The organism is Micromonospora sp. NBRC 110038 (assembly GCF_020884815.1).
GTDB classification, from domain to species: Bacteria; Actinomycetota; Actinomycetes; order Mycobacteriales; family Micromonosporaceae; genus Micromonospora; species Micromonospora haikouensis.
The window spans coordinates 510,916-622,851 of sequence record NZ_BBOL01000002.1 but is presented as its reverse complement, the minus strand read 5'-3'; the positions used below and the strand labels follow the sequence as shown (position 1 = coordinate 622,851).

Annotated in this window: 114 protein-coding genes and 1 pseudogene (1 of these 115 only partly in view); 62 read left to right on the top strand and 53 right to left on the bottom strand. The window is 74.3% G+C overall.

What is annotated here, in order from left to right:
* A protein-coding gene (locus tag LPU61_RS10540; protein ID WP_229404799.1) for a PrsW family intramembrane metalloprotease crosses the window boundary here: on the top strand, positions 1-240 show its 3' end. 1,224 nt of this gene lie to the left of the window's left edge; 240 of the gene's 1,464 nt are visible here — the last part of the coding sequence; its start codon lies beyond the left edge, outside the window; it ends in the stop codon at positions 238-240.
* Between the two features lie 63 nt (positions 241-303).
* Here LPU61_RS10540 and LPU61_RS10535 read toward each other — a convergent pair whose 3' ends face one another.
* Entirely contained in the window at positions 304-465 is a 162-nt protein-coding gene (locus tag LPU61_RS10535; protein WP_176734729.1) for a hypothetical protein, read from the bottom strand.
* 159 nt (positions 466-624) lie between these two features.
* Positions 625-972: a co-chaperone GroES gene (locus tag LPU61_RS10530; RefSeq protein WP_043965186.1), complete on the bottom strand. Its 348-nt coding sequence runs from the start codon at positions 970-972 to the stop codon at positions 625-627.
* Positions 973-1,059: 87 nt separating this feature from the next.
* On the opposite strand from LPU61_RS10530, the gene LPU61_RS10525 reads away from it, so the two are divergent.
* On the top strand, positions 1,060-2,472 hold the full coding sequence (locus tag LPU61_RS10525; protein ID WP_374199648.1) for an AI-2E family transporter: 1,413 nt from the start codon (positions 1,060-1,062) through the stop codon (positions 2,470-2,472).
* A 33-nt stretch (positions 2,473-2,505) separates the two neighbouring features.
* Here the strand turns inward: LPU61_RS10525 and LPU61_RS10520 are convergent, their stop codons facing one another.
* Positions 2,506-4,668 (bottom strand): ATP-dependent DNA helicase, encoded by a 2,163-nt coding sequence (locus tag LPU61_RS10520; protein ID WP_229404798.1) that lies wholly within the window; start codon positions 4,666-4,668, stop codon positions 2,506-2,508.
* A 138-nt stretch (positions 4,669-4,806) separates the two neighbouring features.
* Between LPU61_RS10520 and LPU61_RS10515 the strand changes: the two genes are divergently transcribed.
* Positions 4,807-5,313, top strand: coding sequence for a DUF402 domain-containing protein (locus tag LPU61_RS10515; RefSeq protein WP_043965189.1), 507 nt, complete (start codon positions 4,807-4,809; stop codon positions 5,311-5,313).
* A 56-nt stretch (positions 5,314-5,369) separates the two neighbouring features.
* Here the strand turns inward: LPU61_RS10515 and sigJ are convergent, their stop codons facing one another.
* Positions 5,370-6,323 (bottom strand): RNA polymerase sigma factor SigJ, encoded by a 954-nt coding sequence (sigJ, locus tag LPU61_RS10510; RefSeq protein ID WP_255700018.1) that lies wholly within the window; start codon positions 6,321-6,323, stop codon positions 5,370-5,372.
* Positions 6,324-6,511: 188 nt separating this feature from the next.
* Between sigJ and LPU61_RS10505 the strand changes: the two genes are divergently transcribed.
* The 3 genes from LPU61_RS10505 to LPU61_RS10495 all read left to right on the top strand — a co-directional run bounded on the left by LPU61_RS10505 (position 6,512) and on the right by LPU61_RS10495 (position 9,239).
* Complete coding sequence (locus tag LPU61_RS10505; protein WP_043966456.1) at positions 6,512-7,423, top strand: PPK2 family polyphosphate kinase; 912 nt, start codon at positions 6,512-6,514, stop codon at positions 7,421-7,423.
* A 177-nt stretch (positions 7,424-7,600) separates the two neighbouring features.
* Positions 7,601-8,227 (top strand): DUF47 domain-containing protein, encoded by a 627-nt coding sequence (locus tag LPU61_RS10500; RefSeq protein ID WP_043965192.1) that lies wholly within the window; start codon positions 7,601-7,603, stop codon positions 8,225-8,227.
* Positions 8,228-8,231: 4 nt separating this feature from the next.
* A complete protein-coding gene (locus tag LPU61_RS10495; protein WP_043965194.1) occupies positions 8,232-9,239 on the top strand; it encodes an inorganic phosphate transporter in 1,008 nt (335 codons plus the stop codon).
* 108 nt (positions 9,240-9,347) lie between these two features.
* Here the strand turns inward: LPU61_RS10495 and LPU61_RS10490 are convergent, their stop codons facing one another.
* Positions 9,348-10,316 carry a Gfo/Idh/MocA family protein gene (locus LPU61_RS10490; protein ID WP_229404797.1) on the bottom strand — a complete coding sequence of 323 codons (969 nt, stop codon included), beginning with the start codon at positions 10,314-10,316 and terminating at the stop codon, positions 9,348-9,350.
* 82 nt (positions 10,317-10,398) lie between these two features.
* Between LPU61_RS10490 and LPU61_RS10485 the strand changes: the two genes are divergently transcribed.
* Positions 10,399-11,232, top strand: a complete 834-nt coding sequence (locus tag LPU61_RS10485) for an NUDIX domain-containing protein (protein ID WP_043965198.1) — start codon at positions 10,399-10,401, stop codon at positions 11,230-11,232.
* An 81-nt stretch (positions 11,233-11,313) separates the two neighbouring features.
* Here LPU61_RS10485 and pstB read toward each other — a convergent pair whose 3' ends face one another.
* The 7 genes from pstB to LPU61_RS10450 form a co-directional block, all read right to left on the bottom strand.
* Positions 11,314-12,090, bottom strand: coding sequence for a phosphate ABC transporter ATP-binding protein PstB (pstB, locus tag LPU61_RS10480; protein ID WP_043965200.1), 777 nt, complete (start codon positions 12,088-12,090; stop codon positions 11,314-11,316).
* 20 nt (positions 12,091-12,110) lie between these two features.
* On the bottom strand, positions 12,111-13,199 hold the full coding sequence (gene pstA / locus LPU61_RS10475) for a phosphate ABC transporter permease PstA (protein WP_229404796.1): 1,089 nt from the start codon (positions 13,197-13,199) through the stop codon (positions 12,111-12,113).
* A complete protein-coding gene (gene pstC, locus LPU61_RS10470) occupies positions 13,196-14,287 on the bottom strand; it encodes a phosphate ABC transporter permease subunit PstC (RefSeq protein ID WP_043965203.1) in 1,092 nt (363 codons plus the stop codon). Before pstC ends, pstA begins: the two co-directional genes overlap by 4 nt.
* 48 nt (positions 14,288-14,335) lie before the next feature.
* Positions 14,336-15,442, bottom strand: coding sequence for a phosphate ABC transporter substrate-binding protein PstS (gene pstS, locus LPU61_RS10465; protein WP_229404795.1), 1,107 nt, complete (start codon positions 15,440-15,442; stop codon positions 14,336-14,338).
* Between the two features lie 298 nt (positions 15,443-15,740).
* Positions 15,741-16,664 carry a mycothiol synthase gene (mshD, locus tag LPU61_RS10460; protein WP_229404794.1) on the bottom strand — a complete coding sequence of 308 codons (924 nt, stop codon included), beginning with the start codon at positions 16,662-16,664 and terminating at the stop codon, positions 15,741-15,743.
* 110 nt (positions 16,665-16,774) lie between these two features.
* Positions 16,775-17,659 carry a polysaccharide deacetylase family protein gene (locus tag LPU61_RS10455; RefSeq protein ID WP_229404793.1) on the bottom strand — a complete coding sequence of 295 codons (885 nt, stop codon included), beginning with the start codon at positions 17,657-17,659 and terminating at the stop codon, positions 16,775-16,777.
* Between the two features lie 208 nt (positions 17,660-17,867).
* Positions 17,868-18,581 (bottom strand): response regulator transcription factor, encoded by a 714-nt coding sequence (locus LPU61_RS10450; RefSeq protein WP_043965210.1) that lies wholly within the window; start codon positions 18,579-18,581, stop codon positions 17,868-17,870.
* 252 nt (positions 18,582-18,833) lie between these two features.
* Here LPU61_RS10450 and LPU61_RS10445 point away from each other — a divergent pair, with 252 nt between their 5' ends.
* From LPU61_RS10445 to LPU61_RS10430, 5 genes are all read left to right on the top strand, one after another.
* On the top strand, positions 18,834-19,886 hold the full coding sequence (locus LPU61_RS10445) for a hypothetical protein (RefSeq protein ID WP_077938148.1): 1,053 nt from the start codon (positions 18,834-18,836) through the stop codon (positions 19,884-19,886).
* Positions 19,887-20,058: 172 nt separating this feature from the next.
* A complete protein-coding gene (locus LPU61_RS10440) occupies positions 20,059-20,847 on the top strand; it encodes a DUF2993 domain-containing protein (RefSeq protein WP_229404792.1) in 789 nt (262 codons plus the stop codon).
* Positions 20,848-20,964: 117 nt separating this feature from the next.
* Positions 20,965-21,042, top strand: a complete 78-nt coding sequence (locus tag LPU61_RS31850) for an Ms5788A family Cys-rich leader peptide (protein WP_311202345.1) — start codon at positions 20,965-20,967, stop codon at positions 21,040-21,042.
* Positions 21,043-21,247: 205 nt separating this feature from the next.
* Positions 21,248-22,096: a sulfurtransferase gene (locus LPU61_RS10435; RefSeq protein WP_043965215.1), complete on the top strand. Its 849-nt coding sequence runs from the start codon at positions 21,248-21,250 to the stop codon at positions 22,094-22,096.
* Positions 22,097-22,099: 3 nt separating this feature from the next.
* A complete protein-coding gene (locus LPU61_RS10430) occupies positions 22,100-22,432 on the top strand; it encodes a DUF1416 domain-containing protein (protein WP_043965217.1) in 333 nt (110 codons plus the stop codon).
* 106 nt (positions 22,433-22,538) lie between these two features.
* On the opposite strand, the pseudogene LPU61_RS10425 reads toward LPU61_RS10430, so the two are convergent.
* Positions 22,539-22,787, bottom strand: a pseudogene (locus tag LPU61_RS10425) (hypothetical protein); the annotation flags it as partial.
* On the bottom strand, positions 22,784-23,080 hold the full coding sequence (locus LPU61_RS10420) for a DivIVA domain-containing protein (RefSeq protein WP_229404791.1): 297 nt from the start codon (positions 23,078-23,080) through the stop codon (positions 22,784-22,786). The gene LPU61_RS10420 and the pseudogene LPU61_RS10425, both read right to left, overlap by 4 nt.
* A gap of 497 nt (positions 23,081-23,577) precedes the next feature.
* Between LPU61_RS10420 and LPU61_RS10415 the strand changes: the two genes are divergently transcribed.
* Positions 23,578-23,817, top strand: a complete 240-nt coding sequence (locus tag LPU61_RS10415) for a winged helix-turn-helix domain-containing protein (protein WP_043965223.1) — start codon at positions 23,578-23,580, stop codon at positions 23,815-23,817.
* 251 nt (positions 23,818-24,068) lie between these two features.
* Here LPU61_RS10415 and LPU61_RS10410 read toward each other — a convergent pair whose 3' ends face one another.
* From LPU61_RS10410 to LPU61_RS10400, 3 genes are all read right to left on the bottom strand, one after another.
* Positions 24,069-24,659, bottom strand: a complete 591-nt coding sequence (locus LPU61_RS10410; RefSeq protein WP_229404790.1) for a DinB family protein — start codon at positions 24,657-24,659, stop codon at positions 24,069-24,071.
* Positions 24,660-24,739: 80 nt separating this feature from the next.
* Complete coding sequence (locus LPU61_RS10405; RefSeq protein ID WP_176734426.1) at positions 24,740-24,880, bottom strand: hypothetical protein; 141 nt, start codon at positions 24,878-24,880, stop codon at positions 24,740-24,742.
* Between the two features lie 11 nt (positions 24,881-24,891).
* Positions 24,892-26,097 (bottom strand): glycosyltransferase family 2 protein, encoded by a 1,206-nt coding sequence (locus tag LPU61_RS10400; RefSeq protein ID WP_043966457.1) that lies wholly within the window; start codon positions 26,095-26,097, stop codon positions 24,892-24,894.
* A 214-nt stretch (positions 26,098-26,311) separates the two neighbouring features.
* Here LPU61_RS10400 and LPU61_RS10395 point away from each other — a divergent pair, with 214 nt between their 5' ends.
* Entirely contained in the window at positions 26,312-27,166 is an 855-nt protein-coding gene (locus tag LPU61_RS10395) for a hypothetical protein (protein ID WP_043965230.1), read from the top strand.
* A 66-nt stretch (positions 27,167-27,232) separates the two neighbouring features.
* On the opposite strand, the gene LPU61_RS10390 is transcribed toward LPU61_RS10395, so the two are convergent.
* Genes LPU61_RS10390 through LPU61_RS10380 form a run of 3 tightly spaced genes read right to left on the bottom strand, consistent with a single transcriptional unit; the run spans position 27,233 to position 30,120 of the window.
* Entirely contained in the window at positions 27,233-29,293 is a 2,061-nt protein-coding gene (locus tag LPU61_RS10390) for a glycogen debranching N-terminal domain-containing protein (RefSeq protein WP_229404789.1), read from the bottom strand.
* Positions 29,294-29,303: 10 nt separating this feature from the next.
* Positions 29,304-29,696: a hypothetical protein gene (locus LPU61_RS10385; protein ID WP_052503866.1), complete on the bottom strand. Its 393-nt coding sequence runs from the start codon at positions 29,694-29,696 to the stop codon at positions 29,304-29,306.
* Positions 29,697-29,745: 49 nt separating this feature from the next.
* On the bottom strand, positions 29,746-30,120 hold the full coding sequence (locus LPU61_RS10380; protein ID WP_043965234.1) for a DsrE family protein: 375 nt from the start codon (positions 30,118-30,120) through the stop codon (positions 29,746-29,748).
* A gap of 12 nt (positions 30,121-30,132) precedes the next feature.
* Here LPU61_RS10380 and mtfM point away from each other — a divergent pair, with 12 nt between their 5' ends.
* Together mtfM and LPU61_RS10375 are read left to right on the top strand one after the other, a co-directional pair.
* Positions 30,133-30,237 carry a small membrane protein MtfM gene (gene mtfM / locus LPU61_RS31590; protein ID WP_043966460.1) on the top strand — a complete coding sequence of 35 codons (105 nt, stop codon included), beginning with the start codon at positions 30,133-30,135 and terminating at the stop codon, positions 30,235-30,237.
* A 4-nt stretch (positions 30,238-30,241) separates the two neighbouring features.
* Entirely contained in the window at positions 30,242-30,835 is a 594-nt protein-coding gene (locus tag LPU61_RS10375) for an FABP family protein (RefSeq protein WP_229404788.1), read from the top strand.
* 55 nt (positions 30,836-30,890) lie between these two features.
* Here the strand turns inward: LPU61_RS10375 and LPU61_RS10370 are convergent, their stop codons facing one another.
* Entirely contained in the window at positions 30,891-31,754 is an 864-nt protein-coding gene (locus tag LPU61_RS10370; RefSeq protein ID WP_229404787.1) for an aminotransferase class IV, read from the bottom strand.
* A gap of 68 nt (positions 31,755-31,822) precedes the next feature.
* Between LPU61_RS10370 and LPU61_RS10365 the strand changes: the two genes are divergently transcribed.
* The 4 genes from LPU61_RS10365 (at position 31,823) to LPU61_RS10350 (ending at position 35,456) form a co-directional block, all read left to right on the top strand.
* On the top strand, positions 31,823-32,290 hold the full coding sequence (locus tag LPU61_RS10365) for a Fur family transcriptional regulator (RefSeq protein WP_043965237.1): 468 nt from the start codon (positions 31,823-31,825) through the stop codon (positions 32,288-32,290).
* Entirely contained in the window at positions 32,287-33,393 is a 1,107-nt protein-coding gene (locus LPU61_RS10360; protein ID WP_229404786.1) for a folate-binding protein YgfZ, read from the top strand. The genes LPU61_RS10365 and LPU61_RS10360 overlap by 4 nt, the downstream gene beginning before the upstream one ends.
* 145 nt (positions 33,394-33,538) lie before the next feature.
* A complete protein-coding gene (locus LPU61_RS10355) occupies positions 33,539-34,375 on the top strand; it encodes a 3-keto-5-aminohexanoate cleavage protein (protein ID WP_043965239.1) in 837 nt (278 codons plus the stop codon).
* A gap of 121 nt (positions 34,376-34,496) precedes the next feature.
* On the top strand, positions 34,497-35,456 hold the full coding sequence (locus LPU61_RS10350; protein WP_043965241.1) for an asparaginase: 960 nt from the start codon (positions 34,497-34,499) through the stop codon (positions 35,454-35,456).
* Between the two features lie 39 nt (positions 35,457-35,495).
* On the opposite strand, the gene LPU61_RS10345 is transcribed toward LPU61_RS10350, so the two are convergent.
* Positions 35,496-36,293, bottom strand: coding sequence for an alpha/beta fold hydrolase (locus tag LPU61_RS10345; RefSeq protein WP_229404785.1), 798 nt, complete (start codon positions 36,291-36,293; stop codon positions 35,496-35,498).
* A gap of 246 nt (positions 36,294-36,539) precedes the next feature.
* Here LPU61_RS10345 and LPU61_RS10340 point away from each other — a divergent pair, with 246 nt between their 5' ends.
* From LPU61_RS10340 to LPU61_RS10325, 4 genes are all read left to right on the top strand, one after another.
* On the top strand, positions 36,540-37,223 hold the full coding sequence (locus LPU61_RS10340) for a helix-turn-helix domain-containing protein (protein ID WP_229404784.1): 684 nt from the start codon (positions 36,540-36,542) through the stop codon (positions 37,221-37,223).
* Positions 37,220-38,041 (top strand): hypothetical protein, encoded by an 822-nt coding sequence (locus LPU61_RS10335; RefSeq protein WP_229404783.1) that lies wholly within the window; start codon positions 37,220-37,222, stop codon positions 38,039-38,041. Before LPU61_RS10340 ends, LPU61_RS10335 begins: the two co-directional genes overlap by 4 nt.
* 133 nt (positions 38,042-38,174) lie before the next feature.
* Positions 38,175-38,492 (top strand): DUF2516 family protein, encoded by a 318-nt coding sequence (locus tag LPU61_RS10330; protein ID WP_043965247.1) that lies wholly within the window; start codon positions 38,175-38,177, stop codon positions 38,490-38,492.
* Positions 38,489-39,376 carry an alpha/beta fold hydrolase gene (locus LPU61_RS10325; protein ID WP_043965249.1) on the top strand — a complete coding sequence of 296 codons (888 nt, stop codon included), beginning with the start codon at positions 38,489-38,491 and terminating at the stop codon, positions 39,374-39,376. Before LPU61_RS10330 ends, LPU61_RS10325 begins: the two co-directional genes overlap by 4 nt.
* A gap of 18 nt (positions 39,377-39,394) precedes the next feature.
* Here the strand turns inward: LPU61_RS10325 and LPU61_RS10320 are convergent, their stop codons facing one another.
* The gene (locus LPU61_RS10320) at positions 39,395-40,093 is read right to left on the bottom strand and encodes a DNA polymerase beta superfamily protein (protein ID WP_043965251.1); all 699 of its coding nucleotides are present in this window, start codon (positions 40,091-40,093) and stop codon (positions 39,395-39,397) included.
* 75 nt (positions 40,094-40,168) lie between these two features.
* Between LPU61_RS10320 and LPU61_RS10315 the strand changes: the two genes are divergently transcribed.
* Positions 40,169-41,089 (top strand): SDR family oxidoreductase, encoded by a 921-nt coding sequence (locus LPU61_RS10315; protein ID WP_229404782.1) that lies wholly within the window; start codon positions 40,169-40,171, stop codon positions 41,087-41,089.
* A gap of 7 nt (positions 41,090-41,096) precedes the next feature.
* On the opposite strand, the gene LPU61_RS10310 is transcribed toward LPU61_RS10315, so the two are convergent.
* Positions 41,097-42,089, bottom strand: coding sequence for a YafY family protein (locus LPU61_RS10310; RefSeq protein WP_229404781.1), 993 nt, complete (start codon positions 42,087-42,089; stop codon positions 41,097-41,099).
* Between the two features lie 66 nt (positions 42,090-42,155).
* On the opposite strand from LPU61_RS10310, the gene LPU61_RS10305 reads away from it, so the two are divergent.
* Together LPU61_RS10305 and LPU61_RS10300 are read left to right on the top strand one after the other, a co-directional pair.
* The gene (locus tag LPU61_RS10305) at positions 42,156-42,971 is read left to right on the top strand and encodes an EI24 domain-containing protein (RefSeq protein WP_229404780.1); all 816 of its coding nucleotides are present in this window, start codon (positions 42,156-42,158) and stop codon (positions 42,969-42,971) included.
* A gap of 76 nt (positions 42,972-43,047) precedes the next feature.
* A complete protein-coding gene (locus LPU61_RS10300) occupies positions 43,048-43,587 on the top strand; it encodes a hypothetical protein (protein ID WP_229404779.1) in 540 nt (179 codons plus the stop codon).
* A 39-nt stretch (positions 43,588-43,626) separates the two neighbouring features.
* Here the strand turns inward: LPU61_RS10300 and LPU61_RS10295 are convergent, their stop codons facing one another.
* From LPU61_RS10295 to LPU61_RS10265, 7 genes are all read right to left on the bottom strand, one after another.
* Positions 43,627-44,043, bottom strand: coding sequence for a RidA family protein (locus tag LPU61_RS10295; protein ID WP_043965262.1), 417 nt, complete (start codon positions 44,041-44,043; stop codon positions 43,627-43,629).
* Positions 44,044-44,084: 41 nt separating this feature from the next.
* The gene (locus LPU61_RS10290) at positions 44,085-45,092 is read right to left on the bottom strand and encodes a LacI family DNA-binding transcriptional regulator (protein WP_229404778.1); all 1,008 of its coding nucleotides are present in this window, start codon (positions 45,090-45,092) and stop codon (positions 44,085-44,087) included.
* A 19-nt stretch (positions 45,093-45,111) separates the two neighbouring features.
* Complete coding sequence (locus LPU61_RS10285) at positions 45,112-46,491, bottom strand: GH1 family beta-glucosidase (protein WP_043965266.1); 1,380 nt, start codon at positions 46,489-46,491, stop codon at positions 45,112-45,114.
* Complete coding sequence (locus tag LPU61_RS10280) at positions 46,488-47,321, bottom strand: carbohydrate ABC transporter permease (protein WP_043965268.1); 834 nt, start codon at positions 47,319-47,321, stop codon at positions 46,488-46,490. The genes LPU61_RS10285 and LPU61_RS10280 overlap by 4 nt, the downstream gene beginning before the upstream one ends.
* A complete protein-coding gene (locus LPU61_RS10275) occupies positions 47,318-48,334 on the bottom strand; it encodes a carbohydrate ABC transporter permease (RefSeq protein ID WP_043965271.1) in 1,017 nt (338 codons plus the stop codon). Before LPU61_RS10275 ends, LPU61_RS10280 begins: the two co-directional genes overlap by 4 nt.
* 85 nt (positions 48,335-48,419) lie before the next feature.
* Entirely contained in the window at positions 48,420-49,724 is a 1,305-nt protein-coding gene (locus LPU61_RS10270; protein ID WP_043965273.1) for an extracellular solute-binding protein, read from the bottom strand.
* Between the two features lie 243 nt (positions 49,725-49,967).
* The gene (locus LPU61_RS10265; RefSeq protein WP_043965277.1) at positions 49,968-50,729 is read right to left on the bottom strand and encodes a maleylpyruvate isomerase family mycothiol-dependent enzyme; all 762 of its coding nucleotides are present in this window, start codon (positions 50,727-50,729) and stop codon (positions 49,968-49,970) included.
* A 69-nt stretch (positions 50,730-50,798) separates the two neighbouring features.
* Here LPU61_RS10265 and LPU61_RS10260 point away from each other — a divergent pair, with 69 nt between their 5' ends.
* Positions 50,799-51,890 carry a UDP-N-acetylmuramate dehydrogenase gene (locus LPU61_RS10260; protein ID WP_043965280.1) on the top strand — a complete coding sequence of 364 codons (1,092 nt, stop codon included), beginning with the start codon at positions 50,799-50,801 and terminating at the stop codon, positions 51,888-51,890.
* 34 nt (positions 51,891-51,924) lie between these two features.
* Here LPU61_RS10260 and LPU61_RS10255 read toward each other — a convergent pair whose 3' ends face one another.
* The gene (locus tag LPU61_RS10255; protein ID WP_229404777.1) at positions 51,925-52,737 is read right to left on the bottom strand and encodes a class I SAM-dependent methyltransferase; all 813 of its coding nucleotides are present in this window, start codon (positions 52,735-52,737) and stop codon (positions 51,925-51,927) included.
* A complete protein-coding gene (locus tag LPU61_RS10250; protein ID WP_043966465.1) occupies positions 52,737-53,501 on the bottom strand; it encodes an SDR family NAD(P)-dependent oxidoreductase in 765 nt (254 codons plus the stop codon). Before LPU61_RS10250 ends, LPU61_RS10255 begins: the two co-directional genes overlap by 1 nt.
* A 192-nt stretch (positions 53,502-53,693) precedes the next feature.
* Between LPU61_RS10250 and mshA the strand changes: the two genes are divergently transcribed.
* From mshA to LPU61_RS10235, 3 genes are all read left to right on the top strand, one after another.
* The gene (gene mshA / locus LPU61_RS10245) at positions 53,694-55,058 is read left to right on the top strand and encodes a D-inositol-3-phosphate glycosyltransferase (RefSeq protein WP_229404776.1); all 1,365 of its coding nucleotides are present in this window, start codon (positions 53,694-53,696) and stop codon (positions 55,056-55,058) included.
* Positions 55,059-55,124: 66 nt separating this feature from the next.
* A complete protein-coding gene (locus LPU61_RS10240; protein WP_043965284.1) occupies positions 55,125-55,658 on the top strand; it encodes a YbjN domain-containing protein in 534 nt (177 codons plus the stop codon).
* Between the two features lie 78 nt (positions 55,659-55,736).
* Positions 55,737-56,570: a hypothetical protein gene (locus LPU61_RS10235; protein ID WP_229404775.1), complete on the top strand. Its 834-nt coding sequence runs from the start codon at positions 55,737-55,739 to the stop codon at positions 56,568-56,570.
* 398 nt (positions 56,571-56,968) lie between these two features.
* Here LPU61_RS10235 and LPU61_RS10230 read toward each other — a convergent pair whose 3' ends face one another.
* A complete protein-coding gene (locus tag LPU61_RS10230; RefSeq protein ID WP_229404774.1) occupies positions 56,969-58,255 on the bottom strand; it encodes an MFS transporter in 1,287 nt (428 codons plus the stop codon).
* 151 nt (positions 58,256-58,406) lie between these two features.
* On the opposite strand from LPU61_RS10230, the gene LPU61_RS10225 reads away from it, so the two are divergent.
* Positions 58,407-59,174 (top strand): phosphoglyceromutase, encoded by a 768-nt coding sequence (locus tag LPU61_RS10225; protein ID WP_043965291.1) that lies wholly within the window; start codon positions 58,407-58,409, stop codon positions 59,172-59,174.
* Positions 59,175-59,250: 76 nt separating this feature from the next.
* On the opposite strand, the gene phoU is transcribed toward LPU61_RS10225, so the two are convergent.
* Positions 59,251-59,904, bottom strand: coding sequence for a phosphate signaling complex protein PhoU (gene phoU / locus LPU61_RS10220; RefSeq protein ID WP_043965293.1), 654 nt, complete (start codon positions 59,902-59,904; stop codon positions 59,251-59,253).
* 211 nt (positions 59,905-60,115) lie between these two features.
* Here phoU and LPU61_RS10215 point away from each other — a divergent pair, with 211 nt between their 5' ends.
* On the top strand, positions 60,116-61,426 hold the full coding sequence (locus LPU61_RS10215; protein ID WP_043965294.1) for a cell wall metabolism sensor histidine kinase WalK: 1,311 nt from the start codon (positions 60,116-60,118) through the stop codon (positions 61,424-61,426).
* Between the two features lie 13 nt (positions 61,427-61,439).
* A complete protein-coding gene (locus LPU61_RS10210; protein WP_043965295.1) occupies positions 61,440-62,123 on the top strand; it encodes a response regulator transcription factor in 684 nt (227 codons plus the stop codon).
* A gap of 107 nt (positions 62,124-62,230) precedes the next feature.
* Here LPU61_RS10210 and LPU61_RS10205 read toward each other — a convergent pair whose 3' ends face one another.
* Complete coding sequence (locus tag LPU61_RS10205; RefSeq protein WP_043966467.1) at positions 62,231-63,037, bottom strand: hypothetical protein; 807 nt, start codon at positions 63,035-63,037, stop codon at positions 62,231-62,233.
* 74 nt (positions 63,038-63,111) lie between these two features.
* Between LPU61_RS10205 and LPU61_RS10200 the strand changes: the two genes are divergently transcribed.
* The gene (locus tag LPU61_RS10200; RefSeq protein WP_229404773.1) at positions 63,112-64,056 is read left to right on the top strand and encodes a Ppx/GppA phosphatase family protein; all 945 of its coding nucleotides are present in this window, start codon (positions 63,112-63,114) and stop codon (positions 64,054-64,056) included.
* Positions 64,057-64,163: 107 nt separating this feature from the next.
* A complete protein-coding gene (locus LPU61_RS10195; protein ID WP_229404772.1) occupies positions 64,164-64,970 on the top strand; it encodes a sugar phosphate isomerase/epimerase in 807 nt (268 codons plus the stop codon).
* Positions 64,971-65,025: 55 nt separating this feature from the next.
* On the opposite strand, the gene LPU61_RS10190 is transcribed toward LPU61_RS10195, so the two are convergent.
* The 3 genes from LPU61_RS10190 to LPU61_RS10180 are packed head-to-tail and all read right to left on the bottom strand — an operon-like array spanning position 65,026 to position 67,075.
* A complete protein-coding gene (locus LPU61_RS10190) occupies positions 65,026-65,595 on the bottom strand; it encodes a CGNR zinc finger domain-containing protein (RefSeq protein WP_043965297.1) in 570 nt (189 codons plus the stop codon).
* Positions 65,596-65,613: 18 nt separating this feature from the next.
* Complete coding sequence (locus LPU61_RS10185) at positions 65,614-66,780, bottom strand: glutathionylspermidine synthase family protein (protein ID WP_043965298.1); 1,167 nt, start codon at positions 66,778-66,780, stop codon at positions 65,614-65,616.
* 1 nt (position 66,781) lies between these two features.
* Positions 66,782-67,075: a hypothetical protein gene (locus LPU61_RS10180; protein WP_229404771.1), complete on the bottom strand. Its 294-nt coding sequence runs from the start codon at positions 67,073-67,075 to the stop codon at positions 66,782-66,784.
* Between the two features lie 101 nt (positions 67,076-67,176).
* Here LPU61_RS10180 and LPU61_RS10175 point away from each other — a divergent pair, with 101 nt between their 5' ends.
* The 10 genes from LPU61_RS10175 (at position 67,177) to LPU61_RS10125 (ending at position 75,492) form a co-directional block, all read left to right on the top strand.
* Positions 67,177-68,097, top strand: coding sequence for a proline dehydrogenase family protein (locus LPU61_RS10175; RefSeq protein WP_043965299.1), 921 nt, complete (start codon positions 67,177-67,179; stop codon positions 68,095-68,097).
* A gap of 87 nt (positions 68,098-68,184) precedes the next feature.
* A complete protein-coding gene (locus LPU61_RS10170) occupies positions 68,185-68,985 on the top strand; it encodes an alpha/beta fold hydrolase (RefSeq protein ID WP_229404770.1) in 801 nt (266 codons plus the stop codon).
* The gene (locus LPU61_RS10165) at positions 68,978-69,550 is read left to right on the top strand and encodes a TetR/AcrR family transcriptional regulator (protein WP_229404769.1); all 573 of its coding nucleotides are present in this window, start codon (positions 68,978-68,980) and stop codon (positions 69,548-69,550) included. The genes LPU61_RS10170 and LPU61_RS10165 overlap by 8 nt, the downstream gene beginning before the upstream one ends.
* A gap of 3 nt (positions 69,551-69,553) precedes the next feature.
* Positions 69,554-69,889, top strand: a complete 336-nt coding sequence (locus tag LPU61_RS10160; RefSeq protein ID WP_229404768.1) for a YrdB family protein — start codon at positions 69,554-69,556, stop codon at positions 69,887-69,889.
* 92 nt (positions 69,890-69,981) lie between these two features.
* Positions 69,982-71,295 (top strand): hypothetical protein, encoded by a 1,314-nt coding sequence (locus tag LPU61_RS10155; RefSeq protein ID WP_043965303.1) that lies wholly within the window; start codon positions 69,982-69,984, stop codon positions 71,293-71,295.
* A 296-nt stretch (positions 71,296-71,591) separates the two neighbouring features.
* The gene (locus LPU61_RS10150; protein WP_229404767.1) at positions 71,592-71,993 is read left to right on the top strand and encodes a hypothetical protein; all 402 of its coding nucleotides are present in this window, start codon (positions 71,592-71,594) and stop codon (positions 71,991-71,993) included.
* Positions 71,994-72,538: 545 nt separating this feature from the next.
* Positions 72,539-72,748, top strand: coding sequence for a helix-turn-helix domain-containing protein (locus LPU61_RS10140; protein ID WP_007073166.1), 210 nt, complete (start codon positions 72,539-72,541; stop codon positions 72,746-72,748).
* 332 nt (positions 72,749-73,080) lie between these two features.
* On the top strand, positions 73,081-73,182 hold the full coding sequence (locus LPU61_RS10135; protein ID WP_007465623.1) for a 30S ribosomal protein bS22: 102 nt from the start codon (positions 73,081-73,083) through the stop codon (positions 73,180-73,182).
* 124 nt (positions 73,183-73,306) lie between these two features.
* Complete coding sequence (locus LPU61_RS10130; RefSeq protein WP_077938204.1) at positions 73,307-74,380, top strand: NAD-dependent epimerase/dehydratase family protein; 1,074 nt, start codon at positions 73,307-73,309, stop codon at positions 74,378-74,380.
* 215 nt (positions 74,381-74,595) lie between these two features.
* Positions 74,596-75,492 (top strand): lysophospholipid acyltransferase family protein, encoded by an 897-nt coding sequence (locus LPU61_RS10125; protein WP_077938205.1) that lies wholly within the window; start codon positions 74,596-74,598, stop codon positions 75,490-75,492.
* A 71-nt stretch (positions 75,493-75,563) separates the two neighbouring features.
* Here LPU61_RS10125 and LPU61_RS10120 read toward each other — a convergent pair whose 3' ends face one another.
* The 3 genes from LPU61_RS10120 to LPU61_RS10110 all read right to left on the bottom strand — a co-directional run bounded on the left by LPU61_RS10120 (position 75,564) and on the right by LPU61_RS10110 (position 78,959).
* Positions 75,564-76,421, bottom strand: a complete 858-nt coding sequence (locus LPU61_RS10120) for an HAD family phosphatase (protein ID WP_228986929.1) — start codon at positions 76,419-76,421, stop codon at positions 75,564-75,566.
* 236 nt (positions 76,422-76,657) lie between these two features.
* The gene (locus LPU61_RS10115; protein WP_229404766.1) at positions 76,658-77,566 is read right to left on the bottom strand and encodes a DUF5667 domain-containing protein; all 909 of its coding nucleotides are present in this window, start codon (positions 77,564-77,566) and stop codon (positions 76,658-76,660) included.
* Positions 77,567-77,990: 424 nt separating this feature from the next.
* On the bottom strand, positions 77,991-78,959 hold the full coding sequence (locus LPU61_RS10110; RefSeq protein ID WP_043965309.1) for an ECF subfamily RNA polymerase sigma factor, BldN family: 969 nt from the start codon (positions 78,957-78,959) through the stop codon (positions 77,991-77,993).
* A gap of 574 nt (positions 78,960-79,533) precedes the next feature.
* Between LPU61_RS10110 and LPU61_RS10105 the strand changes: the two genes are divergently transcribed.
* Both LPU61_RS10105 and LPU61_RS10100 read left to right on the top strand, forming a co-directional pair.
* Positions 79,534-79,788 (top strand): glutaredoxin family protein, encoded by a 255-nt coding sequence (locus LPU61_RS10105; RefSeq protein ID WP_043965311.1) that lies wholly within the window; start codon positions 79,534-79,536, stop codon positions 79,786-79,788.
* Between the two features lie 50 nt (positions 79,789-79,838).
* Complete coding sequence (locus LPU61_RS10100) at positions 79,839-80,489, top strand: HAD family hydrolase (protein ID WP_229404765.1); 651 nt, start codon at positions 79,839-79,841, stop codon at positions 80,487-80,489.
* A gap of 36 nt (positions 80,490-80,525) precedes the next feature.
* Here the strand turns inward: LPU61_RS10100 and LPU61_RS10095 are convergent, their stop codons facing one another.
* Positions 80,526-81,179, bottom strand: coding sequence for a response regulator transcription factor (locus LPU61_RS10095; RefSeq protein ID WP_229404922.1), 654 nt, complete (start codon positions 81,177-81,179; stop codon positions 80,526-80,528).
* A gap of 122 nt (positions 81,180-81,301) precedes the next feature.
* Positions 81,302-82,597, bottom strand: coding sequence for a sensor histidine kinase (locus LPU61_RS10090; protein WP_043965315.1), 1,296 nt, complete (start codon positions 82,595-82,597; stop codon positions 81,302-81,304).
* 387 nt (positions 82,598-82,984) lie between these two features.
* Here LPU61_RS10090 and LPU61_RS10085 point away from each other — a divergent pair, with 387 nt between their 5' ends.
* The 6 genes from LPU61_RS10085 (at position 82,985) to LPU61_RS10060 (ending at position 89,663) form a co-directional block, all read left to right on the top strand.
* A complete protein-coding gene (locus LPU61_RS10085; protein ID WP_043965317.1) occupies positions 82,985-83,758 on the top strand; it encodes a redox-sensing transcriptional repressor Rex in 774 nt (257 codons plus the stop codon).
* Positions 83,755-85,098: a glutamyl-tRNA reductase gene (locus LPU61_RS10080; RefSeq protein ID WP_229404764.1), complete on the top strand. Its 1,344-nt coding sequence runs from the start codon at positions 83,755-83,757 to the stop codon at positions 85,096-85,098. Before LPU61_RS10085 ends, LPU61_RS10080 begins: the two co-directional genes overlap by 4 nt.
* The gene (hemC, locus tag LPU61_RS10075; RefSeq protein ID WP_043965323.1) at positions 85,095-86,063 is read left to right on the top strand and encodes a hydroxymethylbilane synthase; all 969 of its coding nucleotides are present in this window, start codon (positions 85,095-85,097) and stop codon (positions 86,061-86,063) included. Before LPU61_RS10080 ends, hemC begins: the two co-directional genes overlap by 4 nt.
* Entirely contained in the window at positions 86,060-87,640 is a 1,581-nt protein-coding gene (locus tag LPU61_RS10070; RefSeq protein WP_077938213.1) for a uroporphyrinogen-III synthase, read from the top strand. The genes hemC and LPU61_RS10070 overlap by 4 nt, the downstream gene beginning before the upstream one ends.
* A gap of 41 nt (positions 87,641-87,681) precedes the next feature.
* Positions 87,682-88,665, top strand: coding sequence for a porphobilinogen synthase (gene hemB, locus LPU61_RS10065; protein WP_229404763.1), 984 nt, complete (start codon positions 87,682-87,684; stop codon positions 88,663-88,665).
* A gap of 344 nt (positions 88,666-89,009) precedes the next feature.
* Positions 89,010-89,663, top strand: coding sequence for a helix-turn-helix transcriptional regulator (locus LPU61_RS10060; protein ID WP_229404762.1), 654 nt, complete (start codon positions 89,010-89,012; stop codon positions 89,661-89,663).
* Between the two features lie 56 nt (positions 89,664-89,719).
* Here LPU61_RS10060 and LPU61_RS10055 read toward each other — a convergent pair whose 3' ends face one another.
* From LPU61_RS10055 to LPU61_RS10045, 3 genes are all read right to left on the bottom strand, one after another.
* On the bottom strand, positions 89,720-92,995 hold the full coding sequence (locus tag LPU61_RS10055) for a lamin tail domain-containing protein (protein WP_229404761.1): 3,276 nt from the start codon (positions 92,993-92,995) through the stop codon (positions 89,720-89,722).
* Between the two features lie 96 nt (positions 92,996-93,091).
* On the bottom strand, positions 93,092-94,102 hold the full coding sequence (locus tag LPU61_RS10050; RefSeq protein WP_229404921.1) for an N-acetyltransferase: 1,011 nt from the start codon (positions 94,100-94,102) through the stop codon (positions 93,092-93,094).
* Between the two features lie 89 nt (positions 94,103-94,191).
* Positions 94,192-95,559: a lytic transglycosylase domain-containing protein gene (locus LPU61_RS10045; protein WP_229404760.1), complete on the bottom strand. Its 1,368-nt coding sequence runs from the start codon at positions 95,557-95,559 to the stop codon at positions 94,192-94,194.
* A 56-nt stretch (positions 95,560-95,615) separates the two neighbouring features.
* Here LPU61_RS10045 and LPU61_RS10040 point away from each other — a divergent pair, with 56 nt between their 5' ends.
* Together LPU61_RS10040 and LPU61_RS10035 are read left to right on the top strand one after the other, a co-directional pair.
* Positions 95,616-95,840: a zinc ribbon domain-containing protein gene (locus LPU61_RS10040; RefSeq protein ID WP_229404759.1), complete on the top strand. Its 225-nt coding sequence runs from the start codon at positions 95,616-95,618 to the stop codon at positions 95,838-95,840.
* Between the two features lie 230 nt (positions 95,841-96,070).
* Positions 96,071-98,908: an adenylate/guanylate cyclase domain-containing protein gene (locus LPU61_RS10035; protein ID WP_229404758.1), complete on the top strand. Its 2,838-nt coding sequence runs from the start codon at positions 96,071-96,073 to the stop codon at positions 98,906-98,908.
* 52 nt (positions 98,909-98,960) lie between these two features.
* Here LPU61_RS10035 and LPU61_RS10030 read toward each other — a convergent pair whose 3' ends face one another.
* Entirely contained in the window at positions 98,961-99,485 is a 525-nt protein-coding gene (locus LPU61_RS10030; RefSeq protein ID WP_043965340.1) for a phospholipase, read from the bottom strand.
* Positions 99,486-99,667: 182 nt separating this feature from the next.
* Entirely contained in the window at positions 99,668-101,344 is a 1,677-nt protein-coding gene (locus LPU61_RS10025) for a glycoside hydrolase family 10 protein (RefSeq protein ID WP_229404757.1), read from the bottom strand.
* A 294-nt stretch (positions 101,345-101,638) separates the two neighbouring features.
* On the opposite strand from LPU61_RS10025, the gene LPU61_RS10020 reads away from it, so the two are divergent.
* On the top strand, positions 101,639-103,117 hold the full coding sequence (locus LPU61_RS10020; RefSeq protein ID WP_308102563.1) for an amino acid permease: 1,479 nt from the start codon (positions 101,639-101,641) through the stop codon (positions 103,115-103,117).
* 40 nt (positions 103,118-103,157) lie between these two features.
* On the opposite strand, the gene LPU61_RS10015 is transcribed toward LPU61_RS10020, so the two are convergent.
* Positions 103,158-104,669 carry an alpha-N-arabinofuranosidase gene (locus tag LPU61_RS10015; RefSeq protein WP_229404755.1) on the bottom strand — a complete coding sequence of 504 codons (1,512 nt, stop codon included), beginning with the start codon at positions 104,667-104,669 and terminating at the stop codon, positions 103,158-103,160.
* A gap of 93 nt (positions 104,670-104,762) precedes the next feature.
* Between LPU61_RS10015 and LPU61_RS10010 the strand changes: the two genes are divergently transcribed.
* From LPU61_RS10010 to LPU61_RS10000, 3 genes are all read left to right on the top strand, one after another.
* The gene (locus tag LPU61_RS10010) at positions 104,763-105,773 is read left to right on the top strand and encodes a LacI family DNA-binding transcriptional regulator (protein ID WP_229404754.1); all 1,011 of its coding nucleotides are present in this window, start codon (positions 104,763-104,765) and stop codon (positions 105,771-105,773) included.
* Positions 105,774-105,907: 134 nt separating this feature from the next.
* Positions 105,908-106,399: a hypothetical protein gene (locus LPU61_RS10005; protein WP_229404753.1), complete on the top strand. Its 492-nt coding sequence runs from the start codon at positions 105,908-105,910 to the stop codon at positions 106,397-106,399.
* Positions 106,396-107,805, top strand: a complete 1,410-nt coding sequence (locus LPU61_RS10000; protein WP_229404752.1) for a hypothetical protein — start codon at positions 106,396-106,398, stop codon at positions 107,803-107,805. Before LPU61_RS10005 ends, LPU61_RS10000 begins: the two co-directional genes overlap by 4 nt.
* Before the next feature lie 48 nt (positions 107,806-107,853).
* Here the strand turns inward: LPU61_RS10000 and LPU61_RS09995 are convergent, their stop codons facing one another.
* The 3 genes from LPU61_RS09995 to LPU61_RS09985 form a co-directional block, all read right to left on the bottom strand.
* Entirely contained in the window at positions 107,854-108,579 is a 726-nt protein-coding gene (locus tag LPU61_RS09995) for a methyltransferase domain-containing protein (RefSeq protein ID WP_043965350.1), read from the bottom strand.
* A gap of 82 nt (positions 108,580-108,661) precedes the next feature.
* The gene (locus LPU61_RS09990; RefSeq protein ID WP_043965353.1) at positions 108,662-108,979 is read right to left on the bottom strand and encodes a hypothetical protein; all 318 of its coding nucleotides are present in this window, start codon (positions 108,977-108,979) and stop codon (positions 108,662-108,664) included.
* Between the two features lie 88 nt (positions 108,980-109,067).
* Positions 109,068-110,705: an ABC-F family ATP-binding cassette domain-containing protein gene (locus LPU61_RS09985; protein ID WP_229404751.1), complete on the bottom strand. Its 1,638-nt coding sequence runs from the start codon at positions 110,703-110,705 to the stop codon at positions 109,068-109,070.
* A gap of 133 nt (positions 110,706-110,838) precedes the next feature.
* On the opposite strand from LPU61_RS09985, the gene LPU61_RS09980 reads away from it, so the two are divergent.
* Complete coding sequence (locus LPU61_RS09980; protein WP_043965357.1) at positions 110,839-111,207, top strand: M48 family metallopeptidase; 369 nt, start codon at positions 110,839-110,841, stop codon at positions 111,205-111,207.
* Positions 111,208-111,561: 354 nt separating this feature from the next.
* Positions 111,562-111,816, top strand: coding sequence for a Smr/MutS family protein (locus LPU61_RS09975; protein ID WP_030329768.1), 255 nt, complete (start codon positions 111,562-111,564; stop codon positions 111,814-111,816).
* Positions 111,817-111,936: the final 120 nt, after the last annotated feature.

The window sequence follows — 111,936 nt, the reverse complement described above, 5'->3', positions numbered from 1 at the left end:
TTCTTCGTCGGCCGGGACCCGCAAACCCCCGTCGGCAGCTGGGACGGCCACCGCTACCACCTGCGGTTCCCCGACGGCTCGCAGCGCGCCGTCGACGCGCCGGACGAGCCGGTCGTGCCGATCCCCGTGGTGCTCGTCCCGCCGCCCCCGCCCCCGGTCCCGGCCCACCCGGCCGGCTACGGCCCGCCCGGCTGGCACGGCCCCCACCAGCCCACGCCCTGGCCGCCGCGCGCGGGCTGACGGCCCGCCGGCGTGGCTGGCCGGCCCGGCGGCGGGCGCGGGCGGCGTGGCCCGGCGGCTCGGTCAGGTCGTCAGGCCCGTGAGGAAGTCGCCCATGCCCTGGGCCATCGCCATCAGGCCCCCGCCGACCGACCGGCACACCTGCGCCGCACCGTCCGGCCGGAACGCCACGAAGTAGATCAGGAACGCGACGCCGCCCCAGAGGAACACCTTTTTCCAGAACACCGGCAGGCTCCCCTCCCCAGGGTGCTGGACGTGCCTGGCGTTCCCTTCGCGGACGGCCGCAAACGAAGCAGCCCCCGCCAGGCCGCGCACGGTGCGCCCGGGGGGAGGAGTGTCAGGATGGGGCCCTGCTATGCAGAAAGCGTTAGCAGGGGCCCTTCCTTACAGGTAGAGGCCGGTGGAGCCGGTGGTCTCCGCCTCGACGCGTTCGGCGGCCACGGCGTGCACGTCCCGCTCGCGCAGCAGCACGTACCCCCGGCCGTGCAGCTCGACCTCGGAGCGGTCGTCGGGGTCGAAGAGGACCCGGTCGCCGGAGACGATCGAGCGGACGTGGGGGCCCACGCCGACGGCGGTGGCCCAGGCGAGGCGCTTGCCGACGGCGGCGGTCGCCGGGATCACGATGCCGGCGGTGGAGCGGCGCTCACCCTCGCTCCCCTCCAACCGCACCAGCACCCGGTCGTGCAGCAGGCGGATCGGCAGGCCGGCGTCGAGGTTCTCATCGGCGGTCACGACGGAACGGTACCGCGTCCCCGCGGACCGGTCCGCTGGTGGTTACGGGGTTGCGGGCCGGGGCAATGTTGGCGCAACCGCCCTAGGCTGGGGCGGTCGGACGTATCCTGTCCCCCCTGTCGTCTGGGCGGGCGGGTTCTGCTGCGGGAGGTGCGCTTGAGCCGCTTCGAGCGGGTACGGGGACGGCTGCGCCGCGCGTACGAGTCGGGACGGGACGCGGTGCGGCAGGCCCGCGCCGACCCGACCGGGCGGGCCGACGTGACGGGCCGCCGGGCGCTGCCCGGCAGCATCGACGCGTCGGCCGAGGCCGGGGTGGCCTCGCCCCGATCGCCGGGGCCGGTGGCACCGCCGTCGGCGATCGTGGTCGGCGCCGAGCCGCCCGCCGCGCTGCACAACTCCACCTCCAGCCGCGACGACGCCGACGTGCCGCACGCGCTGCGCATCGCGGCCGCCTGGTCGTGGCGGCTGATCGTCATCGGCGTCGTGTTCTGGGCGCTGCTGAAGATCGTCGCCACCGTCAGCATCGTGATCATCCCGCTGGCCATCGCCATGCTGCTCTCGGCGCTGCTCGCGCCGGCCGTGGGCTGGCTGCTGCGGGCGCGCTTCCCCCGCTCGCTGGCGACGGCGGTGGTGCTGGTCGGCGGCCTGGCCGCCGTGGTCGGCACGTTGACGCTGGTGGTCAACGAGTTCATCAAGGGCGTGCCGGAGCTGAGCAAGAAGTCCTCCGAGGGCGTCCGGCAGATCCAGGACTGGCTCAAGACCGGCCCGCTGCACCTGTCGGACAGCCAGCTCGACCGGTACATCGAGGAGGCCCAGTCCTGGATCAACAACAACACCGAGCGGTTCACCAGCGGGGCGGTCTCCACGGCGGCGACCCTGGCCGAGGTGCTCACCGGCATCGTGCTGGTGCTCTTCGCCACGTTCTTCTTCCTGCGTGACGGCAGCCGGATCTGGCGGTTCCTGGTGCGGCTGCTGCCGGTGGCGGCCCGGTGGAAGGTCGACGACGCCGGCCGGGCGTCCTGGGAGACGCTGGGCGCCTACGTGCGGGCCACGGTGCTGGTCGCGTTCATCGACGCGGTCGGCATCGGCACGTTCCTTGTCGTCTTCGACATCCCGTTCGCGTTCCCGCTGGCGGCGCTGGTCTTCCTGGGGGCGTTCATCCCGATCGTCGGGGCCGCGCTCTCCGGCGGGGTCGCGGTGCTGGTGGCGCTGGTCGACAGCGGCCCGGTCACCGCCCTGATCATCCTCGGCGTGGTGATCGGCGTGCAGCAGGTCGAGGGGCATGTGCTCCAGCCGCTGATCATGGGCCGGGCGGTGGCCATCCACCCGCTCGCGGTGATCATCGGCATCGCGGCGGGCGTGGTGCTCGCCGGGATCACCGGCGCACTGGTCTCGGTGCCGCTGATCGCGGTGCTCAACACGGCCGTCCGCCGGCTCGCCGCGCGTACGGTGCCGGACACCCCGCCCGACGCCGTGGTGGTCGCCTCGCAGGCGCCCTGACCGGCCGGCGGGCAGACCGCCGACCGGGCCCCGTCACGACTTGCCGAGCCGCTCCAGCGCCCCCCGGGCCACCTCCGGGCGCGTCGTATACCAAAACGGGGGCAGCGAGCGGCGCAGGAACGGGCCGTAGCCCCGGGCCGTCTCCAGCCGCGAGTCGAGCACCGCGACCACGCCCCGGTCGCCGGTGGCCCGGATCAGCCGGCCCACGCCTTGGGCCAGCCGGACCGCCGCGATCGGCACGCTGACGGCGGAGAACCCGGAGCCTCCGCCCGCGTCGACGGCGGCGGCGCGGGCCGCCGCGAGCGGCTCGTCCGGCCGGGGGAACGGCAACCGGTCGATCACCACGAGCTGGCAGGAGTCGCCCGGCACGTCGACCCCCTGCCACAGCGACATCACGCCGAACAGGCAGCTCGACTGCTCCTCGCGGAACCGGCGCACCAGCAGCGGCAGCGCCTCCTCGCCCTGGAGCAGGACCGGCAGGTCGGTCTTCGCGCGCAGCAGCTCCGCCGCCTGCTGCGCGGCCCGCCGGGAGGAGAACAACCCGAGGGTACGCCCACCCAGCGCCCCGACCAGCGCCAGCAGCTCCTCGCCGGCCGCGTCGGGCAGCCCGGAGGCGGCGGGGCGGGGCAGGTGCGCCGCCACGTAGAGGATGCCCTGCCGGGCGTAGTCGAACGGGGAACCGACGTCGAGCGACCGCCAGCCCGGCCCCTCGGTGGCGGGCACGGTGCCGGTGGCGGGGCGGCTGCCCGGGGCGGCGGCCACCGGCGTCGCGCCGGCCGGGGCGTCGCCCCGGGCGGTGGCGGCGGCCAGCGCGGCGGCGGCCGGGGACGGCGGGGCGGGCGGCGGCGCCTCCAGCCCCAGCGCCCGGGCCACCGTGTCGAACCGGCCGCCCAGCGCCAGGGTCGCCGAGGTGGCGACGACGGTGCGCTCGTCGTACAGGTGGGTGGCGAGGGTGCCGGCGACCGACAGCGGGGCCACCACCAGGGCCCGGCGGCTGCCGTTGTCGGGCTTCTCCACCCACGCCACGTCGTGCTCGGACTCCTCCAGCAGCCGCTGGGCGGTGGCCGACAGCTCGTCGAGCACCGCCTTGGCCTGCTGCTTGCGGACCGGGTCGGGGTCGTCGGACTTGACGTCGCCGATCGCGTCGAGCGAGGCCCGGGTGGCGGCGTCGAGCAGCGTGCACGCCTCGCGCAGCGGGCCGGGCAGGCCGGCCGTGAGGCGACCGGCGGGCACCTCGGCCAGCCCGACGGCGAGCGCGTCGCCGGCCTCGGTGAGCCGCTCGGCGACCTCCGGGCGCAGCAGCGGCCGGGCCCGCCGGGTGGACCGGTCGATCAGCTCCGGCACCAGCTCGGCCTGGGCCGCCGAGGAGACCCGGTCGGCCAGCTCGTGCGCCTCGTCGATGATCAGCAGCTTGTGCGGCGGCACGATGTGCCGGCCGGCGATCATGTCGACGGCGAGCAGGCTGTGGTTGGTGACCACGATGTCGGCCTCCCGGGCGCGGGCCCGGGACGCCTCGGCGAAGCACTCCGCGCCGAACGGGCAGCGGGACGCCCCCACGCACTCCCGGGCCGGCATCGACACCAGCCGCCAGGCCAGGTCGTCGACGCCCGGGTCCAGCTCGTCGCGGTCGCCGGTGTCGGTCTCCATCGCCCAGTCGCGCAGCCGCTCGATCTGCTTGCCGAGCCGGCCCGCCTCGCCGAGCCACCTCCCGCCCCCGCCGCCCGCCCGGGGCTCGACGGCGTCGAACAGCGTGTCCGTCGGCTCCTCCTCCGTCGAGTTGTCCAGCCGGGCCAGGCACAGGTAGTGGTGGCGGCCCTTGAGCACGGCGAAGGTGGGCCGGCGGCCGAGCACCGGCTCTACCGCCTCGGCGAGCCGGGGCAGGTCGTGCTCGACGAGCTGGGACTGCAACGCCAGGGTCGCGGTGGAGACCACCACCGGGCCGTCCACGGTCAGGGCCGGGGCCAGGTAGCCCAGGGACTTGCCGGTGCCGGTGCCGGCCTGCACCAGCAGGTGCTCGCCGGAGGCCACGCACTCGGCGATCGCCGTGGCCATCTGCTGCTGGCCGGGGCGGGCCGCGCCGCCGGGGACCGCGCCGACCGCGGCGGCGAGCAGCTCACCGGCGTCGGCCCGCTTGCCGCGCCGCCGGGCGGAGGTGCGGGGGAGGGCGGAACCGGGAGCGGTGCGCGGCGGAGTCACCGTGCGAAGGTACCCGTCGCCGCCGACACCGGTCCGCCCCCGCCCCGCGTGGCGGGGTCACGGTACGGAATCTCCCGGCATCGATTCCGTTACTTCCCCCCGCGCGATCGGTGGGCGGAATCGACTAGGGTGCGACTCATGCCGAGCGACGTGGTCCGCGTGATCTACCGCAAGTACGACGGCAGCGCCCACCGCGACTACCCGGCCCGCCTCCTGACCACGGACGACCTCGGCGTGTGGCTCGGCGTCCCGGCCGGCACCGAGTCCGTCTACCATGGCCGGCCGTCGGTCGAGCAGATCCCCTTCGTGCTGCTGGTGCCGCACCACGCCTGGTGGACGTGCATGTTCAACCCGCCGCCGCGCACGAGCGAGGTCTACTGCGACATCGCCACCCCGGCCCGCTGGGAGGGCGACGACACCGTCCACCTGTTCGACCTCGACCTCGACGTGGTGCGCCGCCGGGGCACCGGTCTGGTCGAGCTGCGCGACGAGGACGAGTTCGCCGAGCACCGGGAGCAGTTCGGCTACCCCGACGACCTGGTGGCCGAGGCGGAGGCCGCCTCCCGGTGGCTGCTGGGCGTGCTCGGCGACGGCAGCGAGCCGTTCGCCACGGCGTACCGGAAGTGGCTGGCCCTGGTGGTCTGAGCCCGGGTCGCCCCCGGCCCGCCCCGGCCTCCGGCCGCCGCCGGCCCCCCGGCCCGTCACGGGTGCGGCGGCCCGTCGGCCTCCGGCCCGAGGCCGGGCACCCGGGTCAGCTTGTCGGGGTTGAGCTGGTTGAAGACGCCGGTGATCCGGTCGTCGTGCACGGCGAACGCGGTGACCAGGCGCAGCGGCCGACCGTCGGTGTGCACGGTCTCGAACTGCAGCCCGAGCGCGCCGTCCACCAGCACCGGCCGGGACCGCACCCGCGCGCCGTAGCGGCCCGCCCGCCCGAACAGGCCCAGGACGAACCGGCCCACCGCCTCGGCACCGGTGACCGGCCGCCGGGCCGCCGGGAAGTGCCCGCCGCCGTCGCCGATCAGCACCACGTCCGGGGCGAGCACCCGGACCAGTTCGGCCAGCTCGCCGGACTCGGTGGCCGCGACGAACGCGGCCACCACCCGCCGCTGCTCGGCCAGGTCGGCGGTGTGCCGGGGCGCGCCGGGCGCGGCGAGGGCCCGCCGGGCCCGCGAGGCGAGCTGCCGGGCGGCCACCGCCGTCGTGCCGAGCACCTCGGCGACCTCGTCGAACGGCACCGCGAACACGTCGTGCAGGACCAGGGCGACCCGCTGCTCGGGGCCGAGCCGCTCCAGCAGCACCAGCAGGGCCGTGCCGAGCCGGTCGGCCCGGACGGCGCGCTCGGCCGGGTCGGGCGCGAAGCCCTCGCCGTCCAGCGGCGTCACGACCGGCTCGGGCAGCCACTGCCCCGGGTACGTCTCCCGGCGCACCCGCGCGGAGCGCAGCACGTCCAGGCAGATCCGCCCGCAGGTGGTGGTGAGCCAGGCGGCCAGGTTGCCGACCTCCGCCCGCCTCGCCGGGTCGCCCAGCGCGCCGGAGCAGCGCAGCCAGGTCTCCTGCACGGCGTCCTCGGCCTCGCTGCGGCTGCCCAGCATCCGGTACGCCAGGGCGGTCAGCCGCCCCCGCTCCGCCTCGAACCCGTCGACCAGCTCCGTCACGACATCCACCTCCCGCGCGCATGATTCTCCCCACCCCTTGACGCGTCGGCGACCCCGAACGTGACACGGGCGCCCGACGGGCGGGAGTGGCCGGGGTGGGTGATGATCCAGTCATGAGCGGGTTCGATGGTGCGCGGTCAGACGCGGCCCACGCTGTCCGGGACGTCGTGCCGCCCGAGGGGGCGACGATGCGGGAGCTGCTGCGGGTGGGCGGGGGTGCCGTCGACCTGGCGGCGATCGACCCCCGGTCGACGCCGGGGCTGCCGGCGGTCGCCGCCGAGGGCGACGGGAGCCGCAAGGCGTGGGCGCGGGAGCAGGTGCGGCTGCTCGGCGCGGCCCTGGGGCGGCAGCAGGAGATGCTGTACGCCACCGCGCAGGCCGCCGCCGGCCCGGGCGCGCCCACCGGTGCTCCCACGGCGGCCGACGCCGCGCCGGGGCGGGGCCGACCCGACCGGGTGCTGCTGGTGCTCCAGGCCATGGACTGCGGCGGCAAGGACGGCACGATCCGGCGGGTGGCCGGGGCCATGAACCCGCTCGGGCTGCACATCCGCTCGTTCGGCCCGCCGACGGAGCGGGAGCGGCGGCACGACTTCCTGTGGCGGATCCGCCGGGCCCTGCCGCCGCCCGGGTACGTCGGGGTCTTCAACCGGTCGCACTACGAGGACGTGCTGATCGCCCGGGTGGAGTCGCTGGTGCCGGAGGCCACCTGGCGGGCCCGGTACGACGAGATCAACGCCTTCGAGCGGGAGCTGACCGGCTCCGGGGTGCGGTTGGTCAAGGTCATGCTGCACATCTCGCACGCCGAGCAGGGCGAGCGGCTGCTGGCGCGGCTGACCGACCCGACGAAGCACTGGAAGTACCACCCGAGCGACCTGGACTCCCGGGCCCGCTGGGGCGACTACCAGGCCGCGTACGCCGAGGCCCTGAGCCGGTGCGGCACGGACGCCGCGCCGTGGCACGTGGTGCCGGCCGACCGGAAGTGGTACCGCGACTGGGCGGTGGCCCACCTGCTGCGGGAGACGTTCGACGACCTGGATCTCGGGTATCCGCCGGCGGACTTCGACGTGGCGGCGGAGCGCAGCCGCCTGTGCGGCGCCTGACCCGGTGGTTGCGGGCCGGGTGACCGGTTCCAGGTGAACGACAGGTGAACGACCAGTAAATGGCGGCTGGCCAGGGGTGGGCCGACGAATTCGCGGCCCGGCCGTTTCCTAGCATTCCCGTTGCAGGCACCCCCGGGGCGTCCGCCACCCTTCCACCGACACGACGAGGTCCAGGCTGTGAAGTTTTCCTTCCGCCCCACCGAGGGCGCCTTCTACGAGCTCTTCACCAGGGCCGCGCAGAACCTGGTGCGGGGCACCGAGCTGCTCAACGAGCTGGCCCTGCCGGGCGTGGACGTGCAGTCGGTGAGCGAGCGGCTGACCGAGGTCGAGCACGACAGCGACCAGATCACCCACGATCTCTACAAGAAGATCAACTCCACCTTCATCACCCCGTTCGACCGGGAGGACATCTACCGGCTGGGGTCGCTGCTCGACGACGTGATGGACCACCTGGAGGCCGTGGGCAACCTGCTCTACCTCTACGGGCTGACCAAGCTGCCGGCGCTCCCGCGCGAGCTGCACGAGCTGGTCAACGTGCTGGACCAGCAGGCGAAGCTGACCGCCGAGGCGATGCCCCGGCTCAAGTCGATGAAGGATCTCGAGGACTACTGGATCGAGTGCAACCGGCTGGAGAACGATGGCGACCAGGCGTACCGGATGCTGCTGGTCCGCCTCTTCTCCGGCGAGTACGACGCTCTCACGGTGCTCAAGATGAAGGAGGTCGCCGACGAGCTGGAGGCCGCCTGCGACGCCTTCGAGCACGTGGCCAACACCGTCGAGACCATCGCGGTCAAGGAGTCCTGATCCTGTGAGTCCCGAACTCATCGCCGTGCTGGCGGTGATCGCGGTGGCCCTGGCGTTCGACTACACCAACGGCTTCCACGACGCCGCCAACGCGATCGCGACCAGCGTCTCCACCCGCGCCCTGACACCCCGGGTGGCGCTCGCCCTCGCCGCCGTCGGCAACTTCGTCGGCGCCCACTTCGGCGCCGGGGTCGCCAAGACCGTCGGCGACGGCCTCGTCACCCTGCCCACCGGCATCGCGAGCCTGGGGGTGGTCTTCGCCGGGGTGCTCGGCGCGATCGCCTGGAACCTGATCACCTGGTACTTCGGCCTGCCGTCGTCGTCCTCGCACGCGCTGTTCGGCGGCCTGGTCGGCGCGACCCTGCTGGCCACCGGCGGCGTCGTGCAGTGGGTCAACATCGGCGAGAAGGTGCTGCTGCCGATGGTGCTCTCGCCGATCGTCGGCCTGACGCTGGGCTACCTGCTGATGCTGGCGATCCTGTGGCTGTTCCGCAACGGGCAGCCGGGCAAGCTGAACCGGGGCTTCCGCTGGGCGCAGACCGCGTCGGCGGCGGCCATGTCCGTCGGCCACGGCATGCAGGACGCCGCGAAGACCATGGGCATCGTGGTCCTCGCCCTCTACACGGGCGGTTTCCAGGACGACAAGACCCACATCCCCGGCTGGGTGTTCTGGACGTCGGCGGCGATGCTGGCGGCCGGCACGTACGCCGGTGGCTGGCGGATCATCCGCACGCTCGGCCGCAAGATCATCGACCTGGGCCCGCCGGAGGGCTTCGCCGCCGAGACGGTGGCCAGCTCGGTGCTCTACTTCAACGCCCTGGTGCTCCACGCACCGATCTCCACCACCCACACGATCACCTCGGCGATCATGGGCGTGGGGGCGACGAAGCGGCTCTCCGCGGTGCGCTGGAACGTGGCCGGCAACATCGTGCTCGCCTGGATCATCACGTTCCCGGCGGCGGCGCTGATCGCCTGCGTCACCTACCTGCTGGTCCGTCCCCTCTTCGGCTGACCGCCCGGCGGCCCGCAGCGCCCCGCTGCCCGCCGCGCCCCGCAGCCCGGCGGTGAGGAAGGGCCCCCTGTACAACAGAACGCGTCAACAGGGGGCCCTTCCTTTCACTCACTTGTACTGCACGCCGATCTGCTCGCGGATCGCGTCCAGCAGGCCCATCACCTCAAGGGTGGCGGCGTGCGGCACCAGCGGGCTCTCCGTCAGCCCCGCCGCGAGGCAGCGCTGCACCTCGATCGCCTCGTACTGGTAGCCGCCGCCGGTCAGGTCGGCCGGGATCGTCTCCGGCTCCGCCCCGGCCCGGTGCAGCGTCGCCGACGGCGGCCGGAAGAACGGCGCGGGCAGGTCGATGCGTCCGGCGGTGCCGGTGATCGAGGCGACCAGCGGGCTGGCCCCGATCATGCCGCAGCTCAGCGTCGCCACGGCCCCCGAGTCGTAGCCGAACACGATGCCGGTGTTCTCGTCGACCCCCTCCGGGCCGATCTTCGCCCACGAGCGCACGTGCTGCGGGACGCCGAGCAGCAGGTGGGCCAGGCTGACCGGGTAGACGCCCAGGTCCAGCAGCGCGCCCCCGCCCAGCGCGCGGGCCCGCATCCGGCTCTCCGGCGCGAACGGCCCGGCCACCCCGAAGTCGGCCTGCACGCCGGTGACCTGCCCGATCGCCCCCTCGGCGAGCAGCTCGACCACCCGCAGGATCAGCGGGTTCGTGCGCATCCACATGGCCTCCATGAGGAAGACCCCCCGGGCGCGGGCCGCCTCGACCAGCTCGGTGCTGTCGGCCAGGTCGAGGGTGAACGGCTTCTCCACCAGCACCGCCCGGCCCGCCGCCAGGCAGATCATGGTGGCCTCGTGGTGCGCCGCGTGCGGGGTCGCCACGTAGATCGCGTCCACCTCGTCGTCGGCGGCCAGCTCCGCCCAGGAGCCGTACGCCCGTTGCGCGCCGTGCCTGTCGGCGAACGCCCGTGCCGCCTCCGGCGTCCGCGAGCCGACCGCGACCAGCTCGGCCCCCGGCACGTGCCGCAGGTCCTCGGCGAAGCGGCCGGCGATGTGGCCCGTGGCCAGAATGCCCCAACGTGTCATGCGCCCACGCTAGCCGGGCGCGAGCCGACCCCCCCACCGCCGCCGGACCGGCCGATCCATCCTGCGGGACTACGCTCGCGGCATGACGATCGACAGCCACGGTTTCCCCGCTCCGCCGGCCCTCGTCGAGCACGCCCGGCGGTTCCGCGCCGAGGGCGGCACGCCCGCGCGGCCCCGGGTCGCGGCCACCGTGCTGCTGCTGCGCCCGGCCGGCGACGACTTCGAGGTGTACGTCATCCGTCGCGTCGCCGCGATGGCCTTCGGCGGCGTGTACGCGTTCCCCGGCGGCGGGGTGGACCCGTCCGACTCGGCGGCGCACCTCGACTGGGCCGGACCCGAGCCGGCGGGCTGGGCCGGGCGGCTGGGCGTCGCGCCGGACGCCGCCCAGGCGGTGGTGTGCGCCGCCGCCCGCGAGGTCTTCGAGGAGTCCGGGGTGCTGCTGGCCGGGCCGGACCCCTCGACCGTGGTGGGCGACGTCAGCGGGGACGACTGGGAGTCCGCCCGGCAGGACCTGGAGGCCCGCCGGCGGGGCTTCGCCGACCTGCTCGCCGGGCGGGGGCTGACCCTCCGGTCGGACCTGCTGCTGCCGTGGAGCCGGTGGATCACCCCGGAGTTCGAGCCGCGCCGCTTCGACACGTACTTCTTCGTGGCCCTGCTGCCGACGGGGCAGCGGACCCGGGACGTCTCCGGCGAGGCCGACCACACCATGTGGGTACGCCCGACGGACGCCCTGGCCCGCGCGGAGGCCGGCGAGCTGACCATGCTGCCGCCGACCCTGGTGACGCTGGCCGAGGTGGCCGCCGCCGGCGACCTGGCCGGGGTGGCCCGCGCGTCGGCCACCCGCGACGCGGCGACGCCGATCACCCCCCGCCTGGACCTGCCGGCCGACGGCGAGCCCCGCTTCGTGCTCGGCTGAGCGCCCTTGACCTGGCGGCTGCTGGGTTAGGAAGGGCCCCTGTGCAACAGAAAGCGTTAACAGGGGGCCCTTCCTTGCACCTCAGCCGAAGCGGCCCGTGATGTAGTCCTCGGTCTTCTTCTGGCTCGGGTTGCTGAAGATCTTCTGGGTGTTGTCGTACTCGATGAGGCGGCCCGGGTCGCCGGTCTTCTCGATCGAGAAGAAGGCCGTGCGGTCGGAGACGCGGGCGGCCTGCTGCATGTTGTGCGTGACGATGATGATGGTGAACTTGTCCTTGAGCTGGAACATCAGGTCCTCGATCGCCAGCGTGGAGATCGGGTCCAGCGCCGAGCACGGCTCGTCCATCAGCACCACCTGCGGCTCGACGGCGATCGTGCGGGCGATGCAGAGCCGCTGCTGCTGGCCGCCGGACAGGCCCGCGCCCGGCTTGCCGAGGCGGTCCTTCACCTCGTTCCAGAGGTTCGCCGAGCGCAGCGAGTTCTCGGCCGCCTCGTCCAGGATGGACTTCTTGCGCACCCCGTTGAGCCGCAGCCCGGCCACCACGTTCTCGTAGATGCTCATGGTGGGGAACGGGTTGGGCCGCTGGAAGACCATGCCGATCATCCGGCGTACGGCGGTGACGTCCACGTCGCGGTCGTAGATGTTCTGCCCGTCGATGGTGAGGTCGCCCTCGACACGGGCGCCCGGCAGCACCTCGTGCATCCGGTTGATCGACCGCAGGAACGTCGACTTGCCGCAGCCGGACGGCCCGATGAGGGCGGTCACGGTCTTCGGCTCGACGGTCAGGTTGATGTTCTCGATCGCCTTGAAGCCGCCGTAGTAGGCGGTGACGTTGGTGGCGTCGACGCGCTTGGCCATGGTGGTGGTACCTCCGGGATTCATCGGCCGAGCCGGTTCCGGCGAGCCAGCAGCTTCGCCGCGATCGTCAGGATCAGCACGAGGGCGACCAGGGTCAGCGCCGCCGTCCACGCGCGGGCCGGGGCGTACTTCGACGCGTCGCCGGCCTGCTGGTAGACGAACAGGGACAGTGACGACTGGTTGTTCTCGAACGGGTTGAAGTTGATCGCCGCGCCGCCGCCGGCCACGAGCAGCACCGGCGCGGTCTCGCCGGCCGCCCGCGCGATGGCGAGCATGACGCCGGTGACGATGCCGGGCAGCGCGGTCGGGAGCACGACCCGCAGGATGGTCTTCCACTTCGGCACGCCGAGGGCGTACGCCCCCTCGCGCAGCGGCGCGGGGACGAGCCGCAGCATCTCCTCGGTGGAGCGGACGACGGTGGGCAGCATGAGCACGCTCAGCGCCAGAGCGGCGGCGAAGCCGGAGAAGCCCGGCCGGCCGTCGTTGAACACCGGCGAGACGACCAGCACCCAGAAGGCCAGCACGAACAGGCCGGAGACGATGGACGGAATGCCGGTCATCACGTCGACGAAGAACCGGATCGCGAACGCGAACCGGCCCCGGCCGTACTCGACGATGTAGATCGCGCAGAGGATGCCGAGCGGGACGGTGATCAGCGCGGCGATGCCGACCTGCTCCAGCGTCCCGACGATCGCGTGGTACGCGCCGCCGTTGGCGTCCCGGGCCCCGATGTTGTTCATCGAGGTGCCGAAGAAGTTGCCGTCGAGACGCTCGACGCCCTTGCTGACCAGCGTCCAGACCACGGAGGCCAGGGGCAGGACGGCCAGCACGAACGCGGAGTGGATCAGCGCGCTCCAGGTGCGGTTGCGGGCCGAGCGCCGCCCCTCGACGGCGTGCGCGGCGGCGAAGAGGCCGACCAGGTAGAGCAGGGCGGCGACGGCCACGACGAGCACGGGGCCGCCGATGCCGGTGCCGTACACGACGGCGGCGGCGACCGCGACGGCCCCGACGGCGATGGCCGGCGGGGCGTACTTCGGCAGCCGCTTCGCCCGGAGGGTGGCCGGCTGGGCCGGCGGCCGGGTGCGGTGGTTGGCGACGGTGGTGCTCATGCGGCCGACTCCGTGAACTCGCGGCGGCGGTAGATGATCGCCCGTGCCGTGATGTTGACGATCAGCGTGATGGTGAACAGCACCAGGCCGGAGGCGATGAGGGCGCCCCGCCCGGTGTCGTTCGCCTCGCCGAACGCGTTGGCGATGTTGGCGGCGATGGTGTTGCCGCCGTTCTGGATCAGGTTGAACGAGATGTTGAAGGTGATGCCGAGGGTCATCGCCAGCGCGATGGTCTCGCCGAGCGCGCGGCCGAGGCCGAGCATCACGGCGGCGATGATGCCGGGGCGGCCGTACGGGAGGACGGCGGTGCGGATCATCTCCCAGCGGGTCGCGCCGAGCGCGAGCGCCGCCTCCTCGTTGGCGGTCGGAGTCTGGAGGAACACCTCGCGCGAGAGCGAGGTGATGATCGGCAGCACCATAATCGCCAGCACCAGCGCGCCGAGCAGGACGGAGGCGCCGAACGGGCCGTCCCCGCCGAAGATCGGGAGCCAGCCGACGTGTGTGTTCAGCCAGACCGAGAAGTCTCGTACCGGGCTGGAGAAGACGTCCCGGCCCCAGAGTCCGAACACCACGCTGGGCACGGCGGCGAGCAGGTCGATCAGGAAGCCGAGCGCGGTGCCCAGCCGGCGCGGGGCGTAGTGCGACAGGTAGAGCGCGATGCCCAGCGCCACCGGCACCGCGATCAGCAGCGCCAGCGCCGAGCTGAGTACGGTGCCGAAGGCGAGGGCGCCGATGCCGAACTTCGGCTGCGTCTCGTTGGGTGCCCAGCCCTCGTACGTCCAGAAGTTCTCGGTGTTGGCGCTCAGGGCCGGCACCGCCTTGGCGATCAGGAAGACCGCGATGGCGGCGATGATCACCAGGACGGCGGTGCCGGCGGCCAGGGTCAGGCCGCGGAAGGCGCGTTCCGCGCCGAAGGCCCGCGCCCGGGGCAGGCCACCGCCGCCGCCGAGGCCGTCCCCGCCGGGGGTACGGGTGCTGACTGGTGCCTCGGCCACACGCGCCGAGGCACCGGCGGGTCGCCCGTGGCCCGAGGCCACGTGGATCCCGCCGGTGCCGGCGTCGGCCGAGCGGGGAGGGGTTTCACCCATCTGCTCGCTCGCTTCGAGTTGAGGGAGGTGTGGTGGTGTCGGGTCCGGTCAGGAGAGGTTCTTGACCGCGGCCTCGACCTTGGTGCGGACCGAGTCCGGCAGCGGGGCGTAGCCCAGCTCGGTCAGGGCCGACTGGCCCTCGGTGCTGGCGGCGTGGGCCAGGAAGCCCTTGATCAGCGGCAGCTTGTCGGCCGCGAGGCCCTTGCTGCAGACGATCTCGTAGGTCACCAGGACGATCGGGTACGCCCCGGCCTCCTTGGTGCTGTAGTCGACCGACATCTTCAGGTCGTCGCCCGTGCCCTCGACCGTGGCGCCGGCGATGGTCTTACCGGCCGACTCGGCGGTCAGCTCGGCGAACTCGCCCGCGCCGTTACCGATCTTGGCCATCTTCAGGCCGGCGTTCTCCGCGAACGACCACTCCATGTAGCCGATCGAGCCGTCGGCGCCCTTGACCCGGCTGGCCACGCCGTCCGAGCCCTTGGCGCCGGTGCCGCCCGGGGCCTTCCACGCCTTGGCGTTCTCGAAGGTCCAGTCCGCGGCCGAGGTCTTGGCCAGGAACTTGGTGAAGTTGTCGGTGGTGCCGGACTCGTCGGAGCGGTGCACCGTCTGGATGGTGGTCGACGGCAGCTTGGCGTCCGGGTTGTCGGCCTTGATCGCCGGGTCGTCCCACTTGGTGACCTTGCCCGCGAAGATCTTCGCGAGGGTGGCCGGCTTGAGCTGGAGGTTGTCCACGCCGCTGACGTTGTAGGCGACGGCGACCGGGCCGATCACCATCGGCAGGTGGATGGCCTGGCCGCCGGTGCACTTGGCGTCGGCCTGCGGCTGCTCCTCGGGCTTGAGGGCCGAGTCGGAGCCGGCGAAGTCGGCGGTGCCGGCGATGAACGCCTGGATGCCCGCGCCCGAGCCGGACGGCTCGTAGTTGATCGTGCTGCCGGCGCACTTCTGCTGGTACGCCTTGATCCACTCGGCCATGGCGTTCTTCTGGGCCGACGAGCCCTGCGCGTTCAGGGTGCCGGTGGCGCAGTCGGCCGCGGCGGTCGAGCCGGACGCGGAGGCGCCGCTGGCGGGCTCGTTGTTGTCCGAGCCGCATGCACTGAGACCGAGCACCGCAGTAAGAGCGAGGCAGGCGATAGTGCCGTGCCGCTGGAGCTTCACCTGAGGGGTTTCCCTTCACGTCTGGACGGGCCGTTCCCGGCTGGGTGGCCCGGGGGAGGGCCGGCGTGACCCGGCTGAACTGAAAGTTAGGAGGGCCAGGTAGCCGGATCGCCGGTCGCAAGTGAACGAGGAGTGAACAGGTGCGGCCGGGCGGGTGGCCGTGGGCTGAGGAAGGGTTGTCCATTTCGTGAACTCGCGGCCGACTATCGCTATTAATGCGATATATCCGGGCAGCCGTTATCGCGCCGATGCCGTGGTGTGACATCGCCGTGACGCGCGGAGCGAGGAGGGTGGAGCGTCAGCCGAGGTGGTAGTTGACGTGCGCGGACCAGCGGGCGAAGCCGGCCCGCTCGTAGAGGGCGACCGCCCCGGTGTTCGACTCGTCCACGTAGAGCATCACTCGGTCCAGCCCCCGGCGGCGCAGGTACGCCAGCCCGGCCGAGGTGAGCGCCTTGCCGAGCCCACCGCCGTGCGCGGCCGGGTCGACCCCGAGCACGTAGACCTCGCCGATGCCGGCCGCGCCGGGCCGGGAGTGCACCTTGGTCCAGTGGAAGCCGAGCAGCCGGCCGGTGTCCGCGGCGACGGCGAGCAGGAAACCGGCCGGATCGAACCACGGCTCGGCGAGGCGTACCCGCAGGTCGTCCGCCGTCCAGCGACCCTGCTCGGGGTGGCTGGCGAAGGCCCGGGCGTTGAGCGCGAGCCAGTCCGCGTCGTCCCGCCCCGGCACGAACGCGCGCAGCACCACCCCGTCGGGCAGGCGCGGCTCGGGCGGCGGGTCGGCCAACGGCCGGCGCAGCTGCCAGAGCACCCGGGCCCGGGTGAGGCCGAGGTCGACGCCCAGCGCGGCGGCGGACGGGTGGTCGCCGTGCGCCCACGCGCGTACCGGCCCGGTGGCGGCGGCGAGGGCCTCCCGGGCCAGCGCCCGGCCGGTGCCCCGCCGCCGGTGCGCGGGGTGCACGGCCAGCTCCACGCCGACGCCCCCGGCCGGATCGGTGGTGTCCAGGTGGGCGTACCCGGTCAGGGCGCCGTCCGGCGCGCGGGCCGTGAGGTGCACGGCCGGGGCGTGCGGGTCGCGCAGCCGCAGCAGCGTGTGCTCGTCGAACGGGTCGGCCCCGTCGGCGTCGCCCGCCGCGCGGGCCAGGGCCAGCACCTCGGCCACCTCGCCCGGCGTCAGCAGGTCGGCCCGGGTCACCCGGTCGGTCGTCGGCTCGGCGCTGCTCATCCGACCAACGGTAGCGGGGCCGCCGGCCGGGCGGGGCCGGCAGGCGTCGTCGCGTTCGGCGTGGGCCTGGGCGAGTTCCGCGGGGGTAGGCCCGGGCGCCGGCCGTCGGCTCAGGTGGCGCCCGTCGGCAGGGCCTCCAGCCGGAACCGGGCGGCCAGGTCCGGCAGGAGGCTGCGCAGCGCGTCCACCGTGCCCTGCCGGTTGCCGCCGGCGTCGTGCAGCAGCACGATCGAGCCCGGCTGTGCCTCGGCGGAGACGTCGTGGGCGATCCGGGTCGCCCCCGGGGCCTTCCAGTCCGACGGGTCGACGGTCCAGTGCAGGGGGACCAGCCCCAGCTCCTCGGCCACCGACACCACCGGGTACGTCCACGCGCCGCCCGGCTGGCGGTAGTAGGCGATCTCGGCGTCCGGCACGGCGGCCCGGATCGCCGCGTTGGTGCGCAGCAGGTCGGCCCGGATGACGTCGGTCGACCGCTTGCCGAGCAGCTCGTCGTGGTGCCAGGAGTGGTTGCACAGGGTGTGGCCGTCGGCCACGATCGCCTGGATCAGGTCGGGGTGGCTCTGCGCGTTCTCGCCGACCACGCAGAACGTGGCCGTGACGCCGTACTCCCGCAGCAGCGCCAGGACCTGCGGCGTGTACTGCGGGTCCGGCCCGTCGTCGAAGGTCAGCGCCACCTGCGCCGACCCGGTGGTGACCCGGGCGCCGAACAGGCCGTCGCCCCCGCTCTCCGGTGACTGCGCGGTCCCGCCGTCCTGACCGGCCTCGGTGGGCGCGGCGGGACCGTCGGCGGAGGAGGGCGGCGCCCCGCCCCGGCCGGGGCCGGTCTGCGCCGGCTGGTCGGCGAAGCTCGGGTCGTCCGCGCTCGCCGTGATCCCGGTGGCCTGCCGGGTCGGGCCGGGCACCATGCTGCGGCCCAGCGCGTACGCGGAGCCGAGCAGGGAGACCACCACGAGGGTGGCGAGCGCCACGAACCGCCCGGTCGCGTCGACGCGCATCAGTGATCGCCGCCGCTCGGTTGCGGGGGCCGGCCCCTCGTCGCCCCCGTGGTCATCGCACGCACCGTCGCCCCTTTCCTCGGCCACTTCGCCAGTCAGGATAAAACTGGCTAGTGGTGCAAAAGGGGCAAACCGGCAATCACGTGGCTCGGGCTGGCACCGGGCGGGTCAGTCGGGGACAGGGCCGGGCAGAAGCGGGATCGGGCGGTCAGACCGGAATCGGGGCGTGCTCCGACTCGGGCAGCGACCGCGACGGCGGCACGACGAACTTGTAGCCGACCTGCCGCACGGTGCCGATCATCGACTCGTACTCCGAGCCGAGCTTCGCCCGCAGCCGCCGCACGTGCACGTCCACGGTGCGGGTGCCGCCGAAGTAGTCGTAGCCCCAGACCTCGCGCAGCAGCTGGTCCCGGGTGAAGACCCGGCCCGGGTGCTGGGCCAGGAACTTCAACAGCTCGAACTCCTTGTACGTCAGGTCGAGCGGCCGGCCCTTGAGCTTCGCGGCGTACGTGTCGGGGTCGATGCTCAGCTCGCCGGCCCGGATCGAGCCGCCCGCCCCGGACGTGGCGTTGCTCAACCGGCCGACCGCAAGCCGCAGCCGCGCCTCCACCTCGGCCGGACCGGCGCTGGCGAGGATGACGTCGTCGACGCCCCAGTCCGCGTTCAGCGCGATCAGCCCGGCCTCGGTGACCACCGCGACCAGCGGCACACCGAGCCCGGTGGCGTGCAACATCCGGCAGGTCGCCCGGGCCTCGCTCAGCTCCGAACGCGCGTCCACGAGGACGGCGTCCGGGCTCGGGCCGGCAACCAGCGTGCGGACGTCGCGGGGCGCGGTGCGCACCGAGTGTGGCAGCAGGTCGAGCGCCGGCAGCACCACCGATGGTTCACCTGCGCGCGCAGTCACCAGCAGCAGGATCTCCACACGATCACCTCCGTCCCGGCGGCCCTCAAGGCCGCGCGCGACCAGCAGCACCCTGAGGCGGGGTGCGCTGAGAACTTGCGTGGGTCCCGGCGTCGCTGACGGGCGGGTAACGGCTTGAGCGTAACCGATCGCTCCGTCCGTGCCTCCAGGTCGTTTCCCGTTTGTCGGCCTTGCCCACGATCGCGCCGCAGGTTTTAACGTCGCGGAAACCGTGGCCACCGATCCGACACCCCGGTCTGGCACGATCAGGGCGTGTTTCCCTCGACCTCCTCCGAGGCCGGCCGGGACCCGTGGGCCGACGAGGCCCACCCTGGGCCGGCCGGTCGTGCGCACCCACCGGCCCCGCGCACCGGCCCGGACGTCGACGACGACGCCCCTCCGGCACGCCGTGGGCGGCCCCGCCGGCTGCGCCGGGGCGGCGAACCCGCCCGGCGTCCCGACGACGAGGCCGTCGAAGAGCTGGACGAGGAGGAGATCGAGCCGGTCGAAATACGCCGGCCGCTCGCCCTGACCGTCGCCGGGTTCGCCGCGCTGCTCGGCGTCGGCCTGGTGCTCGGCGCGCAGACCGCCGGTCCCGGGCACCGGCTGCCGTTCGCGCTCATCATCTTCGGCGTACAACTGATCTTCGTCCTGGCCTGGACGATGGCCATGCGCCCGCCCGCCCTGCTGCTGGTGGCGCTCACCAGCGCCGTGGTGGCCGCCGCCGCCGACACCGCCGCCGTGCGGTCCGACGTCGCCGGCCTCGCCCCGCTGGGCTACCTCGCGGCCGGGGGCTTCCTGCTCGGCGTGCTCGGTCAACTGGTCCGCCGGGTCGACCGCGTCCGGGTCACCGACTCGCTCGGCACCACGCTGCTGATCGTCGTCGGCGTGGTCGCGTTCGCCACGCTGATCGTGCTCAGCCGGATTCCGGCGGGCACTCAGGCGATCACCGTCTGCCTCACCGCCACCGGCGTCGCGCTGACCGTGGCCCGGATCACCGACGCGGTGCTGCCCTGGCCTCGGCTCGCCCCGCAGGTGCCCCGGGGCGCGGCCGGCGTCGTGATCGGCGCGATGGTCGGCACCCTCGCCAGCGCGGTCCTCGGCAGCTTCCTGGTCGGCTTCACCCCGACCAGCGGAGCGGTGATCGGCCTGGTCACCGCCGCCACCGCCGTGCTCGCCGACCTCGCCGTCGGATACGCGGAGGCGGGGCGCCTGATGGCCGGCGAGCCGCCGACCATGTGGGTCGCCCGGCACATGCAGGGCCCGCTCGGCGGCTTCGCCCTGGCCGCCCCGGCGGCGTACGCCATGTGCGTGCTGTTCCTCTGACCGGTCCTCGGGCCGCTCTCCGGCCGCTCCTCCGACCGTCCGAGGGGCGGCCGGCTGGTCGGACCGCGCGGCGCGACAGGCGGTTGGGGCTTTCCCGCTTCGGGTACTCTCCGGGGCGCCGCTCGGGCGGCACCGGTGCCAGGGGTGCGCCGGCACGACAGAAGGAGGCGGCGTGGCGACGGCCCACCCGGCGTACGAGGAACGTCCCCGGCGACGCGGGCGCAAGGTGCTCATCACGCTGCTGGTCCTGCTGCTGATCCTGGGCGGGCTGCTGGTCGCCGCCGACCGGGTCGCCGCCGGGGTGGCCGAACGGGCCATCACCGACCAGGTCAGCCAGGAGATCACCAAGCAGGGCGCCCAGTCCTCGCCGCCGGAGGTCGAGGTCGGCGGCTTCCCCTTCCTCACCCAGGTGCTCGACGGCAGGTACGAGCGGATCTCCATCCGGCTGCGCGACGTGCAGGGCTCGGTGAACGGCGACGCGGTGGCCCTGCCCGAACTCGACGTCGACGCCCGCAACGTGCGGGCCTCCCTGGAGACCCTGCGCACCCAGCAGGGCGACGTGGTCGCCGAGACCGTGAACGGCACCGGCACCATCACGTACGAGAGCCTGGCCGCGCTGCTCAACCGGCCCGGCCTGACCCTCGGCGAGCGCGACGGCCGGCTCGCCGTCACCGCCCCCGTCGACATCCTCGGGCAGAAGCTGACGCTCACCGGGACCGCCGACGTGACCGTCGGCAAGGAGGGCGCGATCTCGCTGCGCTTCAACGACGTCGACGCCGAGGGGCTGCCGAACATCCCGCTGGCCCGCACCCTGCTGAGCAACTACGCCAAGGACATCTCGATCGACGTCCCCCTGCCCGACCTGCCGTTCCAGCTCGCGGTGCGCGAGGTCAAGCCGCTGCCGCAGGGCCTGGCGGTGACCGCAGCCGCCAAGGACGTCCCGATCAACTCGGCCGGCTGACCGCCCGCGCCCGTCCGCACGGCGTGCGCCCGGCCGGCGACTGTCGGTCGGGACGGGCGTCCCGGATGCTGGTCGGGCCGGTGGCGGGATCCGGGATCGCTGGTAGTGTCCCTGCTCATGGGGACGCTCCTCACCAAACGGCGCGCGGTCGACCTGTGCCGCGTGGCCACCTGCCTGTGTCGCCCCGTCATCTGACGGCGGGGCTGTCCTCGGCCGCCTGACGGCGGCCACCGGCCACAGGGTCTGCGTACCCTCCCGGTTCTTCCCCCTGAACGCCCGGCAGCGGCGCCGTCGCACGAACCCGTGATCCCGTCCTTCCTCTGGGTCCCGCGCGGGGTGCGACAGCTACAGACTTCGTACTCGCGCAGGCTCACCATCCACCTCACCAGGGAGTGATCTGATGAGTCGCGACACCGCACTCGTCTCGGCCGAGTGGGCCGAGAAGAACATCGACGCCCCGGGCGTCGTCTTCGTCGAGGTCGACGAAGACACCTCGGCCTACGACACCGGCCACATCGCCGGCGCCATCAAGCTCGACTGGCGCACCGACCTGCAGGACCCGGTCCGCCGGGACTTCGTCAACAAGTCCCAGTTCGAGGCGCTGCTCTCCGAGCGCGGCATCTCCAACGACGACGTCGTCGTCCTGTACGGCGGCAACAACAACTGGTTCGCCGCGTACGCGTACTGGTACTTCAAGCTCTACGGCCACCGCGACGTCAAGCTGCTCGACGGCGGCCGCAAGAAGTGGGAGCTGGACGCCCGCCCGCTGGTGACCGACGCGGTGACCCGCCCGGCCACGCAGTACGTCGCGCAGGAGCCGGACACCTCGATCCGCGCCTTCCGCGACGAGGTCGTCGCCGCGATCGGCACCAAGAACCTGGTCGACGTGCGCAGCCCCGACGAGTTCGCCGGCCGGCTGCTCGCCCCCGCCCACCTCCCGCAGGAGCAGGCCCAGCGCGCCGGCCACATCCCCACCGCGATCAGCGTGCCGTGGTCCAAGGCGGCGAACGAGGACGGCACCTTCAAGTCCGACGACGAGCTGCGCAAGATCTACGCCGCGGCGGGCCTGGACGACAGCAAGGAGACCATCGCCTACTGCCGGATCGGCGAGCGCTCCTCGCACACCTGGTTCGTGCTCCAGGAGCTGCTCGGCCACGCCAACGTGAAGAACTACGACGGATCCTGGACCGAGTACGGCTCGCTGGTCGGCGTGCCGGTCGCGCTCGGCGACGAGCCCGGGGAGGCCTGAGCCATGACTGCTCCCACCGCTCCTACCGCTGCCGGGTGCGCCGCGCCCGACCAGGCCGCCCCGCTGCCGGCCAGCCTGGACCTGGAGAAGGAGACCGTCATCACCGGCGCCGTCCGGTCCGAGGCGGGCGACGCCGTCGCGGGCGCGTACGTTCGGCTGCTCGACTCGACCGGTGAGTTCACCGCCGAGGTGGTCACCTCGCCGGCCGGCCAGTTCCGGTTCTTCGCCGCCCCGGGCACCTGGACGCTGCGGGCGCTGTCCCGGCACGGCAACGGCGACACCACCGTGACGGCCGCGCGCGGCGTCAACGAGGTGACGGTCACCGTAGCGCCGTAAGGGCCCCTCCTAACACCTGCGCACCGCACGCGCATCGGCTCGGGCCGGTCGCCCCGCACAAGGGGTGACCGGCCCGAGCCGTGTCGGCTTCGGGAGCGCGTCACGACGTGCAGCCGCCGGCATGATCGACGCGGCGCACGCAGCGGCGTCGACCGCCGAGCCGCCGGTCGCAGAAGACCTGGTGCTGCGCGTCCGGCGCGCCCTCCTCGGACACCGTCGTCTCGCCGAGCACCAGCTCCGGCAGGAACGCCAGCGACCGGCCGATCGCGCGGGCCAGCAGCCGCGCCGCCGGCAGGTCGTCGGCGGCGACGGTCAGGTGTACGACGTACCGCTCGCGCCCGGTCGCGGCGGTCACCCCCGCACCACCCGGGGCCCGAACCGGGACTGCCAGTCGCGGAGCGCGCCCTTGATCCGCGCGTTCTCCTCCCGGGTACGGTCCAACTCGGCGTGCAGCGCGGCCAGCTCGTCAGCGATCCGGCGCAGGTAGCCGTCCACCTCGGCCGGGTCCAGCCCGCTGCGGCAGCGGCCGAACCGCTGCTGCCGCACCTGCGTGGCGCAGAGCGGCCGGTACGCCGTCGACCGGTGATGGTGGCCCGCGTTGTGCCGCCCCGGCGGCCCGGCCCGGCCGGTGGGGCGGGCGCTGGGCATGTTGACGGCGCGGTGGGCAACGGGCCGGCCGGCGGCGAGGCTGGTCGTTGGCCGGTTCGCCGCTGGGCGGCTGCTCGCGAGTTGGCTGGCCGTGGTTCGGGTGCTTGTGGGAGGGCTGGCCGTGGGTCGGGTGGTGGCGCGGTGTCGGGCCGGTGGGCGGCGGTCGGGTGGTCGCCCGGCTGTCGCCGAGCGGCCGGTTGCCGTCGACCGGTTCCGGCGGAACAGCCGCAGGAGCACGCGCACGATGAGGACCACCTCTCCGCAAGGGCAGCCGGCAACAGCGCCGCCGGGGAAGGCGGCCGGGACGGGCGTGTCCCTTCCGACTCCGACACCCGCCCCGACCGGGGGATGAGCCCTACTCGTTGCCACGCGAGGAGCGCTCATCGGCAAACTTAGTCACTGAAGTCGCGAAAGGCAACCTTCACCTGTTTGGTGTCTTCAGCTTGTTTCCCGCACTTGTCGCGTGATCGAATCGCAGGTGCCACGCGAGGAGTGTCATGCCTGCTTTGCCCGATTACTTCAAGATCGCTAACGAGATCATGTCGGATGTCCGGAGTGGTCGACTGAAACCGGGGGACAAGCTGCCCTCGATCGCCGAGCTGTGCGAGCTGCACAGGGTGAGTGCGTCGACGATCCGGCTGGTCTTCGTGCGCCTTGAGGCGCTGGAAGTGATCGACCGGCATCAGGGGAAAGGCGTTTTCGTCACCGATCCGGCGACCTGGCTGCGCAAGCCCTGACCGGGCGAGATCTTGGAAGATTTCGGCCCTCAGAGGGGCCATAAACTTCCAAGATCTCCTGTTCCGGCGCCGCCAGGCGCAGCCGGGGCGGGCGGGGCGAGACGGGGCGGGGTAGGGCGGGCATGATCGTGCTCGATCCGGGATCGAGTGGCCTCCCTGCGGAGCGATGCCACTCTTTCCCTGATCGAGCGCGATCTTGGACCCCGGCCGGGTGCGCCCGAACGGACGCCCCGAGCGGGCGCGAAGGGTGCTTACCCGTCCGACGCCTGTTCGGCGGCCCGCTGCACCCGGGCGCGGTGCTCGGCCCACCGGCTCGCGTCGGCGTACGGCAGGTTGTCGATGTCCCGCAGCAGCCCGGCGGTGCCGTCGATCGTCTCCCGGACGATGTCCGCGTGCCCGGCGTGCCGGTGGCTCTCGGCGGTCACGTGCACCAGGACCCCGTGCAGGGTCAGCCGGTTGCTGCCCGCCGGCCACCAGGGGACGGTGCCGATCGCGTCGAGCGGCAGCGCCTCGATCGTCGCGTCGGCGTGTGCCCAGGCCCGGCGGTAGAGCGCGACGAGTTGCTCGCGGGACTCGTCGGCGGTCGCCCACATGTCCGCGTTGGGGTCGGTGTCGGAGTCGAGCCAGGGCATCGACTCGTCGTGCGGCCGGCCGAACGTCGGCCCGAAGTAGCCGAACTCGACGCCGGCCAGGTGCTTGACCAGCCCCAACAGGTTGGTGCCGGTCGGGGTGACGGGCCGGCGGATGTCGTACTCGGAGAGCCCGTCGAGCTTCCACAGCAGGGCCTCGCGGGCGTCGCGCAGGTATCGGTGCAGGTCGGCCTTGGCGTCGGGTGGCGTCATCCGCACACCCTGCCACCCGCACCCCCGCCCCGCACGCCCGCCGCCCCCACCCAGAGGGGCGGGGGCGGGGTAGGCGGGGGTCAGTTGCCTCGGCGGCGGAGCTTGGCGCCCCACTGGGCCACCGTCACCAGCAGCGCGCCGATGCCGAGGGCGAGTGCGCCGATCAGGCCGACGGCCGCCGTGGAGGCGCCCGTCACCGGCAGATCCTGGCTCGCGGACATGTTCACCTCCCTCACGCGTCGGTCGTGGCGGGGACGGCGAAGCGGGTGGGGGAGGCCCACACGCACCGGTCCACCGTTGGCTGGCGGATGGCCTTGACCAGGGCGTGCACCAGGATCACCCGGTACAGCAGGTCGGCCAGCACGATCGTCGGCAGGAACAGCAGCAGGCGGGGGCGGCGCAGCCGCCAGGCGGCGAGCGCGACCCAGAGCCCCTGGCCGGCGAGCAGGAGCAGCAGGCCCGTGCCGAGGCCGGGCCCGGCGGTGGCGAGCAGCCACAGCGTGAGCGGCGCGCCGAGCACGTAGAGCAGCCAGTGCGCCATGAGCAGCACGTACGCGTAGTCGAAGCGGGTGTTCCGGCGGCCGACGGAGTGCCCGATGATGCCTTGGAAGGTGCCCCACAGCCAGCGCAGGTTCTGCTTGTACCAGTCCCGGCCGTTCGTCGGGTCCTGCAGCAGCGCGGTGGCGCGGGGGGCGTACACGACGCGGCCGAGGCCCCGGCGGTGCGTCTCCAGCACCCAGTACGTGTCGTCGACGATGTACGGCGGCTGCTGCGGCAGCAGCACGTCGAGCAGCTCCGTGCGGTAGATCGAGTTCGAGCCGGAGATGCAGTTCATGACGTTGAAGTGGCTCTGGATGCGGCGTACGACTGCCTGGTAGTTCCAGTAGCTGTAGGCGCGCTTGGCCAGCCACGGGTTCCACCGCCGCTCCGGCGGCCACCAGGTGACGTTGTGCCCGACGACGATCGCCACCCGCTCGGTGAGGTGCGCCAGCGCGGCGGTGACGAAGTCGGGCGCGACCAGCACGTCGTCGTCGAGGATGGCGACGGCCCGGTACGCGGTGCCGAGCCCGAACCGGACGTACCCGGCGTGCAGGGCGGCGGGCTTGCCGACGTTGTCCGTGAGCTCCAGCACCTCGGCCCCGGCCTCGGCGGCCTCCCGCGCGGTCGCGTCGGTGGAGGCGTCGGAGACCACGTACACCCGGGCGCCGGTGGCGCGGGCGGCCCGCACCGCCCCGGCGATCGTCGCCGCCCCGTTCCGGCAGGCGATCATGATGGCCACCTCGTCGGGGGCGACCGGCCGGTACCGGGGGAACTCGGGGCGCTCGCCGTGCCGGGTGACCCGCTCGGGGCGGAGGAAGCCGTAGCCGAACGCGGCCACGATGAGGAACAGGACGATCCCACCGAGAGTAATCGTGGAGATCAGGAAAGCTTCCCGCATGAGGCCCATTTCGCAGGTGAGGGGGTATGCGAAAGCCGCTCACGTTGCGGCGCTGCGGTAACGCTACGTGTTCTTCGGGCGGTCGCCAAATGCCGGCCCGGGTTCTGGCCGTTCGGCTGACCCGCCGTCGCCGGCCGGCGGAGTCGCGGCCGGTCAGGGGCGCGAAGCGCCGCGCGCCGGCCGGGCGTTGGGCCACGCGTGACACGATGAGCGGGTGAGTGGTGCTGCCCCTGCCGGATACGCCCCGCCGACCGGCCCCGGCGGAAGCGGAGAGCCGACGCCGCCGGCCCGCCGGTCCCGTTGGCTGCTCGTGGCGACCGTGGCCTGGGCGGTGCTGCTCGGCGTACTCACCTGGGTCTCGGTCCGCGACGACGGGCCGACGGTCCGCGAGCAGCGCAGCCTGGCCCAGGCCGGGCCGGTGGTCGACCGCGCGGTGGGCGAGCTGGTCGCGGCGGCCGGCGACCGGGCCGTCGCGCTCACGCCGGCCCGCACGGAGCCCGGCTGCCGGGTGACCCCGCTGCTCGACGGCGCGACCCTGGAGCGCGGCGTGGAGATCCTCGACCCCGCCGCCGACCCCCGCGCGGTGCTCACCGAGGTCGCCGACCGGCTGCCGGCTGGCTGGCAGGCCGGGGTCCGGGTGACCGGTGACGGCCCCCGGCTGCGGGCCGACGCGGGGGAGTTCGTGCTGGTCGAGGGCCGCCCGGCCGGCGACGGCCGGCTCCGGCTGACCGTCCGCACCGGGTGCCGGCCCGTCGGCGACGGCTACCGCACGCCGTCCGCGCAGGGCGGCCCGGAGGCGGACGCGCTCGCCGCCGCCCTGCGGGCGCTGGCCGTCCCCGCCGCGCCGGCCCCCGAGCTGCTCGCCGCGCCGTGCCCCGGCGGCGACCGCCAGGCCCGCACCGCCCGCGTCACCCTCGACCCCGCCCCGGCCGCGCCGGCCACCGCGCTCGCCCCGGCCGCCGGCCGCGCGGTCCTGTTCGACACCCCCGAGGGGTACGCCTACCGTGCCGGCGCGGTCACGGTGGCCCTGACCGGCGGCGACCTCACCGCCACCACGCCCTGCCGCTGAGCCCCGCCCGCACGCCTGCCCAGCCACGCCCCGCCCGCACACCCCGCCCCGGAAGCCGCGCGGGGGTCAGCGGCGGCGGCGCACCGGGTCGCTCGCGGTGCGGCTGCGGCCCAGCGCGTCGACCAGCCCCCACCGGCCCGGGATGTCGAGCAGCTCCACCCGGCCCATGCCCGCCGGCACCGCCGGATCGATGATCAGGTGCTCGCCCTGCGGCTCCAGGCCGAGCATCACCCGCAGCAGCAGCAGCGGGGTGCCGGCCGACCAGGCCTGCGGGCTGCACGCCGTCGGATACTCCACCGGATAGTCGGTGAGGTCCCGCTCGTAGCCGGCGAACGCCTCCGGCAGCCGCCCGCCGAAGTGCCGCGACGCCGACAGGATGCCCTCGCAGATCCGGCCGGCCTCCTCGCGGAAGCCGTACCGCCACAGGCCCCACGCGACGATCGCGTTGTCGAACGGCCACACCGTGCCGACGTGGTAGCCGATCGGGTTGTAGCGGCCCTGGTCGTCGGCGAGCGTACGCACGCCCCAGCCGGAGAACAGCCGGGGCCCGAGCAGGTGCGCGGCGACCGGGCCGGCCTTGTCGGCCTCGACGATCCCGCTCCACAGCAGGTGACCGATGTTCGACGACAGGGCGTCGACGGGCCGCCCGTCCGGGTCCAGCGCCAGCGCGTAGTACTCGCGGTCGGGCAGCCAGAAGTCCCGGTTGAACCGCTCCTTCAGCTCCGCCGCCTCCCGCTCCAGCCGCTCGGCGTACGCGGGATCGTTCCAGACCGTGCGGGCCAGCCGCGCCCCGCGCAGCTTCGCGTCGTACGCGTACCCCTGGGTCTCGCAGGTGGCCCGGGGAAAGCCCGGCAGCCGGCCGTCGGAGTAGGAGATGGCGTCCCAGGAGTCCTTCCAGCACTGGTTCGCCAGCCCCGTCTCCGGGTTGCGGGTCCGGTACCAGACGTACCCGGTGCCGAGCAGGTCGCCGTACGTGTCGATCCACTCCAGCGCGCCCCGGGCCGGGGCCTCCAGCTGCCGCACCAGGGCGGTGTCGCCGGTCCACCGCTCGTACTCGTCGAGCAGGATCACGAACAGCGGCGTCGAGTCGGCGGCGCCGTAGTACGGCGAGTGCGGCTGCTCCTCGAACCCGGCCGTCTCGCCGTACCGCAGCTCGTGCAGGATCTTGCCGGGCTCCTCGTCGCGGAAGTCGTCGATCCGGAACCCCTGGAGACCGGCCAGCATGGTGATCGTCGGCGGCACCAGGTCCGGCAGGAACGGCAGCATCTGCAACGAGGTGAAGATGCTGTCCCGCCCGAACAGGGTCATGAACCAGGGCAGCCCGGCGGCCATCAGCCGCACCCCGAGGGCGATCGACTCGTAGCGCAGGGCCGCCAGGTCGTTCAGGCTCCGCAGGTACGCCCCGGCCAGCGGCTCGCAGTCACAGCCGAGCTTCGGCGCCCGCGCGACGATCTCCTCGTGCTCGGCCTGGATCTCGGCGACCGAGCGGGGTTCCGCGCCCAGCGGCAGGTTGGCCCGGACGTCCTCGCCCCGGGCCCCGTAGATCACCGTGGCCACGTCGAGCCGGGTCGTCCACTCGCCGTGCGGGTCGAGGCGCACCCGGAACGTCATGCCCGCCGGGTCGACGGTCGCCGTGGCGCTGCTGCCCACCACGGTCTCCCGGTGGAAACCCTCCCGCCGGTACGTGAACCGCAGCTCGTTCTCCCCCGGGGTGGCGGTGGCCCGGCCCTTCTTGCGCCGGGCCTGCTTGATCTCGAACAGGTCGGCGAAGTCGGCCCCCATGTCGACCCGGACGACGAACTCGACCTGTCGCCCGGAGTGGTTGAGCACGGTCAGCTCCTCGGCGAAGCTGCCGCCGATGGACCGGCTGCGGATCACCGACACCTTCGCGTCGAGGTAGTGCGTCGGCGCGCCGGGCACCAGGAAGAACCGGGTGCGGTACGAGAACGCGTCGTCGGTGGAGAGCGGATGCAGCCGCTCCCCGTCGACGGTCAGCACCCAGGTCGACAGGAACCGGGTGTCGAAGGAGAACAGCCCGGTCGGGAAGTCCTGCGACGGCTCGATGTCGCCCCGCCGGTCGCTGACCAGGAAGGTGTTGCCGTCGAGGATGCTGACCTGCTCCCTCACGCCGGCTTCCTCACGCCGGCCGGCCGGTCTGCTCCCGGGCCACCGCCCGGGGGTCCCGGGTGCCCGGCCGGGTGGGGAAGAACCGCCGGAACGCCAGGAAGAGCACCACGTCGCCGGTGAACGTGCTCTCGTTGCGCAGCATCGACGAGATGCCGTGCGCCCGGCCGGTGACGAGCTGGTCGAACAGGTCGGCGCTGCCGAACCAGTAGGCGTCGGCCGGCCCGGTCTCCCGGGTCACCCGGGCCGAGCCGGGGGCCATCTCGACCCGCCAGTGCTCGCTGTGGTTGCCGGTGGTGATCCGGAGCTGGAGCGTGCCGCGCACCGGGCCGCGCAGGACGGCGGGGGCGCGCGCCGGCAGCGTCGCGAAGAACCGCTCCGTCGCCTCGGTCGTCGCCCCGGTCACAGGGGAGATCGTAGGCAGGGCGGGGGACGAACCGGGTGGTTATCGACACTCAGTAGACGAGTGCCCGCGCCTCCTCGGCCATCGCCTCCTCGACGAAGACCGCCGCCCCGGCGATCCGCACGCCGGGCAGCACGTCGCCGGGGCCGATGTCCCGCCGGGCCGCGCACTGGGTGCAGGCGGTCACCCGACCCGTCGTCAGGATCACGTGCAGCAGCTCGCCCAGCGGCGCCGAGTGCGGCAGCTCGAACTGCTGCGCCCGACCGGGCAGCGCGAACCAGGTCGACTCCCCGGTCAGCCAGAGCGACACGTCCACCCCGGCGGCGGCGGCCGTGGCGGCGACGGTGAATGCCTGGGCGCACCGCTCCGGGGCGTCGGCCCCGGCGGTCGCCTTGACGACGAGAGAGCGGGCCATGGGGCCCAGCATAGGATGACCGGGATGGTTACCGAGATCGGGTTCGTCAGCCTGCTGGTCGCCGGCCTGGGCGCGCTCGCCGGTGGCCTGGTCTACGTTGCCGTACGCATCTCGAGAGGACGTTGGTGACCTGGTGAGCGACGAGAACCCCCTCCAGCCGCCGTGGCTGAACGCGCCCCCGGTCGAGGAGTACCCGTACGAGGAGAGCCACGATCTGCGCGTCGGCCCGAAGCTGCACCCGACGCTGGACGGCCTGCTGCCGTACGTTGGGGTGTGGCGCGGCCGGGGCCGGGGCGGCTACCCGACGATCGAGGACTTCGACTTCGCCCAGGAGATCCGGATCAGCCACGACGGCCGGCCGTTCCTGCACTACGAGTCGCGGGCGTGGATCCTCGACGAGCAGAGTCGGCCGGTGCGCCCCGGCGGCCGGGAGATCGGCTGGTGGCGTCCGGTGCTCGACGGCGACGGCCGGGCCACCGACGAGCTGGAGGCCCTCATGTCCGTGCCGACGGGCGTGATGGAGCTGCACATCGGCAAGCGCAAGGGCACCCAGGTCGAGTTCGTCACCGACGCCGTGGTGCGCACCGCCACGGCCAAGGAGGTCACCGCCGGCCACCGCCTCTTCGGCATCGTCGAGGGCGCGTTGCTCTACGCGCAGGACATGGCCGCCATGGGCCACTCCCTGACCCCGCACCTGTCGGCCCGCCTGATCCGCGTCGCCGGCTGACCCGCGCTGCCGGCCCGGCCTCCCCGCCCGGCCCCGCCCCAGCCGCCCCGCGCCCTCAGCGGGGGTGGGCCAGCAGGGCCTGGGCGGCCCCGGTGAGCGCCGGGCGCGGCAGGCGGGTCCCGTCCAGGGTGTGCACCGGGGCCAGGCCGCGCAGGGACGAGGTGAACCACACCCCGTCGGCGGCGCGCAGCCCGGCCGGGGTGACCATGCGCTCCTCGGCGGTCAGGCCCAGGTCGGCGGCGTGGTCCAGCAGCCAGGCGGCGGTCACCCCGGGCAGGATGCCGGTGGCGGCGGCCGGCACCGTGCACAGGGTGCGCCCGGCCAGCCAGACGACGTTCGCGGTCGGCCCCTCCAGGGCGTAGCCGTCGGTGGAGACCCACAGCACGTCGTCCACGCCGTGCCCGGCGGCCCAGCGGCGGGCGGCGGCGCTCACCGCGTACGACGTCGACTTGATCCCGACCGGGAGCCAGCCCAGGGCGGGGCGGGCGGTGGCGGCCACGCCCAGCGGCAGGGTCGCCACGGAGATCCCTTCGAGCCGGGCCCGCCGGGCGGCGGCCGGCACCCTGGCGAGCGTGGCGTGCGCCGACGGCGGCCCGCCGCCCTCCGGCCCCCGCGTGCAGACCAGCCGCAGCGCGCCCTCCGCGTCGACCGGCCAGCCCGCGCAGACCTCCTCCAGCAGCTCGACCAGCACCCCGGCCGGCGGCAGCGGCAGGTCGATCCGGGCGGCCCCCCGGGCCAGCCGGGCCAGGTGCTCGTCGCGCAGCCAGGGCCGCCCGCCGCGTACGTGCATGGTCTCGAAGAGCCCGTCGCCCTGGAGCGCGCCCAGGTCGTCGCCGCGCAGCACCGGCTCACCGGCCGGCACGACGCCCCGCCCCAGCACCGCGACCCGCGCGTACGCCCCGCTGCCCACCTCCGCCACGACCGGTGAGCCTAGTCGCGTACCCCGTGGCGGCCGGCGCTTCGCGGCGGCCGAACTATGATCGGACGGTGTCCGAGTCATCCCTCGCGGAAGTGCTCCGCGCCCGTGGGCTGCGGCTGACGGCGCAGCGGCAGCTGATCCTCCAGGCGGTGCTGGATCTCGGGCACGCCACACCGGAGCAGGTGCACACCGCCGTCCGCGAGGTCGCCGCCGGGGTCAACATCACCACCATCTACCGCACGCTGGAGCTGCTGGAACGCCTCGGCCTGGTGACCCACACCCACCTGTCGCACGGCTCGCCCACCTACCACGCGGCCGGCGAGCACCAGCACGTCCATCTCGTCTGCCGGGAGTGCGGCGCGATCGACGAGATCGACCCGGGGCTGCTCGGGCCGCTGGCCGACCGGCTGGTCGCCGAGCGCGGGTTCCGGGTGGACATCGGGCACGTGGCATTGTTCGGCGTCTGCGGCCGGTGCGGGGAGGACCCCGCGGACGAGGGTGTGCCGGGCCGGAGCGAGGACGGGGAGCAGAAATGATCGACATCGCGGGCGCGGTGACCACCGACGCCATCGACGAGGAGACCCGGGACCAGCCGGAGCCGGCGCACCGGGCGGCCGGGGTGCGATCCGTCGCCGCCCACTACGGCGACCCGCTGCGGGAGCAGCGCGTCCTCGACACCGCCGTCGGTCTCGTCGACCGGTCGCACCGGGGCGTCGTCGCCGTGCCCGGCGAGGAGCGCATCGGCTGGCTGCACACCCTCACCACCCAGCACCTGGCCGCGCTCGCCCCCGGCGAGGGCACCGAGCTGCTGGTGCTCTCCCCGCACGGCCACGTCGAGCAGCACGCCATGGTCGCCGAGGACGGCGACACCACCTGGCTCGACACGGAGCCCGGTGCCACCGGGGGCCTGCTGGCCTACCTGGAGAAGATGCGGTTCTTCAGCAAGGTCGAGCCCCGCGACGCCACCGCCGAGCACGCACTGCTCTCGCTGGTGGGGCCGGAGGCGACCGGGGCGCTCGCCACGCTGGGCGTGACCGGGCTGGCCGCGCCCGACGCCGTCGCGGTGCCCGGCCCGAAGTTCCGCGCCGGCGAGCTGCCGCCCCGGCCCACCGTCCGGTACTCCGTCGCGCCGCTGCCCGGCGGCGGGTGGGCCCGGCGGGGGCCGCTGGGCGTGGACCTGCTGGTGCCCCGCCCGGCCATGGACCGGGTCGTCGCCGAGCTGCGCGCAGCCGGGGTGCCGCCGGTGGGGCTGTGGGCGTACGAGGCGATCCGGGTCGCCGCCCGGCGGGCCCGGGTCGGGGTGGACACCGACCACCGGACCATCCCGGCCGAGGTGGACCTGGTCGCCCCGGCGGTGCACCTGGACAAGGGCTGCTACCGGGGCCAGGAGACGGTGGCCCGGGTGCACAACATGGGGCGGCCGCCGCGTCGCCTCGTGCTGCTGCACCTGGACGGGGTGACCACCGACCGGCTGCCGGCCGCCGGCACGCCGGTGACCCTCGACGGCCGGGCGGTCGGCTTCGTCGGCACGGCGGTGCTGCACCACGAGCTGGGCCAGGTCGCGCTGGCGGTGCTGAAGCGCAACGTCCCCGACGACGCCCGCCTGCTCGTCGGCGACTCGGCCGCCGCCATCGAGTAAGGAAGGGCCCCTCCTGACACCGCAGCCGGCGCGCAGGCAGGGCGTGGGTGGGGCGTGGCGCGGTGGCCGGCTGGCGGACGGGCGCGTCCGCTGTGGGAGCGCGCGTCGTCGACCGGGCCCCGGCGGGGCGTCTAGGATCGCCGGCATGACGACAGGGACGTTGATCACGGTTGCCCCCACCGGCGCGGAGTCGGCCAAGGCGGAGGTCCCGGCGCTGCCGGTTACCCTCGACGAGCTGCTGCTGACCGCCAAGGAGTGCGAGGCGCTCGGCGCCGCCGTGATCCACGTCCACATCCGCGACGACGAGGCCCGGCCCACGCTCGACCAGGGGCGGCTGCGGGAGACCGTGGCGGCGCTGCGCGAGGGCACCGACCTGATCGTGCAGCTCTCCACCGGTGGCGCGGTGACCGACCCGGAGGCCGACCGGCTGGCCGTGCTGGACGCCGGGCCGGACATGGCGTCCTGCACGATGGGCACGCTCAACTTCGGCGACGACGTCTTCCTCAACCGCTGGGAGTTCATCGTCGACCTGCACACCCGGATGCAGGAGCGCGGCATCGTGCCCGAGTACGAGATCTTCGACCTCGGCCACCTGACCGCCCTGCAACGGCTCCTCGGCAAGCACGGCCTGCCGCACGGCGGGCACGTGCACGTCGACTTCGTGATGGGCGTGCCGGGCGGCATGCCGGGCACCACGGCGACGCTGGCCGCCGCCCACCAGGCGCTGCGCGACCTGCCGGAGGGCACCACGTTCTCGGCCACCGGCATCGGGCGCAGCACCATCCCGGTGCTGCTGGCCTCCCTGTCGGCCGGCGGGCACCTGCGGGTCGGCATGGAGGACACGGTGACGTATGCGAAGGGCCGGCCGGTCGAGTCGAACATGCAGCTCGTGGCACGGGCGGTGGGCTTCGCCCAGCTCGCGCAGCGCCCGCCGCTGACCACCACCGAGGCCCGCGAGCTGCTCGGCGTCGCACCCCGCTAGGCCCCGGTCGGGCGGCGCGCGCAGGTAAGCCCCGGCCTGGCCGTCGCCCCTGTCGCGGCTCGGATGACTGCGCTGGTCACCCGCGTTTCGCCGCCCGCCGGCCCCTCGGTACCGTCCACCCGTGAGCAAGACGTACTCCGGTGGCGTGCCGCTGGCCGAGGTGGTCCGTTCCGGGTTCGTGGAGGGGCTGCACCGCGGCTCGGTGGTGGTGCTCGACGCGGCCGGCGCGACGGTCGCCGCCGCCGGTGACGTGGGGTCACCGGTCTTCCCCCGCTCGGCCAGCAAGCCGATGCAGGCGGTCGGCATGCTCCGCGCCGGGCTGCCGTTGACCGACCCGGCCGACGTGGCGATCGTGTCGGCCAGCCACGCCGGGGAGGAGTTCCACGTGGCCCGGGTCGGCGCGCTGCTCGCCGGTGCCGGGCTGGACGAGTCCGACCTGGGCTGCCCGCCCGACCTGCCGATGGGCGAGCTGGCCCGGGAGGCGGTGCTGCGCGCGGGCGGCGGGCCCACCCGGGGCCGGATGAACTGCTCCGGCAAGCACACCGGCATGCTGCTCACCTGCCTGGCCGCCGGCTGGCCCCGGGCGGGCTACCGGCAGCCGGAGCACCCGTTGCAGCTCGCGCTGCGCTCGGCCGTCGAGGAGTGCACCGGGGAGCCGGTGGCGGCGGTCGGCGTCGACGGCTGCGGCGCGCCGGTGCTGGCCGTGTCGCTGACCGGGCTGGCCCGCGCGTACCTGCGGCTGGTCTCCGCCGTGCCCGGCTCGCCGGAGCGGACCGTGGCGGACGCCATGCGGGCGCACCCGGAGCTGGTCGGCGGCACCTGGGCCGAGGACAGCCGGCTCATGCGCGGCCTGCCCGGCGCGGTCGCGAAGATCGGCGCGGAGGGGGTGATCGCCGCCGCGCTGCCCGGCGTCGGCGCGGTCGCCCTGAAGATCGACGACGGGGCGACGCGGGCCCGGATGCCGGTCCTGGTCTCCGCGCTGCGCCGGCTGGGCGTCCGGGCACCCGTCCTCGACGAGTACGCCGAGCTGCCGCTGCTCGGCGGCGGGATCCCGGTCGGGGCGGTCCGCCCGGTCTGGTGACGACGGCGGACCGGCCCGAGGGGACGCCTGACCGCCCTCCTACCGCAGGAAGTCCAGCAGCGCGCCGTTGACGGCGTCCGGGCGTTCCAGGGGGAGCAGGTGCCCGGCGTCCGGTACGTCCGGCAGCCGCACCGCGCCCGGCACCTCGGCGGCGATCCGGTCGGCCAGTCGGCCGATGTCCGGCACGTCGGCGGCCCCGGCGGCCACCAGCACCGGTACGTGCAGCTCGCCGAGCCGCTCGATCGCGGGCGGGTCGAGTTCGGCCACCTCGACGGCGCTCAGCGCCAGCTCGGCCGCGAGGGCCCGGCGGTCCATCTCCTCGGCGAACCGGATCAGCTCCGGGTCGACGTCTTCGGGGCGGCGGCCCGGGCCGACCACCCAGAACCGCACCTCGCCGGCCGCCGTGGCCGCGAAGTCCTCGGGGTCGGTTTCGCCCACCAGGTCGTCCCAGAGGTCGTTGGCCTCGTCGGACCACTCGCTGCCGCTGACGGCCGTGCCGAACAGGGCGAGTGCGCCGACCCGATCCGGGTATGCGAGAGCGGTGTCGATCGCCACGGCCCCGCCGAAGGAGCACCCGACGAGGGCGGCCCGGGGCAGTTCCAGGGCGTCCAGGAGGCCGACCACGTCGTCGTGGTGGGCGAACGGGTCGGTGGGCAGTTCGGAGTCGCCGTAGCCGCGCAGGTCGACGGCGATCACGCGGTGCCGGGCGGCCAGGGCGGGCACCTGTTCCCGCCACATGCGCCGGTCGGCGATGCCGGCGTGCAGCAGGAGCACGGGCGTTCCGTCACCCGTGTCGTCGTACGCGAGATTCGCGCCGTTGATCTCGATCTTCGTCACCCCGGGGAAGGTACGGACCGGACGCACGACGCGCAACAGATTCAAGCCGGGCGGCGCTGACCAGGGGCGGTGGGCTGGGTTGATCGACTTCATGTCGGGGACATGGGGGTATCCCGTCCCGTTGATGCCCCCATCCGCCCGGCATCCCGTCCCGCGACGACCGCGTCCCCGGCCCGGCGTGAGACCTTGCTAACTCGGGTTAGCGTTTTGCTTGCAGCAGCTAGCAGGGCCGGTTAGCGTGGGGTCATGGCCACTCCCAAGGACCTACCTGACGTCGGCGGGTTCATCCGTGACCTGCGGCGCAACGCGAAGATCTCGCTGCGGCAGCTCGCCGAGCAGGCGGGCGTCAGCAACCCGTACCTCAGCCAGATCGAGCGCGGCCTGCGCAAGCCCAGCGCCGAGGTGCTCCAGCAGCTCGCCAGCGCGCTGCGGGTCTCCACCCCGGCGATGTACCTGCGGGCCGGCCTGCTCGACGACAAGGAGGGGCAGGGCGTGCTCGCCGCCATCGCGGTCGACCCCGATCTCACGATGGCGCAGAAGCAGTCCCTGACCCAGATCTACGAGACGTTCCGCCGGGAGAACAGCCGGCTCGCCGAGGCGGAGGCCGCCACCGAGGCGGCCGAGGCCGCCGCCGAAGCCGCCCAGACAACCGAAGCCACCGCCCGGGCCGGCTCGGGTGCCGGCCCGGCCGCCGCTCCGTCCGCGCCGGGCACCGCCCCGGAGGCCCCGGGCACGGCCACCCCGGCCGCGACCGGGCCCACCACGCCGGAGGGCACCCCGACCGAGGCGGTCCTGGAGTCGGTCGCCGTCACCGAGGCCGGCCCGGCGCCCGCCCCGCCCAGCAGCACGCCCGCGAGGAAGGCCGCCGAGCAGGCGACCGCCGTCGAGACCGAGCAGACCGCCGCCGCGGTCGAGGAGGAGAAGTCATGACCCAGCCGAAGACCCACCGCATCCCGGCCCCGCTCTACGCCGCCGCCGGCGCCGGCGACCTGGCCCTGGAGCAGCTGCGCAAGCTGCCCACCGTGGTCACCGACCTGAGCGGCAAGGTCGCCGCCGACCTCGGCGGCAAGGCCGTCGTGACCGGCTTCGAGCTGCGCCAGAAGGCCACCGAGACCCTGCGTACGGCCAACCAGACCGCCGCCGAGCTGCGTGGCCGGTCCGTCCCGGCCGAGCTGAACCGGCTGCGCGAGGCCGCCGACGTCAACCGCCTGCGGGAGGTCGCCGACCTGAACCGCCTGCGCGAGGCCGCGGACGTCAACCGCCTGCGCGAGCTGACCGACCTCGACCGGCTGCGCGAGCTGGCCGCCCGCAACGCGGCCGTCGTCGTCGCCGGCGCGCAGGCCGCCCAGGAGCGGGCCCTCGCCGCGTACGCCGAGCTGGTCGCCCGTGGCGAGCGGGTGGTCGGTGCCGGCGTGCTGGAGGCCGCCGACACGGTCAACGCCGACATCGCGGCGACCGAGGCCGAGCTGAACCCGGCCCCGGCCGCCCCCGCCGCGCCCGCCCCGGGGGCGAAGGCCGACGTCCCGACCCCGGCCGACGTGGCCGAGGTCGTCGAGGCCAAGCCGGCCGCCGCCCGGACCCCGCGCACCCGCGCGACCAGGGCGACCACGGCCAAGGCCACCGCGAAGACCGCTGCCAAGGGCGGCCCCAAGGCCAAGGCCGCCGACAGCCCGGCCCCGGAGGCCGCCGACACCCCGTCGGCCAAGCTGCCCAAGGCCACCCGGCGGACCCGCCCGGCCGCCGAGTAGCGCAGAGACCCCGTTCGGCCCCGCTGCCGCCCCGCGGCAGCAGCCGCCCGGTGGCTTGCCGGAGCGAGACGCCGCACGACCCCGGAGACGTCCTGGCGGACGGATCCGGGGTCGTCGGCATAAGCTTGCCGGCATGGCCATCGCCGCGCCGATCTTCGCTTTCCAGGTCCAGTATTGGATCACCATGCTGCTGCTGGTGTTCGCCCTCGTCATCGAGGGGGTGGCGCTCGTGCACGCGATCACCCAGCGCGGCGAGGGCTTCGCCGCGATCGGCACCCTGCCCAAGGGCGGGTGGATCGCCATCCTCGCGGTGTGCCTGGTGCTCACGCTGCTGACCAACAACGTGCTGAACATCTTCGGCCTGATCGGCATCGCCGCCGCCCTGATCTATCTGCTGGACGTCCGGGTCGGGCTGCGGGACCTGCACGACGGCCGGGGATCCTCCTGGTGAGAGGGTTCCGCTGGCCACCGCCGCCGGACGGCGGGCCACGGACCTGGGGCCCCGGCCCGGGGGCCCCGCGTACGGGCCGGCCGGCCCTGCCCGAGCCGGAGACCGAGCTGGTCGCCACCCCGCACGGGGTGCGCCTCGAACAGCTCGTCACCGGCGCCGGCGACCCGGTCACCGTGTTCGCGCACGGGCTGGGCAACGGCATCGCCACCACCCGGCCCTTCGGCAGCGGCGTCGCCGGCCGCAAGGTCTTCTTCCAGTTCCGGGGGCACGGCCGTTCCGAGGCGCCCCCCGGGCCGTGGAGCTACCTCGACCTCGCCCGGGACCTGCGGGCCGTCGCCGACCTCGGCAACGCCACCCGCGCGTTCGGCGCGAGCCTCGGCGCGGGCGCGCTGTGCCGGCTGCTCGCCGAGAGCCCGGAGCGCTTCGACCGGCTGGTCTTCTTCCTCCCGGCGGCGCTCGACCGGCCCCGCACCCCGGCCGCCCGGAGCCGGATCGCCGACCTGATCGAGGCGGTGGAGAGCGGCGATGCCTCCGCCGTCGCCGACGTCGTCTCGGCCGAGCTGCCGCCCGCCGTGCGCAACACGCCCGCCGGGTGGGCCTACCTTCGGCAGCGGCTCGACCACCTGCTGCGCGACGGCCTCGCGGCGGGCCTCGCCGCCCTGCCCGACCAGGCCCCGCTGGGCGACCGGGCGCAGCTGGCGGCGGTGACCGCCCCGGCCCTGGTGCTCGCCTGCGCGGGCGACGACCTGCACCCGGTCGAGGTCGCCGAGCAGCTCGCGGCCGCCCTGCCCCGGGCCACCCTCCACGTGTACGACCGCCCGGGCGTGCTCTGGTCGGAACGCGCCGACCTGCGGGAGCGGATCTCGGGGTTCCTCAACGGCTGACGCCGGCCGCCGGAGGCGTCACCCGGGGCACGCCCCGGCCGGCGGCAGGTGGGCGGCCCGCACGTCGAGCAGCCAGCGCTCCACCGTCGCCTCGTCGGGCCGCTGCGGCAGCGGCGTACGCGTCGTGTCGAAGTCGCGTTCCGCCTCGGCGAGCAGGTCCCGCGCCTCCGCCAGTTCCCCGCCGGCCACCCGCTCCCCGAACGCCCGGAACCGCTCCGGGTCGGCCAGCCGGATCTCCAGCACGCCGGTGGCGTAGAGGAGTCGGCCCTGGTGCACCAGCCGGGCGAGGTGCCGGGCGTGCTTCGCGGTCCGCAGCCGCGTGTCCGCCGAGAACGTCCCGCCGCTTCGGGACGCGAGCTTGCGGAACTGCTGCGCGGCGTACCCGAGGTAGGCGTCGCGGACCCGGGGCGCGCTGAGGAACGCCGACCGGATGCCGATCAGCCGGTCGCCGAGCGCGCTGCGCGTCTCGTAGCAGTCGTCGGGCAGCCACATCAGCTCGGTGGCGGTCGGGTTGCCGCCCAGCGCCAGCCGGGCGTACTTGCCGGCCTCGTGCAGGGTGACGTCCGGGTCGGTGGTGACCATCGACTCGCGGGGCGGGTGCAGGCCGTGGAAGGCGACGGTCGGCGCGGCGAACACCCCGATCCGGTCGACGTCGGAGCCGGGCCGGGCCAGCCCGTACGCCACCGAGCCGACGATCCCGGAGAGCAGCAGGTGCATGAGTCGATCATGACGTAGGACACCCGTCCGCGAAACCGGACTTCGGCTGTCAGGTATTGCTGTCAGGGTCGACGCATGACAACGAAACCTCTGACCGGGAGGGTCGCGCTCGTCGCCGGGGCGACACGGGGCGCCGGCCGGCAGATCGCGGTCCAGCTCGGCGCGGCCGGGGCGACGGTGTATGCCACCGGCCGCAGCAGCCGCACGGCCGGCCGTTCCGAACTGGACCGGCCCGAGACCATCGAGGAGACCGCCGAGCTGGTCACCGCCGCCGGCGGCACCGGCATCGCGGTGCGGGTCGACCATCTCGTGCCCGAGCAGGTCCGCGACCTGGTCGCCCGGATCGACGCCGAGCAGGGCCGGCTCGACGTGCTGGTCAACGACGTGTGGGGCGCCGACCCCCTGATCACCTGGGAGAAGCCGGTCTGGGAACAGCCCCTGGACGCCGGCTTCCGCACCCTGCGGCTCGCGGTCGACACCCATATCATCACCAGCCACTTCGCGCTGCCGCTGCTGGTCCGCCGCCCCGGCGGGCTGGTGGTGGAGATCGGCGACGGGACCCGGGAGTACAACGACGTCCACTACCGGCTGTCGGTCTTCTACGACCTGGCCAAGACGTGCGTGAACCGGCTCGCGTTCACCCAGGCGCACGAGTTGGAGCCGCACGGCGGCACCGCCGTCGCGCTCTCGCCCGGCTGGATCCGCTCCGAGTTCATGCTGGAGCACTTCGGGGTCACGGAGGCCAACTGGCGCGACGGGGCGGCGAAGGACCCGCACTTCCTCATCTCGGAGACCCCGGCGTTCGTCGGGCGGGCCGTCGCCGCGCTGGCCGCCGACCCCGACCGGGCCCGCTGGAACGGCAAGTCGACCTCCGCCGGCGAGCTGAGCCGCGTGTACGGCTTCACCGACCTCGACGGCAGCCAACCGGACGGCTTCCGCTACATCACCGAGGTCGTGCACGGCGGCAAGCAGGCCGACGCGGCCGACTACCGCTGACCGTCGCCTAACCCCCTTGTCCGCCGCCCGGCCCGCCGTACAACGCGGCGAGCCGGGCGGCGGCAGCGGCCACCCGCCCCCGCAGCTCCGGCGGATCCAGCACCTCCACCTCCGGCCCGAGCCGCAGCACCAGGTGGTACGCCACGTCGACGGACTCGATCGGCAGCCAGGTGACCACCCAGCCGTCGCCGTCGGGCGCACCGGCGGCGGCCGTCGCCTCCGCGTACCCGAAGGGGGTCTCCGGGGCGCTGCGGAGCGCGCGCAGGCCGGCGGGGCTCAGCCGGACGCGGACCCGGGTCCGCTGCATGCTCCGCAGGAACGCCTCGGCCTGCTCGCCCCAGTATCCGCCGAGGTCGAAGCCCTCGTCGCGGTCGAACACCTCCCCGCCCGGGGCCACGTCGACCACCCGGTCGACCCGGTACGTGCGCGTGCCGCCGCCGACGCGGGCGACCAGATACCAGGTCCCGCTCTTGAGCACGAGCCCGTACGGCTCGACCCGCCGGACGACCTCGCCGTCGCCGCGCCGGTAGCGCAGCTCGACGACCCGGTCGCCCCACACCGCGCGGGCCAGCTCGGCCAGCCGGGGCGGCGGCGACGCGTCGCGGAACCAGCCCGGCACGTCCAGGTGGAACCGCTGCCCGGCGCGGGCGGGGGCGTCGCGCAGCGCGGGCGGCAGCGCGGCCAGCACCTTCAGCTCGGCCGAGGCGACCGCGTCGGCCAGCCCCATGTCGCCCGCCGGCCCGGGCAGCCCGGCGAGGAACAGCGCCTCCGCCTCGTCGCGGGTGAGCCCGGTCAGCCGGGTCCGGTAGCCGCCGAGCAGGCGGTAACCGCCGGCCCGGCCCCGGTCGGCGTAGACGGGCACCCCGGCGGCCGACAGCGCCAGCACGTCCCGGTAGACCGTCCGCTCGGAGACCTCCAGCTCGCGGGCCAGCTCGGCCGCCGTCATCGCCTCCCGCGACTGGAGCAGCAGCACCAACGAGATCAACCGCGAGGCCCGCACCCACCCATTGTGTAGGTCTCTTGCTCGGCGGGCCGGGCGGGACGGTCGCCGCTAGGCTCAGCGGTCGTGAACGTATCCAGCAGCATCACCGCGCCGGTGACCGGTGCCGTCGGCCGATTCTTCTCCGGGGTCGGGCTGCTCCTGCGCGGCATCGGCCTGTACGTCCGCAGCCCCGGCCTGATGCTGCTCGGCATCGTGCCGGCGCTGATCTCCGGAACCCTCTTCGTGGCCGCCTTCGCCACCCTCGTCTACTTCGTGGACGACCTGGCCGCGCTGGTCACCCCGTTCGCCGACGACTGGTCCGGCACCGCCCGCGGCCTCGTCCGGGTGATCGCCGGCCTGGCCTTCCTCGGCGTCGGCGGGCTGCTCGCGGTGCTCACCTTCACCGCCGTGACCCTGGCCATCGGCGACCCGTTCTACGAGAAGATCTCCGAGCGGGTGGAGGAGCGCCTCGGCGGCACGCCCGGCGCGGTGGAGGTGCCGTTCTGGGGGTCGCTGCGCCGCAGCATCGTCGACTCGCTGCGGTTGGTGGCGATCTCCGTACTCGTCGGCATCCCGCTCTTCGCGGCCGGCTTCATCCCGGTGGTCGGCCAGACCGTCGTGCCGGTGATCGGGGCGGCCGTGGGCGGCTGGTTCCTCGCGCTGGAGCTGGCGGGGACCCCGTTCTACCGGCGCGGCATGCGGCTGCCCGACCGCCGGACGCTGCTCAAGGCCGACCGGCCGACGACGCTGGGCTTCGGGGTGGCCGTCTTCGTGTGCTTCCTGATCCCGCTCGGCGCGGTGCTGATCATGCCGGCGGCGGTGGCCGGCGCTACCCTGCTCACCCGCCGCGCGATGGGCCAGTCCATCGAGCCGCCGGGCCGCCCGGTGCGGGAGCGGTGACGGGGAGAAGATCGATCGGTCCCACCGGCGGAGCCGCGAACGCCTATCCTGAATCGGACGAAAGGTGCGATACGGGATGTCTAGCGTGCGGGCTGGCCGGCTCAGGTCCGCGGTCTCGGTGACCACGGCCTGCCTGCTGGTGCTCGGGGTCGCGGGCCTGCCCCGGCGCGAGGTCCGGCCCGACCCGTCGACCGCCCGGCCGCCCGCGCCGCCGGTGCCGACCGCCCCCCTGCCCGGTCCACGCACGACGATCCGGCTGGACCCGGCCGACGCGCCGGTCCGGGCGGCCGGGCGCGGGCCGGCCTGCGCCCCGGACCTGGGCGGCGGGCCCTATCCGGACGAAGACGTGTGGGTGTTCGGCCTGACGGCCGGCGGGGTCGGGGCCCGGTTCGTCGCGGTCACGCCCGAGTTCGTCGCCCCGAACCGGGAACGCGTCGCCCTCACCGTGCCCACCGAGGGCGGCGCGCTGACCGTGGACGACGCCGGGGCCAGCGCGGCCTGGCTGCGCCTGCCCGCCGGCTGGACCCTGACGGGCGGCTCGGCGGCGGTCGCCGGGGACGCCGGCTCCTTCGCGCTCACGGCGGTCTGCCCGGCGTCCGCGACGTCGTCGTCCTGAGCGGCGCGCCCGGTGCGACCCCACCGGCGGAGCGCACCGTCAGCGGCCGGGCTCCCGGACGGCGGCGACCGCCTCCACCTCGACGAGCTGGTCGTCGTAGCCGAGCACGGTCACCCCGAGCAGGGTGCTCGGCGGCTCGTGGTCGCCGAACGTGTCCCGGACCACCTCCCACGCGGCCACCAGGTCGGCCTGCCGGGTCGACGCCACGTACACCGTGGTCTTGACGACGTCGGCGAGCCGCGCCCCGGCGGCGGCGAGCGCGACCTCCAGGTTGGCCATCACCTGCCGGGCCTGCGCCGCCGGGTCGCCCGGCGCGACCGTACGCCCGTCGGCGTCCAGCGGGCAGGCGCCGGCGGCGAACACCAGCCGGGCCGGCGGGTCGACGGTCGCCGCGTACGCGTACTCGGCGACGTCGGAGAGTTCGGACACGCGCACCAGCGCCACGGGATCGCTCACCCGCGCGACGCTAGCCCCCGGCAGCCCGCCCCGCCACGGACTTACGCCGAGGCGCGCAGGACCAGCTCCGTGGGCAGCACGAGGGCCGGCTCGACGTCCTCGCCGGCCGCCATCCGCAGGAGCTGGCGGGTCGCCTCCCGGCCCAGGTCGAGTATCGGCTGCCGCACGGTGGTCAGCGGCGGGTCCGTGTACGCGGCCGTCTCGATGTCGTCGAACCCGATCACCGCCACGTCGGCGGGCACCCGCCGCCCCGCCTCGCGCAGCGTCCGCATGGCGGCGTGCGCCATCAGGTCGGACGCGGCGAAGACGGCGTCCAGATCGGGGTGGGCGTCGAGGAGCTGCCGCATCGCCGCCGCCCCCGACTCCCGGGTGAAGTCCCCGTACGCCACCCGCTCCGGCAGCCCCGCCTCGGCGACCGCCGCCCGGTAGCCGGCGAGGCGTTCCACCCCGGCGAACATGTCCTGCGGCCCGGCGATGGTGGCGATGCGCCGCCGCCCCGAGTCGAGCAGGTGCCGCACCGCCCGGGTCACCCCGCCGACGTGGTCGACGTCGACGTACGGCACGCCGACGTCGCCGAGGAACCGCCCGCTGCACACCACCGGGATGCCGAGCCGGGCCAGCCGGGCCGGCAGCGGGTCGGCCCCGTGCAGCGAGGCGAAGACGACGCCGTCGACGTGCCGCCCGGTGGTGTACCGCTCCACCCGGGCGTGCCCGGCCGGCGAGCCGGCGAGCATCAGCACGAGCTGCTTGTCGGCGGCCTCCAGCTCCTGCGCGACGCCCCGGATGATGCTCGGGAACACCTGGTCGTCGGAGAAGACCCGGGTGGCCTCCTCGGGCAGCACGAGGGCGATGGAGTCGGTCCGCTGGGTGACCAGGCTGCGGGCGGCCAGGTTCGGCACGTACCCCAGCTCGGCCACGGCCTGGCGGACCGCCTCCCGGATCGGCTCGGCGACGGTGGTGGAGCCGTTCACCACCCGCGACACGGTCGCCCGGGAGACGCCGGCCCGCCGGGCCACCGCCTCCAGGGTCGGCCGCTGGGCCGTCGTCATCGGAGCGCTCCCCACCTCGTCACAGCCCGTTCCGGGAGATCACCTCCTGGTACCACCGGGCGCTGGCCTTCGGTGTGCGCCGCTGGGTCAGGTAGTCGACGTGGACGATCCCGAACCGCTTGCGGTACCCCTCGGCCCACTCGTAGTTGTCCAGCAACGACCATACGAGATAGCCGCGCAGGTCCACCCCCCGGCCGATGGCCGCGTGCACGGCCCGAAGGTGCCCGTCGAGGTAGGCGATCCGGTCGGCGTCGGCCACCCGACCGGCGGAGTCGGTCGTGCGGTCCGGGAAGGCCCCGCCGTTCTCGGTGATCATCAGCGGCAGGCCGGGGTAGTCGGCGGCCAGCCGGTCCAGCAGGCGGCCCAGCCCGGCCGGCTCGATCGCCCAGCCCATGTCGCTCACCGGCCCGGCGGCCGGCAGGAACTGCACCGCCCCCTCGGTGCCCGGCCAGGCGCTGCCGCCCGCCCCGTCCGGCCGCCCGGCCACGTAGGTCGGGGCGTAGTAGTTGATGCCGAGCAGGTCGATCGGTGCGGCGATCAGCTTCTCGTCGCCGTCGCGCAGGAACGTCGCCGGATCGACCATCCGGGACACGTGCTCCAGCACGTCGGCGGGGTACCCGGCGCCGGTCAGCGGGTCCAGGAAGATCCGGTTCTGCAACCCGTCGACCAGCCGGACCGCCGCCGCGTCCGCCGCGCTGTCCCGGTCCGCCGGCTGCACCTCCGCCGGGTTCAGGGTGATCCCGACGACCTCCGCGCCGCCCGCGCGCAGCGCCCGGACCGCCAGGCCGTGCCCCAACATCAGATGGTGTACGGCGGTGAAGGCCGCGCCCGGGTCGCTCACGCCCGGGGCGTGCACCCCGTTGCCGTACCCGAGGTAGGCCGAGCACCACGGCTCGTTGAGCGTGGTCCAGGTGCGGATGCGGTCGCCGAGCCGGCCGTGCACGGCCGCCGCGTACGTGGCGAAGTGCTCGGCGGTCTCCCGGTTGGTCCAGCCGCCCCGGTCCTCCAGCGCCTGCGGCAGGTCCCAGTGGTAGAGCGTGACGATCGGGTCGATGCCCCGGCCGAGCAGCGCGTCGGTGAGCCGGTCGTAGAAGTCCAGCCCGCGCGGCTCGACCGGCCCGGTGCCGTCGGGCTGGATCCGGGGCCACGCGATCGAGAACCGGTACGCCTTCAGCCCCAGCTCCGCCATCAGGGCCACGTCGTCGGCGTACCGGTGGTAGTGGTCGCAGGCGACGTCGCCGGTGTGGCCGGCGAAGACCTTGCCCGGCGTACGGCTGAAGGTGTCCCAGATCGACGGGCCGCGACCGTCGTCGCGGGCCGCGCCCTCGATCTGGTAGGAGGCGGTGGCCGCGCCCCAGACGAAGTTGTCGGGGAACCGTAGCTCGCTGCTCGCGCTCACGCCTTGACCGCACCTTCCATGATTCCGCCGATGATCTGGCGGCCGAACAGGACGAATACCAGCAAAAGGGGCAGAGTTGCGATGGCCGTGCCGGTGAAGACCTGCGACATGTCCTGGTAGTAGCCGTCCGACAGCGCCCGTAGGGACAGCTGCACCGTCGGGTTCTCCGGGTCGTTGAGCACAGCGTACGGCCAGAGGAAGTCGTTCCAGGTCGTCATGAAGGTCAGCAGGCCGAGGACGGCCGCGGCCGGGCGCAGCGCCGGCAGCACCACGTTCCAGTAGATCCGCGCGGTGCCGCAGCCGTCCATCCGGGCGGCCTCGATCAGCTCGGTGCTGACGGCCTGGCTGGCGTACTGGCGCATCATGAACACGCCGAACCCGGTGACCAGCGCCGGCACGATCACGGCCGGCAGCCGGTCGTTCCAGTTGAGCTTCGTCATCAGCAGGTACAGCGGGATCACCCCGAGCTGGGTGGGGATCATCATCGTCGCGATGATCACCAGCAGCAGCCCGTTGCGGCCCCGGAACCGCAGCTTGGCGAAGGCGAACCCGGCCAGCGTGGAGAAGAAGACCACCGACACGGTGACCGTGACGGCCACGATCGCCGAGTTGATCAGACCGGTGAGGAAGTACGCGTCGGTGTTGTCGAACAGTCGGGCGATGTTCGCGCCCAGGTTGCCGCCGGGGGTGACCGGCGGCGGAATCTGGCCCATCGCGTCGCTGGAGCGGCTGGCCACCACGAACATCCAGTAGATCGGGAAGACCGACAGCAGGGCGGAGACGGCCAGGGCGGCGTACGTGAGCCGGCCGGCGGACCAGAGCTTGTTCATCGGGTGCGCTCCTTCCGGGGCCGGCGGACCCGCGCCGGCCCGTCGGTGCCGCCGAGCCGGCGCAGGATCACCACGTTGATCGCCGCGACGATCGCGATCAGGGCGAACAGCAGCCAGGCGACCGCCGAGCCGTAGCCGAAGTTGTAGTGCGGGGCGAAGGCGTTCTCGAACATGTACATGGTCATCGTCTGCGACTCGCGCAGCGGCCCACCCCGGATCGGGTTGGTGCCGGAGTGGAACATCCGGGGCTCGGTGAAGAGCTGGAGGCCGCCGATGGTCGACACGATCACCGCGAAGATGATCGTCGGCTTGAGCAGCGGCACGGTGATCTTCCAGAACTGCCGGGCCCGGCTGGCCCCGTCGATCGCCGCCGACTCGTACAGGTCGCGGGGGATGGCCTGCATGGCGGCGAGGAAGATCAGCGCGTTGTAGCCGGTCCACCGCCAGTCGACCATGGCGGAGATGGCCACCCAGGAGGCGAACCGGTTGGACTTCCAGTCGATCGCGTCGACGCCGACCAGGTCGAGCAGCCAGTTGATCATGCCGAACTGGCGGCCGAACAGCACCCCGAAGACGATCGCCACGGCGGCCGTCGAGGTGACGTTCGGCACCAGCACCGCCATCCGCCAGGTGGTCCGGGCCCGCAGCCGCCGGTTGAGCAGGCTGGCCAGCCACAGCGCGGCGAACAGCTGCGGCACGGTCGAGATGACGAAGATGCCGAGGGTGTTGACCACCGAGTGCCAGAAGTCGGGGTCGGCCAGCAGGCGGGTGTAGTTCTCCCCGCCGACGAACGGGTGCTCCGCGGCGAGCAGGTCCCAGTCGTGCAGCGACACCCAGAACGTGTACGCCAGCGGGTACGCCCCGAACACGCCGAAGAGCAGGAAGAACGGTGCGATGTAGAGGTAGGGGGAGTACTTCTCGTCGAGACGGCTGAGCCGGTACCTCCGGGGCGGGCGGGCGGTGCTCCGCTCCGTCGGTGTCACCGGTGGCAGGGCGTCGAGCTGGACGGCCATGTGCCCGGTCACTCCTTTCCGCGTCCTGCGCGGCGCGGGCGGCGCCCCGGCGTGCCGGAGCGCCGCCCGCGCGTCCGCGTCGGGCCTACTTGGCGGCGGCCTTCTTGGCGTTGTTCACCGCGTCGGTCCACGCCTGCTCGGGGCTGCGCTGGCCGAGGTCGACGGTGCGGACGGCGTTCTCCACCTCGGTGCGGACGGCCTGGTTCTTCGGGCCCATGTAGACGGGCTTGAGGCTCTTCGCGCCCGCCGCAAAGATCTTGCCGACGGGGGCGTCGGAGAAGTACGCGTTCGTGGACTCGGCCACGGCCGGGTCGTCCAGCGCCTGCGGGTTGGACGGCAGTGGGCCCTTGGCCTTGAACGCCCCGATCTGCCCCTTGGCGCTGGTCAGGAACTTCGCCAGCTCGATCGCCTCGGCCTGGTGCTTGCTCTGCTTGGGCACGGCCAGGAAGGAGCCACCCCAGTTGCCGCCGTTGCCGGGCACCTGGGCGATGTCCCACTTGCCCTTGGCGGCCGGGCCGGCGTTGCCCTCGATGACGCCGGTCATCCAGGCCGGGCAGGCGATGGTGGCGAACTTCGCCTGCTTGAACGCCGAGACCCACTCCTCCGACCAGGAGCCGTACTTGCCGGACAGGCCGGAGTCGAGGATGTCCATCGTGGTGTCCCAGGCCTGCCGCACGGCCGGGTTGCTGTCCACCACCAGGTTGTTGGCGGTGTCGTAGTAGTGGTAGCCCTGCGCGTTGCCGGCGGTCTGCAGCACGATCGTGTTGAAGATGTTGGTGGCCGAGTCCAGGAACGCCGCGCCGGTGTTGGCAGCCTTGAACTTCTCGCCGGTGGCGACGTAGTCCTGCCAGGTGGGCCAGAGCTTGGACACCTCGTCGCGCTGGGTCGGCAGCCCGGCCTTGGCGAACAGGTCGCTGCGGTAGCACATGGCCATGCCGCCGACGTCGGTGCCGAGGCCGATGAGCTGCTTGCCGTCGGCGGTCAGCGCCTGGTTCCACTTCCAGTCGAGGAAGTTGCCCTTGAGCTCGGCCGCGCCGTGGTCGAGCAGGTTGACGAAGTTCTGCGGGTTGGCCTTGTACTCGACGAGCAGGCCCTCCTCGATCGCGACCACGTCGCCGGCGCCCTTCCCGGCGGCGAGCCACTGGGTGAGCTTCGGCGAGTATTCGTCGAGGTTGCCGCCGGTGCCCCGCTCGACGATCTTCACGTCGGGGTGGGCGGCCATGTACTCCTGGTAGAGCTCCTGGTAGCCCATCTGGCCGAAGACGTCGACGGTCAGCGTGACCGGCCCGCCCTCGGCGGGCTCGTCCCCGCCGCAGCCGGCGGTGGTGAGCAGTGCGGTGGCCGCGACGAGGGCCACGGCCGCGAGGCGGCGGCGTGGAAAGACACCCATCTTGTTCTCGGACCCCTCTCAGGTCGTGCGCATGGTGGTGGGGACGGGGGTGGAACCTTCGAGAGAGCGCTCTCACAAGAGAGTGGTCGCTGTCCATGCGGATGTCAATAGAGCGCTCTCGGAGCGGAAAGGAAGGCCCCCTGTCAACGCATTCGGTAGAAGCAGGGGCCCCTTCCTGACCCCCCACCACGACGCGTGGCCCCCGGCTGTGCCGGGGGCCACGTCAGGCGGGAAAGGGGGCGGTCAGCCGGTGCGCAGGCCGTCGAGGAGGGCCCGGTCGCCCCGCACCCCGAGGGTGTCGAAGCTGACCCGGCCCATCAGCGCCAGCAGCAGGTCGCTCGCCGTGCCGGTGACCTCGACCCGGGCGTGGTGGTCGTCGTGGTCGAGGATGGTGTCGGTGTCCAGCAGCGCCACGCCCTCGCCGCGCAGCCGCAGGTACCAGTCCTGGCCCGCGTCGGGCGCGGCCAGGTGCACCACCCCGTGCCACTGGCCGGTGGCCTTGCGCCGGCCCGCCGGCAGCCAGGTGTCCAGCACCTCGCTCACCCCGTCGGCCGCGAGCTTGGCCTCGATCGGCTCACCGGCGGCGATGGCGAGCTGGGCGTCCCAGCGGTGCACCGAGGTCTCGTGCGCCATCCGGCGCGGCCAGAAGCCGGCCTTCTTCGGCTGCGGCGCCCAGTTCCACGTCGGGGTCTCCGGGTCCAGCCCGTCGAAGGTCGCCATCAACCGGTCGTACGCCTGCTGCCAGAACTCCAGCGCGGACGTCCCGGCGGGCGGCGCGGCCGGGACGCTCGGGCGCTCGGGCCGGGTGGTGCCACCGGTCGTCACGATGGTGTTCACCCAGGTGTAGACCTCGCCGAGGTGCACGGTCAGGTCGGTGATCGTCCAGCCGGGGCAGGAGAGCACGGGTGTCTCGGGGGGAGCCTCCGCCACGGCGGCGGCGAACGCGGGACCCTCGGTCCGCAGCGCGCCGATCCAGAAGTCCTTCGTGCCGTGCAGTCTGCTCATCACGATCCTCCCGGGCGACCGCGCCACCAAGTGGGTGCCGCGGCTCCCTCTCAGCCTAGGGTGAAAGGCGTGTCAGACGTTAGTGCCCACCCGGCCACCGAAACCCGCGCCGCCGAACCGACCAGGTTGGCGGAATACACCACGCTGTGCCTCGGTGGCCCGGCCGGACGGATCGAGACCGCTGCCAGCGCCGAGGAGATCGTACAAAAGGTGCAGCAGGCCCGCCTGCGGGACGATGAGGTCCTGATCCTCGCCGGCGGCAGCAACGTGGTCGTCGGCGACGCCGGATTCCCCGGCACCGTCGTGCTGGTGCGTTCGCGGGGGCTGCGGGTCGTCGCCGAGGACGCCGACACCGTCACCGTACGGGTCGAGGCCGGCGAGCCGTGGGACGACCTCGTCGCCGCCACCGTCGCCAACGGCTGGTCCGGGCTGGAGTGCCTCTCCGGCATCCCCGGCTCGGCCGGCGCCACCCCGATCCAGAACGTCGGCGCGTACGGCCAGGAGGTCGCCGAGACGATCACCGGCGTGCAGGTGTACGACCGCGTGCAGGAGAGCCTGGGCCGGGTCGAGGCGGCCGACTGCGGCTTCGCGTACCGGTCGAGCATCTTCAAGTACAGCGAGCGCTGGGTGGTGCTGTCGGTCGACTTCCGGCTCGCCCGCTCCCCGCTGTCCGGCCCCGTCCGCTACGCCGAACTGGCCCGGGCGCTCGGCGTCGAGCCCGGCGACGCGGTGCCGCTGGCCGACGCCCGGGCCGCCGTGCTGCGGCTGCGCGCCGGCAAGGGCATGGTGCTCGACGCCGCCGACCCCGACACCCGCTCGGTGGGCTCGTTCTTCACCAACCCCGTGCTCGACGGCGAGGCGTACGAGCTGCTGCGCGGGCGGGCCGCCGACCTCGGCGAGCCGCCGCACTGGCCCGGGGCCGGCGACACGGTGAAGGTGAGCGCCGCCTGGCTGATCGACAAGGCCGGCTTCGCCAAGGGCCACCCCGGCCCCGAGGGGGTGGCCATCTCCAGCAAGCACACCCTCGCCCTGACCAACCGCAGCGGCACCGCCAGCACCGCCGCGCTGATCGCCCTGGCCCGCGACATCCGCGACGGCGTGCACGCCCGCTTCGGCGTGCCCCTGCACCCGGAACCGGTCCTGGTCAACTGCGCGGTGTGACGACCCCACCGGCGGGGCCGAGGGGCGGGCCGGCTCAGGCGGGGGCGACGGCGGACCAGTCGACGGTCAGCTCGCCGTGCCGCCAGCGGCGGGGACCGTCGGCGACCGGCCAGCCGGCGTCGCGGACCGCCGCCACCGCCCGCAGCCACCGCTGCCGGGGCCCGAAGGGGGCGTACGCGGCGGCGGAGCGCCACGCGTCGTCCAGGTCGCGGAGGAGGTCGTGGATCGCCTCGCCCGGCACGTTGCGGTGGATCAGCGCCTTCGGCAGCCGCTCGGCCAGCTCGGCGGGGCTGCCCAGCGTGGTCAGCTTCGCCGCCAGGGTGAGCGTGCGGGGGCCGGCGGGGTCGATCAGCAGCCAGCCGCCGAGCCGCCCCAGCTCGTCGCAGGTGCCCTCGACCAGCAACCCGCCCGGGGCCAGCCGCCCGGTGACCGCGCGCCAGGCGGCGGCGACCTCGGCCTCGTCGTACTGCCGCAGCACGTTGAACGCCCGGACCAGGGCGGGCCGCAGCCCGGCCAGCTCGAACCCGCCCCGGGCGAAGGTCAGCCAAGGCGGGTCGGCGGCCGGCTGCGCGGCGGCCACGCGTACCGGATCGATCTCCAGCCCGACCACCCGCACGTCGGCGCGGACCCCGGCGGCGAGCCGGGCGCGCAGCTCCACGGCGGTGACCGGGGTCGCGCCGTAGCCGAGGTCGACCACCAGCGGGTCCGCCGCGTCCCGCAGCCGGCCGCCGCACGTCTCGACGATCCAGTTGTCGACCCGGCGCAGCCGGTTGGGGTTGGTCGTGCCCCGGGTGACGACCCCCTGCGGCCGCACCACCGCCGCCTCCGCCCGTGACCGGGGGCCCATCAGCCCGCCCGGTGCACCTTGTGCTGCGCCGCCTGGGCCAGCGGACGGACCACGAGCCGGTCGACGTTGACGTGCTGCGGCCGGGTCGCGCACCAGGCGACGCAGTCGGCGACGTCCTCGGCGACCAGCGGCTCGGCCACCCCGGCGTAGACCGCGTCGGCCCGGTCGGCGTCGCCGCCGAAGCGGACCAGCGCGAACTCGTCGGTCTTCACCATCCCCGGGTCGATCTCGATCACCCGGACGGGCCGGCCGCACAGCTCCAGCCGCAGCGTGCCGGCGACCGCCGTCTGCGCGTGCTTCGCGGCGCTGTAGCCGCCCCCGCCCTCGTAGACGACGTGGCCGGCGGTCGAGGAGACGATCACGATCGTGCCGGCCCCGGACGCCTCCAGCGCGGGCAGCAGCGCCTGGGTGACCCGCAGGGTGCCGAGCACGTTCACGTCGTACATCCACTGCCAGTCGCCCACCGACCCGGACTCCACCGGGTCGAGGCCGCGCGCGCCGCCGGCGTTGTTGACCAGCAGGGTGACCGGCCCGGGGGCCGCCGCGGCGGCTGCGGCGAGGCCCGCCACCGACTCCGCGGACGTGACGTCGCACTCGACGGCGGCGGCCGACCCGCCGGCCGCCCCGATCTCCGCGACGAGCGCGGCCAGCCGGTCGGTGCGCCGCGCGGCGGCCAGCACGTGGAACCCCTCGGCGGCCAGCCGGCGGGCCGTGGCCGCGCCGATCCCGCTGGACGCCCCGGTGACGATCGCGACAGAGGTCATCGGGCCATTCTCACCCCGCCGGGACGCCGCGCGCGCCGCCGGCCGGCCACCCGCGTCGATGAGGTCCGTCACGCCGGGGGGCCGCCGGTACGAATTTCCGGTTCCCGATGGGGAAGATGACACGCGGCGCGCAGGTTGACCGAGGAGCGCCGGTCGTGCGGGACGGCATCAACCGTGACAGAAGGAGCGGACGTGGCGGAACAGCACACCGGCGTGGGTCGTCAGCGAGGTGCCCGGCCGTGGCCGCGCCCCCGGCGCATCGCCACCCTGTCGGTGCACACCTCGCCCCTGCACCAGCCCGGCACGGGCGACGCGGGCGGCATGAACGTCTACATCCTGGAGGTCGCCCGCCGGCTGGCCGAGGCCGACGTCGAGGTGGAGATCTTCACCCGGGCCACCTCCGGCGACCTGCCGCCGGTGGTCGAGATGTCCCCGGGCGTGCACGTCCGGCACGTCACCGCCGGCCCCCTGGAGGGGCTGACCAAGGAGGAGCTGCCCGGCCAGCTCTGCGCGTTCACGGCCGGGGTGCTGCGCACCGAGGCGGCCCGCCCGCCGGGCCACTACGACCTGATCCACTCGCACTACTGGCTCTCCGGGCAGGTCGGCTGGCTGGCCAAGGAGCGCTGGGGGGTGCCGCTGGTGCACACCGCGCACACCCTGGCCAAGGTCAAGAACGACCGGCTCGCCGCCGGTGACCGCCCCGAGCCGAAGGCCCGGGTCATCGGCGAGGAGCAGGTCGTCGCCGAGGCCGACCGGCTGGTCGCCAACACCCGGGTGGAGGCCCGCGACCTGCTCGACCGGTACGACGCCGACCCGGCCCGGGTCACCGTGGTCGAGCCCGGCGTCGACCTGGACCGGTTCCGGCCCGCCCCCGGGGACCGGCTCGCGGCCATGCTCGCCGCCCGCCGCCGGCTCGGCCTGCCCACCACGGGGTACGTGGTGGCCTTCGTCGGCCGGATCCAGCCGCTGAAGGCCCCCGACGTGCTGATCCGCGCCGCCGCCGCCCTGCGGGAACGGGACCCGCTCCTCGCCGACGAGCTGACCGTGGTGATCGTCGGCGGCCCCAGCGGCAGCGGGCTGGACCGGCCCACCGCCCTGATCGAGCTGGCCGCCTCGCTCGGGATCGCCGACCGGGTGCGCTTCCTGCCGCCGTGCACCGGCGACGACCTGCCGGCCGTCTACCGGGCCGCCGACCTGGTCGCCGTGCCGTCGCACAACGAGTCGTTCGGGCTGGTCGCCCTGGAGGCGCAGGCGTGCGGCACGCCCGTGCTGGCCGCCGCCGTGGGCGGCCTGGTGACCGCCGTCCGGGACCAGGTCAGCGGGGTGCTCGTCGACAGCCACGACCCGGTCGACTGGGCCCGTACGCTGGCGGGGCTGCTGCCGGACCGGGCGCGGCGGGCGACCCTGGGGCGGGGCGCCGAGCAACACGCCCGCAACTTCTCCTGGGACCGCACGGTCGGCAACCTGCTCGCCGTCTACGGCGAGACGATCGCCGAGCACCGGGAGCGGCTCGCCAGCCGGCTCGCGGCGGACGGGGCGCTCTCCTGCGCCTGGTGAGCGCGAAGGGCAGGCCGCCGCAGCGGTCCACGGCGGGTGGGCCGGTGCGGCCGTAGAGTGGGGCGGATGAGCGCGAGGAGCCAGGTGGCCGCCCTGATCGAGTCGGTCTGCGCCGAGCGGGAGCTGGCGGTCGAGTCCACCGGCGAGGCGTCGTACGCGGTGACCCTGCCCGGCACCCACAAGCTCAAGACGATCTGCAACCTCGTCGTCGGCGAGCACGCGCTGCGGATCGAGGCGTTCGTGATGCGCCAGCCGGACGAGCGACGCGAGGAGCTGTGGGCCTGGCTGCTGCAGCGCAACGCGCGGATGTACGCCGTGTCGTTCTCCATCGACGCGGTCGGCGACGTCTACCTGACCGGCCGGGTGAACCTGGCGGGGGTCGACGAGGACGAGCTGGACCGGCTGCTCGGCAGCGTGCTGACGTACGCCGACGAGTCGTTCGACACGATGCTGGAGATCGGCTTCGGCACCGCCATCCGGCGGGAGTGGGAGTGGCGGGTCAAGCGCGGCGAGTCCACGGCCAACCTGGCGGCGTTCGCGCACCTCTTCGAGCCCTCGCCCGCCGGCCGGGCCACGGCGGGAGGTTCGGAGCCGTCCTGACGGGTATGCCGCACCGCGCGGTGCGGCACTGGGATCCACCGCGCGCCGAGGACGGACTGTCAAGGAGCGGAGCATCCCATGGCTCAGCGGAACAGCTCAGGTCGCGGCGGGGCTGCGACCAGGACGAGACGGCAGACGGGCAACCAGACCCCGAACACCCCGACGATCTCCGAGTCGGAGATCTCCCGCATGCGGGTGGACGACATCCGCGGCCAGCTGCGTCGTCGGGGCGTCGCCGGGATCTCCGTGCTGCGCAAGCCGGAGCTGGTGAAGGCCCTGGCCCGTACCCTGCGGGCCGAGAGCCGGGGCGCGGCGCGGCGCAGCACCGGGCCCGCGGGCCGCGCCAGCGGCACGAAGGCCAAGACCGCCGGGGGTACGCGCACCGCGGCCGCCGCCCGAACGAAGGCGACCCCGGCCCGGGCGAAGGCGACCCCGACGCGGGCGGCCAAGGCCGCCCCGGCTTCGGCCTCGGCGCGTCGGGCCGCCCCGGCGAGGAAGGCCGCCCCGGCGCGGGCCGGCCAGGGCGCGGCCCAGCGGTCGGCGATCCGGACCGGCCGGTCGTCGTCCCGGTCGGCGCGGTCCTCGCAGCCGATCACCTCGCTCCAGGACCGGCCGGAGCGTCCGGGGCGCAGCCTGGTCACCACCAACCACGACGTGATCCGGCGCTGGGCGCGGGAGCGCAACGCCCGGCCAGCCACGATCGCGGGCACGGAGCGCAACGGCCGGGCGGGGGTGCTCACGTTCAACCTGCCGGGGTACCGGGAGAGCAGCCGGGTGCGGGAAATCACCTGGGACGAGTGGTTCCGGACCTTCGACGGCCGCCGGCTCAACCTGATCTACCAGGAGCAGCTGCGCGACGGCCGGCAGAGCAACTTCTTCCGCACGGAGTCACCCGATCGTGAGGACGCCTAGGCGTTTGCGGGACCGGCGCACGGGTAGTCCCGGTGTGCCGGTGGTGACCCGGCGAACGGGTACGGTTTCGGACGGTGATGCTGTGACCGGCGAGACAGCCGTTCCGGGTTGAATCCGCAACCAGGGGAAACTAGCTTTATTGCACGCGCCACGCTCGTAACCGTTCGGGGGAGCGGTGGATCGATCAGATCCGTGCACGAGTGCAGGCGCAGGGACGGGTGGATCCCGCCGTTGGGGGACGGCGCCACCCGTTGGAACCGGCGGCGCGAGCGGGCGACGCTTACGGGGGTGAGTGTCGCCCGCCGCCGCCGGCACGATGCGGGCGCCCATCACGACCACTGGTCGAGGTGGGCGCTTTGCGTCGACCCGGCCTTCGTACCCCCAGATCTTGGACAGCTTCAGTTCACGACGGACGTCAGCCGTCCACGTTTCGCCGGCGCGGGCCCGACGGGCTCGGCCGGCGGGCGCAGCGCCGTGGCCCGCCGCTCCCGGGCCGGCCCGGAGGCCAGGTGGGCGACCGCCACCACGACGCCGACCGCCGCGCAGCCCAGCCAGAGCGCCGCGTTGCCGGCCTGCTGCCGGACCAGGCCGCCGAGGATCGGCGCGCTGGCTCCGGCGACCTGCCAGGACAGCGAGAAGACGCCCTGGTACCGGCCGCGCAGGTCGGCGGGGGAGAGCTCCGCGATCAGGGTGGAGTTCGACGGCGAGTTGAGCATCTCGCCGAGGGTCCAGACGAGCACCGTGAGGGCGTAGAACCAGGCGGCGTCAGCGAACGCGGTCAGCCCGAACCCGACGCCCATCACCACGGCGGCGAGGGCGAGCACGTGCGAGCGGCTGCGCCCACGGATCAGCCGGGGCACGAAGAGCTGCCCGGCCACGATGAGCACCCCGTTGAGCGCGATCACCACGCCGTACGTGGACGGGCTCAGGCCGTCGTCGCCCATGGCGATCGGCAGCATCGAGATGTGCTGGAGGAAGACCAGCGCGCCGAGCAGGTTGAGCGCCACGAAGCCCAGGTAGACCCGGTCGCCGAGGATGGTGCGCAGCGCCCCCCGGGGGCGGGCGGCCCCGGCGGGGTGCACGGTGACGCGGGCCGGGGCGCGGGTCTCGGCCACCTTCACGAAGATGATCACAGCGGTGGCCAGGGTGGTCGCCGCGTCGATCACGAACAGCAGGAGGTAGCTGGCTTCGGCGGCCAGGCCGGCGAGGATCGCCGCGCAGGCGAAGCCGAGGTTGATCGCCCAGTAGTTCAGCGAGAACGCGCGCAGCCGGTCCCGCTCCGGCACCACGTCGATCATCATCGCGCCGAACGCCGGGCGGGCCGCCTCGGCGAACAGGCCGAGCAGCAGCGCCCCGCCGGCCACCGCCCAGAGCTGCTGGGCGAAGCCGAGGGTGAGCATCATGGCCGCCGCGCCGAGGTGGGCGGTGAGCAGCGTCGGTCGCCGGCCCCACCGGTCGGCGAGCGTCCCGCCCAGCGTCGTCCCGACCGCGCCGCCGACGCCCCACAGGCCGAGCACGAGGCCGGCGGCCAGCTCGTCGAAGCCCCGCTCCTGGGTGAGGTAGATGGCCAGGAAGACCAGGACGAACGAGCCGAGGCGGTTGATCAGGGTGCCCGTCCACAGGTACCAGAAGGTCCTGGGCAGCCCGCCCGTGGTGTCCTGGAACCAGCCCCGCATCGCCCGCACGCTCGCGCCCCGCTTTCGGTAATGACCGATGTATCCAAAGCGCCTTACAACCTAGTCGCGGGGCCGGAGGCCGGTCACCGGCTTTTCCACGTGGTGGTCGTCACCGCAGGTCCCCGCGTGTCCGTCGACGGAGTGCGGCAGGATGATCGGCATGACTGCGAGCGAAGGGCCCACCGTCGGGACGCTGGTCCTGCTGCGGCACGGCGAGAGCGACTGGAACGCGAAGAACCTCTTCACCGGGTGGGTCGATGTCGACCTGACCGCCAAGGGTGAGGCGGAGGCGCGCCGCGGCGGTGAGCTGCTGCGCGAGCACGACCTGCTGCCGGACGTGGTGCACACCAGCGTGATGCGCCGGGCGATCCGCACCGCCGAGCTGGCGTTGAACGCCGCCGACCGGCACTGGATCGCGGTGCGCCGGTCGTGGCGGCTCAACGAGCGCCACTACGGCGCCCTGCAGGGCAAGAACAAGAAGCAGACCCTCGACGAGTACGGCGAGGAGCAGTTCATGCTCTGGCGTCGGTCGTACGACACCCCGCCGCCGCCGATCGCCGACGACGACGAGTGGTCGCAGGTGGGCGACCCCCGGTACGCGCTGCTGCCGACCGAGCTGATGCCGCGCACCGAGTGCCTCAAGGACGTCGTCGAGCGGATGCTGCCGTACTGGTACGACTCGATCGTGCCGGACATCCTGGCGGGCCGGACGGTGCTGGTGGCCGCGCACGGCAACTCGCTGCGCGCGCTGGTCAAGCACCTCGACCAGATCAGCGACGAGGCGATCGCCAAGCTCAACATCCCGACCGGCATCCCGCTGCGCTACGACCTGGACCCGCAGCTGCGTCCGCAGGTCCTCGGCGGGACGTACCTCGACCCGGCCGCCGCCAAGGAGGCCGCCGCCGCGGTCGCCAACCAGGGCCGCTGACCTGCAAGGAAGGGCCCCTTGTCATCGCTTCCGCGATGACAAGGGGCCCTTCCTGACGCTGCGGCGGGCGGGGCGCTCACTCGGCCGCGGCGGCGGGCTCCCCCGTGATCAGGTAGACGACGTGCTCACCGGCGTTGACCGCGTGGTCGGCGAACCGCTCGTAGAAGCGGCCGAGCAGGGTGGCGTCGATCGCCGTCTCCACCCCGTACGGCCAGTCGTCGCCGAGCAGCACCCCGAAGAGGCTCTTGTGCAGGTCGTCCATGGCGTCGTCGTCGCGGTCCAGCTCGGCGGCGAGGTCGGCGTCGGGCTTGGCCAGCACCGAGCCGATCTTCTCGGCCATCCGGTCGGCGATCGACGCCATGTCGACGAAGACCGGCCGCAGCTCCGCCGGCACGGCCGGCGAGGGGTGCCGGCGCAGGGCGGTCTTCGCCACGTGGTCGGCCAGGTCGCCCATCCGCTCCAGGTCGGCGGCCACGTGCAGGGCGGTGATCATGGCCCGCAGGTCGGAGGCGACGGGGGCCTGCCGGGCCAGCAGGTCGCAGACCCGCTCCTCGACGTGCCGGTAGAGCTCGTCGATCTCGGCGTCCCGCTCGATCACGTTCTCGGCGGCCTGGCGGTCGGCGGTGAGCAGGGCGCGGGTGGCCTGGCGCATGGCCGCGCGGATGGCCTCGGCCATGTCCACCAGCAGCTGGCTGACAATCTGGAGGTCGGCCCGGAACTCGTCGCGCATCATCACGTCCTGTGGTCGGTGGTCGCCGGCCCGGGGCTGCGGGCGTCGGCGCTGGTCTGGCAGGGTGCGCGACAACCGTAGGCCGGGGGAGATGACCGGAGGTGAACGCTGGTGAACGACGCGGGACCGACGGGTGAACATCGCCGGAAGCGAGAGCGTTTCATCCCGTTTGTGGCGATGTCCAGATGAACAATGACCCTACGATCGCCGGGTGGAGTGGGCGGTGACGGCGGCGGCGGTCGTGACACTGGTGGCCGGGCTGGCCATCGGGTCGCTGCTGCCCCGGCTCGTCCGGTCGTGGCGCCGCCGCGGCCCGGCCGCCGGGAACGGCGGCCCCGCCCGCCTGTTCCGGACCAGGGGGAGGCCCGTGATGGTCGACGAGCAGCAGACCGGCCTCTCCAGCCTGGGCCGCCGCACGGTGGACTCGCTGCGGGCCGGCGTCGTGGTGCTCGGCCCCGACGACGTGCCGGTCCTGGTCAACCCGGCGGCCCGCGCGATGGGGCTGCTGCGCACCGGGGCCACGCCCGGCTCGATCGCCGCGCACCCGCTGATCCGTACCCTCGCGGGGCAGGTCCGGCGCACCGGGGTGCGGCGCGAGATCGAGCTGGACCTGCCGCGCGGCCGCGACGCCTCCGGCCCCGACCCGCTCGGCGTGCACCTGCGGGCGATGGCCATCGGCGGCGGGCACGTGGCCGTGGAGGCGGCCGACGTCACCGAGTCGCACCGGCTGGCCCGGGTCCGCCGGGACTTCGTGGCCAACGTCAGCCACGAGCTGAAGACGCCCATCGGGGCCCTGCAACTGCTCGCCGAGGCGCTGCTGGACGCCACCGAGCCGGCCGGCGCGGCGGCCCCCGACCTCTCCGAGGACCTGGTCGCCGCGCGCCGGTTCGCCGAGCGCATCCAGCACGAGTCGACCCGGCTGGGGCGGCTGGTGCAGGAACTGCTGGAGCTGACCCGGCTCCAGGGCGCCGAGCCGCAGCCCGCCCCGGAGCCGGTCGCCGTGGACTGGGTGATCGCCGAGGTGATCGACCGCACCCGCACCACCGCCGCCGCCCGGCGGATCGAGGTGGCCACCGAGGGCGAGCGCGGCCTGACCGTCTACGGCAGCGACGCCCAGCTCGCCACCGCCGTGGCGAACCTCGTCGAGAACGGCATCACCTACTCGGGCGAGGACACCACCGTCCGGGTCACCACCCGGTCCGACGGCGAGCACGTCACGATCTCCGTCGCCGACCAGGGCATCGGGATCGCGCCGACGGACGTCGAGCGGATCTTCGAACGGTTCTACCGGGCCGACCAGGCCCGTTCCCGGGCCACCGGCGGCACCGGCCTCGGCCTGGCCATCGTCAAACACATCGCCAGCAACCATGGCGGCCGGGTCGAGGTGTCGAGCACTCTTGGTGGTGGGTCGACGTTCACCCTCCGGCTGCCGGCCCGTCCACCGGACGACCTGCTGCCGACACCGCAATCGGATGGGATCGAGGCCGGCCCGGCCGAGCTCCGGCAGGTCCGACCGCTATGAAAGGAATACCCCGTTGAGCCGCGTTCTGGTGGTCGAGGACGAGGAGTCGTTCTCCGACGCCCTGTCGTACATGCTCCGCAAGGAGGGCTTCGAGGTCTCGGTCGCGGCCACCGGCCCGTCCGCCCTCACCGAGTTCGACCGGACGGGCGCGGACATCGTGCTGCTCGACCTCATGCTGCCCGAGATGTCCGGCACCGAGGTGTGCCGGCAGCTCCGCCAGCGCTCGCACGTGCCGATCATCATGGTCACCGCGCGGGACAGCGAGATCGACAAGGTCGTCGGCCTGGAGATCGGGGCCGACGACTACGTGACGAAGCCCTACTCCCCCCGGGAGCTGGTGGCCCGGATCCGGGCGGTGCTGCGCCGGCAGACCCCCGACGTGGCCGAGTCGGGGGCGCCGACCCTGGCGGCCGGGCCGGTGCGGATGGACATCGAGCGGCACGTGGTCACCGTGGACGGGGGCACCGTGCAGCTCCCGCTCAAGGAGTTCGAGCTGCTGGAGCTGCTGCTGCGCAACGCCGGCCGGGTGCTGACCCGGGGCCAGCTCATCGACCGGGTCTGGGGCGCCGACTACGTGGGCGACACGAAGACCCTCGACGTGCACGTCAAGCGGCTGCGCTCGAAGATCGAGCCGGAGCCGTCCGCGCCGCGCTTCATCGTCACCGTCCGGGGCCTGGGCTACAAGTTCGAGCCGTGACGGGCCCGATCACCGCCTGACCGCACCCGGTCGGTGCGCTGAGCACTCGCCAGCGTGGTTAGGAAGGGGCCCTTCCTATGCGGAAAGCGTTGGTAGGGGGCCCTTCCTTACGCGCTGGCCGGGTGGGGGGCCACCTGGCCCTGCCGCAGCCGGGCCGCGCACAGCTCCGCGAGCTTCGCGTACGCCGCCGCGCCGACCAGCGCGGTCAGCTCCGGGCCGTACGAGACGTACATCGGCTCGGTGCCGACGTGCGCGTCCGTCGACGAGGTGCACCACCAGTCGAGGTCGTGCCCGCCCGCGCCCCAGCCCCGCCGGTCGAACTCGGCCAGCGTGGAGACCAGCACCTTCGTGTCGTCCGGCCGCTTGTGCCACTCCTGGTCCCGGCGGACCGGCAGCTGCCAGCAGACGTCCGGCTTGTATTCCAGCGGGTGCACCCCGTCGCGCAGGGCCTGGGCGTGCAGCGCGCAGCCGCCCCCGCCGGGGAAGTCGGCGTCGTTGAGGAACACGCACGGTGCGTCGACCGCGCGGGTGGCGGTGCGCCGGGCCGGTGTCTTGCCGTCGACCGTGTCGTTCTCGGTCCAGTTCTTGAACCCGCGCCGGAAGTGCTGCCAGTTGTCCGGGGTGAGCCGCTTGACCGCCGCCCGGACCCGCTTCTCGTCGTCGGAGTCGGTGAAGAACGCGCCGTGCGAGCAGCAGCCGTCGGCGGCCCGGCCGGCGACGATGCCGTGGCAGCCCCGGCCGAACACGCAGGTCCAGCGGGACAGCAGCCAGGTCAGGTCGGCGCGGATCACGTGGGTGGCGTCGGCCGGGTCGACGAACTCGATCCACTCTCGGGGAAAGTCCAGCCCCACCTCGCGGCTGCGCGGGTCGTCGGGGTCGTCCACCAGCACCTGGATCTCGATCTGGCTCGTCACCCGGACCAGCGTACGCCCGGTGCCCCGCTCGCACCGGCGAGCCACCGATCCGGGCAGGCCCTAGTGTCTTCGGCATGCGACTGGGAGTCCTCGACGTCGGTTCCAACACGGTGCACCTGCTGGTGGTCGACGCCCACCACGGCGCGCACCCGTGGCCGGCGCACTCGGAGAAGGTGGTGCTCCGGCTCGCCGAGCAGATCGGCCCGGACGGTGCGCTCACCGAGGCCGGCGCGGACGGGCTGGTCCGGGCGGTCGACGCGGCCCGCGCCTCGGCCACCCGGCTGGGCAGCGACGACCTGCTGGCCTTCGCCACCTCCGCGGTGCGCGACGCCACCAACGCGGCCGAGGTGCTGGCGCGGGTGCGCGAGGCCACTGGCGTACGACTGGAGGTGCTCTCCGGCGCGGACGAGGCGCGGATGACGTTCCTCGCGGTCCGGCGGTGGTTCGGCTGGTCGGCGGGCCGGCTGCTCGCCCTGGACATCGGCGGCGGGTCCCTGGAGATCGCCGCCGGCATCGACGAGGACCCGGACGTCGCGGTCTCCCTGCCGCTCGGCGCGGGCCGGCTGACCCGGGACCGGCTGCGCATCGACCCCGACGGCGCGGAGCCGCCGCCGGCGTGGGCCGTGGCGGAACTGCGGGAGTACGTCGACGGGCTGCTCGACCCCGTGGTGGAGAAGATGGCCGAGGTGGGCTGGGAACGCCCCGTGGCCACCTCGAAGACGTTCCGCACCCTGGCCCGGCTGGCCGGGGCGGCCCCCTCCGGCGCCGGGCTGTGGGCCCGGCGCAGCCTGACCCGGGACGGGCTGCGGCAGGTGCTCGGCTTCGTCCGGCACATCCCGCCGCGCCACCTGAGCGAGCTGGAGGGGGTGAGCGTCGGCCGGGCGCACCAGCTGCTGGCCGGGGCGGTGGTGGCCGAGGCGGTGCTGCGCCGGCTCGACGTGCCCGCGCTGGACATCTGCCCGTGGGCGCTGCGGGAGGGGGTCATCCTGCGCCAGCTCGACCGGCTCACCGAGCGCTGAACACCCGGTGACCTGCCGTGACGTCCCGGAGGGCCGTTGCGGCGCTACGGGCGATTTGCGATTACTCGTCACGATGCCGCAACGTGGGCCGGGCTACGCTGGCAGCTGTGACTTCCCGCGTCCCGGTGCTCCTGTCCACGTCCTCGGTGTTCCCTGAGCGGACCGCGGCGGCGTTCCAGCTGGCCGCGGCACTCGGATACGACGGCATCGAGGTCATGGTCTGGACCGACGCCGTCAGCCAGGACGCCGGCGCGCTGCGCGGCCTCGCCGCGCACTACGGCGTGCCGGTGCTCTCCGTCCACGCCCCCTGCCTGCTGGTCACCCAGCGGGTGTGGAGCCCCGACCCGTGGGAGCGGCTGCGCCGCGCCGCCGAGCTGGCCGACACCCTGGAGGCGCCCACCGTCGTGGTGCACCCGCCGTTCACCTGGCAGCGCGACTACGCCCGCACCTTCGCCGAGGGGCTGGACGAGGTCGCCGGGCGGTTCACCGGGCTGCGCTTCGCCGTGGAGAACATGTACCCGGTGCGGATGGCCGGCCGGCAGTTCGTCCCGTACGCCCCCGGGTGGGACCCGACCGAGACCGGCTACCCGTCGTACACCCTCGACCTGTCGCACTGCGCGGCCTCGCACACCGACGCCCTGGCCATGGCCGACCGGATGGGGTCGGGCCTCGCCCACGTGCACCTCGGCGACGGCACCGGCGAGGGGCGCGACGAGCACCTGGTGCCGGGGCGGGGCGGCCAGCCCTGCGGCGAGCTGCTGCGCTCCCTCGCCGGGCGCGGCTTCGCCGGCTCGGTGGCCGTCGAGGTCACCACGCGGGGCGCGAAGAGCCGCGCCGTCCGCGAGGCCGACCTGCGCGAGGCCCTGGAGTTCGCCCGCGCCAACCTGACCGCGCCGTCCCCCGTCGACGCCTGACCCGCGCCCGCTGCCCGGCTGGCCCGGCCCCGGTGCTGAGGTCGATGCGGCCCGGTCAGCGCGCCGGGGCCAGCGCCTCGGCCGGAGCGGCCTGCTGCTCGCCGATCGCCGCCCGCTTGCGGGCCCGGTGCGCGGCCACGTGCGACCGGGTGGCGCAGCGCTCCGAGCAGAACCGCCGGCAGCAGTTCGACGAGGTGTCCAGGTAGACGTTGCCGCAGCGCTCGTCGGCGCAGACCCCGAACCGGGCGCTGCCGTACTGGCAGAGCCACACCGACAGGCCCCACACCGCGCCGGCCAGGTATTCCGCGCTCACCGACGCGCCCCGGCTGGTGACGTGCATGTGCCAGTCGCTGGAGTCGTGGCCGGAGATGCGCGGCTGCACCGGGTACGCCTCCAGCAGCGCGTTCAACTCGGCGACCGCCTCGATGTCGCGCCCCGAGGTGCCGTAGTCGAAGACGTCCCGCAGCCGCTTCTGCGCCCGCCGGAAGATCGCCAGGTCCCGGTCCGCGACCTCGTCGCGCATCCACGCGTTCTCGTCGGGGAAGAGGGCCCGCAGGTCGTCGAGGTCGTCCAGCCGGGCGTTGACGAGGTCAACCCCGGTCCGGGCGTACGCGTCGAAGTTCACACCCCAACGGTAGACGACTCACGTCAGGCGCGGCGTGTCGATGTAGTGCGGCAGGAACCGGGCGTAGTTGTCGGTGATGAGGCTGGTGCTCTCCCGCAGGCCCGCGCCGGCCGGCTCGCCGTCGACGATCCAGCTGCCCAGCACCACGTGGTTGCCGTCGAAGCTCGGCAGGGCCCGGAACTCCTGGTAGCAGAAGCCCTCGTCGCCGTAGTCGCTGGGATTGCTGACCTCCCCGGCGGGCGTGACGATCCGCACCGACCCGCCCTCGCGGCCGAGCAGCGGCTTCGCCACGTACTCGGTCATCTGCCGCGGCGAGTCGAGGTACGCGGGGAGGAGGTACTCGTGCCCGGGGAACAGCTCCCACAGCACGGCGAGCAGCGCCTTGTTGGACAGCAGCAGCTTCCAGGCCGGCTCGATCCAGGTCGTCGGGGTGCCCGGCTCCAGGGCCAGCGGCCCGTACGGCTCGGCGAGCATCCACTCCCACGGGTAGAGCTTGAAGCAGGTGGTGACCGGGCCGTCGGCGGCGTCGACGAAGCGCCGGCCGTCCCAGCCGATGTCCTGGATCGGCAGCAGTTCCGCCTTCAGCCCCGCCTGCCGGGCGGTCTCGGCGAGGTAGCCGGCCGTGATCTGGTCCTCGCCCGACTCCTCCTCGCTCGACCACACCACGTGCACCCGGTCGTCGTGCAGGCCCGCGCCGATGCGCGCCCACGCCGCGACGAGGCGCTCGTGCAGGCTGTTCCACTGGTCCGCCGCCGGGCGCGTCTCCTCCAGCCAGAACCACTGCACGATGCTCGCCTCGACCAGCGAGGTGGGGGTGTCGGCGTTGTATTCCAGCAGCTTCGGCGGCCAGCTGCCGTCGTAGCAGAGGTCGAAGCGGCCGTAGAGGCTCGGCGGTTTCTCGCGCAGCGAACGGGCCACCGCCTCGGCTGCCCACCCGGGGATGCCGAACTCGGCGTACCGGCCCCGGGCCACCACGTGCTCGGCGGCGGCGACGCACATCCGGTGCAGCTCGGCGGTCGCCTCCTCCAGCCGGAGCACCTCCTCCAGCCCGAAGACGTACGCGGCGGTCTCGTCCCAGTACGACACGATCCCGCCGTCGGGCAGCTCCGTGTCGACGTAGACGAGGCCCTGCGAGCGGACCGTGGCGTCCCAGTCGGCGCGCGGGGTGGCCGCCTCGCGTCGCACGTCAGCCGCCGCAGGAGGCGAGATGGGTGCCGAAGCCGCCGCGCTCCGGCACCGCCGCGGCGGCACCCGCCCGGGGGTCGGCGCGCCCGGCGTCGGTGGTGACGGCGGTGCCGGTGGCGGGCACGTGCATCGCCAGCGCCACGGTCGTCCCGCCGCCGACCGGCCCGAGCGCGCAGTCGTCGTCATCGTCGTCGCCGGAGGACATGTTGCAGCCGGAGATGGTGAGCGCGAGGGCGGTCAGCGCGCCGAGCTGCACGGTGGCCGACCGGAGCCGGCGTCGGGGGCGTTGTTCCACGGCATCGTTGTAGCTGACCCGCGCCACGTCACCTGCCCCGGGGCTGCGCCGGCGGGGCCGCCGCCCGGCGGGGTGGTGCCCGCTGGCGTTACGCTCAGCTCATGCTCCGTTCCGTCATCCTTGCCGCCTCCCGGTCATCCCAGGTCGAGCGGCTCGTCGCGACGGCCCCGTTCACCCGGGACGTCGTCCGCCGGTTCGTCGCCGGCGCCGGCACCGACGACGCGTTGCGCGCGACCCGCGAACTCGTCGCCGAGGGCCTCGCGGTCACCCTCGACAACCTCGGCGAGGACACCGTCACCGCAGAGCAGGCCACCGCCACCCGAGACGAGTACCTGAAGCTGCTGGGCCTGCTCTCCGCCGCCGGGCTCACCCCGGCCGCCGAGGTCAGCGTGAAGCTCTCCGCGCTCGGCCAGCGCTTCGACGAGCGGCTCGCGTACGACAACGCGCGGGCGATCTGCGCCGCGGCGGACGAGGCGGGCACCACGGTCACCCTGGACATGGAGGACCACACCACCACCGACTCGACGCTGGACACGCTGGCCCGGCTCCGCAAGGACTTCCCGGCGACGGGGGCGGTCCTCCAGGCGTACCTGCGGCGGACCGAGTCGGACTGCCGCGAGCTGGCGTACGCCGGGTCCCGGGTGCGGCTGTGCAAGGGGGCGTACCGGGAGCCGGAGTCGGTGGCGTACCAGGCGGCCCGCGAGGTGGACAAGTCGTACGTTCGGTGCCTCAACATCCTGATGTCCGGCGACGGGTTCCCGATGCTGGCCACCCACGACCCGCGCCTGATCGCCATCGGCGAGGACCGGGCGCGCTGGTTCGACCGGGGGCCGGAGCGGTTCGAGTTCCAGATGCTCTACGGCATCCGGCCGGAGGAGCAGGCCCGGCTCGTCGGCGACGGCTACACCGTGCGCACCTACCTGCCGTACGGCACCGACTGGTACGGCTACCTCATGCGCCGCCTCGCCGAGCGTCCCGCGAACCTGGCCTTCTTCGGCCGGGCCCTGATGTCGAAGAAGTGACCCCAGCGGGGGAATGAACTCACCCGTCCGAGCGGACCGGGCGCTGAGCGCTTGACGCGATTGGCTAATCGAGTTAGCTTTTTGGCTATGACTATTAGCTACTTTGGGCGGGACGGTGGGCGGATCGCCTACGAGGTGCACGGGGAGGGCCCCCTGGTGGTCCTCGCGCACGGCATGGGGGAGAACCGGGCGGCCTACCGCCACCTGGTCCCGCTGCTGGTCGACGCCGGCTACCGGGTGGCGTCGGTGGACGTACGCGGGCACGGCCGGTCCAGCGCCGGCTGGCCGACGTACGCCCCGGCCGAGGTCGGTGGCGACCTGCTGGCCGTCGTCCGCGCCCTCGGCGGCGGCCCCGCCACGCTGGTCGGCAGCTCCTCCAGCGGTGCCGCCGTGGTCTTCGCCGCCGCCGACGCCCCCGACCTGGTCGGCGCGATCGTCCAGGTCGGCGCCTTCGTCACCGAGCGGAAGCTGAACCCGGTCCTGCGGCTGGCCGTGGCAGCGGTGCTGCGCAGCCCCCGGCTGTTCGGCATGTTCCACCGCAGCCTCTTCCCCAGCGGCCGGCCGGCGGACTACGCCGCGTACCGCAAGGCGATGGTGGCCAACCTGCGCGAACCCGGCCGGATGGCGGCGATGCGCGGGGTCGCGGCCCCGGCCGAGCCGCACTGGACCACCCGGGCCCCCGAGGTGCGCCAGCCGGTCCTCGTGCTGATGGGCACGAAGGACCCCGACTTCCCCGACCCCGGCGCCGAGGCCCGCGCCGCCCGCCGGCACTTCACCACCGCCGAGGCCCGCATGATCGACGACTCCGGTCACTACCCGCACGCCGACCGGCCGGCCGAGACCGCCGCGCAGCTCGTCGCCTTCCTGAAGGCCACCGCCCGTGCCTAGGGCCGGGCTCAACCAGCAGATCGTCGTGCGCGAAGCCGCCCGGCTCGCCGACGAGGTCGGCCTCGACCAGCTCACCCTCGCCGCCCTCGCCGGTCGGCTCGGCGTCGCCCTGCCCAGCCTCTACAAGCACGTCAAGGGCGCCGACGCGCTGACCCGCAAGCTCGCCGCGCTGGCCACCGCTGAACTGGCCGACGCGCTCACCTCGGCCGCCGCCGGCCGCGCGGGCGAAGACGCCCTGCGCGCCGTCGCCGCCGCCTACCGCGACTACGCCCGCCGGCACCCCGGGCGCTACGTCGCCGCGCAACGCGCGCCCGACGCCGGTGACCCCGACCACGTCGCCGCCGCCGGGCGGGCCGTCGGCGCGATCTACGCCATCCTCCGGGGGTACGGCCTCGACGGCGACGACGCCGTCGACGCCACCCGGGTGCTCCGCAGCGCCCTGCACGGCTTCCTCGCCCTGGAGGCCGCCGGCGGCTTCGGGCTGCCCCGCGACGTCGACCGCTCGTACGACCGGCTCGTCGCCGGGCTGGACGTGGCGTTCCGCTCCTGGCCCCGGGAGGGCTGACCGGTGTACCTGCTCGCCCTGGCCCTGATCTTCCTCCTCGAACTCGCCGTGCTCGTCGCCGGCGGCTGGTGGGGCTTCACCCTGGACGCCGGCTGGGCCGCCCGCATCGCCGCCGGGATCGGCGCGCCGGTGCTGCTCGCCACCGCCTGGGGGGTCTTCGGCGCGCAGAAGGCCGCCGTGCCGCTGCCCGGCCCGGCGAAGCTCGCCTTCCAGGCCGCCTGGTTCGTCACCGGCGGGCTCCTGCTGCTCCTCGCCGGCCGTCCGGTGCACGGCGCGGCGCTGGTCGGCCTCTGGCTGCTCGACCGGGTCGTGCTGGCGCTCACCGCACCGTCGGACTGAGCGTCCGCCCCGCGCCCCTGCCCCCGGCGAGCCCGCCCGGCGGCCCGTGGCGCGTTCGCCCGATCCGCCCCGGAGGTCGTACCCTTCGCCGGGTGACCGACGGCTTGGACGGCATGCACCGGTGGGACCAACCACGACGGCGTCGGCCCTGGCCGCTGTGGGCCGCGCTCGGCGTGGTGCTGGTGCTGCTCACCTGCGGCCTGCCCACCGTGCTGCTGGCCGGCGTGCTGCACGAGGCGGCGGACCGGCCGATGATCGGCCGCCTCGGGCCCACCGCGCCCGCCGACCCGGCTGTCGAGGCCGCCCGGCAGCTCGGCGAGCGGATCTCCGGCCAGCTCGACCGCCAGGCCGCCGCCCTGCTCGGCGGCGACCGGGCCGGCTTCCTCGCCGTCGCCGAGCCCGCCGCCCACCCCGCCCTGGCCCGCCGGTACGCCGCCCTGCGCGCCCTGCGGGTCACCGTCTGGCGGCCCGAGCAGACCGGCCTACCCACCACCGTGGTCGGGCGGCCCGACGAGTGGCGGATCGTGGTGCGCTTCCAGTACTGCTTCGTGGTGCCCGGCTGCCGGCCGAGCCCCGTGCTCGTCGGCACCCGGTGGCGGGACTCCGGCGGGCAGGTCCGGCTGGTCGCCATGGAGGAGTCCCGGTCCGCCGAGACCGGCACCCGGCCGTGGGAGGTGAGCGACCTGGTCGTGGCGGTGGGCCCGCGGACGGTCGTGGCCACCACCCCGGCGCTGCGCGGGAAGCTTCCCGGCCTGCTCCGCCAGGCCGAGGCCGCGGCGCGGACCGCCGACGCGTACGCGGTCGCCGGCCCGCCGCCCGACCGGTACCGCGTCTTCTACGCCGGCAAGGCGGAGTGGCTGAGCTGGTACGGCGGCGGCCGCCCGGCGTGGACCGGCGGGTACGCCGTCACCGTCGGCGGCGGCCACCACGAGGTGGTCCTCAACGCCGACGGGCTCTCCGCCACCGGCGCCGACGACCTGCTCCGGCACGAGCTGACGCACGCCGCCTCCCTGCCCGAGCGCGGGTACCCGGGGCGGGAGACGTGGTGGCTGGTGGAGGGGCTCGCCGAGTACGCGGGCGTCGGCGGAACACCGGTCGGCCGCTACGAGGGGCTCGCCGAGGTGCGCGAGCTGCTGGCGCCGGGCGGCGGCTGGACCGGCCGGCTCGACGACCTCACCCCGGCCGAGGACGCCTCCGCCCGGCGCGTCGGCGGCAGCTACGGCGTCGGCTACCTGGCCGTACGGCACCTCGTCGACCGGTTCGGCGAGCAGCGGGTGCTCGCCTTCTTCAAGGCGGTCGTGCACGACCGGCGGACCGCGGAGGAGGCGTCCGGGGAGGCGTTCGGCGAGCCCTGGGCGGGCCTGCACGACGCGTGCGTCGCGTACGCCCGGGCGGCGGTCGGCTGAACGGCCCCGCGATGGTGTGGCGTCCACCCACGCCGTGAGCGGACGCCACACCACCGTCGGTCAGGGAATCTCCGCCCAGGTGACGAACGCGGCTCCGGAGGTCGGCTGGTCGGCCTTGGAGATCCGGCCGTCGGTGCCGCGTCCGAGCAGGGCGAGTTGAGGTAGCACCCGACGACCGCAGCGCTCGCCTACAACCTCACCATTGATGGCTTTCACACGTACTGTCGGGTTGGAAAGAGATGGTGCCGGTGTTGAGCGGAGAGATTGCGGCTCTTCTTACGAGTTCGATTGCTCGGGTGAGACGGATCAGCTATGTCCAGCCAGGGGGCGTGCGGGAGGGCGATGGTGGGCCGATCGAGCTGAAGCTGGAGAACGGTGCCATCTTTCGGCTGGAGTCTGGCGCTGATGGTGAGTCATTGCGGCTTGGCGTAGGGGAGTGGTGCGATCCGTTCGCGGAGCCCATGAGTGTCGAGAATAGAGAATTCGTGGCCAGGTCCGGGAAATGGGTGGCTTTTGATGTGTCTTGCGAGAGTGGCTACAAGGAGCTGATCGGACGGCGGGTCGGGGATCTCGGTCTTCTGGTCGAGTTTGGCAAGATAGTTGGCGCGGATCTCTCGTTCGGGTCGACGACTCTGCGAGTCTCGGTTCGCGCCGACGAACTGTTCGTGGAACTTCAGGGCGGCGATTCATGTCAGTAGCTGCGGCAGGTGTCGAGGGTCGCAAGGCGGCAGGGTTGACTGCGAGTGAGGATCTCGTTCGGGGGAGTGTCGTCGTTCGTGTCCGAGGGACGGGCAGTTCATGATCGACCGCTGTTCGGGCTCGACGGGGCACCTGTCAGACTGAAGCGCTCCCAGTGCGGAGCCCCGGTCCGCGTCCGGAAGCGGCCCGGGGCGCCCGCCCGGTGGCTCCGGTGGCGCCGCCGGGGCCACCGGGTGCCTTGATCGACTCCATGTCGGCGACATGGCGGGGTCAGGGGTGCCCGGATACCGCGATGTCGCCGACACGGCGCCGGCCCGACCGGAGGCCGGCCCAACCCGACGCCGGCCCAGCCGGCCGCCCGGGCGGGGCGAAAACGGCAGGCCACGGTCGGGGGAAACCCGCCCCCGGCGTGATCAACATGCGCGAAGGGATCGCGCCGGTCACAGCCGTCCCGCTACCGTACTGGTAACACGCGCGTAGCCCGTCCTGGCGGGAGGATCCCGTCCGGCGGCACGCGCCGGGGCATGGGATGGGGCGGTGGGCCATGACCGGTTCGCAGTCCGACGGCAGGCTGTCGGAGGTCAGGTTCCTCACCGTCGCCGAGGTGGCGACGGTGATGCGGGTGTCGAAGATGACGGTCTACCGGCTGGTGCACAGCGGTGAGCTGACCGCCGTGCGGGTCGGCCGGTCGTTCCGGGTGCCCGAGCACGCGGTGCACGAGTATCTCCGGGGCGCGTTCCAGGAAACCGCCTGATCCGCCTGCCGCTGTTCCGCCACCCGCCGGTGCCACGGGGCGCCGCCCCGCAAAGGACGCGGAGCGGCGCCCCGCCGAGGCCACGAACGGCGCCCCGCACAAGACACGGAGCGGCGCACCGCAAAGGGCACCGAGTGCGACGTAACGGGCATCGACGGGGGCGCGTTGGTCCTGCTGAGCCTCTCCCGCTACCCTGGACCGGACCGTGACCGCACACCGGTGCGCCCGCCGCACGCCAGCTGGTCCGGCCCGTTGTCCGCAAGCGGCCCTCGACGCCACCGCGTGGTGTCATCCGGTCCGCCCCGCACGTTGCATCGAAAGGCTGTCGTCGTATGGGCTCGGTGGTCAAGAAGCGCCGCAAGCGCATGGCTAAGAAGAAGCACCGCAAGCTGCTGCGCAAGACCCGCGTCCAGCGTCGCCGTCTCGGCAAGTGACCGGGGCCGGGCCCACTACGGCCCGGCACCCCGTGTCGCTTGCCAACAGTCGACCCTCGGAGGCTCAGGTGATCAGGCCGCGGTTGCCCCGGCTCGATCCGACCTGCCGGGGTAGGTGCACGACGTGACCCCCGGTGGCACCCCAGGTGCCCCGGGGGTGGTCGTCGTCACCGGGGTCAACCGATACCTCGGCGCGCACGTCGCCGCCCGGCTCGCCGCCGACTCCCGCATCGAGCGGGTGATCGGCGTCGACCCGAGCGCCCCCAACCCCGAGGTGGCCGGCCTGCTCGACCGGGTCGAGCGCATCCGGCTCGACCTCGGCTCGCTCGGCGGCCTCCTCGCCGACCTCGACGTCGACGCCGTGGTACACCTCGCCCTCGTCACCGCCCCCGATTCGCAGCAGGGCGGCCGGTCGGCGATGAAGGAACAGAACGTCATCGGCACCATGCAGCTGCTCGCCGCCTGCCAGCGGGCGCCCCGGCTGCGCAAGCTCGTCGTCCGCTCGTCGACCGCCGCGTACGGGGCGTCGTTCCGGGACCCGGCCGTCTTCACCGAGGAGACCGAGCCGCGCGAGGTGCCACGCGGCGGTTTCGGCCGCGACATCCTCGACATCGAGGGGTACGTTCGCGGCTTCCGCCGCCGCCGGCCCGACGTCACCGCCACGGTGCTGCGCTTCGCCCCGTTCATCGGCTCCACCGCCGACACCACGCTCACCAGGTATTTCTCCCAGCCGTTCGTCCCCACCGTCTTCGGGCGCGACCCCCGGTTGCAGTTCGTGCACTTCGACGACGCGCTGGAGGTGCTGCACCGGTCGGTCGCCGAGGAGCACCCGGGCACGTTCAACGTCGCCGGGCCGGGTGTGCTGTCCCTGTCCCAGGCGATCAGGCGGGCCGGGCGGGTCGGGGTGCCGGTGTTCGAACCGGGCCTGTCCGGGGCCGTCGCGCTGGCCCGCAGCCTCGGCTTCGGCCGGTACGGCCTGGACCAGGTCGACCTCTTCGTGCACGGTCGGGTCGTGGACACCTCCGCCCTCGAACGCGAGTACGGCTTCGCGCCCCGCTCGACCGCCGCCGCGTTCGACGACTTCATCCGCGCCCACCAGGGCGGCGTGGTGGTCACCCGGGAACAGTTGGCCGCCGCCGAGCGGGCCGTCCTCGACGGCATCCGCCAGGTGCGCGCGGTTGCGCGGGAGCGGTCGTGACCCCGCCGGACGAGGAGCGCGGGCGCGCCGGGGCCAACGGCCGGTACGACGTACCGCTGGTGGTGGCCGGCCCGAACGCGGAGCCGGCGCGGCGCAACGGCCACCACCCTGCCCCGGGGCCCGCCGCTGACCCCACCCGTGGCCCGGCGGACCCGCAGCCGACCCGGCGGGAGCAGCCGGCGGAGCGGGAGCTGCCCGAGGCGGCGGAGCGTGAGCTGCCGGGGTCGGCGGCGCGCGCCCCCCGGGACGCGGCGGTGCCGGACCAGCCCGGCGACGTGTGGGACCGGCGGGTCGCGTCGGGGCTGGCGTTCCTGCGTCGGCGGCTCTCCGGCGACTACCAGGTGGACGAGTTCGGGTTCGACCCGGAGCTGACCGAGTCCGTCTTCCACCCGATGCTGCGGCTGCTCTACCGCGACTGGTTCCGCACGGAGGTGACCGGGCTGGAGCACGTGCCGGCCGACGGTGCCGGCCTGGTGGTCGGCAACCACTCGGGCACGGTGGCGCTCGACGCGCTGATCCTCTCCGCCGCCCTGCACGACCAGCACCCGGCCCACCGCTACCTGCGGCTGCTCGGCGCGGATCTGGTGTTCCGGATGCCGGTGGTGTCCGAGATCGCCCGCAAGACCGGCGGCACGGTCGCCTGCAACCCCGACGCGGAGCGGCTGCTCCGCTCCGGCGAGGTCGTCGGCGTCTTCCCCGAGGGGTTCAAGGGCGTCGGGAAGCTCTACTCCGACCGCTACAAGCTGCAACGTTTCGGGCGGGGCGGGTTCGTCTCGGCGGCGCTGCGCACCGGCACCCCGATCGTGCCGGTGGCGATCGTCGGCGGCGAGGAGATCTACCCGATGCTCGCCGACATCAAGCCCCTCGCCCGGCTGCTCAAGCTGCCATACTTCCCGGTCACGCCGACGTTCCCGTGGTTGGGCCCGCTCGGGATGGTGCCGCTGCCCAGCAAGTGGCTCATCGAGTTCTGCCCGCCGATCCCGACCGCGCACCTGACCGACTCGGCCGACGACCCGCTGGTCGTGTTCAACCTCGCCGACCAGGTGCGGGAGACCATCCAGCAGACCCTCTACAGCCTGCTGGAACGCCGCCCGGACCCGTTCGGCCCCTGACCCGCCGGCATCCGTCGCGCCCCACCGGGCGCGGGGCGGCGGGTCGTCAGCGAATGCGGGGCGGCGGGTCGTCAGCGGAGGCGGCGGCGCTTCTGCAGCGCCATCCCGGCGCCCACCGCGCCCGCGAGCAGCCCGGCCGCCGCCGTCGACGGCACCGCGATCTTCACGGCCCGCCGGCCGGTGCGGAAGTCGCGTACCTCCCAGCCCCGCCGCCGGGCCTGCCGCAGCAGCGCACCGTCCGGGTTGACGGCCACCGCCCGGCCCACGGCCGACAGCATCGGCAGGTCGTTGGCGGAGTCGCTGTAGGCGGAGCAGCGCGCCAGGTCCAGCCCCTCGACGGCGGCGAGCTGGGTGACCGCCTCTGCCTTGGCCGGCCCGTGCATCAGGTCGCCCACCAACCGCCCCGTGTACGCCCCGTCGACCACCTCGGCGACCGTGCCGATCGCCCCGGTCAGCCCCAGCCGGGACGCGATCACCCGGCCGATCTCGACCGGCGCGGCGCTGACCAGCCAGACCCGTTCCCCGGCGTCCAGGTGGCGCTGCGCCAGCCGGCGGGTGCCGGCCCAGATCCGAGGGGCCATCAGCTCGTCGAAGATCTCCTCGGCCAGCCGCTCCACGTCGTCGACCCGCCAGCCCTCGATGAACGCGAGCGCCGCCTCCTTGGCCTGCGACATGTCCCCGGCATGCTCGGTGGCGAGCACCCGGAAGCGCAACTGCTGCCAGGCGAACCGGGCCAGGTCCCCGGTGGTGAAGTAGTTGCGGGCGGCGAGCCCACGGGCGAACCAGTAGATCGAGGCGCCCTGCATCATCGTGTTGTCCACGTCGAAGAAGGCCGCGGCGGTTGGATCGGGGGCAACCGGGGTGGCGGGCGCGGCGTCGGTCTCGGCCCAGCCGGCGGTGTGACCGCGCCGGTCGGTGCTGACCGTCATCCTGCCGTTGCGGGCCACCCGACCTCCCTTGCTCGACGACCCCGACGAGTGCCTCCCCGCGAGCGTAGCCGGGCATCCTGGTCGCCCCACCTGCCGCGGCGAGAACTGTGGCGCGCGCTGCTCGGTAGAGGGAAGGGCACCCTGTTGACGCAAGACGTCGTACAAGGGGCCTTCCTGACGGCGGGAGCATCGCGAGCCCGCCCGCCGAGGCGCAGGGAAAGCGGGAACGCGTGCGCTCAGCGGTCGCCGGGGCAGGCCGTCGGCGTCGGGCCGAGCGCGTCGCTGCCGGCGGGCGCGGGCAACTCGCACTCGATGGCGGCGCGCAGCCCGTCGGAGCGCTTGCGGATCGCGTCGAGCAGGGCGATCGACTCGCGGACCCGGTCCCGCTCCGCCCGGCTGGCCCCGTCGAGCAGGTCACCGACCGCGCGGCGCTGCCCCGTGACGAAGGCGTTCACCGAGTCCAGACCCGCCGGGTCGGAGCGCTGCGCAGCCGTGGTGGTGAGCAGGCGTACGCCCTGACGGGTGTCCGAGTCCATGTCGTCGAGGACGGCGTCGAACCCGAGCCGGTCCCCGCGCAGCGCGGCGGCCTCGCCGAGCCGGGTGCGGGCGAAGTCGAGGAAGAGCTGGCCGCGGCTGAGATCCGAGCTGGCCAGGGCGAGCTGGGCGCGCTCGGTCGAGCGCTTCATCCCGTAGAGGGCGTCGCCGGGCACGGCGTTCTCACTGGCGGCGGAGATGCCGGAGACGGCGATCGCGCCAGCGGTCACGCCGATGAGAATGGCACCCCGGGCCCGGGCCCGGCGGGCGGTCACGGCCGGCAGGAACGGGCCGCGTGGGCCGGCGCCGACGGTGCCGCGCTGACCGAGTGCGCCCCGTCGGGCGGCCGGCGCGGCCTCCGGGGCGCTGGCACCGGCCCCGACGCCCTCCCGCTCGGCGGCGGCGACGAGCATCGCCCGCAGGCCGGTGCGGAAGTCGGGGTCCACCGCGACGGGCGGAGGGTCGGCGTTGAGCTGCCGGCCGACCGCGACGAGCGCGGCGAGATGATCGTCGGCCCGGGACCGGACGTGGTGACGTCGGCCGCCGTTGGCTTCGTCGAGAAGCTGCGCGAAGCGCTCGGCGCGCCGGCGGGAGAAGAGGTTGCTGGTCACCGCAGGCACCTCCTCTCGCTGGTGGCGGCCGGTCGGTCGGCCGCTGTCGGCACCAGCGACCGGCGGCAGCGTGCACCCAGGACGAAGCTCGTGGCGGCTGCGCTGTCCGGACCGTCGGGCCCGGGAATGCCGGAGAACCACCGGTCGCACCGGGAGAAACGCTCCGCCCCGGGCACGGGTTACGGGGCCGGCGGGAGCGAAATCACGAAGAGTGATGGCCGTCACGCCGCCGCGGTCGGCGCTCCCGTCCGCGCCGCGCGCCCCGGCTGGCGTACGGGCGTGAACCGCCGTCGGGGCCGGACCCCTCGCGGACGCCGCCGGCCGGGCGGTCGGCCTCGCGCGGGGGAGGACGAACCGCCGGGCGGGGAGGCACGCGGGGTGGGACGGGCGGGGCGAGGCGGAAGGGCGCAGCCGGTGGCGGCGGTCAGGGCTGGAAGCCGTCCGGCAGCAGCCGGGCCAGCGCGCGGACCGCGCGGTACTGCAACGCCTTGATCGCGCCCTCGTTCTTGCCCATCGCCCGCGCCGTCTCCGCCACCGAGAAGCCCTGGAGGAACCGCAGCACGATGCACTCCTGCTGCTCCGGGTTGAGCTGCTTGACGGCGGTGAGCAGGGCGACGTTGGTGATGTGTTCGACGACCGCCGCCTCCGGGCTGCCCTCGGGGCCGCGGTCCTCCCGGTCGGCGTCCAGCACGTCGCCGGTGGTGACCTCCAGCCGGTACCGGCCGGACTTGAAGTGGTCGGCGACCAGGTTCCGGGCGATGGTGACCAACCACGCGCCGAGGTCCCGGCCCTGCCAGGTGAAGCTGCCGATGCGCTTGAGGGCCCGCAGGAAGGTGTCGGAGGTGAGATCCTCGGCGAGCTGCCGGTTGCCCACCCGGAAGTAGACGAACCGGAAGACGGTGTCGACGTACCGGTCGTAGATCAGCCCGAACGCCTCGGCCTCGCCGGCCTGGGCGCGTTCGACCAGCTTCCAGACCTCGGTGGCCGGGTCGGACGGGTCGGGGCGGCTCGGGAAGCCCGTCGGCGTGCCACCGCCCGGGGGCCCGGGGGGCGGCGGGGGCGGACTGGCCGGCACCGCCGGCAGCACCGCCGTCTCGCCGGCCGACGGATCGGTCACCGGCGGCGTGTCGCCACTGCGCCGGCCCTGCGCCGGCATGGTCGGCCGGGCGGGTGATGCGACCCGTCCGCCGTTGCCCCCCGGCGTCGCCGGACGGGGCAGCGCCTCGTTGTGATGGGACCGGTTGCGTAACCGTCTGGATGCCCCGTCGCCGCGTACGGCGAGGCTGGACCCGTCGTCCGCGGGGCTCCGGCCGACGCCCAGCCGTTCGTTGAGGACGGCACGGGCCGCCGCGGCCAGCCCGACCGGTCGTTGCGCGTAGCCGAAACTGGTCACCGTGCCTCCCCGGTCAGGGTCGCCGCGGACCGCTGGGGCGCCCCGGCGCGGGCGCGGCCGGGGCCGTCGGGCAGGGCTTGTCCGGGACGTGCCGACGGGCGGCAGATCCCCTTGAGGTACGGGTCCAATGCGCTCACAGGCACGGGGGGCCTCCTCGGGCTGAGGGGTGTCGACTCACGGCAAATGGGGTGAGTCGACCCGAGTGATAATAGGGCCAACGTCACCCGCGCGTGGCAAGTCCGTTACACAGAGCAGAAGTATTTGCTTCCCCGTCGCACCGGTGCCGGACCGGTTGTCCGTCGGGGGAGGTTGACTTTCGCGCGCCGGGCTGGTTAGGGATAACCCCAGCTCAGCGCCCGATCGGCCCGCTCGGCGAGGGGCCGGGACGACGGCTGCGACGCCTGCCCGCACGGGGTGGCGCCGGCACTTCCGCGCGTCCGCAGGGGCGCGTCCGCGTACGGTGCGTGGCCGAGTCGGCGGTACCGGGTGTGTCGCACCGACGGGTCGGGGGAGACTGTCCGGGCGCGGGCCGCCGCAGGGCGGTCCCGGCCGACACCCGCACGGAGGTTTCCCGATGTCCAGTGACGCCCGGCTCACCCTGATCACCCGCCCCGGCTGCCACCTCTGCGAGGACGCGAAGGCGGCGCTCGGCCGGGTGGTCGCGGTCACCGGCGACCGGTGGATCGAGAAGGACGTGACCACCGACGTCGAGCTGGAGCGCGAGTACGGCGACCGGCTGCCGGTGGTGCTGCTCGACGGCAAGGAGCACGGGTACTGGCGGGTGGAGGAGGAGCGGCTGTTGCGGGACCTGACCACCCCGCAGCTCTGACCGCGACCCGGCGGTCCCCACGGCGGTCGTCCGCCGCCTATCGTGCTCGGATGACCTCTGCGCGCCCCCACCTCGTCTGGGACTGGAACGGCACCCTGCTCAACGACCTCGACCTGGTGGTGGCGGCCACCAACGCGGCGTTCGCCAGCGTGGGCGGGCCGGCGGTCACCGCGGACGAGCACCGGGTGCGGTTCCGCCGCCCGATCGCCGACTACTACGCCGGGGTGCTCGGCCGGGCGGTCGACGACGAGGCGTTCGGCGAGCTGGACCGGATCTTCCACGACGCGTACCGCAGCGGGTTGACCACCTGCGCGCTCGCCGACGACGCGGCGGCGGCGATGTCGACCTGGCCGGGCAGCCAGTCCCTGCTGTCCATGTGGTTCCACGACGAGCTGGTGCCCGCCGTGCACTCCTACGGGCTGACGGGGCGGTTCGCCCGGGTCGACGGGCTGCGCGCCACCGTCGGCGGCGACCGCAAGGCCGAGTCGCTGGCCAAGCACCTGTCCGAGCTGGGATTGGACGGCCGGGCGGTGGTGCTGATCGGGGACTCGATCGACGACGCCGACGCCGCCGAGTCGGTGGGCGGCCGGGCGGTGCTGTACACGGGGGGCTTCACCGACGCGACCCGGCTGCGGGCCTCCGGCCACCCGGTGGCCGACACGCTCACCGAGGCCGTCGCCCTGGCCGCCACCCTGCGCTGACCGCGAGGCTTGCTGGGCGGAAGGGCGGTGCGGCGGTCAGCCGCGCAGGTAGGCGAGGACGGCCAGGACGCGCCGGTGCTGGGCGGTGTCCGGGGGCAGGCCGAGCTTGGTGAAGATGTTGCGGACGTGCTTCTCCACCGCGCCGTCGGTGACCACGAGGGCCCGGGCGATGGCGGTGTTGGAGTGCCCCTCGGCCATCAGGGCCAGCACCTCGCGCTCGCGCGGGGTCAGCTCCCGCAGCGGGTCGTCGCGCCGCCGGCGGACCAGCAGCTGGCCGACCACCTCCGCATCGAGCACGGTGCCGCCGGAGGCGACCCGGGCCAGCGAGTCCAGGAAGTCGTCGATGTCGGCCACCCGGTCCTTGAGCAGGTAGCCCACCCCGCCGCCGCCCCCGCCGGTGGTGGCCAGCAGGTCGTCGGCGTACGACACCTCGACGTACTGGGACAGCACCAGGATCGGGGTACGGGGGACGAGGCGGCGGGCCTCGACCGCGGCGCGCAGCCCCTCGTCGGTGTGCGACGGCGGCATCCGCACGTCGACGATCGACACGTCGGGCCGGTGGGCGACGACCGCCCCGACCAGGGCGTCGCCGTCACCGACGGCGGCCACCACCTCGTGCCCGCGCTCGGTCAGCAGCCGGACCAGCCCCTCCCGGAGCAGCACGGCGTCGTCGGCGATCACCACCCGCATGATGCTGCTGTCTATCACGCCGTGGCCCTCGGCGGCGTCGCCGGGAGCGCCTGCGGCGCTGTCGGGGGTGTCGCGGGGAGCGCCTGCGGGGCCGTCGCCGGTGGCCGCCGGGGTCGCCGTCGTCACAGCGGGAGGTCCGCGCGGACCTCGGTGGGCCCGCCGGCCGGGCTGAGCACGTCGAGCCGGCCGCCCGCCGCGCGCACCCGGTCGGCGATCCCCGTCAGGCCGTGCCCCTTGGCCAGGTGCGCGCCGCCGTGGCCGTCGTCGGCGACGGCGACCACCAGCCGGTCGTCGGCGCGGGTGACCTCGACCCGGCACTCCGTCGCCCCGCTGTGCTTGGCCACGTTGGTCAGCGCCTCGGCGACCACGAAGTAGGCGGTGCTCTCCACGGCCGGGTCGAGTCGCCCGCCCGGGGCGTCCAGCCTGGGGTCGAGCCGTAGTTCGATCGGGATCAGGCCGCGTCCGGCGAGGGCGGCCAGGGCGCTGGGTAGACCCCGGTCGACCAGGATCGGCGGGGCGATGCCCCGGGACAGGGCGCGCAGCTCGGCGAGGGTGTCCCGGGTCTGGGCGACGGCCTCGTCGAGGGTCCTGCCGGCGGCCTCCGGGTCGTCGGCGAGCTGGTGCCGGGCCCGGCTGAGGTCCATGGCGAGCCGGACGAGGCGCTGCTGGGGGCCGTCGTGGATGTCGCGTTCCAGCCGCCGCAGCGCGGTGGCCTCGGCGGAGGCGGCCGCCCGCCGCCGCTCCTCCAGGACGGTGATCCGGCTGCGCATCTCGGCCACCCCGGTGAGCAGGGCGCGGGCGAAGCCGGCCTTCAGGCGCGCGCACCCCCGGACCACGAGCGGCAGGGTGACCAGGAAGAACAGCCCGGCGGCGGTGTTGACCCCGATCCGGGCGGCGGCCGATTCGCCCAGGCCGAGCAGCTCGCTGAGGGGCTGGTCGTCGGGCGGGTGCGGCAGCGCCCAGTCGTAGACCGAGTAGAGCGTGCCGACGAGCGCGGCGGCCCACCAGGTGACGGTCACCACGAAGGTGACGAGGGCCACGACCAGGTTGAGGATGCCGTGGGTCAGGTCGAGCCAGGACTGCACGTCCCCGATGGGTACGAGGATCCGCCGCCAGGCGCCGGCCCCCGCCTCGGCCCGGCGGTACTCGGGCCGCACCCGGTCCTGCCCGAGCACGGCGGTCAGCCGCAGCCGCTCCACGTCGGCGAAGCCCCGGGCGGCGTAGAGGGTGGCGGCGAGGACGGGCAGGCCGATCACGGTCACCACCAGTCCCACGCCCAGCGCCAGCCCCGCCACCAGGACCACGAAGCCGGCCACGGCGAGCGGGAAGCCGAGCAGCACGTACCCGGAGTCGCGCAGGAGTCGGCGGGGGACGCTGGGCGGGAGGGCGGCCGGTTCGGCCGTGGTGGCGGTGGTCATGGTTCGAGGCTAGGGACGCCGGCCCCGCCGTCGGAATCCCGTCGGCCGTCCTCTTGCTGGTGGTGCCAGCCCTACCGTCGGCCGGGCGCGCCGCTGGGCGGGACGGGGCGACGGCGGGCGCGGCGCTCGCGCGATTGGTGACGGAAGTCGGGAATGAGCAATAATCGGCGCGGGCCACGCGAGGCGCCGGATCGATCTTGGGGGGTGGAGGGGCAGGTGGAGGCGGGTCGCCGGTCTTCAAGATCGCGATTTGTGCGTGTCTTCACAAGCGCCTACTCTGTAGTTCCGACGCGTCCTGCTAGCACAGCCGGCAATCTCGGTCGCCAGCGGGAGTCCCGATACGGCAGGCCGCTGAAGCCGGCCGAGGATCGCACCGCACGGAGTCTCATGAGTCAGCAGCACCGTCACCCTGGCGCGTCCGGCCGCGCCGGTGCCGTACCGGCGCTCCCGGACCTGCCCGAGGCGACCGTCGCGCGGCTGCCCGAATACCTTCGCGCCCTGCACAACCTCGCCGAGTCCGGTCACGAGACCGTCTCCAGCGAGGGCCTGGCCAGCGCCGCCGGGGTCAACTCCGCCAAGCTCCGCAAGGACCTGTCCCACCTCGGCTCCTACGGCACCCGCGGGGTCGGCTACGACGTCGCCCTGCTGGTCGAGCAGATCGAGTTCGTGCTCGGGCTCACCCAGCGGCGGGCCGTCGCCCTGGTCGGGGTGGGTAATCTCGGTCACGCCCTCGCCGGCTACGACGGCTTCGCCAGCCGCGGCTTCCGCATCGCCGCCCTGCTGGACGCCGACCCGGGGCGGGTCGGCGAGGAGATCAACGGCCTGGTCGTGCGGCACGTCGACGAGCTGCCCCGCATCGCCGCCGAGGAGCCGATCGCGATCGGCGTGATCGCCACCCCGGCCCGGGCCGCCCAGGCGGTCGCCGACCAGCTCGTCGCCGTCGGCGTGACGAGCATCCTCAACTTCGCGCCGTGCGTACTCTCGGTCCCGGACGGGGTCGACGTGCGCAAGGTCGACCTCGCCATCGAGCTGCAGATCCTGTCCTTCCACGAGCACCGCAAGGCGTCGCTGACCGCGCTGCCCGCCACCGGCGGCACCGCCCTCACGGCCCTGCCGGGCGGGCTCGCGGCCACCGACCCCCAGGAGGCGATCGGCACGTGAAACTGCTCGTCGTCGGCGCGTCCTACCGCACCGCTCCCGTCGCCACCCTGGAACAGCTGGCGGTCGGCCCGGCCGACCTCACCCGCACCCTGGACCACCTGCTCGCCCAGCCGTACGTGAGCGAGGCGGTGCTGGTCTCCACCTGCAACCGGGTGGAGGTCTACGCCGCCGTGTCCGGTTTCCACGGCGGCCTCGGCGACATCTGCGCCGTCCTCGCCGAGCAGGCCGGCACCCTGCCCGCGAGCCTGGCCAACCACCTCTACGTGCACTACGACGCCGCCGCCGTCGACCACGTCTTCCGGGTCGCCGCCGGGCTGGACTCGATGGTCGTCGGCGAGGCGCAGATCCTCGGCCAGCTCCGCGACGCGTACCACTGGGCCAGCGGCGCCGACTCCGCCGGCCGGCTGCTGCACGAGCTGATGCAGCAGGCGCTGCGGGTGGGCAAGCGCGCGCACGCCGAGACCGGGATCGACCGGGCCGGCCAGAGCGTGGTCAGCGCCGCGCTCGACCTGGCCGCCGGCCACCTGGACGGCGCGCTCGCCGGCCGCCCGGCCCTCGTGGTGGGCGCCGGCGCGATGGGCGCGCTGGGTGTGGCGACGCTCTCCCGGCTCGGCGCGGGGCCGCTCACCGTGACCAACCGGGGGGCCGACCGGGCCGTGCGGCTGGCCGAGTCGTACGGGGCCAGCGCCGCGCCGATGGCCGGGCTGACCGACGTGCTCTCCACAGTGGACATCGTAGTGGCCGCCACCGCGGCCACTGAACCGGTCCTCACCCGCGAGGTGGTCAGCCGGGCGCTCGCCGACCGCGACCCCGACCGGGGCCCGCTCGTGCTGCTCGACCTCGCCGTGCCCCGCGACGTCGAGCCCGGCGTGGCCGGGCTGCCCGGCGTCGAGGTGATCGACATCGACCGGATGGCGGCCGTCCTGGCCGGCGGTCCCGCCGCCGCCGAGGCCGCCGCCGTCGAACGGATCGTCACCGCCGAGGTGGAGTCCTTCCTCACCTGGCTGCGTGGTGCCGACGTGGCCCCGACCGTGGCCGCCCTGCGCGGCCGGGCCGAGGACGTGGTCGCCACCGAGCTGCGCCGGCTGGCCCAGCGCCGCCCCGACCTCAGCGACGACCAGCGCGCCGAGGTGGCCCGCACCGTGCACCGGGTCGTGCAGCGGCTGCTGCACCAGCCCACCGTGCGGGTCCGCCAGCTCGCCGCCGAGCCCGGCGGCGACCAGTACGCGGCGCTGCTGCGCGAGCTGTTCGACCTCCAGGTCCCGCAGACGTCCCCGGTCGACACCGTCCCCGACGTGGTCGACACCGACCCCACCCCGTACCCCGGAGGCGAGAGATGACCGCCCCCCTGCGCCTCGGCACCCGGGGCAGCACGCTGGCGATGGCCCAGTCCGGCCACGTCGCCGCGGCGCTCACCGAGGCGACCGGCCGCGAGGTCGAACTCGTCGAGGTGGTCACCGCCGGCGACCGCTCGTCCGCCCCCGTGCACCGGCTCGGCGTCGGCGTCTTCGTCTCCGCGCTGCGCGACGCCCTGACCGCCCGCACCATCGACCTCGCGGTGCACTCCTACAAGGACCTGCCCACCGCGGCGGCCCCCGGGCTGCACGTCGCGGCGGTGCCGCCCCGCCAGGATCCGCGCGACGCGCTGGTCGCCAAGGGCGGGCTTACCCTCGCCGAGCTGCCGCCCGGCGCCGTGGTCGGCACGGGCGCGCTGCGCCGCATCGCCCAGCTGCACGCGCTCGGGCTGCAGCTGGAGGTCACCCCGATCCGTGGCAACATCGACACCCGCCTGGCGCGGGTCCTCGGCCCGGACGCCGACCTCGACGCCGTGGTCCTGGCCCGGGCCGGCCTCGCCCGGATCGGTCGCACCGACGTGATCACCGAGACGCTCGACCCGATGCTCATGCTGCCCGCGCCCGCCCAGGGCGCGCTGGCCGTGGAGTGCCGGGCCGACGACACCGACCTGGTCGAGCTGCTCGCGGTGCTCGACCACGCACCGTCCCGGGCCGCGGTCACCGCGGAACGGGCGCTGCTGGCCACCCTGGAGGCCGGGTGCAGCGCACCCGTCGCCGCCTATGCGGAACTCGCCGAAGGCGACGCCGGCGATGAGATCTACCTGCGCGGGGCGGTGATCAGCCCGGACGGCACGCGAGACCTCCGGCTGTCCCGCACCGGAACGCCCGCCGACGCGGCGGAGATCGGCAAGGCACTCGCCGCCGAACTCCTCGAACTCGGCGCCGACTCGATCCTCGGCCACGAAGGAAACGCCGGTCCGGGGACCCAGCAATTTGGGAGCACAGAATGACCCGCACCCGTAAGCCCGTCGGCCGTATCGCGTTCGTCGGGGCCGGCCCCGGCGACCCGGGCCTGCTGACCCGCCGGGCGCACGACGCCCTGGTCGACGCCGACCAGGTGGTATACGACCGGGGAGTCCCCGAGTCGCTGCTCGACGCCGTGCGCGCCCAGGCCAAGTCCGATGCCCAGTTCTCCCCGGCGGAGGGCGTGCCGGGTGACGTGGCGAAGGTGCTGATCTCGGCCGCGAGGTCCGGCCTGAACGCCGTGCACCTGGTCGCCGGTGACCCGTTCGGCCACGACTCCGTGGTCAAGGAGGTGCAGGCGGTCGCCCGGACCGCCGCGCACTTCGAGGTGGTGCCGGGCGTCGGGCAGGCCGAGGGTGTCGCCACCTACGCGGGCGTGCCGCTGCCGGGCGTACGCACCGCCGCCGACGTCGAGGACGTCACCACGCTGGACTTCGACGCGCTCGCCGCCGCCGTCGGCCGGGGCTCGCTGGCGCTCGCCGTGGACGCCGGTGACCTGGCCGCGATCCGCGACGGCCTGCTCGCCGCCGGGGTCGACGGCGCCACCGGCGTCGGGGTGACCGGCGACGGCACCGGGGAGACCCAGTACACGACCACGTCGACCGTGGACTCGTTCGTGGCGGCGGCGCTCGGCTTCACCGGCCGGGTCGTGCTCACCGTCGGCGAGGGCGTCGGCCAGCGCGACAAGATGAGCTGGTGGGAGAACCGCCCGCTGTACGGCTGGAAGGTGCTCGTCCCGCGCACCAAGGAGCAGGCCGGGGTGATGAGCGCCCGGCTGCGCGCGTACGGGGCGATCCCGTGCGAGGTGCCGACCATCGCGGTCGAGCCGCCGCGTACCCCCGCCCAGATGGAGCGGGCGGTCAAGGGCCTGGTCGACGGCCGGTACGCCTGGGTGGTCTTCACCTCGGTCAACGCCGTCCGCGCGGTGTGGGAGAAGTTCGCCGAGCACGGCCTGGACGCCCGGCACTTCGGCGGCGTCAAGATCGCCTGTATCGGCGAGGCCACCGCCGACGCGGTGCGCGCGTTCGGCATCCAGCCGGAGCTGGTCCCCGCCGGGGAGCAGTCCTCCGAAGGGCTGCTCGCCGAGTTCTCGCCGCACGACGAGATCCTCGACCCGGTGGGCCGGGTGCTGCTGCCGCGCGCCGACATCGCCACCGAGACCCTCGCCGCCGGGCTCACCGAGCGCGGCTGGGAGGTCGACGACGTGACCGCGTACCGCACGGTCCGGGCCGCCCCGCCGCCCGCCGAGATCCGGGACGCGATCAAGTCGGGCGGGTTCGACGCGGTGCTGTTCACCTCGTCCTCCACGGTCCGGAACCTGGTCGGCATCGCCGGGAAGCCGCACGCGCGTACCGTTGTTGCGGTCATCGGGCCCAAGACGGCGGAGACCGCGACGGAGTTCGGCCTGCGGGTCGACGTTCAGCCTCAGCACGCCTCGGTGCCCGACCTCGTGGAGGCGCTCGCCGCCTACGCCGTCGAGCTGCGCGAGAAGCTGGCCGCCATGCCGGCCAAGCAGCGCCGGGGCTCGAAGGTGCAGGGGCCGACCGCCCTGCGGTTCCGCTAGCCGCACCGGCTGCACAGCCAGCTCGCACAGGGAGGCCCCTCATGCCGTACCCCGAGATCCGGCCCCGCCGGCTGCGCCGCAACGCGGCCGTGCGGCGGCTGGTCTCCGAGACCCGCGTCGACCCGGCCGAGCTGGTCGTGCCGATGTTCGTCAAGGAGGGGCTGACCGAGCCGCGGCAGATCGCGTCGCTCCCGGGGGTGCTCCAGCACTCCCGGGAGTCGCTGCGCAAGGCCGCCGCCGAGGCGGTGCAGGCCGGCGTGGGCGGGATCATGCTCTTCGGGGTGCCCGAGCGGCGCGACCCGACCGGCTCCGGCGGCATCGACCCGGGCGGCATCCTCAACGTCGCCATCGCCGACGTGGTCGCCGAGGTGGGCGACGCGACCGTGGTGATGAGCGACCTGTGCCTGGACGAGTTCACCTCGCACGGGCACTGCGGCCTGCTCACCCCCGACGGCGAGGTGGACAACGACGCCACCCTCGCCGCGTACGCCGAGATGGCGGTCGCCCAGGCCGCCGCGGGGGTCGGGGTGGTCGGCCCGTCCGGGATGATGGACGGGCAGGTGGGCGTGGTCCGCCGGGCCCTGGACGCCGCCGGTCACACCGACGTGGCGGTGCTCGCGTACGCGGCGAAGTACGCCTCTGCCTTCTACGGCCCCTTCCGGGACGCGGTGGAGTCGTGCCTCGACGGGGACCGGCGCACCTACCAGCAGGACCCGGCGAACCTGCGGGAGTCCCTGCGCGAGGTCGCGCTCGACGTCGCCGAGGGCGCCGACATCGTGATGGTCAAGCCGGCCCTGCCCTACCTCGACGTGGTGGCGGCGGTGCGCGCGGCGGTCGACGTCCCGGTCGCCGCCTACCAGGTCTCCGGCGAGTACGCGATGGTCGAGGCGGCCGCCGCGAACGGCTGGATCGACCGGGAGCGGGTCATGCTGGAGACGCTGACCTCGATCCGGCGCGCCGGGGCGCAGATCATCCTCACCTACTGGGCGGTCGAGGCCGCCCGCCTGCTCCGCGAGCGTTACTGAGCGCATCTGGGCTACGCGCCCTCGTCTACCCTTCGCTCCCTGCTGTCCCTTTTGTGTGCCCTTCGCGCCGGACCCCAACCCTCCTTTCCGCCTCCTTTGCTCTGCACCCACGGGCGCAACGCTCACCTAGGGTGACTGCTGCGTCGGCGGGTGCAGAGCAAAGGGGCCGGGGGGAGTGGTTGCCCGCGCCGCGATCGGCCCCGGCCCTTGCGCCGGTCCGCAGCCCCAGCCCCAGCCACATCCGCAGCCGCCGCGGACGGCTGGGTTACCGCCAGACGCCCGGTTATCCACAGTCGCGTGGGGCGGGGTTGCGACCGGTCCGCGCGGCCGGGGAACGTGAACCCATGGCAGCCCACACCGCGCCACCGCAGCCGGACGACGCCCCCGGAGGCGACGACGCCGAGTCCGGCGACCCGACAGCCGGCGAGGCCACGGACGCCGATCCGGCAGCCGGCGAGCCCACGGACGCCGATCCGGCAGGCGGCGAGTCCACAGCCGGCGACGAGCCGTCGGCGATGCTGACCGAGCCGTTCGACATCCCGTGGCCGGCGGCCGGCATCATCCGGGCCGTGCGGCGGCGGGCCGACGCCAGCCAACGCGAGCTGGCCGCCCACGCCGGGGTGCACCCGTCCACGATCGGGCGGATCGAGGCCGGCGCGCTGACCCCCAGCATCGCGATGCTGCGCCGGCTCCTCGCGGTGGCGGGCTTCCGGCTGGCAGTGGTGGACGAGTTCGGCCGGGTGCTGCAGCCGATGCGCGACCGCGACGACGCCCGCGACGGGGCCGATCGCCGCTACCCGTCGCACCTGGACACCATTCTCGACCCCGAGCCGGGGGAGTGGTGGGCCGACGTCTACGGGCTGGCCCGCCCGCCGGAGACCTTCTACCGCAACCGCGCCTACCGGGACGCGATGCGTCGCCGCAGCCGGTGGGAGGTCCGGGTCGCGAAGCTCCGGCACGTGCCGCCACCGCCGCGCGCCGTCCCCCCGTACGGCTGACGGCCCGCCGCCCGGCCAGGAGCCGGGCGACGGGCCGCCGTGGGGCGCCGTGCGGGTCAGTCGTCGTTGGCGATGGTGCCGACGGCCAGCGGGTCGGCCAGGTGCAGGCCGGGCACGCCGGCCACGAGCAGGTTCACCTTCTCGTCGGCCTCGCGCTTGCGGTCGCCGCGCACGGTGACCGCGAAGGTCAGCGAGGTCTGCCCGGCCGCGAGGACCTTGCAACCGACGTACGGCTCGTAGTCCGACCCGGCCTGCGCCGTGGTGCCGTAGGTGGCGGCGCAGATCAGGGCCGGCTGGGACAGCGGCCGGGACACGGTGACGGTGAAGGTGAGCGGGCGGGTGCCCTTGTCGCCCTCGGCCACCGTGGCGTCGGCGACGCTCAGCGACGCGCGGGAGCGGAACCGGGCCACCTGCGGGTCGTGGTCGCTGGAGCCGCGCGAACCGTCCCCGGTGAACTCCGCCGGCCAGTCGGCGTTGACGTGCGCCGCCCGCACCTGCACCAGGTCGTCGCGCAGCGCGTCGTTGACGAACAGGTGGTCCAGCGTCTGCGCCTGCCCCTGGAAGCTGTACGAGTACGCCGACGAGGGCACCTCGGCGACCAGGTCGTCCCACAGGCTGTGCAGGCCCGCGTCGTAGAGCGCGGCGAGCTGGTCCGACGGGGTCGGGTCGGCCCCGGTGGCGATCGGGTCGTCGGGGCGGGGGAAGACGTTCAGGTCCCCGCCGTACACCACCCGGGAGTTCGGGTCCGCGTTGTGGATCGCGGTGACCAGCGCGGCACCGTAGCGGGCCTGCTCGGTGCGCTGGCCGACCCGGCTGTCCGGCCCGGACGAGAAGTGGTTGCTCAGCGCCCACAGGTGGTAGCCCTCGGACGAGCCCGGGGCCGCCTTGACCCAGAACCTGCCGAGCTGCGGGGCCCGCGTGTAGACGTTGTTGCCGTCCTTGCCGGTGGAGGTGTCGGTGTCGGCCGGCAGCACCGCGTTGAGCGCCTTCGGGTTCTGCACGTCCGCGTTGGACGGCAGCCCCGCCGACCGGTACGGCACCGTCGGCGCGGAGCCGAGCAGCGGGTCGGTGGCGGTCGCCTCGGGCAGCGACAGCCGGTCGGTGCGGTACAGGAACCCGGCGGTGATGCCCCGCGCGTCCGCGCCGGTCCGGTCGTACGCGGCGGCGTACGCGGGCCCGCCCGCGGCGGCCACGGCCAGCGCCAGCTCCTGGAGGGTGTCCGGCGCGCCGTCGGCGTCGTTCGTGTCGCCGCACACCAGCGCGCCGCCGGAGACGGAGCAGATGTCCTGGTCCTCAGCCTCCTGCACCAGGATCAGGTCCGGCGCGTGCAGGTCGGTGCGGATCTGGTCGGCGAGCGCGGTCAGGTGCTCCCGGTAGTCGGCCTCGCTGGCCGGCACGTAGTCGAACGGCGGGCTGACCCCGGTGCAGCCGGCGTTGCCGGTGAAGTCGCAGCCGTCGAACGGGTCGTCCCGGTAGTCGTACAGGTTCTCCACGTTGTACGTGGCGACCGCGATCTCCCGCGACCGGTCGGCCGGCTGCGGCGGGTTGTTCTTCGACGGGTCGGCCCCGGCCGCGAAGGCGGCCCGCTCGACCTGGACGCCGTACTTCTCGAACGAGAAGTAGAGCGCGCCGTACGCGTCCTCGGTGAGGGTGTCGAAGGTCCGGGCCGGCGGCAGCAGCGCGGCGTTGTCCCCGGCGGTGGCCTTGACGCCCATGGTGCCCAGCATGATCCGCTGGCCGTTGCCGTCGTCGAAGCGGCGGGTCGCGTCGTTGTCCAGCGGGTGCGCGTCGCGGAACACCCGGCGGGCGTACGCGTCGGCGCGGCCCAGCAGCGGGTCGTCCCGGTCGACCACCCACACCTCCGAGTCGGCCGTGGACGCGAACACGTCCCGGCCGCTCACCGCGCCGCTGCCGGCCCGGACCCGCACCCGCGCGCCCTCGTGCCGCTCCCAGAACCGCTGCGCGGCGGCCAGGTCGGCCGGGGGCACCGCGTCGTCGACGGCGACGACGGCGTTCACGTCGAGCCCGGAGGCGACCTTGCGCACCAGGGAGGCCCCGGAGAGCTGGGTCATGTTGTAGTACTCGGACACCCGGGCCCGCAGCACCACCTCGTCGCCCACCGTCGGCACGTAGCCGCCGATCAGCGACGTGAACGCGCCCATGAAGACGAAGATGCCGTCCGAGGAGTTCGGGTCGCCGTCGGTGTCGTCGGCGCGGCTCTGCAGGAAGAAGCCGTACTGGTCGGCCCCGGCCGAGGTCCGGGCCAGGGTGCGCTGGGTGATCACGCCGCGCACGTCGTACAGCGTGCTGCTCGTGCCGTTGCCGGAGGCCGGCGCGAGCGGCGACCGGTCGGCCGGGCCGGACTCGGCGTCGGTGGTCGGGCCCTGCACCTCCCCGACGGTCAGCTCCCGGGTCACGGTCACGGCCAGCGCGCAGGTGGCGGTGGCGCCGTCCGTGTCGGTCGCGGTCATGGTCACGGTGTACGCCCCGGCGGCCAGGTCGGCGCTGGTGGCGACCGTGGCGCGGGCGGTGCCGCCGACGGCGTCGGCCGGGGTGAACCCGGTGCGGCTGATCGTGCCCGTGGCCGGGGCCGGCGCGACCGAGGTGACCGCCAGGTCGACGATCGTGTCGTCCGGGTCGGTGGCGGTGACCTCGCGGCTGGCGGCGGTGCCGGCGGACGTGGTCAGCGCCCCGCCGCAGGTGACGGTGGCGGGCTGGTCGACGGGGCCGCCGCCGTCGACGGTGTGCGCGCCCAGCCCGTCGAACGTGTCGGTGGCGAAGCCGGCCCACTGGGCGGCCGGGTCGAAGGCGTCCGACGGGTCGGTGTCGCCGGAGGTGACGGTGGGCAGCCGCCGCAGCGTGTTGTCGGCGGTGCTGGTCAGGCCGCTGCCCCACTCGGTGCCCGGGTCGACGCCGACCTGGCCGATCGAGTCGAGCACCGTCGTGCCCCGGCGCAGCACGATCGCGTCGTCGCCGTTGAACAGGCTGGCGGTGGTCGTCTGGTCGGCCTGGGCGAGGATCGCCGGCGCGGCCGAGGCGGCGGCGAAGACGAACGTGTCGCCCGCCGCCACCGTCCCGGTGAGGGCCAGGGTGGTGGCCGTGGTGTTGCCGTTGAAGTAGAGCAGGAGCTGGTATCCACCGGCGGTGAGGTCGACGGGGGCACCGGTGCCGTTGTACAGCTCGATCGCCTTGTTGTTGGACGAGCCTTCGACGTACTCCGAGATGAACAGGTCGGTGGGCGCGGCGCTGGCCGCGGTGGGTGCGACGCCGATGACCGGGATGGTGACGGCTACGGCGGTCGCGAGCGCGGCAGTTCTGCGGCGCGGGCGCATGGGGCCTCCACGATGGGTGGACGTGAACGAACGCACGTTAAGCGGCGGCGCTGTCCGCCGTCCATCCCCCACGGGGCGCTTTGGTGAATAGCCGACTCAGCCGCCGAGGCGGTGCACCAGCTCGGCGACGTCCACGCCGTATTCGCACCACTCCCGGTCCGGTCGGTAGCCCAGCTCGGCGTTGACCTTCAGCATCGCCTCGTTGGCCTGGGCGTTCCAGGTCTGCACCTCGGTCAGGGTGGGCTCGGCCGAGCGCAGCTCCAGCAGCATCCGCGCCTTGATCGCCCGGTCGATGCCGTAGCCCCGGTGCTCCTGCACCACGATCGTGTCGTACTGGTCGGCCCGGGTGGGGTGCTGCGCCGGCACCACCACCTCGGTCAGCCCGGCCACCTCGCCGGTGCGGTCGTGGGTGGCGAGCACGATGTACGGCTTCATGCCGCGCCGGTGCAGCGTGGCCAGGCTGTCCCGCAGCCGCTGCGGGTCGTACGAGCTGGGGCGCAGCTCGCCGTCGTCCACGTCGCGCACCTCGGCCTTCGCCCGCGCGTACGCCTCGATGAGGTCGTCCGGCGGGCCGCCCGGGCAGAACTGGACCCGGTATCCCGCGCCGACTCCCGTGGCCATCTCGGCCAGCGCCGACCAGTCCACCCCGGACAGGTCGAGCACGCTGCGGGTCTCCACGTACTCCCGGGAGAAGCCCAACGCCTCGTAGAACGCCACCGCCGGGGTGCCGCCGACGACCTCGACCCCGATCGACTGGAAGCCCTCCTGGTAGACCCGGCGGGCGGCCACCCGGGCGAGGTCCCGACCCAGGCCGGTGCGGCGCACCGACGGATGCACCAGCACCTCCAGCACGCCGATGTCGCCGAGCAGCAGCACGTGGACGTGGCCGAGGATCGGGCCGGGCGCGCCACCGGCGGCCGGGTCGGCCTGGGCCACCCAGGAGATCCGCCGCTCGCCGGGCATCACCTCGGAGAGGTATTCCCGCAGGTGGGTCCCCCGCCACGGCGGGTCCTGCGGGAGGTCGGCCGCCAGCACCGCGTTCAGCGTGTCCAGCAGCGACGCGAGCTCGGCGGGCGACGCGGTCCGGGGGTCCCATTCGCGCACCATCACCCGTCTAGCTTGCCGCTTACGGCAGCTTGACGGAAGTGTCCAGTTCTTGGACGCGCCCGGTTTCTCCCGCGGGCCCGGCGATCACCTCACAGGCGGCGGCTGGCCAGCCCGTACTCGTTGGCCTTGTCGAAGACGTCCTGGGCGTAGCGGCGCACGTCGTTGTACGACAGGATGGCCCCCCACCAGTCGCCCGGGACCGTCATGTTCCGGCCACCCTTGCACAGGTAGTTGCCGGCGGCCAGGGCCGCGTCGTCCAGGTCGTGCGGGTTCTTGCGCCCGTCGTTGTCGGCGTCCGCGCCGATCTCCTGCCAGGTCGTCGGGATGAACTGCATCGGCCCGATCGCCCGGTCGTAGACGGTGTCCTTGTCGTACAGCCCCCGGTCGGTGTCGGTGATCCGCTGCCGCCCGCCCTTGCCGTCGAGCGCGTCGCCGATGATCTCCGGGAGCGCCTGCCCGTCCGGGCCCAGGGTCGCGCCGTTCGCCTGGCCGTGGTTCGACTCGACGTACCCGATCGCGGCGAGGGTGGTCCAGCTCAGCCGGCAGCCCGGGGTGGTCTGGGCGAGCGCCAGCTCGGCGTACCCGTACGCCTGCATGGCCACCGGCGAGATGCCGACCTTCGCCCCGGTCTGCTGGGCCCACGCGGCGAGGGCGTCCGCCGGTCGGCCGTTCGGCACCGGCACGACCGGCCCCGCGCTCGCGCCGGGCACCGCCGTCGCGCCGGGCGGCAGCGGGGTGGCCGACCCGCCGGGCAGCAGCCCGCCCTGCGGCGTCGCCGTGCCGGCCCCCGGCGTGCCGGCGGTGCCGTCCACCGCCACCGGGCGGGGCTTCGGCGCGGACGCCGGCACCAGCAGCGCCCCGGCGGCGGCCGTGCCGGCGACCAGCGCGAGCAGGAACAGGCCGGGCAGGGTGAGCCGGCCGCTCGGGCGGCGGGACCAGGCCCGGGTGGCGCGGGCGGCGGCGACCGCCGCCTGCCGGGGCGGCGGCATGCGTACGGCGTGGGCGAACGGCACCCGACGCCGACGGGCCACCCCGGTCGGCTTCGCCGCCCCCTGTTCGGCCTTCGCCGCCCCGGGCTCGGCCGGCTTCTCCGGCTCGACCTCCGCCGGCTTCTCCGCCTCCGGCTCCGCCGGCTTCTCCGCCGTCGGCTCGGTGGTTTCCTTCGCCGTCGGCTTGGTCGTCTCGTTCGCCTCTGGCTCGGCCGGTTCCTTCGCCTTCGGCTCGACCGGCTCCGTCTTTACCGGTTCGGGCTTCGCCGGCTCCGGTTCGGCCGGCGGCGGGGCGTCGGCGGTCGGTGGGGCTGCGGCCGGCGGCGGGGCGTCGGCGGGCGACTCGCCCCGCAGCCAGGGGCGGCGGGGGCGGGGCACCCGGGCGCGTGGCGGCACACCACCCGGGCCCTCGGGCGGCGCGGCCGGTCGCAGGGGCCGAACCGTCGCTCTGTCCTCGCCGTCCACCACCCGTCGAGTATCACCCATGTCCCGCCCGGAGTCAGGCCCGGTCGTACCCTGGTGCCATGCCCCGGTACGAGTTCCGCTGCCGCGCGTGCGGCGACACCTTCGAGGTCAACCGTCCGATGGCGCAGGCCGGTGAGCCGGCGTCCTGCCCGGGCGGGCACGCCGACACCGTCAAGCTCCTGTCCACCGTGGCCGTGACCGGCCGTGGCGGCGCGGGCGCGGCCGCGCCGGCCCCCTCCGCCGGCGGCGGTGGCGGCTGCTGCGGTGGCGGGTGCGGCTGCTGACCCCGCCCCGATCGGCCCCGCCCCGAGCGACCCTGGCCCCCGGGCCGGCCCGCCGCACCCGGCCCAGGCCCGCCCGACCTGGCCCGACGGGGCCGTAACGGCCCGGGTCCTGCCGTTTCCGGCCCCGCTTGGCACCTTGGGGCGGATTGCGCCCATCCGTTCTCACGATGCGTGACGGCACGACCATAGGGCAGCATGTACCCGTCGTCACGGGGGCGGAGGTTCGACGCATGTCGCCAGTGGTCCACCTCCCGAGCGGATGGGTGACCTTCGTGTTCACCGACATCGAGGGTTCGACGCGCCTGGCCCAGCTGCTCGGTCCCGGGTACCGTCCGGTGCTGCGGGAGCATCGCAGGCTGCTGCGGGACACGTTGGCCCGCACCGACGGCGCGGAGCTGCTCACCGAGGGCGACTCGTTCTTCATCGCGTTCCCCGACGCCGGTGCCGCGCTCACCGCCTGCCTCACCGCGCAGCGCGCGCTCGCGGCGCACGACTGGCCGGCCCCGGAGGCCGCGCCCCGCGTCCGGATGGGCCTGCACACCGGCTGGGCGGAGCCCCGCGACGGCGAGTACGCCAGCCACGAGGTGCACCGGGCCGCCCGGGTCGCCGCCGCCGCCCACGGCGGGCAGGTGCTCTGCTCGGCGGCCACCGCGCGGCTCGCCTCCCCGCTGCCGGCGGGCGCGTCCCTGCTGGACCTCGGCCTGCACCGGCTGCGCGGCTTCGACGACCGGGAGCGGCTGTTCCAGCTGCTCGCGCCCGGCCTGGAGCGGCAGTTCCCCCGGCCGCGCACCGCCGACGCGGTGGCGCACAACCTGCCGACCCAGGTCACCTCCTTCGTCGGCCGGGAGGCGGAGCGGGCCGCGCTGCGCCGGCTCACGGCGGGGCACCGGCTGGTGACCGTGCTCGGGGCGGGCGGGGCCGGCAAGACCCGGCTCGCCGTCGAGCTGGCGGCCGGCATGGTGGAGGAATATCCGGACGGCGTCTGGTTCGTCGACATCGCCACGGTGACCGACCCCGGGCTGGTGGCGTTCGCGGTGGCCGCCGTGCTCGGGCTGCGTCCGGAGCCCGGCCGCCGGATGGTCGACACCCTCGTCGAGTACGCCGCCGCCCGCCGGATGCTGATCCTGCTGGACACCTGCGACGCCCAGCCGGCCGCCTGCGCCGAGCTGATCTCCCTGCTGCTCGCCGGCGGGGGCGGGGTCCGGGTGCTGGCCACCAGCCGCGAGTCGTTCGGCCTGCCCGGCGAGGTGGTGTGGCGGATCCCGCCGCTGTCCGTGGAGCCCCGGCCGGGCGGTGCGGAGAGCGACGCGGTGGCGCTGCTGCTGGACCGCACGGCGGCGGCCCGGGGCGGCCGGGAGCCGGCCCCGGTCGAGTCGGCCGACCTGCGGCGGGTGGTACGTCGGCTCGACGGGCTGCCGCTCGCCATCGAGCTGGCCGCCGCCCGGCTGCGGGTGCTCTCCGTCGGGCAGCTCGCCGAGCGCCTCGACGACGTGCTCGGGACCCTCGACGCCGGCCGGGACGCCGCCCCCCAGCCGCCCCGGGACGAGCCCGGCTGGACGGGCAACCAGCAGGACACCGTCGACCTGGTGGCGGCGTCCCGGGGCAACGCACCGCCCACCCCGGCGACCCGGGCCGTGCAGCGGTCGGCCGCCGAGCGGCACCTCACCATGCAGGCCACCGTCACGTGGTCGTACCGGACGCTCGGGCCCCGGGCGGCCCGGCTGCTGCGCTGGCTGGCGGTCTTCGCCGGCCCGGTGGACCTGCCGACGGTGGAGTGGCTGCTCGACGACGACCCGCTCGACCCGCTGTCGGTGCTGGTGGACAAGTCGATGATCCTGGCCGAGCCGCACGCGTCGGGCAGCACGTACCGGATGCTCGACCCGATCCGGGCGTACGCGGCGCGGCGGCTGGCCCAGGCGGGTGAGGAGCGGGCGGCCCGGGACCGGCACCTGGCCTGGTCGACGCGCGCGCTGCGGCGGGCCTACCTCGGGCCGGACGGCCGGCCGACGACCCTCTCCCTGTACGCCCTCGACCCGCTCGCCGGCGAGCTGCGCGCCGCGCTGCGCTGGTGCGCGACCGGCGGCAGCGCCCGCAACGGGCTGTGCCTGGCCGGTGGGCTGGACCAGTGGTGGCGGGAGCGCGGGCTGGCCCGGGAGGGACGCCTCTGGCTGTTCCGGCTCTACGGCCGGATGGCCGAGACCGGGGAGCACGTGCCGGACGCCGAGCTGGCCGCCGCGTACTACATGCACTCGCTGCACGCCGGCGCGGACGGCGAGTTCGCGGAGGAGCTGCGCTACTCGCAGCAGGCCGAGGCGGCGGCCCGCCGGGCCGGCGACGCCGGCCTGCTGGCCCGGGTGCTGGCCGGGCGGGCCGCCCCGCTGGTCGACATGGGGCAGTTCGCCGACGCCGAGCGGGCCTGCCGGGAGGTCATCGCCTGGGCACACGAGCGGGAGGTGGCGGGGGACGCCCTGTTCGCGGTGCTCAGCCTCGCCGAGCTGCTCTGGCGGCGCGGCGCGCTGGCGGAGGCCGCGGAGCTGCTCGGCGCGGCCCGCCCGGTCGAGGCGGCCCGCCCGGCGGACCGGGGGCGCCGGTCGGTGGACATGCTGCTCGGCATGGTGGCGCTGGCCCGGGGCGACCTGGTGGCCGCGCACGAGCACCTGCTGGTGGCGTTGCGCTCGCGGATGAGCCACGGCTTCCACCGCCGGGCCTGCGACACGCTGAACGCGATCGCGGTGCGCTGCGCGGCCGGCGGCGACCCGCTGACCGCCGCCCGGCTCTTCGGCGCGGCGCAGGCGACCCGGGAGAGCCTGCGGTCGACTCCGGGCATCTACGGGGCGTACTGGCTGGAACGGCAGGCCGTGCTGCGCCGGGAGATGGGCGACGTGGCGTTCGACGAGGCGTACGCGCAGGGGAGCGAGCTGGGGCTGGAGGAGGCGGCGGCGCTGGCGTTGGCGGTGGAGCACCCCGACCTCGGGGTGGACTCGACGCGCTTCGCGGCCACCGGCATGCCGGCGCCTGCCCCCGCGCCCGCCCCTGCCCCGGCGCGCCCCGCCGAGGGCTGCTGTTAGGAGGGGTCCCCTGCTGTGCGGAATGCGTTGACAGGGGGCCCTTCCTCGCGCCTCAGCGCTCGGCGGCGGACTTGATGCGGGCGGCGCGGTCGATGTCGGCCTGCCGGACCGCCGCGACGGAACCGAAGATGCTGACCGCCTCGTAGTAGGTCCAGGCGAGGCTGTAGCAGGCGGGGCGGACCACCGAGCTGTACGTGGCGCAGACCCGCTTCAGGTCCTCGTAGAAGGCGCTGTCCACCCGGGCCTTGTTGGCCGGGAACTGGCCCATCTCCTTGTAGTTGCGGTAGCCGAAGTCGTGCCGCTGGCAGGAGAGCTTGAAGTTAAACCCGAGCGGGTTGTCCGGGCTGGACGAGCAGTAGTCGGTGGACCAGTTGAAGGCGTACTCGGCCCAGGCGGACTGGTTCTGCCGGGCCGAGTTCCAGGTGTTGTAGCTGCTGGCGCTGGTCTGCGTCCAGCTCGACAGCACGCTGAGCTTCTGGCTGGTGCTGACGGCGGCGGTCGCGGGGGAGGCGACCGCGAGCGCCGCGAGCAGGGCGAGCGCGCCGGAGGCGAGGACTGTGGCGAGGCGTCTGGGCACGGGGGGACCTCCGCGGGGGTGTGCGGTGTGGCTGGTTACCGGCGGGTCACCGGATTCGACAAGTGTCGATCACACCGCGGAGGGTCGAGTACGTCATAAACCAACATCTGGTGACATCAGTTGAAACAGACGAATGCCCCGGACGCTGGGGCGCCCGGGGCACTCGTCCGTGCCGCCAGCCCTCAGCGCACGAAGCGCGGCGGGCTGACGGGGCTCTCGTTCCACAGCCGGTCCAGCGCCGTCACGTGGTACGTGTACCGCGCGCCGGCCTCGGCGGTGGCGTCCACCCAGGACTGGGTCGTGCCGGGGGTGGCCCGGACGGTGCCGACCAGGCGGGACGCGTCGGCGAAGCCGCACGCGCCGGCCGGGCCGGTCCCGTCGAACCGGTAGATCGCGTACGACGTGGCCCGGCCCAGCGGGCCCACGCCGTCGGCCGGCTGCCGCCAGCTCAGCCGCACCCCGTCGGCCTGCCGCTGCGCGCCGGTGACCACCGGGGGCAGCAGCGGCTTCGCCGGCAGGTGCGGCATCGCCGGCACCAGGGCGGGGCGCGCGTAGTGCTCGGCGGCGTAGAGGTCGGTCGCCCCGAGCCGGTTCGCCCGCACCTGCACGGCCGAGAAGTGCACGTTGCCCAGCACCTCCGGGTACGCCCGGTTGAGCGTCAGGTGGTCGGACAACTCGCGCGGGTTCTGCCAGAACGACCCGTACGCCGGGTCGCCGCTCTTGTAGTCGGCCTGGCCGATGTAGAGCTGCACGCGGGTGCCGCGCACCGTCTCGGCCCACCACGGCACCAGCCGGGCGTAGTCGGCCGCCGGGTACTGGCCGATGTACCAGTAGAGCTGCGGCACGATGTAGTCGATCCACTCCTGCTTGACCCACTTGCGGGTGTCGGCGGAGATGATGTCGTACGACTGGCTGCCGGTGGTGTCCGAGCCGTTCGGGTCGGCCGAGGCGTTGCGCCAGATGCCGAACGGGCTGACGCCGAACTTCACCCACGGCTTCGCGGCCTTGATCCGGTCGTTCATCTCCCGGATCAGCAGGTCGATGTTGTCCCGCCGCCAGTCGGCCCGGTCGGTGAAGCCCCGGTTGAACTCGGCGAACGTCGCGTCGTCGGGCACCTGGTAGGTGCCGCTCGGGTAGGGGTAGAAGTAGTCGTCGAAGTGCACGCCGTCGACGTCGTACCGCGTGACGGCGTCCATCATGGCGGTCTGGACGAACTCGCGGACCGCCGGGACGCCGGGGTTGTAGTAGAGCCGGCTGCCGGCGACGCCGGCCGGCGGGTACGCGAACGTCCACTCGGGGTGCTGGCGGGCCGGGTGGTCGGGCGCGAGCTGGGTGAGGTCCGCGCCCGCGCCGCCGGGGGCCGGCATGGAGATCCGGTACGGGTTGAACCAGGCGTGGAACTCCAGGTTGCGCTTGTGCGCCTCGTCGACGAGGAACGCCAGCGGGTCCCAGCCCGGGTCCTGCCCGCGCACCCCGGTCAGGTACTCCGACCACGGCTCGTGCGGCGACGGCCAGAACGCGTCGGCGGTGGGCCGGACCTGCACCACCACCGCGTTGTGGTGCAGCCGCTGCGCCAGGTCGAGCCAGCCCAGGTATTCCGCCCGCTGGGCGGCGGCGCGGTCCGGGGCGGTCTGCGACGCCTTGGTCGGCCAGTCGATGTTCACCACCGACGAGATCCACATGGCCCGGAACTGCCGCTTCGGGGTGGCCGGGTCGGTGGCGCAGGCGGCGGTGGTGTCGGCCTGCGTGGCGGTGCCGCTGCCGTTCGCAGCCGCGGCGGCGGCGGTCGGTGGGGCGGCGACGAGCGCGCCGAGCAGGGCCACGGCCAGCCCGGCGGCTCTGAGCCGAGTTGCCTTCATCCGGTGCGTCCCTTCGGTGGGGCTCGGCGGGCGGGCGCGATGCTTGCTGCGGCAAGAACCGCCGCAGTCAATCTTGCGCTGGTAGGAAATTTTCACACCGGGCGGGCCCGGCGCAAGACCTCCGGCCGGATCGATGCCCTCCCGACCTCGAACCCGTACCGGAGCGCCTCGGCCGCGTGGCGGACCGTGACCGTATCGACACCCGAAGTCGTGATTCGCGGGTCGCCGGGCTGGGTAGCTTGGCCGGTCACCGGCCGCCACGGTGGTGGTCGCACGGTGGGAGGGGTGAGCGCGGTGTCCGTGCTGCGTACCAAACCGATCAAGGACGTGATAGCCCAGGGCGAGGCGGACGGCGAGGACGGCGGCCTCGGTCTCAAGCGCCGCCTCGGCGCGCGTGACCTCACCGGCTTCGGCATCGGCATCGTCATCGGCACCGGCATCTTCACCCTCACCGGCATCGAGGCCCGCGACAGCGCCGGCCCCGGCGTGGTGATCTCGTTCGCCATCGCCGGCGTGGTCGCGCTGCTCGCCGCGCTCTGCTACGCCGAACTGGCCTCCAGCGTGCCGACCGCCGGCAGCGCCTACACCTACGCGTACGCGACCATGGGCGAGATCGTCGCCTGGATCATCGGCTGGGACCTGCTGCTGGAGTTCGCCCTCGGCGCGGCCGTGGTGGCCCGCGGCTGGTCCGGCTACCTCGCCGAACTGCTCGGCCTGCCCACCGCCTGGTTCGGCGAGGAGGGCAGCATCGTCAACGTCGGCGCGATCGCCGTCGTGCTGCTGCTCGGCGTCGTGGCGATCGTCGGCATCCGCGAGTCCGCCCGGGTCACCAACCTGCTCGTGCTGGTCAAGGTGGCCATCTGCGTCTTCATCGTGGTCGCCGGCCTGTTCTTCGTGAAGACCGCGAACCTCACCCCGTTCATCCCGCCGGCCGAGCCCGCCGGCGCCGGCGACGACGGGATCAAGCAGCCCGTCACCCAAGCGCTGTTCGGGCTGGAGCCGTCCGTGTTCGGGTTCGTCGGCGTGCTCAGCGCCGCCGCCGTGGTCTTCTTCGCGTACACCGGTTTCGAGGCCGTGGCCAACCTCGGCGAGGAGACCCGGCGGCCCAAGCGGGACCTCACCCTCGGCCTGCTCGGCACCCTGCTGATCTCCACCGTGCTCTACATCGGCGTCTCGCTGGTCGTCGTCGGCATGGTCCCCTACACCGAGATCGACCGGGGCGCGCCGATCGCCTCCGCGTTCAACGCGGTCGGGGCCGAGTGGGCCGGCATCCTCGTCTCCATCGCCGCCGTCGCCGGCCTGACCAGCGTGATCCTCGTGGACCTGGTGGCCATGGGCCGGATCGGCTTCGCCATCAGCCGCGACGGGCTGATCCCGCCGTCGGTGGCCAAGGTGCACCCGCGCTGGGGCACCCCGTACCGGATCTCGGCCGTCATGACGGTGGCCGTGGCGCTGCTCGCCGGCTTCCTGCCGCTGTCGGCCCTGGCCGACCTGGTCAGCATCGGCGCGCTCTGCGCGTTCGTGCTGGTCTCGGTGGCCGTGCCGATCCTGCGCCGCAAGCGCCCCGACCTGGAGCGGCCGTTCCGGGTGCCGTTCTCGCCGGTGCTGCCGATCGTCTCCGCGCTGGCCTGCCTCTACCTGATGCTCAACCTGTCGGTGGAGACCTGGATCCGGTTCCTGATCTGGATGGTGCTCGGCGGGATCATCTACTTCGGCTACGGCTACCGCCGCAACCGCCTCGCGCGCAAGGAAGGGCCCCCGGTCAACGCCTGAGGTAGAGAAGGGCCCCCTTCTCACCCGCCCCCACCGGGTGCTACGCGCCGGTGGGGGCGAAGCGCAGCAGGTTCCAGGAGACCGCCGGCAACAGCACCGCGCAGCGACCCCCGTCGGGGGTGGGTGCCGCCAGCTCCCGGGGCGTGACCCGGTCGGGCTCGGCCTCGGTGTTGACGGCGTCCGGGTCGTCCCCGGCGGCGAGGGTCAGGTGGGCCGCCCCGGCCAGGCCGGGCAGGCCGCGCAGGTCCAGGTCGAGGGCGAGGTCGGCGGTGCCCCGGTTGACCGCGAGCACGGTCAGCGCGCCGGTCTCCTCGTCGTGCACCGCCACGGTGTCCAGCACCGGGACGTCGCCGTAGCGCTTCGTGGCGTACGTCGGGCAGACCGGCTCGGTGCGCAGCACCGTGCCGCGGGCGTACCGGGCGGTGAGGGCGAACGGGTGGAAGATGCTCTGCCGCCAGGCGGGACCGCCGGTGCGGGTGCGGATCGGGGCGATCACGTTGGCGAGCTGCGCCTGGCAGGCCACCCCGACCCGGTCGGCGTGCCGGAGCAGGGTGATCAGCAGGTCGCCGACGACCACCGCGTCGACGGCCGTGTAGTCGTCCTCGATGAGGGTGGGGGCCTCGACCCAGCCGCGCCGGTCCAGGTCGGCCTGGAGGCGGGACTGGTACCAGACGTTCCACTCGTCGAACGAGATCTTCAGCTTGCGCCGGTGCCGCTGCTTCGCCGCCACGTGGTCGGCGGTGGCCACCACCTCGGCGATGAAGTGGTCCATGTCCACGGCCGAGGCCAGCAGGCTGGCCCGGTCGACGTCGGCGGGGTCGTAGTAGGTGTGCGCGGAGACGTAGTCCACCAGCTCGTAGGTGTGCTCCAGCACCGTCGCCTCCCAGGAGGCGAACGTCGGCATGCCCCGGCCGGAGCTGCCGCAGGCGACCAGGCTGACCGACGGGTCGATCATCTTCATCGCGCGGGCGGTCTCGGCGGCGAGCCGGCCGTACTCCTCGGCGGTCTTGTGCCCGACCTGCCACGGGCCGTCCAGCTCGTTGCCGAGGCACCACAGCTTCACCCCGTACGGCTGCTCCGCGCCGTGGGAGCGACGCAGGTCCGACAGCCGGGTGCCGCCGGGGTGGTTGGCGTACTCCAGCAGGTCGCAGGCCTCCTGCACGCCCCGGGTGCCGAGGTTGACGGCCATCATCGGCTCGACACCGGCCGCCGCCGCCCAGGTCATGAACTCGTCGAGGCCGAAGGCGTTGGTCTCGATCGTCTTCCAGGCGAGGTCGAGCCGGCGGGGCCGGTCGGCGACCGGGCCGACGCCGTCCTCCCAGCGGTAGCCGGAGACGAAGTTGCCGCCGGGGTAGCGGACCACGGAGACGCCCAGCTCCCGGGTCAGCTCCAGCACGTCGCCGCGCAGGCCGTGCGGGTCGGCGCTGCGGTGGCCCGGCTCGTAGACCCCGCCGTAGACGCAGCGCCCCAGGTGCTCGACGAAGGAGCCGAAGATTCGGCGGTCGGCCGGGCCGATCGCGAAGGCCGGGTCGATGGTCAGCTTCGCGGTCACCGGGGAATCCGCCTTTCGTCGATGTCCCGTCGGTTCTATAACGTTGTACTCGACGTGTAAAGGGGCGCTCGCGGCACCAGCGCGGAGGTGGCGGTGCGACACCGGCTCAAGGACGTGGCGGAGCGCGCGGGCGTGTCCGTGAAGACCGTCTCCAACGTCGTCAACGGCTACCAGCACGTGCGGCCCGACACCCGGGCCCGCGTCGAGCAGGCCATCGCCGAGCTGCGCTACCGGCCCAACCTGTCGGCGCGCAACCTGCGCAAGGGACGTACCGGGATGATCGCCCTGGCCGTGCCGGAGCTGGACGCCCCCTACTACGCCGAACTGGCCCGGCACGTCGTCACCGCCGCCGCCGAACAGGGCTGGATGGTCCTGATCGCCCGGACCGGCGGCGGCACCGAGCGGGAGCGGGCCGTCGCCGCCGGCATCGGCGGCCACCTCATCGACGGCCTGATCCTCAGCCCGCCGGCCCTCGCCGCCGAGGACCTCGCCAACCTCCACGACGGCACCCCGACGGTGCTGCTCGGGGAGCGCGTCGACCCCGGCCCCGCCGACCACGTGACGATCGACGACGTGGCCGCCGCCCGCGTGGCCACCGCCCACCTGCTCGCCCTCGGCCGCCGCCGCATCGCCGCGATCGGCGCGCGGCCCACCCCCGAGGGGACCGGCGCCCGGCTCCGCCTCGCCGGCTACGCCGCCGCGCTCGCCGAGGCCGGCATCGCCTACGACGAGCGCCTCGTCGCGTCCGCGCCGGCCTGGCGCCGCGCGGACGGCGCGGCGGCCGTGCGCCACCTGCTCACCTCGGGGGTACGCCCCGACGCCGTCCTCTGCTTCGACGACACCCTCGCCCTCGGTGCCCTGCGGGCGCTGCACGAGGCCGGCCTGCGCGTCCCCGGCGACGTGGCGGTGGCCGGCTTCGGCGACATCGAGGACGGTCGCTTCGCCGTCCCCACCCTCACCACCGTCGCCCCCGACAAGGAACGCATCGCGCGGCTGGCCGTCGACCTGCTGGCCGACCGGATCGACGGGGACCGGAGCGGCCCGCCCCGCGTGCTCACCGTTCCCTACCGGCTCGACACCCGGGAGAGCACCCTCGGCCGCTGACCCCGCCCGAGGCGTCTTTTCGTCCACATGCGACAGTCGTGCCGCCGGCTGACGCCGAACAGGGGATGGGCGCGGTGACGGCGAGTCGCGATGATGTGGCGGCACGTGGGGACGAGCAGAAAAGTGGGGGCGAGATGAGCGCCGATTCGAGCTGGGGCGACTACCTGTCCGCTGACACCTCCGTCACGGACGCCGGCATCGCCACCTTCGACCAGCCCGTGGTCGAACCGATCGCGCCGACGGTCGAGCCGGTCCTGCCGGAGCCGGTGGTGGACGCCGTCGAGAGCGAACTGGCCGGGGCGGCTGCCGACCAGGACTGGTCGGCCTGGCACGCCGACAGCGGCGACCAGTGGGCCGACTCGGCGCAGGACTGGGTCGACTACGCCAACGAGAACCTGGCCGCCGGCAACACCGACATCGCCGCCAGCGCCTTCGACACCGCCGCCAACCACGCCGACCTGGCCGGCGGCAACTACGACGTCTCGTTCGACTACGCCGCCCAGGCCGGCACCCACCTGGACACCGCCGTCGCGGAGGTCGCCCCCTACGACACGTACGACGCCGGCACGGGCTTAGACGCGGGCACGGGCTTCGACGCCGGCACGAGCTTCGACATCGCGGAATGAGCTGGGCCGACGACAACGACCCCGGCAGCCGACCGCAGCCGGCCGTGCTGGCCGCCGAGGCCGGCCGGCTCGCCGCCGGCGCGGAACGCCGGGTCGCCGCCCCGGCGAGCGTGGCCCGGCAGCACCTGCTCCGCGCCATCCGGGACCTCGCCTTCGACCTGCGCGCCGAGCAGCTCAGCCTGCTGGAGGCGGTCCGCGGGTCGAAGCTCGGCGGGGTGACCCTCTCCGCCACCCGGGTGCCCGTCTTCCTGCGGGTCGGTCTCGAAGCCGACGCGGCCGGCACCCGGGTCACCGTCCTGCTGGCCGACCGCTGGGTCGGCAAGGTGGGCCGGAACTGGGGTCTGACCTCCGTCTACGTCGAGCTGTTCGGGTCCGTCCTCAGCGCCGTCGACGGCGTGCTGGGCCGGCTCGACCCGGCCGCCGCCGCCGCGTTCGCGCCCTGGTGGCGGCAGACCGGCCCCGGCGACGTGGCGATCATGCAGAACGCGGCCGGCATCGCCAACCGGGCCGGAGCGGTGCTGTCCCGGCACGCCTCCCGCCTGCTCGACGGGGACGCCGCCACCCCGCGCCGGGCGTCGGTCAGCCGCGCCGGCACCGAGACCTTCACCTTCGAGACACCGCAGGCCGTCGCGGAGGTGCCGGCCGAACTGGCCGACGGCATGCTGATGGTCGGCACCCTGGTGGCCAGCCGCCCCGACGGGATGCCACCCCATCTGGTGGCGCAGGTGCAGTCACTGGTCGTCCGGATCGAGGAACACCTCGCCGCGGTGGCCGGCACCGTCGGGTCGGCCCCGGCCGCCCGGTTCACCGTCGACCCGGCGGACGTGCCGGTGGTGACCTTCCTGCACCAGCAGGCCCGGATCCGGGGCATGCTTCCGGTGCGGACCCTGCGCACCTGCACCACCTGCCGGCTGGAGAAGGTCACCAACCCCGATCTGGAACGGTTGCAGGAACGCACCCGCAGGACCCGGGACCTGGCGAGCAGCATCAGCGCGGTGGTCACCCCGTACGTGCTGGCCGGACGGCTGGTGCAGCTCAACGGCAAGGGGCCCAGTTTCGCGTGCCCGCGCTGTCAGGGCATGGACGCCGACGAGACGGTGGTGACGTACTGCCAGCGGTGCGGCGACCGGCGGGCCGAGACGGCCCTGCGGACCTGCCCGAAGTGCCAGTTCGACTTCCGCAGCCTGCTCGCCGGTGACAGGCCCTGGCAGCCGCGCGCGACGCAACCGACGGGCGTGGCCGCCCCGGCCACCGCCGCCGCCCCGGGCCCCGCCCCGGAGCCCGCGCTGCCGCCCGCACCGCCGGCCCCGACCGGCGCCCCGTCCCCGCCGCCCCCCGGAGCGCCCCGACGGGTGGATCCCGAGGCGGAGCAGTGGCCCCGCCCACCGGGGTACGCGCCCGGCTGACCGGCGCCGGGCCACCGGGACCGGGGCAGCCGGGCCGACGGCCGGGTGTCAGCTGAAGAAGCGGGCCAGGTGCGGCGGCTCCGGTGCCGGGTCGTCCGCGCCCAGCGGGGTCAGGTCGGCGAAGATGCTGGCACCGTCGCAGCCCACGTGCAGGGGATGCCAGCGCGGGGTGCCCGGCGGGCGTTGCAGGCAGATGCCCTTGAACGTCTGCACGTCCAGCAGCCGCACGTGCGTCGGGTCGGCCACCGCGTTCACGTGCCCCCACCAGGGGCTCATCACGTGCAGCACCCCACCCGGGCGCAGCACCCGGTGGCACTCGTCCACCAGCGGCAGGAAGTCGATCAGGTGCTCCAGGATGTGCACCGCGAACAGCACGTCCACCGAGTCGTCGGCCAGCGGCAGCGACCCGGACAGGTCGGCCACCGCGTCCACCCCCGGGGCGGGGTAGATGTCCAGCCCCAGGTTCTGCGGATACTGCTTGGTGCCGCCGCAGCCCAGGTCCACCACGACCGGTTCGCGGCCGGCGACCCGCACCCGGCCCCAGACGCCGAACACCCCGGCGAGCCGGCCGATCAGCTCCCGCACCAGGCGCAGCTGCGCGGCGTCGGCGACCTCCCCGGTCAGGTGGGCCACGCCCCGGTCGAAGCGCACCCGCACCGCCAGGTCACGCAGCCGGGCGTCGTGGGCCGCCTGATCCGCCCACGCCTCGGCGAGGAACTCGTCGACCGCCCGCAGCCGTTCGGCCGAGGGCGCGGTCAGGGCCGTCGCGACCATGGGCCACCTCCGGTGCGCCCGTACCCGGCTGGGCGGTCGCTACACCCCGGCCGGGCAACGTCCCCCGAAGGAGGACGAGCCGTCAGCCGGTGATGCGCCGGGCGGCCCGGCCCACACCCCGGATCCGCTGCCGGGGCGGCGCGGAAGCCGCCTTGGGCCGCTTGAGGTGGTACCGGTGCAGCTCGCTGCTGCCCGGCTGCGACGGGTCCTCGCTCATCCCGACCAGCTCCCAGCCCTGGTCGCCGGCCCGGTTCAGGTGCGCCAGCGCCGTGTCCCCGTACGGGGTGACGTCGACCATCGAGCCGTCCGGGCCGTACCAGATGAACACCAGCTCCCAGCCGACGTCCGTGCTGGCCGCCTGGCGGCGCCGGACCAACAGCGCGTACTCCCACTTGAGCATGGAGTCATTGTCACCCCGCCGGCCCCGGTCGGCACGCCGTCGGAGCAGGCGATCCGCCCGGCGGCGGAGCGGCGCGAGCCGCCCGCCGTCAGTCCTCGGTGATCCGGCCGGCGTCCACCCGCACCCGGCGGTTGACCGCCACCGCGTCCAGCATCCGCCGGTCGTGCGTCACCAGCAGCAGCGTCCCCGGGTAGCCGGCCAGCGCCGACTCCAACTGCTCGATGGCCGCCAGGTCCAGGTGGTTCGTCGGCTCGTCGAGCACCAGCAGGTTCACCCCGCGCCCCTGCAACAGCGCCAGCGCCGCCCGGGTCCGCTCGCCCGGCGACAGCGACGCCGCCGTCCGCAGCACGTGGTCGGCCCGCAGGCCGAACTTGGCCAGCAGCGTCCGCGTGTCCGCCGGCGACAGCTCCGGTACGGCCAGCCGGAACGCGTCCAGCAGCGGCTGCTCGCCGAGGAACAGCCCCCGGGCCTGGTCCACCTCGCCGACCACCACCCCCGGGCCCAGCGAGGCGTGCCCGGCGTCCAGCGGCAGCCGCCCCAGCAGCGCGGCGAGCAGCGTCGTCTTGCCGGACCCGTTCGCCCCGGTGATCGCCACCCGGTCGGCCCAGTCGATCTGGAGGGTCACCGGGCCGAGGGTGAAGCTTCCCCGGCGTACCACGGCATCGCGCAGCGCGGCCACGACGGCGCCGGCGCGGGGCGCGGCGGCGATCTCCATCCGCAGCTCCCACTCCTTGCGCGGCTCCTCGACCACCTCCAGCCGCTCGATCAGCCGGTCCGTTTGCCGGGCCTTCGCCGCCTGCTTCTCCGAGGTCTCGCCCCGGTGGTGCTTGACGTTCTTGTCCCCGTCGGTGGCCTTGCGGCGGGCGTTGCGCACGCCCTTCTCCATCCACGCCCGCTGGGTGCGGGCGCGGGCCTCCAGCGCGGCCCGGGTGTCGGCGTACTCCTCGAACTCGGCGCGGGCGTGCCGGCGGGCCACCTCCCGCTCCTCCAGGTACGCCGCGTAGCCGCCGCCGTAGTGCCGGACGAGCTGCTGGTGCAGGTCCAGCTCCAGCACCCGGGTCACCGTGCGGGTGAGAAACTCGCGGTCGTGGCTGACCAGCACCGTGCCGGCGCGCAGCCCGGTGACGAACCTCTCCAGCCGGTCCAGGCCCGCCAGGTCCAGGTCGTTGGTGGGCTCGTCGAGCAGGAACACGTCGTAGCGGCTGAGCAGCAGCGAGGCCAGCCCCGCACGGGCCGCCTGGCCGCCGGACAGGGCCGTCATCGGGTGGTCCAGGTCGACGGTGAGCCCCAGTTCGGCGGCCACCTGCTCGGCCCGCTCCTCCAGGTCCGCCCCGCCCAGGCCCAGCCACCGCTCCAGCGCCTCGGCGTACGCGTCGTCGGACCCGGCCGCCCCGGCCGTCAGTGCCTCGGTCGCCGCGTCCAGGGCCGCCTGCGCGGCCGTCACCCCCGTCCGGCGGGCCAGGAAGTCCCGCACGGTCTCCCCGGGCCGGCGCTCCGGCTCCTGCGGCAGGTGCCCGACGGTCGCGGTGGGTGGGCTCAGCGTGACGCTGCCGGCCTCGACGGGCAGCAGCCCCGCGAGGGTACGCAGCAGCGTCGACTTGCCCGCCCCGTTCACCCCGACCAGGCCGACCACGTCGCCCGGGGCGACCACCAGGTCCAGCCCGGAGAAGAGCAGCCGCTCCCCGTGCCCGGCCGCGAGATCCTTGACCACCAATGTCGCGCTCATCAGGGAGCGAGCCTATCGGGCCCCTTCCTGACGCCTCGTCCGGCTGCAACTTCCTCCGGCGGAACACTCGCGGTCCGGCCGGTGTTGTGCCAGCGTCGGATCAGGTGCCGGCGCGAGACGAGGAGGTGGGTCGATGGACCTTCTGGCGGACTACCGACGGGCGACCATGTTCTTCGAGATGGGTGACGCGTCCGGGGCGGTGCGGCTGCTGGAGCCGATCGTCGAGGCCGAGCCCGGCAACTCCGCGGTGCGGCAGCTGCTGGCCCGCGCCTACTTCCAGACGGCGCAGCTCAACCGCGCCGAGGAGCAGCTGCGCGAGCTGGTCGACCGGGACCCGAGCGACCACTACGCGCACCACGTGCTGGGCCGGACGCTGGAGCGGATGAACCGCCCGGCGGACGCGCTGCGGCACCTGCGCATCGCCGCCGCGATGTACTCGACGAACACCGACTACACGACCGCGCTGCGCCGGGTGGAGAACCGGGTCAGCGGCGGCCACTGACCGCGCCGCCGGGGGAGGGGCAACGCGCCCTTCCCCGGCGCGCACCACCTCCCGCCGCCGCGTGCCGGGCCGTGAGTGACTCTGCGCAACTGTGGCCCGAACCCGCCCAACATCTCGCTTCCCCTTTGCTCTGCACCCACCGACGCACACCCTTGTTGAACTGGGAATATGTGAGCCTGCGGGTGGGGCGCTGGACATGGCGACGCTTACGCTGGGTTGCTGTTGCGCGCGTGGGTGCAGAGCAAAGGGCGCGCCGGCAGCGGTGCCGCCGGGCGGGACCGCTCGCGTGGTGTCCCGCTGTGCCGCGGGCCTACCATGGGCTGCCATGGGAGTCGCGCAGGTGGTGGAGGCGGGATGAAGCTCAAGCTGGACCTGCACGAGATCTTCAACAAGGGCCACGACATCGACCGCGCGCTGCGCGGGATCATGGACGAGGCGGTGGCGAAGAAGGCCACCCTCGTCGAGATCATCCCCGGCAAGGGCTCCGGCCAGCTCAAGAAGCGGGTGCTGCGCTTCCTCGACCAGAAGGACGTCAAGCAGCTCTACCACCGGGTGGAGAAGGACTCGAAGAACTTCGGCCGGCTCTTCGTCCACTTCCGTTGGAAGTAGTGCCGGTGTTCCTGCTGCCGTTAAGCCGGCCCCGAGTGTCGACGAGCCACCCCTGACCAACCACGCGCCGGATCTTGGAGGATTTCGGCCCCTGGAGGGGCCGTTTCGCTCCAAGATCTC

Coding starts and splice junctions, on each gene's coding strand:
- LPU61_RS10360 (WP_229404786.1), top strand. CDS start 32,287: ATGATCGACATCGCGGGCGCGGTGACCACCGACGCCATCGACGAGGAG.
- LPU61_RS10415 (WP_043965223.1), top strand. CDS start 23,578: ATGCCTGCTTTGCCCGATTACTTCAAGATCGCTAACGAGATCATGTCG.
- LPU61_RS10300 (WP_229404779.1), top strand. CDS start 43,048: ATGTCTAGCGTGCGGGCTGGCCGGCTCAGGTCCGCGGTCTCGGTGACC.
- LPU61_RS09980 (WP_043965357.1), top strand. CDS start 110,839: ATGGACCTTCTGGCGGACTACCGACGGGCGACCATGTTCTTCGAGATG.
- LPU61_RS10200 (WP_229404773.1), top strand. CDS start 63,112: ATGCGACTGGGAGTCCTCGACGTCGGTTCCAACACGGTGCACCTGCTG.
- LPU61_RS10250 (WP_043966465.1), bottom strand. CDS start 53,501: ATGACCTCTGTCGCGATCGTCACCGGGGCGTCCAGCGGGATCGGCGCG.
- LPU61_RS10340 (WP_229404784.1), top strand. CDS start 36,540: ATGGCCACTCCCAAGGACCTACCTGACGTCGGCGGGTTCATCCGTGAC.
- LPU61_RS10235 (WP_229404775.1), top strand. CDS start 55,737: ATGGCTCAGCGGAACAGCTCAGGTCGCGGCGGGGCTGCGACCAGGACG.
- LPU61_RS10420 (WP_229404791.1), bottom strand. CDS start 23,080: ATGCCCAGCGCCCGCCCCACCGGCCGGGCCGGGCCGCCGGGGCGGCAC.
- LPU61_RS10315 (WP_229404782.1), top strand. CDS start 40,169: ATGACAACGAAACCTCTGACCGGGAGGGTCGCGCTCGTCGCCGGGGCG.
- pstB (WP_043965200.1), bottom strand. CDS start 12,090: ATGGCCAAGCGCGTCGACGCCACCAACGTCACCGCCTACTACGGCGGC.
- LPU61_RS10320 (WP_043965251.1), bottom strand. CDS start 40,093: ATGCACCTGCTGCTCTCCGGGATCGTCGGCTCGGTGGCGTACGGGCTG.
- LPU61_RS10290 (WP_229404778.1), bottom strand. CDS start 45,092: ATGACGACGGCCCAGCGGCCGACCCTGGAGGCGGTGGCCCGGCGGGCC.
- LPU61_RS09985 (WP_229404751.1), bottom strand. CDS start 110,705: ATGAGCGCGACATTGGTGGTCAAGGATCTCGCGGCCGGGCACGGGGAG.
- LPU61_RS10225 (WP_043965291.1), top strand. CDS start 58,407: ATGACTGCGAGCGAAGGGCCCACCGTCGGGACGCTGGTCCTGCTGCGG.
- LPU61_RS10105 (WP_043965311.1), top strand. CDS start 79,534: ATGTCCAGTGACGCCCGGCTCACCCTGATCACCCGCCCCGGCTGCCAC.
- LPU61_RS10120 (WP_228986929.1), bottom strand. CDS start 76,421: ATGACGGTCAGCACCGACCGGCGCGGTCACACCGCCGGCTGGGCCGAG.
- LPU61_RS10090 (WP_043965315.1), bottom strand. CDS start 82,597: ATGACCACCGCCACCACGGCCGAACCGGCCGCCCTCCCGCCCAGCGTC.
- LPU61_RS10405 (WP_176734426.1), bottom strand. CDS start 24,880: ATGTCCGCGAGCCAGGATCTGCCGGTGACGGGCGCCTCCACGGCGGCC.
- LPU61_RS10505 (WP_043966456.1), top strand. CDS start 6,512: ATGCGGGAGCTGCTGCGGGTGGGCGGGGGTGCCGTCGACCTGGCGGCG.
- mshD (WP_229404794.1), bottom strand. CDS start 16,664: ATGAGCAGCGCCGAGCCGACGACCGACCGGGTGACCCGGGCCGACCTG.
- LPU61_RS10135 (WP_007465623.1), top strand. CDS start 73,081: ATGGGCTCGGTGGTCAAGAAGCGCCGCAAGCGCATGGCTAAGAAGAAG.
- LPU61_RS10005 (WP_229404753.1), top strand. CDS start 105,908: ATGAGCGCCGATTCGAGCTGGGGCGACTACCTGTCCGCTGACACCTCC.
- LPU61_RS10240 (WP_043965284.1), top strand. CDS start 55,125: ATGAGCGCGAGGAGCCAGGTGGCCGCCCTGATCGAGTCGGTCTGCGCC.
- LPU61_RS09990 (WP_043965353.1), bottom strand. CDS start 108,979: ATGCTCAAGTGGGAGTACGCGCTGTTGGTCCGGCGCCGCCAGGCGGCC.
- LPU61_RS10455 (WP_229404793.1), bottom strand. CDS start 17,659: ATGCGCGTCGACGCGACCGGGCGGTTCGTGGCGCTCGCCACCCTCGTG.
- LPU61_RS10330 (WP_043965247.1), top strand. CDS start 38,175: ATGGCCATCGCCGCGCCGATCTTCGCTTTCCAGGTCCAGTATTGGATC.
- LPU61_RS10435 (WP_043965215.1), top strand. CDS start 21,248: ATGAGTCGCGACACCGCACTCGTCTCGGCCGAGTGGGCCGAGAAGAAC.
- LPU61_RS10490 (WP_229404797.1), bottom strand. CDS start 10,316: ATGACACGTTGGGGCATTCTGGCCACGGGCCACATCGCCGGCCGCTTC.
- LPU61_RS10100 (WP_229404765.1), top strand. CDS start 79,839: ATGACCTCTGCGCGCCCCCACCTCGTCTGGGACTGGAACGGCACCCTG.
- LPU61_RS10485 (WP_043965198.1), top strand. CDS start 10,399: ATGACGATCGACAGCCACGGTTTCCCCGCTCCGCCGGCCCTCGTCGAG.
- LPU61_RS10055 (WP_229404761.1), bottom strand. CDS start 92,995: ATGCGCCCGCGCCGCAGAACTGCCGCGCTCGCGACCGCCGTAGCCGTC.
- LPU61_RS10430 (WP_043965217.1), top strand. CDS start 22,100: ATGACTGCTCCCACCGCTCCTACCGCTGCCGGGTGCGCCGCGCCCGAC.
- LPU61_RS10040 (WP_229404759.1), top strand. CDS start 95,616: ATGCCCCGGTACGAGTTCCGCTGCCGCGCGTGCGGCGACACCTTCGAG.
- LPU61_RS10025 (WP_229404757.1), bottom strand. CDS start 101,344: ATGAAGGCAACTCGGCTCAGAGCCGCCGGGCTGGCCGTGGCCCTGCTC.
- LPU61_RS10280 (WP_043965268.1), bottom strand. CDS start 47,321: ATGAACAAGCTCTGGTCCGCCGGCCGGCTCACGTACGCCGCCCTGGCC.
- LPU61_RS10335 (WP_229404783.1), top strand. CDS start 37,220: ATGACCCAGCCGAAGACCCACCGCATCCCGGCCCCGCTCTACGCCGCC.
- LPU61_RS10175 (WP_043965299.1), top strand. CDS start 67,177: ATGCTCCGTTCCGTCATCCTTGCCGCCTCCCGGTCATCCCAGGTCGAG.
- LPU61_RS10275 (WP_043965271.1), bottom strand. CDS start 48,334: ATGGCCGTCCAGCTCGACGCCCTGCCACCGGTGACACCGACGGAGCGG.
- LPU61_RS10355 (WP_043965239.1), top strand. CDS start 33,539: ATGACGACAGGGACGTTGATCACGGTTGCCCCCACCGGCGCGGAGTCG.
- LPU61_RS10255 (WP_229404777.1), bottom strand. CDS start 52,737: ATGGGCCCCCGGTCACGGGCGGAGGCGGCGGTGGTGCGGCCGCAGGGG.
- LPU61_RS31850 (WP_311202345.1), top strand. CDS start 20,965: ATGGGGACGCTCCTCACCAAACGGCGCGCGGTCGACCTGTGCCGCGTG.
- LPU61_RS09975 (WP_030329768.1), top strand. CDS start 111,562: ATGAAGCTCAAGCTGGACCTGCACGAGATCTTCAACAAGGGCCACGAC.
- pstC (WP_043965203.1), bottom strand. CDS start 14,287: ATGGGTGAAACCCCTCCCCGCTCGGCCGACGCCGGCACCGGCGGGATC.
- LPU61_RS10410 (WP_229404790.1), bottom strand. CDS start 24,659: ATGACGCCACCCGACGCCAAGGCCGACCTGCACCGATACCTGCGCGAC.
- LPU61_RS10060 (WP_229404762.1), top strand. CDS start 89,010: ATGGCAGCCCACACCGCGCCACCGCAGCCGGACGACGCCCCCGGAGGC.
- LPU61_RS10140 (WP_007073166.1), top strand. CDS start 72,539: ATGACCGGTTCGCAGTCCGACGGCAGGCTGTCGGAGGTCAGGTTCCTC.
- LPU61_RS10035 (WP_229404758.1), top strand. CDS start 96,071: ATGTCGCCAGTGGTCCACCTCCCGAGCGGATGGGTGACCTTCGTGTTC.
- LPU61_RS09995 (WP_043965350.1), bottom strand. CDS start 108,579: ATGGTCGCGACGGCCCTGACCGCGCCCTCGGCCGAACGGCTGCGGGCG.
- LPU61_RS10050 (WP_229404921.1), bottom strand. CDS start 94,102: ATGGTGCGCGAATGGGACCCCCGGACCGCGTCGCCCGCCGAGCTCGCG.
- LPU61_RS10095 (WP_229404922.1), bottom strand. CDS start 81,179: ATGCGGGTGGTGATCGCCGACGACGCCGTGCTGCTCCGGGAGGGGCTG.
- LPU61_RS10270 (WP_043965273.1), bottom strand. CDS start 49,724: ATGGGTGTCTTTCCACGCCGCCGCCTCGCGGCCGTGGCCCTCGTCGCG.
- pstA (WP_229404796.1), bottom strand. CDS start 13,199: ATGAGCACCACCGTCGCCAACCACCGCACCCGGCCGCCGGCCCAGCCG.
- LPU61_RS10170 (WP_229404770.1), top strand. CDS start 68,185: ATGACTATTAGCTACTTTGGGCGGGACGGTGGGCGGATCGCCTACGAG.
- hemC (WP_043965323.1), top strand. CDS start 85,095: ATGACCGCCCCCCTGCGCCTCGGCACCCGGGGCAGCACGCTGGCGATG.
- LPU61_RS10400 (WP_043966457.1), bottom strand. CDS start 26,097: ATGCGGGAAGCTTTCCTGATCTCCACGATTACTCTCGGTGGGATCGTC.
- LPU61_RS10380 (WP_043965234.1), bottom strand. CDS start 30,120: ATGCTGGGCCCCATGGCCCGCTCTCTCGTCGTCAAGGCGACCGCCGGG.
- LPU61_RS10000 (WP_229404752.1), top strand. CDS start 106,396: ATGAGCTGGGCCGACGACAACGACCCCGGCAGCCGACCGCAGCCGGCC.
- LPU61_RS10070 (WP_077938213.1), top strand. CDS start 86,060: ATGACCCGCACCCGTAAGCCCGTCGGCCGTATCGCGTTCGTCGGGGCC.
- phoU (WP_043965293.1), bottom strand. CDS start 59,904: ATGCGCGACGAGTTCCGGGCCGACCTCCAGATTGTCAGCCAGCTGCTG.
- LPU61_RS10265 (WP_043965277.1), bottom strand. CDS start 50,729: ATGAGCAGACTGCACGGCACGAAGGACTTCTGGATCGGCGCGCTGCGG.
- mtfM (WP_043966460.1), top strand. CDS start 30,133: ATGGTTACCGAGATCGGGTTCGTCAGCCTGCTGGTCGCCGGCCTGGGC.
- LPU61_RS10085 (WP_043965317.1), top strand. CDS start 82,985: ATGAGTCAGCAGCACCGTCACCCTGGCGCGTCCGGCCGCGCCGGTGCC.
- LPU61_RS10515 (WP_043965189.1), top strand. CDS start 4,807: ATGCCGAGCGACGTGGTCCGCGTGATCTACCGCAAGTACGACGGCAGC.
- hemB (WP_229404763.1), top strand. CDS start 87,682: ATGCCGTACCCCGAGATCCGGCCCCGCCGGCTGCGCCGCAACGCGGCC.